The organism is Stenotrophomonas sp. STEN038, from assembly GCF_056759895.1.
In genome coordinates, this window is the sequence record NZ_JBRRDW010000018.1 from 1 (window position 1) to 82,910 (window position 82,910).

The 82,910-nt window shown below is 64.7% G+C and carries 73 protein-coding genes and 2 tRNA genes; 47 read left to right on the top strand and 28 right to left on the bottom strand.

Annotated features, from left to right (window positions below):
* Window positions 1-23: 23 nt before the first annotated feature.
* Entirely contained in the window at window positions 24-2,144 is a 2,121-nt protein-coding gene (gene rlmKL / locus ACVOLS_RS09250) for a bifunctional 23S rRNA (guanine(2069)-N(7))-methyltransferase RlmK/23S rRNA (guanine(2445)-N(2))-methyltransferase RlmL (protein WP_481545402.1), read from the bottom strand.
* 132 nt (window positions 2,145-2,276) lie between these two features.
* On the bottom strand, window positions 2,277-2,804 hold the full coding sequence (locus ACVOLS_RS09255) for a hypothetical protein (RefSeq protein ID WP_481545403.1): 528 nt from the start codon (window positions 2,802-2,804) through the stop codon (window positions 2,277-2,279).
* A 51-nt stretch (window positions 2,805-2,855) separates the two neighbouring features.
* On the opposite strand from ACVOLS_RS09255, the gene ACVOLS_RS09260 reads away from it, so the two are divergent.
* Complete coding sequence (locus ACVOLS_RS09260) at window positions 2,856-3,419, top strand: N-acetylmuramoyl-L-alanine amidase (protein ID WP_481545404.1); 564 nt, start codon at window positions 2,856-2,858, stop codon at window positions 3,417-3,419.
* A gap of 19 nt (window positions 3,420-3,438) precedes the next feature.
* On the opposite strand, the gene ACVOLS_RS09265 is transcribed toward ACVOLS_RS09260, so the two are convergent.
* The 3 genes from ACVOLS_RS09265 to ACVOLS_RS09275 are packed head-to-tail and all read right to left on the bottom strand — an operon-like array spanning window position 3,439 to window position 6,130.
* On the bottom strand, window positions 3,439-4,368 hold the full coding sequence (locus tag ACVOLS_RS09265; RefSeq protein ID WP_481545405.1) for a DUF1684 domain-containing protein: 930 nt from the start codon (window positions 4,366-4,368) through the stop codon (window positions 3,439-3,441).
* A gap of 59 nt (window positions 4,369-4,427) precedes the next feature.
* Window positions 4,428-5,330: a sulfurtransferase gene (locus tag ACVOLS_RS09270; protein ID WP_481545406.1), complete on the bottom strand. Its 903-nt coding sequence runs from the start codon at window positions 5,328-5,330 to the stop codon at window positions 4,428-4,430.
* Window positions 5,327-6,130 (bottom strand): CoA pyrophosphatase, encoded by an 804-nt coding sequence (locus ACVOLS_RS09275; protein ID WP_481545466.1) that lies wholly within the window; start codon window positions 6,128-6,130, stop codon window positions 5,327-5,329. The genes ACVOLS_RS09270 and ACVOLS_RS09275 overlap by 4 nt, the downstream gene beginning before the upstream one ends.
* Window positions 6,131-6,475: 345 nt before the next feature.
* On the opposite strand from ACVOLS_RS09275, the gene ACVOLS_RS09280 reads away from it, so the two are divergent.
* Together ACVOLS_RS09280 and ACVOLS_RS09285 are read left to right on the top strand one after the other, a co-directional pair.
* Window positions 6,476-6,907 (top strand): post-PEP-CTERM-1 domain-containing protein, encoded by a 432-nt coding sequence (locus ACVOLS_RS09280; protein WP_481545407.1) that lies wholly within the window; start codon window positions 6,476-6,478, stop codon window positions 6,905-6,907.
* On the top strand, window positions 6,904-8,592 hold the full coding sequence (locus tag ACVOLS_RS09285) for a PA domain-containing protein (protein ID WP_481545408.1): 1,689 nt from the start codon (window positions 6,904-6,906) through the stop codon (window positions 8,590-8,592). The genes ACVOLS_RS09280 and ACVOLS_RS09285 overlap by 4 nt, the downstream gene beginning before the upstream one ends.
* A 368-nt stretch (window positions 8,593-8,960) precedes the next feature.
* Here the strand turns inward: ACVOLS_RS09285 and ACVOLS_RS09290 are convergent, their stop codons facing one another.
* Window positions 8,961-9,662 carry an FKBP-type peptidyl-prolyl cis-trans isomerase N-terminal domain-containing protein gene (locus ACVOLS_RS09290; RefSeq protein WP_481545409.1) on the bottom strand — a complete coding sequence of 234 codons (702 nt, stop codon included), beginning with the start codon at window positions 9,660-9,662 and terminating at the stop codon, window positions 8,961-8,963.
* Between the two features lie 170 nt (window positions 9,663-9,832).
* On the opposite strand from ACVOLS_RS09290, the gene ACVOLS_RS09295 reads away from it, so the two are divergent.
* From ACVOLS_RS09295 to rnt, 16 genes are all read left to right on the top strand, one after another.
* Window positions 9,833-10,615, top strand: coding sequence for an enoyl-CoA hydratase/isomerase family protein (locus tag ACVOLS_RS09295; protein WP_481545410.1), 783 nt, complete (start codon window positions 9,833-9,835; stop codon window positions 10,613-10,615).
* A 7-nt stretch (window positions 10,616-10,622) separates the two neighbouring features.
* Entirely contained in the window at window positions 10,623-10,982 is a 360-nt protein-coding gene (locus ACVOLS_RS09300; RefSeq protein ID WP_481545411.1) for a hypothetical protein, read from the top strand.
* Window positions 10,983-11,119: 137 nt separating this feature from the next.
* Entirely contained in the window at window positions 11,120-11,761 is a 642-nt protein-coding gene (gene nth, locus ACVOLS_RS09305) for an endonuclease III (protein WP_481545467.1), read from the top strand.
* A gap of 169 nt (window positions 11,762-11,930) precedes the next feature.
* Window positions 11,931-13,139 (top strand): OprO/OprP family phosphate-selective porin, encoded by a 1,209-nt coding sequence (locus tag ACVOLS_RS09310; RefSeq protein ID WP_481508974.1) that lies wholly within the window; start codon window positions 11,931-11,933, stop codon window positions 13,137-13,139.
* Between the two features lie 262 nt (window positions 13,140-13,401).
* Entirely contained in the window at window positions 13,402-14,181 is a 780-nt protein-coding gene (locus ACVOLS_RS09315; RefSeq protein WP_481545412.1) for a PA3715 family protein, read from the top strand.
* A 115-nt stretch (window positions 14,182-14,296) separates the two neighbouring features.
* Complete coding sequence (gene pstS, locus ACVOLS_RS09320; RefSeq protein WP_481545413.1) at window positions 14,297-15,316, top strand: phosphate ABC transporter substrate-binding protein PstS; 1,020 nt, start codon at window positions 14,297-14,299, stop codon at window positions 15,314-15,316.
* A gap of 471 nt (window positions 15,317-15,787) precedes the next feature.
* The gene (gene pstS / locus ACVOLS_RS09325; RefSeq protein ID WP_481545414.1) at window positions 15,788-16,876 is read left to right on the top strand and encodes a phosphate ABC transporter substrate-binding protein PstS; all 1,089 of its coding nucleotides are present in this window, start codon (window positions 15,788-15,790) and stop codon (window positions 16,874-16,876) included.
* Window positions 16,877-17,022: 146 nt separating this feature from the next.
* Window positions 17,023-17,994: a phosphate ABC transporter permease subunit PstC gene (gene pstC / locus ACVOLS_RS09330; RefSeq protein WP_481545415.1), complete on the top strand. Its 972-nt coding sequence runs from the start codon at window positions 17,023-17,025 to the stop codon at window positions 17,992-17,994.
* On the top strand, window positions 17,994-18,857 hold the full coding sequence (pstA, locus tag ACVOLS_RS09335) for a phosphate ABC transporter permease PstA (protein ID WP_481537657.1): 864 nt from the start codon (window positions 17,994-17,996) through the stop codon (window positions 18,855-18,857). Before pstC ends, pstA begins: the two co-directional genes overlap by 1 nt.
* A 31-nt stretch (window positions 18,858-18,888) precedes the next feature.
* Window positions 18,889-19,719 carry a phosphate ABC transporter ATP-binding protein PstB gene (pstB, locus tag ACVOLS_RS09340; protein WP_481545416.1) on the top strand — a complete coding sequence of 277 codons (831 nt, stop codon included), beginning with the start codon at window positions 18,889-18,891 and terminating at the stop codon, window positions 19,717-19,719.
* A 155-nt stretch (window positions 19,720-19,874) separates the two neighbouring features.
* Window positions 19,875-20,582, top strand: a complete 708-nt coding sequence (gene phoU, locus ACVOLS_RS09345) for a phosphate signaling complex protein PhoU (protein ID WP_481545417.1) — start codon at window positions 19,875-19,877, stop codon at window positions 20,580-20,582.
* Window positions 20,583-20,786: 204 nt separating this feature from the next.
* Complete coding sequence (locus ACVOLS_RS09350; protein ID WP_481545418.1) at window positions 20,787-21,179, top strand: RcnB family protein; 393 nt, start codon at window positions 20,787-20,789, stop codon at window positions 21,177-21,179.
* Between the two features lie 138 nt (window positions 21,180-21,317).
* A complete protein-coding gene (locus ACVOLS_RS09355) occupies window positions 21,318-21,683 on the top strand; it encodes an HvfA family oxazolone/thioamide-modified RiPP metallophore (RefSeq protein WP_481545419.1) in 366 nt (121 codons plus the stop codon).
* A gap of 22 nt (window positions 21,684-21,705) precedes the next feature.
* The gene (locus ACVOLS_RS09360) at window positions 21,706-22,524 is read left to right on the top strand and encodes an HvfB family MNIO-type RiPP peptide maturase (protein ID WP_481545420.1); all 819 of its coding nucleotides are present in this window, start codon (window positions 21,706-21,708) and stop codon (window positions 22,522-22,524) included.
* Window positions 22,517-23,284: an HvfC family RiPP maturation protein gene (locus ACVOLS_RS09365; protein ID WP_481545421.1), complete on the top strand. Its 768-nt coding sequence runs from the start codon at window positions 22,517-22,519 to the stop codon at window positions 23,282-23,284. The genes ACVOLS_RS09360 and ACVOLS_RS09365 overlap by 8 nt, the downstream gene beginning before the upstream one ends.
* A gap of 184 nt (window positions 23,285-23,468) precedes the next feature.
* Window positions 23,469-24,113 carry a ribonuclease T gene (gene rnt / locus ACVOLS_RS09370; RefSeq protein WP_481545422.1) on the top strand — a complete coding sequence of 215 codons (645 nt, stop codon included), beginning with the start codon at window positions 23,469-23,471 and terminating at the stop codon, window positions 24,111-24,113.
* 12 nt (window positions 24,114-24,125) lie between these two features.
* On the opposite strand, the gene ACVOLS_RS09375 is transcribed toward rnt, so the two are convergent.
* The 3 genes from ACVOLS_RS09375 to ACVOLS_RS09385 all read right to left on the bottom strand — a co-directional run bounded on the left by ACVOLS_RS09375 (window position 24,126) and on the right by ACVOLS_RS09385 (window position 27,612).
* A complete protein-coding gene (locus ACVOLS_RS09375; protein WP_481545423.1) occupies window positions 24,126-24,875 on the bottom strand; it encodes a GGDEF domain-containing protein in 750 nt (249 codons plus the stop codon).
* Window positions 24,876-25,495: 620 nt separating this feature from the next.
* Entirely contained in the window at window positions 25,496-26,905 is a 1,410-nt protein-coding gene (locus ACVOLS_RS09380; RefSeq protein WP_481545424.1) for an ATP-binding protein, read from the bottom strand.
* Window positions 26,902-27,612, bottom strand: a complete 711-nt coding sequence (locus tag ACVOLS_RS09385) for a response regulator (protein ID WP_303750045.1) — start codon at window positions 27,610-27,612, stop codon at window positions 26,902-26,904. Before ACVOLS_RS09385 ends, ACVOLS_RS09380 begins: the two co-directional genes overlap by 4 nt.
* A gap of 174 nt (window positions 27,613-27,786) precedes the next feature.
* Here ACVOLS_RS09385 and ACVOLS_RS09390 point away from each other — a divergent pair, with 174 nt between their 5' ends.
* The 3 genes from ACVOLS_RS09390 to ACVOLS_RS09400 are packed head-to-tail and all read left to right on the top strand — an operon-like array spanning window position 27,787 to window position 32,554.
* Window positions 27,787-29,169, top strand: coding sequence for an efflux RND transporter periplasmic adaptor subunit (locus ACVOLS_RS09390; RefSeq protein WP_481545468.1), 1,383 nt, complete (start codon window positions 27,787-27,789; stop codon window positions 29,167-29,169).
* Window positions 29,166-31,118: a MacB family efflux pump subunit gene (locus ACVOLS_RS09395; RefSeq protein ID WP_481545425.1), complete on the top strand. Its 1,953-nt coding sequence runs from the start codon at window positions 29,166-29,168 to the stop codon at window positions 31,116-31,118. The genes ACVOLS_RS09390 and ACVOLS_RS09395 overlap by 4 nt, the downstream gene beginning before the upstream one ends.
* A gap of 8 nt (window positions 31,119-31,126) precedes the next feature.
* On the top strand, window positions 31,127-32,554 hold the full coding sequence (locus tag ACVOLS_RS09400; protein ID WP_481545426.1) for an efflux transporter outer membrane subunit: 1,428 nt from the start codon (window positions 31,127-31,129) through the stop codon (window positions 32,552-32,554).
* Between the two features lie 170 nt (window positions 32,555-32,724).
* Here ACVOLS_RS09400 and ACVOLS_RS09405 read toward each other — a convergent pair whose 3' ends face one another.
* The 3 genes from ACVOLS_RS09405 to rnr all read right to left on the bottom strand — a co-directional run bounded on the left by ACVOLS_RS09405 (window position 32,725) and on the right by rnr (window position 37,307).
* The gene (locus ACVOLS_RS09405) at window positions 32,725-33,915 is read right to left on the bottom strand and encodes a DmpA family aminopeptidase (RefSeq protein ID WP_481545427.1); all 1,191 of its coding nucleotides are present in this window, start codon (window positions 33,913-33,915) and stop codon (window positions 32,725-32,727) included.
* Between the two features lie 8 nt (window positions 33,916-33,923).
* On the bottom strand, window positions 33,924-34,667 hold the full coding sequence (rlmB, locus tag ACVOLS_RS09410) for a 23S rRNA (guanosine(2251)-2'-O)-methyltransferase RlmB (protein ID WP_296252531.1): 744 nt from the start codon (window positions 34,665-34,667) through the stop codon (window positions 33,924-33,926).
* 123 nt (window positions 34,668-34,790) lie between these two features.
* Complete coding sequence (gene rnr / locus ACVOLS_RS09415; protein ID WP_481545428.1) at window positions 34,791-37,307, bottom strand: ribonuclease R; 2,517 nt, start codon at window positions 37,305-37,307, stop codon at window positions 34,791-34,793.
* 115 nt (window positions 37,308-37,422) lie between these two features.
* Between rnr and ACVOLS_RS09420 the strand changes: the two genes are divergently transcribed.
* Together ACVOLS_RS09420 and ACVOLS_RS09425 are read left to right on the top strand one after the other, a co-directional pair.
* Window positions 37,423-37,509 (top strand) — tRNA-Leu (locus ACVOLS_RS09420).
* A 187-nt stretch (window positions 37,510-37,696) separates the two neighbouring features.
* Window positions 37,697-37,783: transfer RNA gene (locus ACVOLS_RS09425), tRNA-Leu, on the top strand.
* A 240-nt stretch (window positions 37,784-38,023) separates the two neighbouring features.
* Here ACVOLS_RS09425 and ACVOLS_RS09430 read toward each other — a convergent pair.
* Window positions 38,024-40,687: a TonB-dependent receptor gene (locus tag ACVOLS_RS09430; protein WP_481545429.1), complete on the bottom strand. Its 2,664-nt coding sequence runs from the start codon at window positions 40,685-40,687 to the stop codon at window positions 38,024-38,026.
* A 93-nt stretch (window positions 40,688-40,780) separates the two neighbouring features.
* Window positions 40,781-41,800: a glucokinase family protein gene (locus tag ACVOLS_RS09435; protein WP_481545430.1), complete on the bottom strand. Its 1,020-nt coding sequence runs from the start codon at window positions 41,798-41,800 to the stop codon at window positions 40,781-40,783.
* A gap of 370 nt (window positions 41,801-42,170) precedes the next feature.
* Here ACVOLS_RS09435 and ACVOLS_RS09440 point away from each other — a divergent pair, with 370 nt between their 5' ends.
* Genes ACVOLS_RS09440 through ACVOLS_RS09460 form a run of 5 tightly spaced genes read left to right on the top strand, consistent with a single transcriptional unit; the run spans window position 42,171 to window position 47,848 of the window.
* Window positions 42,171-43,460: a sugar MFS transporter gene (locus ACVOLS_RS09440; RefSeq protein ID WP_481545431.1), complete on the top strand. Its 1,290-nt coding sequence runs from the start codon at window positions 42,171-42,173 to the stop codon at window positions 43,458-43,460.
* A 43-nt stretch (window positions 43,461-43,503) separates the two neighbouring features.
* Entirely contained in the window at window positions 43,504-44,580 is a 1,077-nt protein-coding gene (locus ACVOLS_RS09445) for a LacI family DNA-binding transcriptional regulator (RefSeq protein WP_481514481.1), read from the top strand.
* Between the two features lie 6 nt (window positions 44,581-44,586).
* On the top strand, window positions 44,587-45,615 hold the full coding sequence (locus ACVOLS_RS09450; protein ID WP_481545432.1) for an SIS domain-containing protein: 1,029 nt from the start codon (window positions 44,587-44,589) through the stop codon (window positions 45,613-45,615).
* Window positions 45,615-46,757, top strand: coding sequence for an N-acetylglucosamine-6-phosphate deacetylase (nagA, locus tag ACVOLS_RS09455; protein ID WP_481545433.1), 1,143 nt, complete (start codon window positions 45,615-45,617; stop codon window positions 46,755-46,757). The genes ACVOLS_RS09450 and nagA overlap by 1 nt, the downstream gene beginning before the upstream one ends.
* 23 nt (window positions 46,758-46,780) lie before the next feature.
* The gene (locus tag ACVOLS_RS09460) at window positions 46,781-47,848 is read left to right on the top strand and encodes an acyltransferase family protein (RefSeq protein ID WP_481545434.1); all 1,068 of its coding nucleotides are present in this window, start codon (window positions 46,781-46,783) and stop codon (window positions 47,846-47,848) included.
* A gap of 168 nt (window positions 47,849-48,016) precedes the next feature.
* On the opposite strand, the gene ACVOLS_RS09465 is transcribed toward ACVOLS_RS09460, so the two are convergent.
* Both ACVOLS_RS09465 and ACVOLS_RS09470 read right to left on the bottom strand, forming a co-directional pair.
* Window positions 48,017-49,237, bottom strand: a complete 1,221-nt coding sequence (locus ACVOLS_RS09465) for a multifunctional CCA addition/repair protein (RefSeq protein WP_481545435.1) — start codon at window positions 49,235-49,237, stop codon at window positions 48,017-48,019.
* A gap of 262 nt (window positions 49,238-49,499) precedes the next feature.
* A complete protein-coding gene (locus tag ACVOLS_RS09470) occupies window positions 49,500-51,446 on the bottom strand; it encodes a transglycosylase SLT domain-containing protein (RefSeq protein WP_481545436.1) in 1,947 nt (648 codons plus the stop codon).
* Between the two features lie 178 nt (window positions 51,447-51,624).
* Here ACVOLS_RS09470 and ACVOLS_RS09475 point away from each other — a divergent pair, with 178 nt between their 5' ends.
* Both ACVOLS_RS09475 and ACVOLS_RS09480 read left to right on the top strand, forming a co-directional pair.
* The gene (locus tag ACVOLS_RS09475; protein WP_481545437.1) at window positions 51,625-52,035 is read left to right on the top strand and encodes an ExbD/TolR family protein; all 411 of its coding nucleotides are present in this window, start codon (window positions 51,625-51,627) and stop codon (window positions 52,033-52,035) included.
* A 163-nt stretch (window positions 52,036-52,198) separates the two neighbouring features.
* Window positions 52,199-53,074 (top strand): EamA family transporter, encoded by an 876-nt coding sequence (locus tag ACVOLS_RS09480; RefSeq protein WP_481545438.1) that lies wholly within the window; start codon window positions 52,199-52,201, stop codon window positions 53,072-53,074.
* 8 nt (window positions 53,075-53,082) lie between these two features.
* On the opposite strand, the gene ACVOLS_RS09485 is transcribed toward ACVOLS_RS09480, so the two are convergent.
* From ACVOLS_RS09485 to ACVOLS_RS09500, 4 genes are all read right to left on the bottom strand, one after another.
* Complete coding sequence (locus tag ACVOLS_RS09485) at window positions 53,083-53,820, bottom strand: endonuclease/exonuclease/phosphatase family protein (RefSeq protein WP_481545469.1); 738 nt, start codon at window positions 53,818-53,820, stop codon at window positions 53,083-53,085.
* Between the two features lie 71 nt (window positions 53,821-53,891).
* Complete coding sequence (locus ACVOLS_RS09490) at window positions 53,892-54,704, bottom strand: thiol:disulfide interchange protein DsbA/DsbL (protein ID WP_481545439.1); 813 nt, start codon at window positions 54,702-54,704, stop codon at window positions 53,892-53,894.
* 130 nt (window positions 54,705-54,834) lie between these two features.
* Window positions 54,835-55,482, bottom strand: coding sequence for a thiol:disulfide interchange protein DsbA/DsbL (locus tag ACVOLS_RS09495; protein WP_481545440.1), 648 nt, complete (start codon window positions 55,480-55,482; stop codon window positions 54,835-54,837).
* Window positions 55,483-55,577: 95 nt separating this feature from the next.
* Window positions 55,578-56,363 (bottom strand): c-type cytochrome, encoded by a 786-nt coding sequence (locus ACVOLS_RS09500; protein WP_481545441.1) that lies wholly within the window; start codon window positions 56,361-56,363, stop codon window positions 55,578-55,580.
* 173 nt (window positions 56,364-56,536) lie between these two features.
* Between ACVOLS_RS09500 and yihA the strand changes: the two genes are divergently transcribed.
* Window positions 56,537-57,178: a ribosome biogenesis GTP-binding protein YihA/YsxC gene (gene yihA / locus ACVOLS_RS09505; RefSeq protein ID WP_481545442.1), complete on the top strand. Its 642-nt coding sequence runs from the start codon at window positions 56,537-56,539 to the stop codon at window positions 57,176-57,178.
* Window positions 57,179-57,454: 276 nt separating this feature from the next.
* Here the strand turns inward: yihA and ACVOLS_RS09510 are convergent, their stop codons facing one another.
* The 3 genes from ACVOLS_RS09510 to ACVOLS_RS09520 all read right to left on the bottom strand — a co-directional run bounded on the left by ACVOLS_RS09510 (window position 57,455) and on the right by ACVOLS_RS09520 (window position 60,065).
* Window positions 57,455-58,429 (bottom strand): MBL fold metallo-hydrolase, encoded by a 975-nt coding sequence (locus ACVOLS_RS09510; RefSeq protein ID WP_481545443.1) that lies wholly within the window; start codon window positions 58,427-58,429, stop codon window positions 57,455-57,457.
* A gap of 100 nt (window positions 58,430-58,529) precedes the next feature.
* Window positions 58,530-59,363: a helix-turn-helix transcriptional regulator gene (locus ACVOLS_RS09515; RefSeq protein WP_481545444.1), complete on the bottom strand. Its 834-nt coding sequence runs from the start codon at window positions 59,361-59,363 to the stop codon at window positions 58,530-58,532.
* A 3-nt stretch (window positions 59,364-59,366) separates the two neighbouring features.
* On the bottom strand, window positions 59,367-60,065 hold the full coding sequence (locus ACVOLS_RS09520) for a VIT1/CCC1 transporter family protein (RefSeq protein WP_481545445.1): 699 nt from the start codon (window positions 60,063-60,065) through the stop codon (window positions 59,367-59,369).
* A 203-nt stretch (window positions 60,066-60,268) separates the two neighbouring features.
* Here ACVOLS_RS09520 and ACVOLS_RS09525 point away from each other — a divergent pair, with 203 nt between their 5' ends.
* Window positions 60,269-61,633 carry a glutamate--cysteine ligase gene (locus ACVOLS_RS09525; protein WP_481545446.1) on the top strand — a complete coding sequence of 455 codons (1,365 nt, stop codon included), beginning with the start codon at window positions 60,269-60,271 and terminating at the stop codon, window positions 61,631-61,633.
* 121 nt (window positions 61,634-61,754) lie between these two features.
* Here the strand turns inward: ACVOLS_RS09525 and ACVOLS_RS09530 are convergent, their stop codons facing one another.
* Entirely contained in the window at window positions 61,755-63,188 is a 1,434-nt protein-coding gene (locus tag ACVOLS_RS09530; RefSeq protein ID WP_481545447.1) for an ATP-binding protein, read from the bottom strand.
* The gene (locus ACVOLS_RS09535) at window positions 63,185-63,895 is read right to left on the bottom strand and encodes a response regulator (RefSeq protein WP_481545448.1); all 711 of its coding nucleotides are present in this window, start codon (window positions 63,893-63,895) and stop codon (window positions 63,185-63,187) included. Before ACVOLS_RS09535 ends, ACVOLS_RS09530 begins: the two co-directional genes overlap by 4 nt.
* 175 nt (window positions 63,896-64,070) lie before the next feature.
* Here ACVOLS_RS09535 and ACVOLS_RS09540 point away from each other — a divergent pair, with 175 nt between their 5' ends.
* From ACVOLS_RS09540 to ACVOLS_RS09595, 12 genes are all read left to right on the top strand, one after another.
* Complete coding sequence (locus ACVOLS_RS09540; protein ID WP_481545449.1) at window positions 64,071-65,081, top strand: glycosyltransferase; 1,011 nt, start codon at window positions 64,071-64,073, stop codon at window positions 65,079-65,081.
* The gene (locus tag ACVOLS_RS09545) at window positions 65,078-65,968 is read left to right on the top strand and encodes a sulfotransferase family protein (RefSeq protein WP_481545450.1); all 891 of its coding nucleotides are present in this window, start codon (window positions 65,078-65,080) and stop codon (window positions 65,966-65,968) included. Before ACVOLS_RS09540 ends, ACVOLS_RS09545 begins: the two co-directional genes overlap by 4 nt.
* 14 nt (window positions 65,969-65,982) lie before the next feature.
* Complete coding sequence (locus tag ACVOLS_RS09550; RefSeq protein WP_481545451.1) at window positions 65,983-66,312, top strand: hypothetical protein; 330 nt, start codon at window positions 65,983-65,985, stop codon at window positions 66,310-66,312.
* Window positions 66,313-66,386: 74 nt separating this feature from the next.
* Window positions 66,387-67,025: a glutathione S-transferase family protein gene (locus ACVOLS_RS09555; protein ID WP_481545452.1), complete on the top strand. Its 639-nt coding sequence runs from the start codon at window positions 66,387-66,389 to the stop codon at window positions 67,023-67,025.
* The gene (locus ACVOLS_RS09560) at window positions 67,025-67,489 is read left to right on the top strand and encodes a DUF6265 family protein (RefSeq protein ID WP_481545453.1); all 465 of its coding nucleotides are present in this window, start codon (window positions 67,025-67,027) and stop codon (window positions 67,487-67,489) included. The genes ACVOLS_RS09555 and ACVOLS_RS09560 overlap by 1 nt, the downstream gene beginning before the upstream one ends.
* Window positions 67,490-67,535: 46 nt before the next feature.
* Complete coding sequence (locus ACVOLS_RS09565; protein WP_481545454.1) at window positions 67,536-69,131, top strand: AAA family ATPase; 1,596 nt, start codon at window positions 67,536-67,538, stop codon at window positions 69,129-69,131.
* A gap of 1 nt (window position 69,132) precedes the next feature.
* Complete coding sequence (locus tag ACVOLS_RS09570; protein WP_481545455.1) at window positions 69,133-70,125, top strand: hypothetical protein; 993 nt, start codon at window positions 69,133-69,135, stop codon at window positions 70,123-70,125.
* Window positions 70,122-71,903 carry a hypothetical protein gene (locus ACVOLS_RS09575; RefSeq protein ID WP_481545456.1) on the top strand — a complete coding sequence of 594 codons (1,782 nt, stop codon included), beginning with the start codon at window positions 70,122-70,124 and terminating at the stop codon, window positions 71,901-71,903. Before ACVOLS_RS09570 ends, ACVOLS_RS09575 begins: the two co-directional genes overlap by 4 nt.
* A gap of 22 nt (window positions 71,904-71,925) precedes the next feature.
* Window positions 71,926-72,507 carry a hypothetical protein gene (locus ACVOLS_RS09580; RefSeq protein ID WP_481545457.1) on the top strand — a complete coding sequence of 194 codons (582 nt, stop codon included), beginning with the start codon at window positions 71,926-71,928 and terminating at the stop codon, window positions 72,505-72,507.
* Complete coding sequence (locus ACVOLS_RS09585; protein WP_481545458.1) at window positions 72,492-73,865, top strand: AMP-binding protein; 1,374 nt, start codon at window positions 72,492-72,494, stop codon at window positions 73,863-73,865. Before ACVOLS_RS09580 ends, ACVOLS_RS09585 begins: the two co-directional genes overlap by 16 nt.
* Entirely contained in the window at window positions 73,862-74,431 is a 570-nt protein-coding gene (gene pnuC, locus ACVOLS_RS09590; RefSeq protein ID WP_481545459.1) for a nicotinamide riboside transporter PnuC, read from the top strand. Before ACVOLS_RS09585 ends, pnuC begins: the two co-directional genes overlap by 4 nt.
* Window positions 74,428-75,519, top strand: coding sequence for an AAA family ATPase (locus ACVOLS_RS09595; RefSeq protein ID WP_481545460.1), 1,092 nt, complete (start codon window positions 74,428-74,430; stop codon window positions 75,517-75,519). Before pnuC ends, ACVOLS_RS09595 begins: the two co-directional genes overlap by 4 nt.
* Here the strand turns inward: ACVOLS_RS09595 and ACVOLS_RS09600 are convergent.
* Complete coding sequence (locus ACVOLS_RS09600) at window positions 75,513-77,198, bottom strand: tetratricopeptide repeat protein (protein WP_481545461.1); 1,686 nt, start codon at window positions 77,196-77,198, stop codon at window positions 75,513-75,515. The two genes, ACVOLS_RS09595 and ACVOLS_RS09600, sit on opposite strands and share 7 nt — an antisense overlap.
* Before the next feature lie 154 nt (window positions 77,199-77,352).
* Here ACVOLS_RS09600 and bla point away from each other — a divergent pair, with 154 nt between their 5' ends.
* Window positions 77,353-78,369 carry a subclass B3 metallo-beta-lactamase gene (gene bla, locus ACVOLS_RS09605; protein ID WP_481545462.1) on the top strand — a complete coding sequence of 339 codons (1,017 nt, stop codon included), beginning with the start codon at window positions 77,353-77,355 and terminating at the stop codon, window positions 78,367-78,369.
* A gap of 228 nt (window positions 78,370-78,597) precedes the next feature.
* Here the strand turns inward: bla and ACVOLS_RS09610 are convergent, their stop codons facing one another.
* Window positions 78,598-79,299, bottom strand: coding sequence for a LytR/AlgR family response regulator transcription factor (locus ACVOLS_RS09610; RefSeq protein WP_481545463.1), 702 nt, complete (start codon window positions 79,297-79,299; stop codon window positions 78,598-78,600).
* A complete protein-coding gene (locus tag ACVOLS_RS09615; protein WP_481545464.1) occupies window positions 79,287-80,996 on the bottom strand; it encodes a histidine kinase in 1,710 nt (569 codons plus the stop codon). The genes ACVOLS_RS09610 and ACVOLS_RS09615 overlap by 13 nt, the downstream gene beginning before the upstream one ends.
* 180 nt (window positions 80,997-81,176) lie before the next feature.
* Between ACVOLS_RS09615 and ACVOLS_RS09620 the strand changes: the two genes are divergently transcribed.
* A complete protein-coding gene (locus tag ACVOLS_RS09620; RefSeq protein ID WP_481545465.1) occupies window positions 81,177-82,763 on the top strand; it encodes an alpha/beta hydrolase in 1,587 nt (528 codons plus the stop codon).
* Window positions 82,764-82,910 lie beyond the last annotated feature (147 nt).

Sequence of the window (82,910 nt, forward strand, 5' to 3'; positions counted from 1 at the left end):
AGATGTGTATAAGAGACAGGTTCTCAGGCGCGGTGGATGCGGGCGTTGCGCTCGAAATCCGGGCCGATGGTCTGTGCGGAGATCTCGCGGCAGATGGCGAACTCGGCAACCGCGTTCTCGTCCAGCTTGAAGCGACGGAAGTTGTTGGAGAAATACAGCACGCCGTCGGAGGTCAAACGATCCATCGCCGCACGTAGCAGGCGCACGTGCTCGCGCTGGATGTCGAAGTCTTCGGCGCGTGCGGAGTTCGAGAACGTCGGCGGATCGCAGAAGATCACGTCGTAACGGTTCTTCTCCGCTTCCAGCCAGGTCACCGCATCGGCCTGCACCAGGGTGTGCTGGCTGCCGCCCTTGCCGTTGAGCGCGAGGTTGTCGGCACACCACTGCAGGTAGGTTCCCGACAGATCGACGCTGGTGGTCGAGGACGCACCCGCAACCGCGGCTTCGACGCTGGCCACGCCGGTGTAGCAGAACAGGTTGAGGAAGCGCTTGCCGCGTGCTTCCTGCGCCATATGCGTGCGCAGCGGGCGGTGGTCGAGGAACAGGCCGGTGTCCAGGTAATCGAACAGATTCACACGCAGCAGCGCGTTGTTCTCGCGCACCAGGATGAACTCACCGCGCTGTTCGAAGCGGCCGTACTTGCTGCCGCCCTTGCCGCGCTCGCGCGACTTCAGCGCGACCTGCTCGGCCGGCACCTGGAACACCTCACGGGCCGCAGCGAGCAGTTCGTTGCGGCGGCGGCGCACATCCACGTCCGGAATGGTCGCCGGCGCGGCGTATTCCTGCACATGCAGGAAGGTGCGGTTCTTGCCACCGTCTTCACGGTAGACGTCGATGGCTGCAGCGTATTCCGGCAGATCGGCGTCGTAGGCACGGAAGCAGGTGATGCCCTCGCGGTTCAACCAGTTTTTGAATTTCTTGAGGTTCTTGCGCAGGCGGTTGGCCACCATCTGCGCACCTTCGCTGAGCTCGCGCGGCTGGCCGGCGTTCTCGCGCTCAGGCACCGCAATCGGATCACAGACGATCAGCGCGCACTCGATGGCACCATTGAACATCTGGTACTTCTTGCTCGCGCGCAGGCCGGTGGCAAAGGCCAGATCGGCGCTGCCGCACAGCAGGCTTGCACGCCAGGTCGGCACCGCGCGCTTGAGTGCGTCGCCGATACGGCGATAAAGCACGGTGTCGGCAGCCAAACGCTCGTCGTAGGGCGGGTTGCAGACCACGCAGCCGGTCTCCTGTGGCGGCACCTGCACATCGGCCACGTCACGCACGCCGAACCAGATCGCCTCGCTGACGCCGGCCACTTCGGCATTTTCCTTGGCCGCACGGATGGCCTGCGGATCGATATCGCTGCCGTGGATGACCTGCTTGAGTGCAGCCCGGCCAACCTGCTCACGCTCGCGGGCTTCGGCCATCAGCTCCTTCCACTGCGTCTGGTCGAAACCGCGCCAGCGGCTTGGTGGGATGCTGCCGTGGCGCTGCAGGCCCGGCGCGACGTCGGCAGCCATCAGGGCGCCTTCGATCAGCAAGGTGCCGCTGCCGCACATCGGGTCGAGCAGACCACCGCCTTCGGCGTGGATCTTCGGCCAGTTGGCGCGCAGCAGCACGGCCGCGGCCAGGTTTTCCTTCAGCGGCGCGTCGTTCTGCGCCATGCGCCAGCCACGGCGGTGCATAGGACCTCCGCCGAGGTCGATCGAGATCGTCGCCCTGCCCTTGCGCAGCGACAGGTTGATGCGCACGTCCGGGAATTCCACGTTCACCGACGGCCGCTCCATGCCTTGCTCGCGCAGGCTGTCGACCACGCCATCCTTGACCCGCTGCGCGGCAAAGCGCGCATGGGTGATCGCGGTGCCGGACACGTGTGCGTCCACCGACAAGGTCAGTTCCGGGGTGATGTGCTGGTCCCATGGCATTGCCGCCACGCCTTGATACAGCGAGTTCTCATCCGGGCACTCGAATTCCTGCAGCGGCCACAGCACCCGGCTGGCCAGCCGCGACCACAGCACCACGCGCTGCGCATCGCGCAGTTCGCCCTCGGCATTGACGCCGGAAACGGTGGCGGTCGCCCGCGGCAGGCCCATCGCCAGCAGTTCGTCGGCGAGCAGGTATTCAAGGCCCTTGGCGCAGGAAACAAAGAAATTCACGGGAGATATCAACTTTCAGAAAGGGAATCAGGCCAGCCAGACGGACAGGCACATTGGCCGGCCCCGGGGCATCCAGGGGCTCTATTGTAGGCAGTTGCCCGCCGCGCCGTCGGATTCAGCCGACGGCCGCGTTCACAAACCGCGCAGCAAGGCCTCAAAGGCCTGGCAGGAGGCATCCACATGGCGCATCAGGCGGTGGCCGTCATTGACCAGCAGCAGCCGCGCTTTGCGCTCGGCGGCCCACGCGATGACATCGGCAGCCGGGATCAGCTCGTCGTTCCAGGCATGGACCACGCTGATCGGCACCGCGGCGGCGTCCAGCGCCGGCATCGGCCCCATCGTGGTCGGCGGCACCATCAGGAACAGCCCGGCCACCGGCACCTGCAGCGAGGTGATCGCGGAGATATAGGCGCCCAGGCTCGACCCGGCCAGCACCAGCGGGCCCTGTGCGGCCTTTTCAGCCGCCCGCTCGATCAGCCGCTGCAGCCGTGCCGGTACATCGCCGACCCGGCTGATCTCGCTTCTGGCATCCAGATCGGTGTAGTCCGGGCGTTCATGGCTCCAGCCCAGGCGTTCGGCAACGTCGGCAAGCGCGGTGACCTTGGTGGCATCCGGGCCACTCTCGAAGCCGTGCGACAGAATGCAGTGGCCGCGGCTCATGGCTGGCGGCAAGTCATGGGGGAATTCATGCGTGAATGCTAGCATCCACGCATGCACCTGCCGCCCCCCATCATTGCCAAGCCGCTGACCTACGAACACCAGTTGGCGCAGCGCAAGCTCGCCGATATCGACCTGGTGGTGATCCACTGCACCGAGTTGCCGGACCTGGCCACAGCGCGCGAATACGGCGAACGTGCGCTCTACGACAACGGCAGCGGCAACAGCGGTCACTACTACATCGACCGCGACGGCAGCATCCAGCAATACATCGCACTGGACCGAGTCGCCCACCACGTGCGCGGCATCAACCCGCGTTCGATCGGCATCGAGCTGGTCAACCGTGGCCGCTGGCCGAACTGGTTCGACTCCAACAACCAGGCCATGACCGAGCCCTACCCCGAAGCGCAGATCGCTGCGCTGGTACGCCTGCTGGAATGGCTGCCGCAGGCGGTGCCGTCACTGCGTTACATCGCCGGCCATGAGCAGTTGGACACAGCCCTGGAACCGGCCAGCGACAACCCCAGCCTCAACGTGCAGCGCAAGCTCGATCCGGGCCCGATGTTCCCCTGGGAGTTGGTGCTGCGCGCGATTGATCTGCAGCAGTTGCCGGACTGAGCAACTCCCCAACCGCCGCTTACTGCGGCAGGTACTGGAACTTCTCACCTGCCGTCACCGCAAGATCCAGGCGATTGATGGCCGGCGCGATGGGGCACACCACGTGCGGAGTGAACGCGCAGGGCGGGTTCTCGGCGCGATTGAAATCCAGCTGCACCACGCCGTCGGTGGGCATGGCCGCGTATATGTAACGGGCACCACCATAGGTTTCGCGGCCGCTGGTGCGGTCTGATAGCAGGAAGAACAAGCGGCGTGATGGCGGTGCGGCTTCATCCAACACCGGCTGCAGCGTGTAGCTGCGTCCATTGACCTCAAACACGGCCTCGCCCGGCACGACGGCCGGCAAGGGGGTGCCGATCGAGGTCAACAACACCGCCTGTTTGGGCCCCGGAAACGGCCGCCATTGCGCCCTGATGTTCCATTTCGGGTCGACCGGGAAGTGTTCGATAGCGGTGAACTCCAGCCGTCGCGGCGATTGCGGGTCGCGATAACGCCACCCCAGGATGCTGCCGGTGCGCACCAGATAGAACTCCGAATCACCCACTTGAACGCGGCTGGCCTCGTTCATATGGGCCACACCGGGGACAAGAATCGCCCGCTCCAACGGCTGACCGTTGATCCGGGCACCCGCGCGACTACCTGCGGTGAAGATGGCCTCACCGTCTCGGTCCACCTGCAGGAAACCGAGATCTGCGGGGCCACTGGGCAACACCACATCATTGGCCTCGGCACTGCCCACCCGGTAAGCACCGGCCTTGAGCCGCCCCGAGCCGGTATAGCTGAGCCAACCCTCGGGCGCGCGCAGTTGCGCCAGACGCTGCGTCCGCCACTGTTCAACCTCGCGCAGATACTGACGCGCCGCATCGCCGGACAAGCCGTTGCCTGGCGCATTGCATGCACCAAGAACCACCATCACCAGCACCACGCCTAGCCATTTCAATGAACGCACGCTTCCCCCGAAGCATTCATACCCATCGGCACCGCGCCCACTCGCGGCGTACTGATCACTCAACGTGTGGCGACTGGCCGGCCTGCATCGCTGGACCAACCACTCCAGGAATCACTGAATACACGCAGCCCAGGCAAACCCGCATGTGCAAACGCCAAGGCCAGATGACAGGCGGTGACACCCGAACCACACATCACCGCCACCTGCGCCGGCGCCTGCCCGGACAACAGCGGCTCCAACTCGGCACGCAGTTCCTGCGCCGGACGGAAACGACCATCACGCAGATTCATGCCGAACGGTCGGTTCAGCGCGCCGGGTACATGCCCCGCTACGCGGTCCAGGGGCTCGACTTCGCCGCGGTAGCGTTCACCTGCACGCGCGTCCAGCAACCATGCTGGCGTCTGCGCCAAGCGCGACTGCACCTCATCGACACTGACAACCTGGGTCATGTCGAACTGGCCGGGATAGGCTGGCAATGCAGCCACCACAACCGGGGCCGCATCAGCCGCGTGCCCTGCCGCCTGCCAAGCGGCCAGACCGCCATCAAGCACGGCGACCTTGCGATGGCCGATCAGACGCAGCAGCCACCACAGGCGCGCCGCCGCCATGCTGCCATCGGCCGCATCGTAGACCACCACCTGGGTATCGGGCGCAATACTCCAGTGTCCCAGACGCGCTGCAAACACGTCACTGTCCGGCAACGGGTGTCGGCCATGCCCCTGCTTGCGCATGTCCGACAGATCCTTCTCCAGATCCGCATGGAGCGCACCGGGAATATGTGCGGCCGCATAGCCAGCGGCACCTGCCTGCTTGTCCGCCAATGAATAACGCGCATCCATCACCCGCACCGCGGTGCTGGCGGTGGCGCGGGCATCGACCACGCGCAACTCGGGCTGCGCCAAGGCATCGGCCAGGTCCGCTACGTCCACCAGCGTAGTCCACGAAACGCCAACCTGGCTCATGCCACCTGCTCCAAACGACGACGAAGGTTGTAAAGGATGGCTGCGGTCGCGCCCCAGATGCGCTGCCCGGGCCAGCTGTACTCCATGACATGACGGATACGCCCGCCATGCTCGATATCCACCTGGCGCAGATTGGCCGGGTCCATCAGGTAATCCAGTGGCACCTCGAACACCTCGGCCACTTCACCGGGTTCGGGACGTGCGATGAACGCCGGGTCCACAACCGCGACCACCGGCGTCACCCGGAAGCCAGTGATGGTGATGAAGGGGTCCAGGTAACCCAGGGCCAATACCTGGTTGCGCGGCAAGGCGATTTCTTCGTCGCTCTCGCGCAGCGCAGCCGCCAGCGGATTGCGATCGAGGGTTTCGATGCGGCCACCGGGAAACCCGACTTGCCCACCATGGTTGCGCAGCGCTTCGGTACGACGGGTCAAGATCACCTGCGTGCCCTGCGCGCGCGGCACCAGGCCCGCCAATACCGCCGCTTCCACCGGCGGCCCGGGCGGCAATAGATCCTCCAGCTCCGAGCGGTTCCAGCCCGGCCCTGTTGGCGTCTGAGTCAGTGGCATCAAGGCCTGCTGCAGCCGATCAAGGCCCCGCAGTTGCTCGGCAAACGCCTGCGCGTGGCGTGCGCGCCTTGGCAGCTCATGTGTCATCACCCGCCGCCGCTCGTCCTCGCTCATGCGCATCCAGGCACCGATCTCGGCGCCATTGCGCCAGCAACCACGGCAGAAGCCCTGCTCATCAAGCGCGCAGATGCCAATACAGGGGCTGGAGATGACACGAGCAGGTGCATCCATCAATTCCGACATCACGCTAGCGTAACGCGAGGCGCACTTCCGGACCAGTTATCCACCCGTGTCGGCAAGGGATCTGCCCAGTCCGGATGACGAACCAGGGACAACACCCAAGCCAATTCAGCAAGTCCAGACAATGCTTAAGCCCATTCATTATGTGACCCCTATCAAACTATGGTTGAGCAGCGGTTCATCTCCGGGCACACTCCAGTTGCCGGCAGGGGGAACACGAACCATCCAATGCGCGTGACGCGCGTTCGATCAGCGTGGCTGTTGGACACCTGCCTCGCACGCATATGGATGGAGCCTTATCGCTTTTCACTCTGTAAGCGGAGCTCGGAAATGAGAATGGCAAAACCCTCCTTGTTGTTATCGGCGCTGGCACTGTCGGCCAGCCTTTCAGTACAGGCCCATGAGCCGCCAACGGACGGCAACCCAAGTACCCCTACCGAAAGCGGCATGGTCGCCGGCATCGATGCCAAGACCGGCAAGCTGCGCAAACTCACCGATACCGAGATCCGAGCACTTTCCGACAGGGCCAACGCAATGCCCTCGGCAAGCCGCAGCGCCGCCGGCACCAATGCCGCCTGGGCACGCATTCCGCAAACCGGCACCGATGCCGCCAAAACCGTCCGCCTGCAGAGCAACGGCATGAGCACGGCTGACCTACCACTGTCCGCGCTGAATTCCTTGAGCATCGAACGCACTGCCACCGGCGAAGTGCGGATCCTGGAGAACGGCGACCCGCTCTCCTACGGCAAACAGGAGGTGTCCGAATGAAGACCTTGCTGCTTTCGGCCGTCATTGGCACTTGCCTGCTCAGCGCGCCTGCGCACGCCGCCATCATCACCCCAATCAACCAGGACCCTGCTGGCAAAGGACTCAACGACCCCACCCTGCGTGCACCGGAAGGCGGTAATCCCGGCAAGACGGTGGGTGAGCAACGCCGCATCGTCTATCAATTTGCCGCCGACCTATGGGGGGCGGTACTGCAGAGCGATGTGGAGACCTTAGTCGGTGCCAGTTTCCAGGACCTGACCTGTACCGCTACCGGCGGCACCTTGGGCTCGGCCGGCGCATCATGGATCGCAACTACGCCACCGACCGGGACCGAACTGGGCATGATCTACCACGCCCCCTTGGCCAACGCCCTCAATGGCAGCCGCATCACCATCAGCAGCGCCGGCACCGACATCACCAGTCGCTTCAACAACAATCTCGGCGGCAGCAATCCGGACGGCACGCCGTGCATGACCGGTTCGGGCTGGTATTACGGGCTGGACGGCAAGGCACCCGACAACCGGGTCAGCTTCCTCGACGTGGTGATGCATGAAATCGGCCATGGCCTGGGCTTCTCCGGCTTCGTCGGCTACACCACCGGGCGACTGGGCGAACGCATCGGTATTCCGCAGTACTACGGCTACTCGGACGTCTACACCGAGAACGCCTACGACAACCTGTCCGGCAAACGCTTCACCGAAGCCAGCATGACCAACGCGTTGCGCGCCACATCGATCAAGACCCGTGGTGCGCCAGCCTGGAATGGCACAACCACCAGAGCACAGACACCACTGTGGCTGGACCCTGCCGTCGTGCTGTCGGTCAACGGCAGCAGCGTGGTCACGCAGTTCTTTGGAACCGCATCGTTCGGCCCTCCGGCCACACCGGCCAACTTCGCCGGCGCGGTCGCCATTGCCAACGATGGCACCGGTGCCGACACCGCTGATGCCTGCGAAGCAATTCCTGCCGGCAGCCTCAATGGCAAAGTGGCCTATATCAACCGCGGCGGATGCGCGTTCGAGATCAAGGCAGCCAACGCCCAGGCAGCAGGCGCAGTCGCGGCAATCATCGGCAATGTCGCCAGCTCCGGTGATCCGGGTACCGCACCAGGCATGGCGGAAGACCCCAGCGTCAATGCGACCATCCCGACCCTGAGCGTCAACCTCGCCGATGCCAATCTGATCAAGGCAGCGGCACAGGCAGGCACAGCGCTGACTGCGGCATTGGGAGAAGTTGCCGGACGTTATGCCGGCGCCGATGCCAGTGGGCGTCCGCTGCTGTACGCACCAGCGGTGGTTGCCAGCGGTTCGACGTTCTCACACTTTGAAAGTGTGTTGATCCCCGATGCATTGATGGAGCCGGCCAACAGCCCCAATACCGACGCCGGCCGCATGGTCGACCTCACCTTGGCGGCGTTTGTCGATGAGGGCTGGGAACTGAATGCCGGCACTGCACGCATCGGCAGCTGCGATACGGGGGTAAAACTGTTCAAGAACCCGGGCTTGATCGCCGGTGCCAATGTGCAGGCACAGGATCGCCTGTGCCGCACCACAGCCAACGGCAACCGAGCGCTCTACCTGCGTTGCATGAACGACACCGCCGCCTCGCTGAAAGCCGTGAATCTGATCAGCACGGTTGAGCAGGCCGGCATCCGCACATGCGCTGCCAAGGTGACTACGCCGTAAATCCAGTCGAGCAGAGATTGCCTGTAGTGCCGAGCCATCCTCGGCGGAGGCTCTACAAGCGAAACCAGCAGCTCGTCCAGAAACAGCACTGGATAGTGAACAAAGAGCCGACGCCTTGATGGCGCCGGCTCTTCTTTTCTTGCACGGCACTGACGGTTACCTGGCCTGCAACAACCCAGCCTGCGATGGTCGGCTACTGCGGCCTTGGCCAGTTGCGCGCCTGCACTGGGCTGATCGTTGATGAAGCGCAACTGCTGGTGTCACCGGGAAAGCCCCTGCCGAGCGTGGCTCGGCACTGCATGCGCTTGCAGGCAAAAAGAAAGCGCCGGTGTTGCCACCGGCGCTTCCATTGCATCACTGGGTCGCTATTACTTGACGCTGACCAGCTTGATTTCGAACTGCACAGCCACGTTCGGCGGGAACGGGGTACGCGGATCGGCACCGTAGGCCTTGTCCGGCGGCAGGGTCACTTCCCACTTGGCGCCCGACGGCATCTGCAGCAGGGTTTCACGCATGGCGGCCATCTCGACTTCGCTCAGCTTGATCGACGGAATCGACTGTGCCGGACGAGCTTCGGTCGGGCGCTGGCCGTACGGGAACGGACCGGCAACTTCCAGGGCAACCGTGCTGGCCTGGGTCGGCTTGGCGCCGGCACCGGCTTCGATCACGCGGTACTGCACGCCGCTGGCCAGGGTCTGCACGCCGGCCTTGGCCTTGTTGGCGGCAATGAACTGGTCACTGCGGGTCTTGTTTTCGGCAGCAGCCTTGTCGTATTCGGCCTTGGCAGCCTGGGCACGGCCCTGCTCACGACGCTGGAATGCTTCAACGGCCGGCTTCAGCTGATCGGCGGTGATCGCCGGCTGCTTCTTGGCGTAGGCATCCTGCAGGCCCTTCACCACCGAAGCGATGTCCAGCTGCTCGCCACGACCAGTGAGCTCGGCCAGGTTGTTACCGTAGTCATAGCCGAAGTAATAGCTCAGCTTGCCCTTCTCGGACGCGATGTCCTGGGCGAAAGCGGTGCCGGTGACGGCCAGGGCGGCCACGGCGACCGCAATAGAACGCAACTTCATCAAACAGTTCTCCAGGAATGGTGTCTCAAGGCAAGCATGCCGCCTGAGGCGACGGGTTAGGATAGCCGTCACAAAGGCTGTCCGCCACTGACGACGCTCACCTATGACCGCCTTCGGTTGAAAGAGTTCAATTCATTACTTTTTTTTAACGTTTCGAGGCTTTTCCCCCTATGTCCGAGTCACCGGTTTCGATCAGCACCCATGCAGGCGTCCGCACCATCACCGTGCAGCGTCCGGAAAAGCTCAACGCACTCAACCGGCTGACTCTGGAAACGCTGGATGCCGCCTTTGTCGAGGCGGCATTGGCCGAGGACGTAAGAGTCGTAATCCTGACCGGCGCAGGCAGCAAAGCCTTCGTTGCAGGTGCGGACATCGCCGAAATGAATACGCTGACCCCGGTTCAGGGCCGCGATTTCTCGCTGGTCGGGCAACGCCTGATGCGCCGTATCGAGCGCCTGAACAAGCCGGTCATCGCAATGGTGAACGGTTTCGCACTGGGTGGCGGCATGGAGCTGGCCATGGCCTGCCACCTGCGCATCGCCGCCGACAGCGCCAAGGTCGGCCAGCCGGAGATCAATCTGGGTCTGGTACCGGGTTTCGGCGGCACCCAGCGTCTGCTGCGCCTGGCTGGCCGTGCGGCGGCGCTGGAACTTTGCCTGCTCGGTGCACCGATCAGCGCCGAGCGCGCCCAGCAACTGGGCCTGGTCAACCGCGTGGTGCCAGCCGCCGAGCTGGAAGCGGAGACCAGCAAGCTGGCCGAGCAGCTGGCCAATGCCGCGCCACTGGCCCTGCGCGGCATCCTCGACGCGATCAACGTCGGTGGTGAGTGCGCTATCGAGGAAGGACTGGAATACGAAAGCGCGCAGTTCGGCCTGGTGTTCTCCACCGATGACATGCGCGAAGGCACCAGCGCCTTCCTGGAACGCCGCAAGCCGGAATTCAAGAATCGCTGAGTTGTCCATGTCCACAGCAAGCGCCACACCCCGCCAACTGCTGCAGTTCGTACTGGATGATGATCTGGATGCGGCACTGCGCGCCGGGCTGATGGACTACCAACCGCAGCCCGGCGACACGCTGTTGGATCCTGCGCACCCTGACCTGCCGCAACAACTGCAGCAGGCACAGCAGCAGCTGGACGCCGCCTGGGCCGCACGTGAGCGCCATCGTGCCCGTGCCGCACGGCTTGAACGCCGTGATGCCGAGCGTCAGGCGCGTCGCGCGCCGCCGCCGGTAGCGGACAGCAAGCCCGCCCTGCCCTCCGCGGCGGCGGCCATCCTGGCCCGGGCCAAGGCGCGGGCGGCAGGAAGTTCCGCAACATGAAGTCAGTAGCTGTGAAGAAAACGACGGTAAACACGGCAGCCGCGAAGAAAATCGGCGCAAAGAAAATCGCGGTGAAAACCGCGGCGGCAAAGAAAGCTGCAACGCCGAAGACCAGTTCGGCCCGCGGCAGCAAGCGCATGACTGCCGCCGAAGTGCGGGAGATGTTCACCCGCCTGCGCGAGCTCAATCCGCATCCGACCACCGAGCTTGAATACAGCACGCCGTTCGAGCTGCTGGTGGCAGTGACCTTGTCGGCACAGGCCACCGATGTGGGCGTCAACAAGGCAACCCGCAAGCTGTTCCCGGTGGCCAATACCGCCCAAGCCATTCTTGCCTTGGGCGAAGAAGGACTGAAGCCTTACATCGCCACCATCGGCCTGTTCAACGCCAAGGCCAAGAACGTGATTGCCGCCTGCGCGATCCTGGTCGAAAAATACGGCGGCCAAGTACCGGCCGAACGTGCCGCGCTGGAAGCCCTGCCTGGGGTTGGCCGCAAGACCGCCAACGTGGTGCTCAACACTGCTTTTGGCCAACCGACGATGGCGGTGGACACGCATATTTTCCGCGTCTCCAACCGCACAGGGCTGGCCCCGGGCAAAGATGTGCGGGTGGTCGAGGATGGCCTGATGAAGGTGATTCCGGAAGAATTTCTGCAGGATGCGCACCACTGGCTGATCCTGCATGGGCGCTATGTCTGCAAGGCGCGCAAGCCGGATTGTCCGCAATGCGTGATCCGCGACCTCTGCCACTTCAAGGACAAGACCGCTGATGCTGCCTGAGCGTCGGCGGTTGCCATCTGCACGACACTTTCCCGTAACAGCCAATAGGCCAAATACGCAGGCCCTTGTGTCCCGGGGCCAAAGCTGGTCGCCGAACTGTCACATTTACGCAATCTTTACGCCCTAGCCTTCGCAGCAACCTCCAACTGCCTGCAAGGCTACCCACCCAATGAAACTGCATCGCCAACTCCTCACTGCGGCCGTGGCTGCTGCACTGTTCGCGCCGGCTGCACACGCTGAAGTCGCCATCGACGTTATTGGCGGTTCCGAAATCACCTTCGAAGGCCTGGTCCAGGCTGACGGCAACTGGTTCAGCAATGACAAGGCCGACTTGAACGGCGTTGCCAAGAACGGCAAGGACAGCGAGTTCGAACTGCGCCGCGCCGAGCTGGTGCTGAAGGGCAAGGGCCCGGGCAACATCGAGTGGGTGGTCGGTTATGACGCCAAGGCTGACAAGTTCCTGGACACCAACGTCAAGTACAAGCTGGGCGGCAACAGCAACCACTTCCTGCAGGCCGGCCAGTACAAGCAGCCGAACAGCCTGGAAGAACTGTCCAGCACCAAGAACAACGACTTCATCTCCAAGGCCACGGTCACCAACACCTACGCAGTTGCCCGCCGCCTCGGCGTTGGCTACGGCGTTGGCGATGCCAACTGGTCGGTCACCGCGTCGGCCTTCGGCCGTGAGCTGACTCGTGACCTGGCCCACGGCAGTGGCTACGGCGTGCGCGGCACCTTCGCCCCGATCAACGAGAAGGGCAACATCCTGCACCTGGGCCTGAGCTACGTCGACTACGACACCGACGCCGACCTGCTGCGCCTGCGCGCACGTCCGAACGCCGATCTGGCCACCGTGCGCCTGGTCGACAGCGGCGACCTGAAGGACACCGACCGCCTGAGCACCATCGGCGCCGAAGCCATGTATGTGCGCGGCCCGTTCAAGGCCCAGGGCGAGTACTACAGCTCCAAGGCCAAGCGTTACGACCACGACAACTACAGCACCGACGGTTACTACATCAGCGGCGTGTGGAACGTGACCGGTGAGACCTGGGGTTACAAGGGTGGCACCCCGAGCCTGGGCCTGCCGGATGAGCCGGGCCGTGGCATGTGGCAGCTGGGCGCACGCTTCGACCATATCGATCTGAACGACGGCGGCCTGAAGGCGCCGGCCGTGGTCGGCGGTACCCCGCTGGTGGACGGCGTGCTCGGCGGCAAGATGGACATCTGGACCGTGGGCGCCAATTGGTACTGGCGCTCCAACTTCAAGGCCTCGCTGAACTACGTGATGGTCGACAGCAACAAATACGTCGCCAAGGACAAGAAGTTCGTCAGCGACAAACCGGACATCCTCGAAGCGCGCCTGCAGTTCTTCTGGTAAGCATTGGCTGCATGCAACACCACGAACGCCCCGCAAGGGGCGTTCGTCGTTTCGGCGATTGTGATTTTGTAGGAGCGGCGTAAGCCGCGAAGCCGATAAGGTTTGCGCGCAAGCAGTTGCCGCAATCTGAAGGTCTGTCAGCTTCGCGGCTCACGCCGCTCCTACAACGGCGGGCGCAGCTGCGCTTGCTGAAGCTGTGTAAGCTTCGCAGCTTACGCAGCTCCCACAACCAACTCCGGGGGCACTCCAACCGGACGGATCCATGCGCACCTGCTTGCTTGCACTGCTGTTTTCCCTGCCTTTCACAGCCTTCGCCCAGGGCTGCGGTGATGACGCCGCTGCGCGCATCACCCAGGCCTACCAGCAACGCGATGGCAACGCACTGCCCGACCGTCCTGGCTGGGCCATCGATGCCGAGCGCGGCGCCTGCCGGGTATGGCCCGCCGATACCTCACTTACGCTGATTGCGGTGCCGTTTCTGGGCCCGGAGGGACCCAATGGTGACTCCCAGTCGGGCGACCTGGATGTACTGGTGGTTGACAGCGCTAGCCTGCGCTCACGCGCATCACTCCGCCTGCCTGACGTGATGAGCAGCGATGCCATCCATGTCGACAGCGTTGGTCTGGATACCGCGCGTTACAACCTCTCGCCCGGCGTGCGCGCGTTCGGCGTGCGCAGCTCACGCAGCAACTCCTCGCAGCCCAACCCGTTCAGCGAAACCCGCCTGCAGCTGCTGGTGTTCAGCGGCAACATACTGGAAGCAATTACCGGGCAGATCGTGGTGTCCAGCAGCGGCGGTGAGTGGGACACCCGCTGCGCCGGTGAATTCCATGAAACAAAGCGCACGTTGGAAGTTGGCCCCTCCCCGGCGCAAGGCTGGGCAATGCTGACAATCCGTGAACGCGGCAGTTCAACCGTGAACCACGAAGATACCAAAGGTGACTGCGTGGAAGCCCGCGAAGATCAGCCGGTGCGTAGCTTCAAGCTGCTACCAAAGGGCCGCAGCTACCCGCTGCCCAGCGAGGTTGAAGCGGCATTCTGATCACATGCGTCACTGTCATATGTGCGTCATATGACAGACGCTGCGCTGTCATCAAATGGTTATGGAATAGGCGCCGGGGCGGAAACCACCGCACATCAACTCCCAGGAGCCATTCGTGATCCACGCCATCAAATCGCGCGCCGCTGTAGCCATCCTTGCAGCGTCGTCCGTGTTCGCCGCCAATGCTGCCGATGTTACCGGCGCTGGCGCTTCCTTCATCTACCCGGTGATGTCCAAGTGGTCGGCCGATTACAGCGCCGCCACCAGCAACCGCGTCAACTACCAGTCGATCGGCTCGGGCGGCGGTATTGCCCAGATCAAGGCCAATACCGTTGATTTCGGCTCGTCCGATGCCCCGCTGAAGCCGGAAGAACTCGCCTCGGCCGGCCTGGTGCAGTTCCCGTCGGTGATCGGCGGCGTGGTGCCGGTACTCAACGTGCCGGGCGTGGAAGCCGGTGCGATGAAGCTGGATGGCCCGACCCTGGCCAACATCTTCCTGGGCAAGATCACCAAGTGGAATGACCCGGCCATCGCCGCGCTCAATACCGGCCTGACCCTGCCGGACACCAAGATTACCGTCGTGCACCGTTCCGATGGCTCGGGCACCACCTTCAACTTCGTCAACTTCCTGTCCAAGGTCAACGCCGACTGGAAAACCACCGTCGGTGAAGGCACCAGCGTCCAGTGGCCGGTCGGTATCGGCGGCAAGGGCAACGAAGGCGTGGCCGCCTACGTCAAGCAGATCCGTGGCTCGATCGGTTATGTCGAGTTTTCCTACGCCCTGCAGAACCGCCTGACCTTCTCGCGCATGAAGAACGCCGCCGGCAACTTCGTGCAGCCGCGTGACGAGACCTTCTCGGCCGCAGCCGCCAGCGCCGATTGGGCCAACGCACGTGATTTCTACCTGGTGATGACCAACGCCCCGGGTGAGCAGGCATGGCCGATCACCGCCACCAACTTCATCCTGATGCGCAAGCAGCCGAAGAGTGCTGCAGGTGCCAAGGCCGCGGTTGAGTACTTCCGCTGGATCTACGCCAACGGTGACGCGCAGGCCCGTCAGCTCGACTACGTGCCGCTGCCGGATCCGCTGGTCCGCCAGATCGAAACCTACTGGCAGCAGAACCTGCGTTACTGAGTAAAGAGCCGGCGAGTCCCTCTCCCTCGCCGTCTCAAGCGCGGATCACGTGATCCGCGCTTTTTTTTGACTTTTGTGGGAGCGGTGTAAGCCGCGAAGCTCAAAATCCCGAAAGCCCAGTAGAGCCGAGCCATGCTCGGCTGAGGCTCCACCGGTAAAGCCCCTTGCCGAGCATGGCTCGGCACTACAGTCGGACACTGCCGGGACCGCCCCCTTTGTAGAGCCGAGCCATGCTCGGCTGAAGCTTTACCGGGAAAGCCACTTGCCGAGCATGGCTCGGCACTACGGTCGGAGATTGCCGGGGAAGGCCCCTTGGATCCGGCCAAATACCATGCAGGCTCCGTGCCGTTGCCATTGATTCTGTGAGCTTTTTCAGATTTTTTTCACGATGTAATCAGGCTGTAACAAAAACATCATTTCATAGCCGCATCCGCCGACACCGTCGGCAATTACCCCACTATGGAGTGACGCATGAAGCTGCACACGACCGGTCTTGCCGCCCTTTCGCTGGCCATCGCCCTGGGCCTGTCGGCCTGTGGTGACAAGGGCAACCAGGCCGCTTCCGGCCCCGACGCTGCTGGTGCCTCCGCGGCAGCCGCCGGTGACAAGGTCGCCGTCGAGATCTCCGGCGCCGGCGCATCGTTCATCTTCCCGCTGGTGTCCAAATGGTCGGCCGACTACAACACCGCCACCGGCGCCAAGATCAATTACCAGTCGATCGGCTCGGGCGGCGGTATCGCCCAGATCAAGGCCGGCACGGTCGACTTCGGCTCCTCCGACAAGCCGCTCTCCACTGAAGAACTGGCACAGGCTGGCCTGGGCCAGTTCCCGTCGGCAATCGGCGGCGTGGTGCCGGTGGTCAACCTGGAAGGCCTGCAGCCGGGCCAGCTGCGCCTGAGCGGCACCCTGCTGGCTGACATATTCCTGGGCAAGATCAAGACCTGGAACGACAAGGCAATCGCCGATGCCAACCCGGGCGTGACCCTGCCGGATACCAAGATCACCTTGGTGCACCGTTCGGACGGTTCGGGCACCACCTTCAACTTCTCCAACTACCTGTCCAAGGTCAGCGGCGAGTGGAAGGACAAGGTTGGCGAAGGCACCTCGGTGCAGTGGCCGGACGGCGTCGGTGGCAAGGGCAACGAAGGCGTTGCCTCCTACGTGCAGCAGATCAAGGGCTCGGTCGGTTACGTCGAATTGGCCTACGCACTGCAGAACAACATGCCGTATGCCTCGATGCAGAACGCCGCTGGCAGCTGGGTACAGCCGACCGCCGAGACCTTTGCCGCCGCTGCTGCCAGCGCCGACTGGGCCAACGCCAAGGACTTCAACCTGGTGATCACCAACGCACCGGGCGCCAATGCATGGCCGATCACTGCCACCAACTTCATGCTGATGCACAAGCAGCCGAAGGATGCCAAGCGCAGCGCCGATACCCGCGCGTTCTTCAAATGGGCCTTCGAGAATGGCCAGGCCCAGGCCAACGAGCTGCACTACGTGCCGCTGCCGGCCGAGCTGGTCACCCAGATCGAAGCGTACTGGGCTGCCGAGTTCAAGTGACGTAGTGAGGCGGGCGCATCGCAGGTGCACCCGCCTCTGTCATACCGTCATCCCCGCGCAGGCGGGGGTCACGACCTCGAAGAATTGAATTCCCCGACCTCGGGAACAGAAACACCACCGCATCCTCCTGGGCCCCTGCCGCTGCCATGAATGCCATTGCACCGTCCCTAGCTTCTTCGCCCACTTCGCGCGACCTGCGTGACGCCCGCAACGAGCGTCTTTTCCGCTGGTTCCTGGTCGCCACCGTCGTCTTCGTCCTGGTCGCCCTGGCCGGCGCCGCACTGTCCATGCTCTGGGGCGGCCGCCACGCGCTGCAGGAGCAGGGCCTGAGCTTCTTCTACTCCTCCGAGTGGAATCCGGTCGAGAACAAGTTCGGTGCACTGGCACCGATCTACGGCACCATCGTCACCGCACTGATCGCGATGTTGATCGCGGTGCCGGTGAGTTTCGGCATCGCCTTCTTCCTGACCGAAGTGGCACCGCGCTGGCTACGTGGCCCGGTCGGCACCGCCATCGAGCTGCTGGCCGGCATTCCGTCCATCATCTACGGCATGTGGGGCCTGTTCGTGCTGGTGCCGGTGATGACCGAGTACGTCACCCCGTTCCTCAATGATCACATCGGCCCACTGCCGGTGATCGGTGCCTTGTTCCGCGGCCCACCACTGGGCATCGGCATGCTCACCGCCGGCTTTGTGCTGGCGATCATGGTCATCCCCTTCATCTCCTCGGTGATGCGTGAAGTCTTCCTCACCGTTCCCACCCGCCTGAAGGAATCGGCCTACGCGCTGGGTTCGACCAAGTGGGAAGTGAGCTGGGACATCGTGCTGCCTTACACCCGCTCTGCTGTCATCGGCGGCGTGTTCCTTGGCCTCGGCCGTGCGCTCGGCGAAACAATGGCGGTCGCCTTCGTGATCGGCAACAGCGTGCGTCTGACTCCTTCGCTGCTTGAGCCGGGTACTACCATCGCCGCTTTGATCGCCAACGATTTCGGCGAAGCCACTGAAACCTACCGCTCGGCGCTGCTGCTGCTCGGCTTCGTACTGTTCATCGTCACCTTCGTGGTGCTGGCGCTGGCCCGCCTGATGCTGATGCGACTGTCCCGCAAGGAGGGCAACTGATGTCCGCTTCCGCTGATTCGCTGTACCTGCGCCGCCGCGTCGTCAATCTCCTTGCCCTGTTCATGGGCTGCGCGACCGCCTTGTTCGGCCTGTTCTTCCTCGGTTGGATCCTGTGGACACTGCTGTCCAAGGGCCTGCCCGGCATCAACATCAACCTGTTCACCAAGATGACACCGCCGCCAATGCAGGAAGGCGGCCTGCTCAACGCCTTCTTCGGCAGCGCGGTGATGTGTGCGATGGCAATCGGCATCGGCACGCCGCTGGGCGTGGCCGCCGGTACCTGGCTGGCCGAGTACGGCAATGCCCGCAAGGCCGGCACCGTGGTTCGCTTCGTCAACGACATCCTGCTGTCGGCGCCATCGATCGTGCTGGGCCTGTTCGTCTACACGCTGTATGTGATGCAGACCGGCGGTCAGTTCTCGGCCTTCGCAGGCGCCTTGTCGCTGGCCTTCATCGTGCTGCCGGTGGTGATCCGCACCACCGACGAAATGCTGCGTCTGGTACCGGTGCAGATGCGCGAAGCCGCATTGGCACTGGGCGTGCCGCAGTGGAAGGTCATCATGCAGGTGCTGTACCGCAGCGCCATGGCCGGCATCGTCACCGGCATCCTGCTGGCCTTGGCCCGCATCTCCGGCGAAACCGCACCGCTGCTGTTCACTGCCTTCGGCAACCAGTACTGGAACAGCAATGTGATGCAGCCGATGGCATCGGTACCGGTGGTGATGAACCAGTTCGCCGGCAGCCCCTACGAATCCTGGCAGGTGCTGGCCTGGGCAGGTGCCCTGGTGCTGACCGTATTCGTCCTGCTGGTCAGCCTCTCCGCGCGTGGCCTGCTGCTGCGCAACCGCATCTCGAACGACTGAACTTAAACGATTGACTGCCATGGACCTTCCCATGAACGACCTCAGCAACGCCGTACCGATGCAGCGCATCTCCGTGCCCGCCGCCAACCAGTCGCTGCACGCGCCTGCGCCGGTCAAGCTGGCTGCACGCGGCCTGGACTTCTACTACGACAAGTTCCACGCGCTGAAGAGCATCAACCTGGAGATCCCGGAAAAGCGCGTCACCGCGCTGATCGGCCCCTCCGGCTGCGGCAAGTCCACCCTGCTGCGCATCTTCAACCGCATCTACGCGCTGTACCCCAAACTGGAAGCGCGCGGTGAAGTGCTGCTGGACGGCGAGAACATCCTCTCGCCCAAGTACCCGATGAACCGCCTGCGTTCCAAGGTGGGCATGGTGTTCCAGAAGCCGGTGCCGTTCCCGATGACCATCTTCGAGAACGTCGCCTATGGCATCCGCCACCACGAGAAGCTGTCCAAGGCCGACATGGCCGTGCGCGTCGAGCAGGCGCTGCGCCAGGGCGCGCTGTGGGACGAAGTGAAGGACAAGCTCAACCAGAGCGCGCTGGGCCTGTCCGGTGGCCAGCAGCAGCGTCTGTGCATCGCCCGCGCCGTGGCGCTGCGCCCGGACGTGCTGCTGCTCGATGAGCCGACCTCGGCGCTGGACCCGATCTCCACCAGCCGCATCGAGCAACTGGTCGAAGAGCTGAAGAACGATTACACCATCGCCATCGTCACCCACAACATGCAGCAGGCCGCGCGCGTGTCCGACTACACCGCCTTCATGTACCTGGGCGACCTGATCGAACACGACCGCACCGAAACCATCTTCTCCAACCCCTCCAAGCAGCAGACCGAGGATTACATCACCGGTCGCTTCGGCTGAGGCTGGCGCAGGCGGACCGTGCAAGGGTCCGCCGCCCGCTGGACGCCTGGCCAAGGATGGCCGGGCCGCACTCCGAAGCCAGATGTACGCCATGGATGGCAACGCAGCTACCGAACGAATGCAGTCCCACCCGAACCGTCTCCAGCGAGCATTCCATGAATCTTCCCAACGACCACATCGTCAAGAGCTATGACGAAGAACAGCAGCGACTGGTAACCGAGATCGTGCGCATGGGCGAAATGTCCGTTGCGCAGCTCGAGGCCGCGCTGGACGTGATCGAGCGCCGCGACGAGAAGGCCGCGCAGCGCATCGTCGCCAACGACGAAGCCATCGACCAGCTCGAGCAGCAGATCAGCCACGACGTGATGCGCCTGGCCCTGCGTGGGCCGATGGCCCGTGACCTGCGCGAGATCCTCGCTGGCCTGCGCATCCCCGCCGACATCGAGCGCATCGGTGACTATGCCGCCAACGTCGCCAAGCGCTCTATCGCCTTGGCAGCGGTGCCGCCGCTGCCGCAGATCCAGGGCGTCCGCGCACTGGGCCGGCTCGCCGCGCAGCAGGTACGCCGCGCGATGGAAGCCTATCGCGACAACGATGCCGAAGCCGCGCTGAAGCTGCGTGCCGACGATGCGCGCCTGGATGCACAGTACACCGCGCTGTTCCGCGAGCTGCTGACCTACATGATGGAAGACCCGCGCAACATCACCCCGTGTACGCACCTGCTGTTCATGGCCAAGAACCTGGAACGCATCGGCGACCACGCCACCAACATCGCCGAGAACGTGTGGTTCCTGGTACACGGCGACGCACCGCTGCCGCCGCGCGAGAAGCACGACGAAACCAGCACCATCGATCACGCCTGATCGATTCTTGCAAAGCCGCTGCGCACACACGCAGCGGCCACAACGCCACCTGTCCATATCGGCCCGCCGCACCTCGTCGCGGCGGGCCGATACAGACCGGTACAAAGCGATACACCGCGACTGGCATTTTTAATCACGCATTCACGCAAATTTTCCGAGCATGGACTCGTCCGCAGCACTCCCGCCGCGCACTGAGGAATTGCCATGAAGCGTATCGCTGCCACCCTGCTGAGCCTGTCCCTGCTGGCCTCCGGTGCCGCCTTTGCCGGCCCCACGCAGGATCGTGACCGTGACGACAGCCGTCACGACAAGTCGGCCCATGCGTCTGTACCGCACACCCAACGCCACGGCAACAGCACTCCTGCGCCGGCCGCGCATAACGGAGCGCGCCATGCGTCCAACAACAGCGCGCACCATGCTCCACGCAAGGGCGAGCGCCTGGCGCAGAACCAGCGCGGCAACCGCGTCGCCGATTACAACCGGCACGGCCTGCACAAGCCCGGCCGTGGCAACGAATGGCGCAAGGTCGATGACCGCTATGTACTGATCGCGGTCGCCACCGGGCTCATCATCGATATCGTCAGCGGTCATCGTTGATCGCCATCGCCAGCTGAATCGACACGGGCCCCAAGCGGGCCCGTTGTCATTCCAACGATGGCAAGGTGACGCCGTTGGCACCGAGCGCTTGCTAAGCTCCAGCCTCCCCCCGGCCCTACCACTACCGGAGACACTCCAATGGCCATCGACATCCGCAAGCCCGCCTCCCTCGCCCTCGGCGCTGCCCTGCTCGGCGGCATGGCGGCACCTGCCTTTGCCATGACCGACCTGGCCCAGGGCTACGCGCTCGGCGCCAGCGTCCAGACCCCGCCAACCGCTGAAGCGCAGGCCACTACCGCTACCGAACAGAACGCCGACGCTGCCGCCAAGCAGAAGGCCGAAGGCAAATGCGGCGAAGGCAAGTGCGGCGAAGGCAAGTGCGGCGCCGACAAGGACAAGCCAAAGACCGACGCTACCAAGGCTGAAGGCGAAGCGGCTGCCACATCGGACAAAGCAAAGGCCGAAGGCAAGTGCGGTGAGGGCAAGTGTGGCGGTAAGCACTGATCCCAACGCAACAAGCCAGCGCTTGCCCGCCCAGGCCAGCGCTGGCCTGGGCTTGCGGCGCTCGCTGCTGGACGCCTTGGCGGCTGCACCGGCTGGCGCATTCGATTTTCTCGAATGCGCTCCGGATAACTGGATCGATGTCGGCGGCAGTTTGGGCGAAGCCCTCTTTGCACTGTCCCAGCGCCACCCGCTCAGCTGCCATGGGCTGTCACTGTCGCTGGGTGGCCCCGCCCCGCTGGATGTGGAATTCCTTGCACGCACGCGGCGCTTCCTCGACCAGCACCAGGTCGCGCTGTACAGCGAGCACCTGAGCTGGTGCACGGATGACGGCCATCTCTACGAGCTGCTGCCGCTGCCGTTCACCACCGAAGCCGTGCACCATGTTGCCGCGCGCATCCGCCAGACCCAGGACATACTGGGCCGTCGCATCGCCGTGGAAAATGCCTCCTACTACGCTGTACCTGCGGCGGACATGGACGAGGCCGAGTTCATCAACGCGGTGCTCGACGAGGCCGATTGCGACCTGCTGCTGGACGTGAACAACGTCTATGTAAATGCCATTAACCACGGCTACGACGCCCGCGCATTTCTGGCACGGCTGCCCTCGCAGCGCATTGTCAGCTACCACGTAGCCGGTCATCACGACGAAGCCGAAGATCTGAAGATCGACACCCATGGCATGCCGGTCAAGGGCGATGTCTGGGCCTTGCTGGCCGACACCTACGCCATGCATGGCGTGCGCCCCACCCTGCTCGAGCGCGACTTCAACTTCCCGCCATTGCCCGAGTTGCTGGAAGAACTGACGCGTATCCGTCAATTGCAGCAGGCCGCTCATGGCTGAGTCCCTGCGCGAACTACAGATGCGCTTTGCCGCACACCTGCGTGATCCGTTGCAACAGCCTGCTCCCGCTGGTATCGATGACACGCGCATGCAGGTGTATCGCGAGCTGTACTTCAACAATATCCAGAGTCTGCTGGCCGCCAATTTCCCGGTTATCACGCGTACGGTGGGTGAGTCACGCTGGGAACAACTGGTGCGCGATTTCTGTCGCGAGCACCGTGCGCATACACCGCTGTTCCCGGAGATCGGTCAGGAGTTCATTGCCTTTCTGGACAATCGATCCGCCGATCCGCAAGCACCTTGGTTGCTGGAACTGGCGCATTACGAATGGATCGAGCTGGCGCTGAAGATCAATGATGAGCCGGCGCCTGCGCATGATCCTGATGGTGACCTGCTGACCGGCAGCCCGGTCTGTTCGCCCCGGTGTCGGGCGCTGGCTTACCAGTGGCCGGTGCATAGGATTGGTCTGGATTATCAGCCCGATGAGCCGTCGCTACAGCCGACTTTGCTGCTGGCGCGCCGCGAGGCTGATAGCGCCATCGTGTTCTCCGAGCTTTCGCCGATGCTGTACCGCTTGTTGGAAAGGCTGGAGCAGCTTCCCGATCTCAGTGGGCTTGAGCAGCTGTGGGAGTTGGCCGTTGAAGCGGGTACGGAAGCTGATGAGGCTTTCATCAGCACAGGCGCAGCGATGCTGCAGCAATTGCGGGACAAGGGCTGTCTGCTGGGCAGCTTGGCCCCCTCCCTTGCGCCGAAGGCATAGGTGAAGCTTGGGGAGGGGTTGGCTTTCGGCATTACCGGGAATGCCCTTGTAGAGCCGAGCCATGCTCGACTGAGGCTCTACCGGTAAAGCCGCTGCCGAGCATGGCTCGGCACTACGGGTGCCCCACAGCGCTTACCGCCCCTTGCTGACACGGCCACTTGACCCGCTCTGCTACCCTATTGCGATGAACGAATTTGCTGAACCCTCGGTCCCCCGCCCTGCTTTCACGCCGATGGCGCAACGCTTCCGTGGCTTCCTGCCGGTGGTGGTGGACGTGGAAACAGGCGGCTTTGACTGTAATCGCCATGCCCTGCTCGAGATCGCCGCCGTGCCGGTGGAGATGGACGAGAACGGCCTGCTCTACCCGGGCCAGACCGCCAGCGCGCATGTGATTCCGGCCGAAGGCACCGAAATCGACCCCAAATCGCTGGAAGTCACCGGCATCGTGCTCGACCACCCGTTCCGCCTGGCCAAGCCCGAGCGCGATGCCTTGGAGCACGTGTTCGCGCCGGTGCGTGCGGCGATGAAGAAGTACAACTGCCAGCGCGCGATCCTGGTCGGCCACAACGCGCACTTCGACCTGAATTTCGTCAATGCCACCGTCGCCCGCAGCGGCCACAAGCGCAACCCGTTCCATCCTTTCAGCGTGTTCGACACGGTGACCTTGGCCGGCGTGGCCTATGGCCAGACCGTGCTCGCCCGCTCGGTGCAGGCGGCTGGTTTTGAATGGGACGCGAGCGAGGCGCACAGCGCGGTGTATGACACCGAGCAGACCGCACGCCTGTTCTGCAAGATCGTCAACGCTTGGCCGACCGCGCCCAGCCGCTGAGCTGCAGCGTGCTCAGGCCGCGCAGGTTCTTGCGCGGCCTTCCTTCTTCGCCTGGGCCAGTGCGTTCTTGGCACGCTGGTAGAACAGCACCGGCGCCTGATCGTCTTCGCCCAGCTGCACAACGCCAGCGCTGAAACTGACCTTGATGTCACCGGCCTCATGACCGCCCCACTCGGCGTACTGGCCAAACAGACGCTGCAGGCGCTGGCAGGCAATCTCAGCCTCGGGCAGCGCGGTGTCGGCAAGCAGCACGGCGAATTCCTTGTTGCCCAGCCGTGCCGGCATGTCCGAGGCACGCAGGCTGCGGCGCATCAGATCGCCTACTTCGCACAGCACCAGATCGCCGACTGCACGCGACCACTCGGCATTGATCTGCTTGAGGTGATCGATGCTCAGCACCACCAGGCTCAGCGAGCGCCCAGTACGACGTGCTGCCGCCATGTCACGCGCCAGCACGTCATCGAATGCGCGGCGGTTGGGCAGGCCACTGAGATCATCTTCATTGGCCAGTCGCTCGAATGCGTCGGCCTGCTCGCGCAGTTTGTGCTCGAGCTCGGCTTTCTCCAGCAACGCCGCTTCCAGTCGGCCGTTCTGCTGGTGCAGCTGATCCGATCGCGCCTGTTCCTGGGCAGCCAGTTGTAGTGCTTGCCCGCGCTGCTGCTTGAGCTGAATCGCCAGCCACAGCACGACCAGCAGCAACAGTACGCACAGGCCAGCGAGCACGCCGGGGAGCGGCAATACCGCCACCTGCGGGGCTGGCAAAGACGCCTTCGCAGCGCCTTGCGCGCAAGCGGGTACGGTGGCAGCTGCTGCGATCAACAACAGCGCTGACTGGCGTAGACCTGCAAAGACATTCGCCCTGCCCCACCGCGCGCGCAGTCCCTCGCTCGACCGGGTGATCGGATTGTTCCCTGCTGCCATCGTTCGTGCCCCAAGCTGATCTGGGGATACTAGCAAACCGCCGGGTTTCTGCAGGAACCAAAACCGGCTCCCGTCCGGGATTTTCGCTGGAGTGTGATTGTCAGCGTGAAGGATTGTCGAGCTGATGCCCCCAAAGCTGCAGCGACAGCGTTTGTAGGAGCGGCGTCAGCCGCGAAGCTGGGGTTCTGCCAGATTGCAGCTGTGGCTTCCGGCGCTTGAGATGCCAAAGGTGGTTTGCCTGTGGTGGCGCCGGGAAGATCTGTGGCTGCGCGGCTTACGCCGCTCCTACAAAGCCCAGCAATTTCGGCCCGCTCGCTTCTGTAGGAGCGGCGTCAGCCGCGAAGCTGGGGTTCTGCCAGATTGCGGCCGCAGCTTTCTGCACTTGATAGGCCGATGGTGGTTTGCTTGTGGTGGCTCCGGTGAAGTCTGTGGCTTCGCGGCTTACGCCGCTCCTACAAACATCACCGGTCTTGGCTGTTGGCTGGCCACTGCGGTGCTTCCCAGCGAACGATGGCTTCCAGGCCACCTTGCGGGTGGTTGCGCAGGACCAGGCTTGCACCATCCTTCTCAGCCAGTGCGCGGGCGATGGTCAGGCCCAGGCCGGCACCACCGGTTTCGCGTGAGCGCGAGGTCTCCAGGCGCAGGAATGGGGTGAACACCGCTTCCAGCTCATCCTCGGCCAAGCCCGGCCCGCTGTCGCGCACCCGCACCTCCACGGCAGCCCCGTCGCGGCGTGCGCTTACATGCGCGGCACGACCATACTTCACCGCGTTGTCGACCAGATTGGAAAACAAGCGCCGCATCGCCAGCGGGCGCAGCATCAACACGGCGCCGCTGCCTTGCTCCAGCACCGCTTCGTGACCGGATTCAGCGGCGTCCTCGACCACGCTTTCCAGCAGTGAATCCAGATCCAGCGCCGCGCGTTGTTCGGCACTCTCGGCGCTGCGCGCGAGCTCCAGACCTTCACGGATCAAGGCCTGCATCGCAGCGAGGTCGCCAATCAGGCGCTCGCGCAGCTGTTCGTCCTGCACGTTCTCCAGACGCAACCGCAACCGGGTCGATGGCGTCTGCAGATCATGGGTGATCGCCGCCAGCATCTGCGTGCGCTCGCCAAGATGCCGCTGCAGACGCAGCTGCATGGCATTGAACGCCTCGGCGGCGCGCTGCACTTCCAGCGGTCCGGACACCGGCAGCGGTGCGCGCTGCAGGTCATGGCCGAGTTCGGTGGCGTGGGTCGCCAAGCGTTGCAGCGGCGAACTGGCGATACGTGCAACCAGATAAGCCAACAGGCCGATCGCCAGCGCCATCAGCGACAGGAACCACGGATCGAATGCCGACGCCGAGCGCCGTGCCATCGCCGGGTACTCCAGCGCCAACCTCAGCGGCGTGCCGTCGCTGAGCTTCAACTCAACCAGCCGGCAACGTGGCGGAGTGAACGCCGGGTCGCGCTCGCGCCGGTGCGAGGGACGCTGCCCGCGTTCGGGCGGCGGCAGGAATTCCGGCAATGGCGGCATGCAGGCACGGAAGCTGCTGGCACGTACCTGTGCACCGGCAAGTGCGCCACCGCGTGCGGCCAACACATCCATCAGCGCCTGATCAATGTCCCCGGTACGGACTTCGCCTTTGACCTCCCGCACATTGGGCCCGCCAACGGCCAGCAGGCGGCTGCGCAGCTCCGGGTTGCCGTCCAGCAGATTGACGAAGCCCTGCAGGCGATCGGCGATGCGGGCAAGGTTCTGCCGCTCGAACTCCTGCTGGCGACGGCTCTCGGCCAGCAGCGTCGCGCCTATCGCCGCCACCATCATGCCGACCAGCAGGATGACGAACAGCCGCCCGGCCATCGATGACAGGAACAGGCGCAGCCGCTTCATTCCAGGGTCACCGCACTGGCGAACACATAGCCCTCGTTGCGCACGGTCTTGATCAACCCGTCAGCGCCGCCGGCATCGGTCAGCTTCTGCCGCAGGCGGCTGATCTGCAGATCGATGGCGCGGTCCTGTGATTCGTAGTTGCGGCCGCTGCTCAGCGACACCAGTTGCTCGCGCGACAACACCTTGTTGGCATGTGCCACCAGCACCCGCAGCAGGCGGAACTCGGCACCGGACAGCATCACCACCCGTTTGGCCGGGTCGATCAGGTGACGGTGCTCGAGGTCGAACACCCAACCGGAGAACAACGCCCGGCGCATTGCCAGCGGCTCCATGTTGGCCGGCAAGGCCTCGGTCCGGCGCAGCACGTTGCGGATACGTGCCAGCAGCTCGCGTGGCTCGAATGGCTTGGCCAGATAATCGTCGGCGCCCATTTCCAGCCCCAGCACGCGATCAATCGGCTCGCTGCGCGCGGTCAGCATGATCACCGGCGTGGTCGAACGCACGCGCAGCTCGCGGCAGAGCGCCAGGCCGTCTTCGCGCGGCAGGTTCAAGTCCAGCACGATCAGATCGATGTGCTCGCGCGCCAATACCTGGCGCATCTCGTTTCCATCGGCCGCCGTGCTCACGGCATAGCCAGCCCGGCCCAGTTGCTCGGCCAGCAGGCTGCGGATGTCACTGTCGTCGTCTACCACCAACAAGCGGTGCATGGTCTGTATGTCCGTCATGGCGCCATGATCCACGCTAGCGGATCGTCATGTGTACACGCCGATGTGTCTGCGTGTATCCAGCGCCGGGCTTGATACACAACGATACATGGGAGCCTGAACAGGATACATGCCGACACATAACGAGCGTTGAGCCACACGGTCGCGCTGGCGACACTGGGTCCCGACGCCGCCACCGCGGCCAATGAGTGTCCAACCACCGTGAAGCTGCTGCCCTCCTCCCGCCGCAACCGCATCCTGCTTGCCGTCGCCATCGTCGCCTTGATCGCCGGCGGCATCTACTGGACCACGCGCAAGCCCGCCGCACCGTCACTGGCAACCTCGCCGGTCAGTCGTGGTGACCTGGAACAGACCGTCGATGCCACCGGCGTCATCGATGCCTACAAGCTGGTCAGCGTCGGTGCGCAGGCCTCTGGCCAGATCAAGCTGCTCACGGTGCAACTGGGTGATGTGGTCAAGCAAGGCGACCTGATCGCCGAGATCGACTCGGTTACCCAGGAAAACAGCCTGAAGAACGCCGAAGCGGCGCTGGAGAACATCCGCGCCCAGCGCGCGGTGCAGACCGCCTCGCTGAAGGAATCCGAGCTGGCCTTCGCCCGCCAGAAGGAGATGCTGGCGGCCGAAGCCACCTCACGCGCCGACTACGAGTCGGCCGAGGCCAACCTGGCCAGCACCCGTGCGCAGATCCGGGCGCTCGATGCGCAGATCCGCCAGCGCGAAACCGAACTGGGCACCGCACAGGCCAACCTCGGTTATACCCGCATCACCGCGCCCATCGATGGCACCGTGGTCGCGGTGGTTGCCGAAGAAGGCCGTACGGTCAACGCCAACCAGTCCGCGCCGACCATCGTCAAGCTGGCACGACTCGATCTGGTCACCGTGAATGCCGAGATCTCCGAAGCCGACGTGGTCAAGGTCAAGCCCGGCATGCCGGTGTACTTCACCATCCTCGGCAACCCGGACCACAAGTACGAAGCCAAGCTGCGCACGGTGAACCCGGCGCCGGCCTCGATCAGCACCGACAGCACCACCTCCAGCAGCTCATCCTCGTCCAGCTCCAGCACCGCCGTGTACTACAACGCACTGTTCGACGTCGAGAACCCGGACGGCACGCTGCGCATCGACATGACCGCGCAGGTCTCGGTGATGCTGGCGCAGGCCAAGGATGCGCTGTTGATCCCCACCGTCGCGCTCGGCCCCAAGGTGCCGGAAGCCGGCCGCGGCCCCGGCGCGAACGCCGCCAATGGCGAGCAGCGCGCCGCCCGCAGCAAGCAGGAAGGCCAGCGCCAGCAGCGTCGCAAGCCGGATGCCGCCGCACTGGCCAAGAGCAACAGCTACGTGGTCCGCGTGGTCAACAAGGACGGCCAGCCGGAGCCGCGTACGATCAAGGTCGGCCTCAACAACGGCTCCAACGTCGAAGTGCTGGAAGGCCTGAAGGAAGGCGAGCTGGTGGTGGTCGGCGAAGTCAGCGCCGGCGAGAAATCCAGCAGCAACCAGCGCGGTCCGATGGGCCCGATGATGGGTGGTCCGCGCCGATGAGCCAGCCGCTGCTGCAACTGCGCGACCTGCGTCGCGAGTTCCCGGCCGGCGAGGAAACCATCGCCGTGCTCAAGGACGTCAACCTCGACATCCATGCCGGCGAGATGGTCGCCATCGTTGGCCAGTCCGGTTCGGGCAAGTCGACGCTGATGAACATCCTCGGCTGCCTGGACCGCCCCACCGTGGGCTCGTACAAAGTGGCCGGGCGCGAAACCGGGCGCATGCAGCCGGACGAACTGGCCGAGCTGCGCCGCGAACATTTCGGCTTCATTTTCCAGCGCTATCACCTGCTGGGTGATCTGGACGCACGCGGCAACGTCGAAGTGCCGGCAATCTACGCCGGCACCCCGCACGAGGCACGGCGCGAACGGGCCGAAGCCCTGCTTACCCGCCTGGGCCTGAGCGACCGCATGGGCCACAAGCCTGGCCAGCTGTCCGGCGGCCAACAACAGCGCGTGTCCATCGCGCGTGCGCTGATGAACGGTGGCGAGGTGATCCTGGCCGACGAACCCACCGGCGCGCTGGACAGCGCATCCGGCGAGGAAGTGATGAACATCCTCGGCGAGCTGCATGCCGAAGGCCAGACCATCATCATCGTCACCCACGACATGCACGTGGCCGAGCACGCCCAGCGCATCATCGAGATCCGCGACGGCGAGATCATCGCCGACCGTCGCAACGACAAGGTGCCGGCACTGCAGACCCAGCAGCGGGCCGAGCCGGTGCGCACCGGCGGCAGCGCTTTCCAGGCTGCCCGCGATCGCTTCGTCGAAGCCTTCCGCATGGCCTTGCTGGCAATGAACGCGCACCGCCTGCGCACCTTCCTGACCATGCTCGGCATCATCATCGGTATTGCCTCGGTGGTGTCGGTGGTGGCGATGGGCAATGGCTCGCAGCAGCAGATCCTGCAGAACATCTCCTCGCTGGGCACCAATACCATCGACGTGTATCCGGGTCGCGGCTTCGGCGACATGCGCTCCGGGCGCGTCCAGACGCTGAAAAGCAGCGATGCCGAGGCACTGGCCACGCAGAGCTACATCGACAGCGTTACCCCCAGCGTGTCCAGCTCGGTGACCGCGCGGGTCGGCAACAAGGCTGCCTCTGCGCAGGTGGCCGGCATCGGCGACCAGTACTTCCGGGTCAAGGGCATGACCCTGGTCAGCGGCCGCTACTTCGACGAAAGCGAGGTCAAGGGCCTGGCGCAGGTGGTGGTGATCGACGAGAACACGCGCACCCAGTTGTTCGGCACTGACGACCCGCTTGGCAAGGTAGTACTGCTGGGCAATGTGCCGGCGCGGGTGATCGGCATTGCCAAGCGCCAGTCGATGGGCTTTGGCGGCAGCACCAACCTCAACGTCTGGGTGCCCTACACCACGGTGATGGCACGCATGATTGGGCAGAGCTACCTGAGCAGCATCACCCTGCGGATCAAGGACGACACGCCGATGGATGCCGCGCAGTCGGCGATCACCAAGCTGTTGACGCTGCGCCACGGCACCGAGGATTTCTTCCTCAGCAATACCGCCGAGATCCGCGAAACCATCGAGTCCACCACCAAGACCATGACCCTGCTGATCGGCGCCATCGCCGCGATTGCATTGGTGGTTGGCGGCATCGGCGTGATGAACATCATGCTGGTATCGGTGACCGAGCGTACCCGCGAGATCGGCGTGCGCATGGCGGTAGGTGCGCGGCAAAGTGATATCCGCCAGCAGTTCCTGATCGAAGCGGTGCTGGTCTGCCTGCTTGGCGGCGTGCTTGGCATCGCGCTGGCGCTGTCCATCGGCTGGGCCTTCCAGACCTTTGGTGCCAGCTTCACCCTACTGTTCTCCACCGGCTCGATCATTGCCGCCTTCGCCTGCTCGACCCTGATCGGTGTGGCGTTCGGCTTCCTGCCGGCCCGCAATGCCGCCCAGCTCGACCCGGTCGAGGCCTTGGCCCGCGAATGAAGATGACCATGAAATCACTGCGTCCCCTGCTGCTCTCCGCCGCCCTGACCGCCGCCTTGGTCGGCTGCGCCACCACGCCCAGCGCCGACTCTGCCGCCGACCTGCGCGTGCCCACTGTCTACGGCCGTGGTGATGCCGCCGCCAATGCGCCGGTGCAGGCCATCGAGCACGAAGTGACCGCACCGGTTGCCGATGTACATGCCGATGCCTGGTGGCAAGGCTTCGCCGATCCGAACCTGGACCAGCTGATCGAACGCGTGCTGGCCAGCAACACCGACATGGCCTCGGCCGGCTTGAAGCTGGAACGTGCCCGCGCCCAGGCTGGCTTGGCCAGCGCCGACCTGTGGCCGCAAGCCAGCGGCTCGGTCAGCGCAAACAGCAGCCGCAGCATCGACAGCAGCGACGACTGGTCGCGCAACAACAACGCCAGCGTATCGCTGGGTTGGGAGCTGGACCTGTGGGGCAAGCTGCGCGGCCAGCGCGACATCGCTCAGTGGGAAGCGCAGGCGACCTCGCAGGATCTGCAGAGCACTGTGCTCACTCTTGTCGGCCAGAGCACCGAGCTGTACTGGCAGTTGGGTTACCTCAATCAAGCCATCGCCACCGGCCAGGCCAATCTTGAGCGTCTGCAGCGCACCGCTTCCCTGGTGCAGACCCAGTTCGACGCCGGCGGCGTATCGCGGCTGGAAGTGCGCCAGGCACAGCAGAACATCGAGAGCCAGAAAGCTGCGCAATCGCAGCTGGAGCAACAACGGGTGGAAACCCGCAATGCGCTGACTGTGCTGCTCGATGGCCAGCCTTGGCCACTGGCAAGTGAGCCACAGAATCTGGACGTTGCGCAGAGCCCAGCCTTGGTCGAAGGCATGCCGGCCGAGTTGCTGGCACGCCGGCCAGACCTGCGCGCTGCCGAGCTGCGCCTGCGGCAGTCGTTGAAGAGCATCAAGGTGACGGCTACCAGCTATTACCCGAGTCTGAGCCTGAGTGGTTCGGTAGGCAGTTCCGCAACTTCGCTGGGTGATGTGCTGACCAACCCGGTGGCGACACTGGGTGCTGGCCTGAGCCTGCCGTTCCTGAAGTTCCGGCAGATGCAGCTGGATATCAAGTCGTCGGATCTTTCCTACCAGATCGCCGCCAATGATTTCCGTCGCACGCTGTATACCGCGCTGTCAGAAGTGGACAACGCTTTGTCGGCGCGCACGCGTCTGGCTGAGCAGGTTGCTGCGGCGCAGGCTTCATATGACGAAGCGGTGGAGATCGCGCGTTTGTACGAGGTGCGGTATCGCGCTGGTGCTACGGATCTGCGTACATGGCTGGAAGCGGAGCAGACCCGCCGCAACGCTGAGTTGTCGCTGGCGCAGACCAAGCGCAGCCAGCTGGTCAATGATGTGACGCTGTACAAGGCGCTGGGTGGTGGGGCGGTGGTGATGAACCAGTAAACCGGCTTGAGCCCCTCTCCCGCCTGCGGGAGAGGGGTTGGGGTGAGGGGAAGCTTCTAGCAAAGCAAAGTCAAAAGCTCCCCTCATCCGGCGCTTCACGCCACCTTCTCCCGCAGGCGGGAGAAGGGCTTGCGTCCGACATTGCTGCGATCTGCAACACCCCGCGCGACCTACCGCTCCTGCTGCCCCACCCCATGCCGCTGCAAAACCTCCCGCACCTTGTCCAGCGGAATAGCCTCCACCGTCTGCCCATTACCACTCACCGTGGTCGCCATGAACAAATCGTTGTAAACCGACTCTTCCACCGCATCGACGCTGGCCTGGAACACCGCGCTCATCTGCTCGTTGGCCAACTCAGTGGTCTGCAGCTGCGCCGCATCGAACCCACGACGCACCGATTCGGCCGTTGAAAATGCCAGTACATAGTCGCCACTGCCGTTGGATGCCGAACTACCCGTACGCCCCAACCCCATCATCCCGCGCGAGGCCAAGCGCCGCAGGTTGCGATCCGACAAGGGCGCGTCGGTCGCCACCACGATGATCACCGAACCATCGCCGCGATCATCGGCAAGTCCACGCACATTGCCCTGCGCAGCCACAGCATTCTGGAACGCATAACGGTCCAGCTCGCGCCCAACCGGTGCGCCTTCCACCTGCAGCACGCCGCCGAAGTTGGCCTGCACCAGCACACCCACGGTCCAGCCGCCAAGGCTCTCGGGCAGCTTGCGCGATGAGGTACCAATACCGCCCTTCCAGCCGAATGCCACCGTGCCGGTGCCAGCGCCGACGCTGCCTTCCTGCACCGGTCCGCTCTTGGCGGTTTCCAAAGCCTGGCGCACCGCATCAGCCGTGACCGGCCGTGCCCGGATGTCATTGAGGCCGCCGTCATTGGTCTCGCCCACGACCACATTGAGCGAACGCACCTGCTGCATGTCCGGCTGCGCCAGCATCCAATCGGCCATCGCATCGGCCGCCTTCCACACACATAGCGTGCAGGTCAGCAGGATCGGGGTTTCCAGTTCGCCCAGTTCGTTGACCTGGGTGCTGCCGATGAATTTGCCGAAGCCATTACCGACATGCAACGCCGCCGGTACCCGCGAACGATAGGTATTGCCGGGATGCGGCAGGATCGCAGTGACACCGGTGCGCACCGTGTTGCCGGTACTCAGCGTCACTTGACCCACACGCACGCCGGCCACGTCGGTGATCGCGTTGTTGCTGCCGGGACTGAAGATGCCGGGCGCGACGCCCAGATCACGTGCGCGTACGCGCGGTGCGTCCTGGGCGGCGGCGCTCAGGACGCAAAGCCCCGCCAGCGCCACAGTCAATCGGAGGAAAAGACGATGCGGCGTGCGGGGCATGGTGTTCCTTACAGGCGTTGGCGGACTGCCTCGAACAATGCCACACCCGTGGCCACCGATACATTGAGGCTCTCAACGTCGCCCGGCATCGGGATGCGCACCAACTGGTCGCAGGTCTCGCGGGTCAGGCGGCGCATGCCGTCGGCTTCGCCGCCCATCACCAGCGCCACGTTGCCGCGCAGGTCGAGCTTGTGGATGGTGGTGTCCGATTCGCCAGCCAGGCCGTACACCCACACGCCCAGCTTCTGCATGTCCTTGATGCAACGAACCAGATTGGTCACCGACACCACCGGGATGCTGTCGGCCGCGCCGGCGCTGACCTTGCGCACGGTCGCATTGACCGGGGCGCTCTTGTCCTTGGGGATCACCACGGCGGTGACGCCAGCGGCGGCAGCACTGCGCAGGCAGGCGCCGAGGTTGTGCGGGTCCTGCACCTCGTCCAGCACCAGCACCAGCGCCTTGCCTTCGGCCGCTTCGATCAGGCCCTTGAGCTCGTTCTCGTCCCACAGCTTGGGCGCGGCATAGCGCGCGACCACGCCCTGGTGGCGGACCTGGCCGGCCACGCCGCCCAGCGCCTGGGCGTTGACCTTGCGCACGTCGATGCCCTTGCGCAGGGCTTCTTCCTCGATTTCAACCAGGCGCGGGTTCTTGGCGCCGGCCTCGATCAGGACCTCGCGGACGTTTTCGGGGTCTTTCTCGATCGACGAAGCAACGGCATTGACGCCGACGATCCACTGGTTCTGCTTGCTCATGGGCGTCACATGGGGACTTCTGGGGGTGGCAATGGTAGGCCGATTCGGCCCGGCCCGCAGCTGCCACCGGCCTGCGGGGGGCGGAAAAGGCGGCCTTCGCTACTGCGAGGGCCGCTTCCGGAGTCAATACTTCTGCTTGCTGCGCTTGGCTGGCTTGCCGCGTTCGGGCAGCGGTGCCGGTGCCGGCGGGTCGACCTTGCCGTCCTTGTCCTCGACCAGACGGAAGTCGATCTTGCGCTCTTCCATGCTGGCCTTGAGCACCAGGATGCGGACCCGGTCACCGAGCCGGAACTCGTTGCCGCGACGGTCGCCGCTGAGCGTTTTGCGGATCGGGTCGAACTGGTAATAGTCGTGCGGCAACTGGGTCACGTGGACCAGGCCATTGACCTTGGACTCGTACAGTTCGACGAACAGGCCGAAGCTGGTCACACCGCTGATCACGCCGTCGAACTGGCTGCCAACGTGCTTTTCCATCCATGCGGCACGGAAACGCTCGTCGACCTCGCGCTCGGCCTCATCGGCACGACGCTCACGCTCGGAGCATTGCAGCGACAACGCAGCCATCTCACGCGGGGTGTAGGTGTACTTGTCGAGCGGGCCACCGGTCAGCGCGTACTTGATCGCGCGGTGGACCAGCAGATCGGGGTAACGGCGGATCGGCGAGGTGAAGTGCGCGTAGGCCTCCAGCGCCAGACCGAAGTGACCGTTGTTGTCCGGCGAATACACCGCCAGCGACTGGCTGCGCAGCAACACCGACTCCAGCAGTGCCGCATCCGGGCGCTCGCGCACCTTCTTCAGCAGCTTGGTGTAATCGCCCGGCTGCACCTTGCTCCACGGCGGCAGACTCAGCTTGAATTCCTTGAGGAACTCCAGCAGGTCGGCGAACTTGGACTCCGGCGGCCGCTCGTGCACGCGGAACGGTGCCGGTACATGCTTGGACAGCAGGTAGCGCGCGGCCTCCACGTTGGCGGCGATCATGCATTCCTCGATCAGCTTGTGGGCGTCGTTGCGCACCATCATGCCGGCCTGGGTGACCTCGCCACGGTTGTCCAGCACGAAGCGCACTTCCGAGGATTCAAACTCGATGGCGCCACGGCGCTCGCGCGCCTTGGACAGGATGCGGTAGAGCTGATGCAGGTTCTGGATCTGCGGCATCAGTGGACCGATGAATGCCTTGGTGTCCGCATCGTCCTCGCCCACCGCTGCCCACACCTGGGTATAGGTCAGGCGTGCGTGGGAGTTCATCACCGCTTCGTAGAACTTGGACTCGCTGACCTGGCCATCGCGCCCGATCTGCATGTCGCAGACGAAGCACATGCGGTCTTCCTTCGGCCGCAGCGAGCAGATTCCGTTGGACAGCGTCTCCGGCAGCATCGGCACCACGAAACCGGGGAAGTACACCGAGGTCGCGCGGCGCTGGGCTTCGTCATCCAGCGGCGTGCCGGGACGCACGTAGTTGGAGACGTCGGCAATGGCCACCACCAGACGGAAACCGTCGCGGTTCGGCTCGCAATAGACCGCGTCATCGAAGTCCTTGGCGTCCTCGCCATCGATGGTAACCAGCGGCATGGAACGCAGGTCCACGCGCTTGCCAATCATCGACGCTTCCACCGTCAACGGCACGGCGGTGGCTTCGTCCAGCACTTCCGGCGGGAACTCGTAGGGCAGCTCATGGCCGTGGATGGCGGTTTCCACCACCAGCGACGGGGTCAGTTTGTCGCCGAGCACGGCAATGATCTTGCCGATGGGTGGACGGCGCGAGTCCGGTGCATGGGTCAGTTCGCAGACGACCAGCTGCCCGTCCTTGGCGCCACCAGTGAGGTCGCCCGGGATCTGGATGTTGCGCTGGATGCGCTTGTCATCCGGCACCACGTAGCTGATGCCAGCCTCGATGCTGAAATGCCCGATCAGACGATTGACGCCACGCTCCAGCACGCGGGCGATGGCGCCTTCACGGCGGCCACGGCGGTCGATGCCGGTGACGTTGGCCAGTGCACGATCACCGTGCATGACCTTGCGCATCTCATAAGGCGACAGGAACAGATCGTCGCCGCCTTCGTCCGGGCGCAGGAAGCCGAAGCCTTCCGGGTTGGCGATAACCACACCGGGGATCAGGCTCAACTGGCTGACCGGAGCAAAACCGCCACGACGGTTCTGCACCAGCTGGCCGTCGCGCACCATCGCGCCGAGACGCTTGGACAGCGCGTCGGCACGATCCGGCTCGGTCAGGCCCAAGGCCGCAGCGATTTCCTCGGCGTTCTGTGGTCCTTCGCAGCGGTCCAGCAACTGCAGGATGGCCTCGCGGCTGGCAATCGGCTGCGCGTAGCGCTCGGCTTCGCGCGACGCATAGGGATCATCGAAGGCCGCAACCGGTGGACCCGGCTTGCGACGGCCGCGCACGAAACTCTGCGGTGCGGCATCGTCGGTGAATTTGCGTTTGCCTGGCTTGGCGGCGGCGCGTGGGCCGGCCTTGCCTGGCTTTGTTGCGCCCGCTTTCGCCGGTGCGGACAGACTCTCCGGCATCCATGGCGGCAGCTTGGCGGTTTTTGCTTTGGGGGCTTTGCCCGGCGCCTTGCCCGGCTTGCTGCCGGTGGCGGACTTGCGGGCCTTGTCGGCCCCAGTGGTCTTTTTGTTTTTCATCAGCCTCCATGGTACATGCACCTAGGTGTACAGGGTGCGCACACGATCACTGCAGATGTTTGTGAAAAAGCGTTGACAAAGATCCGCTTCCTCTGCAAACTGCGCGGCCTGAAGTGCCCAGGTGGCGGAATTGGTAGACGCACTAGCTTCAGGTGCTAGCGGGGGCAACTCCGTGGAGGTTCGAGTCCTCTCCTGGGCACCACGTTTCAAGATCAAACCCGCGAAAGCGGGTTTTTTCGTTTCCGGGGTTTGGGATTGAGGCAGGAGCGTTACCCCTCCCCAGCCCTCCCCTTGCCTGCGGCAAAGGGAGGGAGCCAAGCGTCGCAGCCCCATCTTCACAAACCTGTTGACGGCACCAGAAACGTCCTACATAATCTCGCTCCTGAGTCGCCCAGGTGGCGGAATTGGTAGACGCACTAGCTTCAGGTGCTAGCGGGGGCAACTCCGTGGAGGTTCGAGTCCTCTCCTGGGCACCATGACTCAAACGAAACAACCCGCGAAAGCGGGTTTTTTTGTGCCCGATGCTTTTGTAGTGCCGAGCCATGCTCGGCAGAGGCGTTACCGATAGCCCACCCAACCATGCTCGGCGGAGGCGTTACCGGTAGAGCTCCTGCCGAGCATGGCTCGGCACTACGCGAACGCCAAAAAAAACCGGGCCCGGAATGATCCAGGCCCGGCGGGTCACACTAACCGGCGATGGTGCGTGCCGGGATCGATCAGAACTTGAAGCGCAGGTTGGCCATGTAGCGACGGCCGGTGTAGTACTCCGCTGCCAGTGCCTCTTCCTGGGCAACATACTGCTTGTACTTCTCGTTCAGCAGGTTCATCGCATCCAGCGAAAGACTCAGGTTGTCGGTGAAGTTCCAACCCAGGCTGGCGCTCAGGTCGGCGTACGCAGCGGTGGTTGCAGCCGGTGCGCCAGCGACATAGCCCACGCCCTCGTACTTGCTGCGCCAGTTGTAGTTGACGCGGACGCTGAACTGCTCGTTTTCAAAGTATGGGCTGACACTGACGGTGCTGCGGGACAGGTAGGGCATGTTGTTGCCCGCATCTGTATCGCCGGTCGCGTAGGTGTAGTTGGCAATCAGGCCCAGGCCGGTATCGCCAAACGCCTGCTGGTAGTTGACGTTGAAGCCACGGACGCTGGCGCCACCGGCATTGCGCGGACGGGTGACGCTGTAGTCGCAGAAGCCGTCGGCGGTACAGCCGTGCGAGCCAACCGTGGTCAACCAGGTGGTCGGGTTGCTGTCACGCATCGAGTTGTAGCGACGCTCCGTGCCCGGGGTCTGCAGCACGTAGTTCTGGGTCTGCTTCAGGAACACCGAGCCTGCCAGGATCGACTGCGGAGCGAAGTACCACTCGGCCGACAGGTTGAAGTTGTAGGCCTTGTACGGGTCCAGGTCCGGGTTACCGCCCGAGCCGGTCATCATGGTGTCGTTGAGGAACAGGTTGTTCGACATCAGGTTGTACGGTGCCCAGGCGATGACCTTGGCAGCCGAGGCGCGCAGCACCACGTCGCCACCATTGTCATAGACCAGGTTGAGCGAGGGCAGCATGTTGCTCTTCTTGCTCTTGCTGGTCTGCCACCACTCGGCCGGCGCCGGCAGCACTGGGACGTTGTCGCCGTAGACATAGGCGCTGCTGTCAGTCTTGGTCTGAACCCAGCGTACGCCGACGTTACCGCGCAGAGCGCCGGTGGAGAAGTTCAGCTGCGTATAGGCGGCAGTGGTCTTCTGTTCCAGTTCCCAGGTGTTGTTCAACAGGCTGGAGGCGTCGGAACGGGAGTAGTTCACCGGGCTGCCGTGAACCCAATTGATCACATTGCCCTGGCCGACCTGCGGGTGGTGGCTGGTGTTGCCGAACACGCCGCCCATGCTGCCGAGCAGATTGGTGTTGCCGATGGTGCCGACGTCGGCCAAGGTGCCGGTACGCACGCCGCCGTACACGCCAAGGCCGTAGTTTTCGGTGTGCTCGGTGCGACGCACACCGACCAGCAACTGGTTGAAGATGCTGTCGAAGTTCTTGCTGAAATCCAGCTGCGCGTACTTGTCTTTGGCTTCGGAACTGAACACGCCGTTGTTGCCGAAGATGTTGCCCCAGTTTGCCGGGTCGTAGTACGCAGCCTGGTCATCAGCCTGGAAGCCCTTGCGGTAGTCCCAGCTATACGCGCCGCTGTAGACCGGCTCGATCAGGTACTGGCTGATGCTCGGGTTCTCGGACTTGCTGGTGCCGATCTTGCCGCCCAGCTTCCAGCCATCACCGCGGTACTGCAGGTCCAGATCCACGCCCTTGGTGGTCACTTCGGAGAAGCGCACCTGGTTGTCGTAGATGATGCCGGTGCCGCTGCCGGGGTTGGCATTGGTGTGGCCGCCGGTGACGAAGCCGCCCGGGCCGGTCGGGTTGAAGTAGTCGACAGCCTGCATGGACGAGTTGTTCTGCGTCATGAAGTTGTACATCGACTGGTTGTAGCTGTCGAAGTTCTCCTTGATGTACAGGCCGCTCAAGGTGCCTTCGAACTGGTCGTTGGGCTTGAACTGCAGGTTCACCAATGCGCTGTCGCGCTTGCGCTCCTGCTGGAAGTAAGCAACGTTGACTTCCTGGGCGACGCGATCGGTTGGGCGCAGCTCACCCTTGGCAATCTGCGCGGCAACGTTCGGATTGACTGCGGCGAAGTCGGCAACGGTGCTGTAGCCAAAGATCTCGATGCCCTGGCGATCGACCTTTTCTTCGTGGCGCTGTGCGGCGACGTTGACGCCCCAGGTGGAGTCGTCATTCTTCCAGCTGTAGAGCACCGAGATGTTCGGGCTGCCCTTCTCGGCCTGGTCGTTGTAGCTGTAACCGACCGAGCCGCTGACCGAGTTGGCGTCCATGTCCAGCGGCTTGCGCGAATGCATCATCACCGTGCCACCGAGGCTGCCTTCCGGCAGGCGGGCCTCGGAGGACTTGATGATTTCCAGGCGGCCCAGTACTTCCGGGGCCAGCATGGTGTAGTCGAAGCCGCGGTTCGGCGATTCGCCGTACAGCCAGATGGCCTGGGCAACCGGGTGGCCATCAATGAAGCTCAGGTTGAGGCTCGGGTCGGTGCCGTCGATGCTGACGCGTTCGCCCTGGCCGAAGCGGCGGTCGATGGTGACGCCCGGGATCAGCGCCATGGCTTCGGCGGCGTTGGTGTTCGGGAACTTGCCGATGTCCTCAGCGGTGATCGACTCGGAGACCGTGTCGTTGTTGCGCTTGCTGTCCAGCGACTTTTCAAGGCTGGCGCGGATACCGGTGACGGTCACGGTGTCCAGGTCGGTGGCGGTTTTTGCGGCTTCCTGCGCGTGTGCGCTGAAGGCGAGGCAGCTGACGATAGCTGCCGAAAGCAGGGTCTTGCGATGCATGTTGTCTCTCCTCAACATCAAGATTGATTGGCACTACGTGCCGCGTTACTACAGGGTCCTGCTGGTGGATCTGTTGCTTATGCTGCTGAAGGCTTACGTGGCCGACTTTTCCAGATACCAACTGGCGGCGCCGATGACGCCCAGTTGCCCGTGCTCTACCAGTTTCACGGGAATGCTTTGCAGCGCCTTGCGCATCGGCCCCTTGTTGAGGAAGCGTTCGACGAAGGTGCTGTTCAAAAGAAACTGGCTGATCTTCGGCAGGATGCCGCCAGCCAGATAGACGCCGCCCTGCACGCCGTAGAGCAGGGCCATGTCACCGATGGTCGAGCCGAGGATTCCGCAGAACAGCTGCAGGGTTTCCACGGCCAGCGGGTCGCTGCCATCGCAGGCGGCGGCGCTGACGGCATCGGGGGTGGTGTGCACCGGCGTGACGCCGCGCACCGCGCATAGCGCGTTGTACAGGTTGAGCAGGCCGGGGCCGGACAGTGCCTGTTCGATCGATACATGCGGACGGTCCTGCAGCATCTGCTGCAGCACGGCCATTTCCAGTTCGGTGGTGGCTGCCAACGAGGCTTGGCCGGCTTCGGTCGCCAGGACCACCGAGCGGTTGCCGACCGGGATCCACACTGCGGCGCCAAGACCGGTGCCCGGGCCGATCACCAGGGTCGGCCCGCGCTCGGCCTCGGCCGGGCCGGTCAACTGCAGTACCTGGCTGGCGCTGATGTGACCGGCGGCGTGCGCGACGGCCTCGAAGTCGTTGACCAGATGCACGCCGGCAAAGCCGAGATCATCGCGGATGCGGGTGGACGACAGCGGCCACGGCAGGTTGGCCGAGATCACCGTGCCGTCCGGCAGCGCGTAGCCGGCGGTGGCGATCACGCAATGCTCGACCGGCGGGTTGTGGCTGGCGAAGTCGGACAGGATCGCGCTGAGGCTGGGATAGTCCGCGCAGCGGTACTTGCGATAGGACAGTACGTCGATGGACGGGTCGTTTGCCGCCGCGGCCCGGATCAGGCCGACGCGGACGTGCGTGCCACCCACATCGGCGGCGAAGAAGGGCCGGGAGGCGGGGTCAAGGCGGGTGGTCTGCAGTGGGGGGACGACAGCTGTCACTCGGTTTCCCTATGGCGAGGCGGAGCGCCCGGAGGGGCACCATTGGGGGGCGAGTCTGTAATCGTTCTGACAACGATGTCAACGAATAATTGAAACTTTCGATGCTGCGCCGCAGCGTGTCTGCGCAAACCTTGTGCCGCCTGCATTTGTTGCATCCGATAGCGTGCAGTGGCTTAACTTGCGGGGTTTTCTGCCGAAAGCCTGATCCTTACGGGCTTATGGGACATTCCTGATGAGCTGCCGGAATAACCTTGCGACGCTGCGTTGTTGACAAACTTGTCTGCAGCAAACCATAAATGTGACAACGTTGTTCCCACGTATATCGCCGGACGGCCTCGATCCGTCTCCCGCATCCGCAGGAGCTTTGCCCATGTCTGCTGTTCCCGACTCGACGCCGCGTACCAGCATGGCGTCGTCCATCGCCATCGTCGGCGTGTTGTTTTTCATCATCGGCTTCTGTACCTGGATCAACGGCCCGTTGATCACCTTCGTCAAGCTGGCCTTCGACGTGAACGAGGTGTCAGCCTTCCTGGTACTGATGGTGTTCTACCTGTCGTACTTCTTCCTGGCCTTGCCGGCGTCGTGGATTCTCGGCCGCACTGGCATGAAGAAGGGCTTGGCGCTCAGCCTGGCGGTGATGGCGGTTGGTGCGATGGGTTTCGGTGAGTTCGCCACGCAACGCTGGTTCGGTGGTGCGCTCGCCGGCCTGTTCGTCATCGGCGGCGGTATGGCCCTGCTGCAGACCGCGGTCAACCCGTACATCAGCATCCTCGGTCCTATCGAAGGTGCCGCGCAGCGCATTGCATTGATGGGGATCTGCAACAAGATCGCCGGCATCATCGCACCAGTAATGATTGGTACGTTTGTGCTGCATGGCATCGGCGATCTGGAAAGCCAGGTGCAAGCGGCCGACGCCGCGACCAAGGCCGACCTGCTCAATACCTTCGCTGCCAAGATACACACACCCTACATGGTGATTGCCGGTGTGCTGCTGCTGGTTGCAGTGGGCGTGCTGTTCTCGCCGCTGCCGGAAGTGCAGCCGGACCAAGCCAATGCCGTGGCCAACGACGGCAAGGCCGCCAAGCGCAGCATCTTCCAGTTCCCGCACCTGTGGCTGGGCGTGATGTGCCTGTTCGTCTACGTCGGCGTGGAAGTGATGGCCGGTGACGCCATCGGTACCTATGGCAATGCCTTCGGCCTGCCGCTGGACCAGACCAAGTTGTTCACCTCTTACACGCTGTTCGCGATGCTGGTGGGCTACGTGATCGGCCTGCTGGTGATCCCGCGCTTCATCTCGCAGGAAAAGTACCTTGCAGTGTCGGCCGTGCTGGGCGTGGTCTTCACTCTGGGCGCGTACTTTACCCACGGCTATGTGTCCGTTGGCTTTGTTGCCGCGCTGGGCTTTGCCAACGCCATGATGTGGCCGGCGATCTTCCCGCTGGCGATCCGCGGCCTGGGCCGTTTCACCCAGATCGGCTCGGCCCTGCTGGTGATGGGTATTGCCGGCGGCGCGATCATCCCGCAGGCCTTTGCCCTGCTCAAGCACGCGTACCCGGAACACTTCCAGCTGGTGTTCGCCGCACTGATGATCCCCTGCTACCTGTACATCCTGTACTTCGGCACCGTAGGTCATAACGCGGGCAAGGCACGTGGCGCCTGAATCAAGCATCATGGCGGCAATCGAGCCAACGCGGGAACCGGTAATGCGTAGACCCACCATCAAGGATGTCGCCGAGCGTGCCAAGGTCTCATTGAAGACCGTCTCGCGGGTGATCAACAACGAGCCTTCGGTGATGCAGGCCACCCGCGCGCGCGTACTGCGCGCGGTGGCCGAGCTGGACTATGAGCCCGATCCGTCCGCGCGCAATCTGCGCAGCAACACCACCTTCGTGATCGGGCTGGTGTACGACAACCCCAATCCGTACCACATCATCGGGGTACAGAACGGCGTGCTGTCGGCCTGCCGCGAGACCGGCTTTGGCCTGCAGATTCACCCCTGCGATTCGACCTCGCCGATGCTGGCCGAGGAACTGGCCGACTGGGTGCAGCGTTCGCGCCTGGCCGGGCTGGTGCTGACCGCACCCATGTCCGAGCGCCCGGAACTGGTATCCGCGCTCAATGCACGCGGTATCAAGACCGTGCGCATCATCGCTGCCACCGAAGATCCGGGCGATGGCCCCTGCGTATTCGTTGACGACCGCGACGCGGCCTACGAAATCACCGAACACCTGATCCAGCTCGGCCACCAGCGCATTGGTTTCCTGTGGGGCGGTACCTCGCACCGCTCCAGCGGCGAGCGCTACGCCGGCTACGAAGCGGCGCTGAAGGACTACGGCATCCCGCTGGACAAGCACCTGGTCATCCCGGGCGACTACACCTTTGATGATGGCTTCCGTGGTGCGCGCCGCCTGTTGGCGCTGCGTGAGCCGCCCACCGCCATCTTCGGCTCCAACGACGAAATCGCCGCTGGCGTGCTGGCTGCGGCCAACTCGGCCGGTTTGAACGTGCCTTACGACCTGTCCATCGCCGGTTTCGAGGACAGCCCGTTCTCGCGCCAGTCGTGGCCGGCACTGACCACCGCCAAGCAGGCCACCGGCGACATCGCCCGCCACGCGGCGCGCTTGTTGATCAGCCAGCTGCGTACCGATGCCTACGAGGACAGCCCGGCACAGCTGCAGAACCAGGGCTTTGTACCGCAGTTGGTGGTACGTGGCTCCACCGCACCGCTGCGCCAGCAGCCGTCCCGACCTCCTTCATCTCCCCCCGACCTCTCCGAGTAACGATCCATGGCACTGCCGAGTGAAACCGAAACCCTGATGTTCAACGAGGCTGCGGAAAGCGCCTCTGTCATCGCCGCCCAGTTCGCACGCAACCGCGACGTGGTGCAGGCCCTGGCCGCAGACCTGCGCCAGAACCCGCCACCGTTCGTTGTCACCTGCGCCCGTGGCAGTTCCGATCACGCGGCAACCTATGCCAAGTATCTGTTCGAGACCCAGCTCGGCCTGGTGACCGCTTCGGCCTCGCCGTCGGTGGGCTCGGTCTATGAAGCGCCGCTGCAGCTGCGCGGCGCGCTGTACATCGTGATTTCGCAGTCGGGCAAGAGCCCCGACCTGCTGCGTAATGCCGAGGCTGCGAAGGCTGCCGGCGCGCGCGTGGTGGCGCTGGTCAATGTCGAGGATTCGCCGCTGGCACTGCTGGCCGAAACCGTGATTCCGTTGGGTGCTGGCGTCGAGCGCAGTGTCGCCGCGACCAAGAGCTACCTGGCGTCGCTGGCCGCGATCCTGCAGTTGGGTGCTTACTGGAAGAACGATCCGGCCTTGATCGCCGCACTGGACGCGTTGCCGGCGGCGATGTCCGAAGCATGGGTGTGCGACTGGACGGCGGTGACCGACGGTCTGGTCGATGCGCACAATCTGTTCGTGCTCGGCCGTGGCCCCGGCCTGGCTGCCGCGCAGGAAGCCGCGCTGAAGTTCAAGGAAACCTGCGGCCTGCATGCCGAAGGTTATAGCTCGGCCGAAGTGAAGCACGGTCCGATGGCACTGGTCGGCCGCGATTTCCCGGTACTCGCCTTTGCCCAGCCCGACGAAACCGGTGCCGGCACCCGTGCCGTGGCCGAAGAGTTTGCCGCGCGCGGCGCGCAGGTGTGGCTGACCGGCGAGGGCGGCAACCTGCCGACTGCAACCGCACCGCATCCGCTGTGCGCACCGCTGCTGACCATCCAGAGCTTCTACCGTGCGATCAACGCACTGGCGCTGCGCCGTGGCAACAACCCGGACCTGCCGCCGCACCTCAACAAGGTGACGGAAACGGTCTGATGAAAACCGCGCTGCGCAATGGCCGGGTACTTGCCGGCGAGAATTTCCGTGACGATGTCGCGGTGTTGATCGAAGACGGCCGCATCACTGCGGTCGTCGCCAGCGATGATCCGGCGGTTGCCGCGGCCGATGCGCAGGTGGACCTGGGCGGCGGCTGGCTGCTGCCCGGTTTCATCGACGCCCAGGTCAATGGCGGCGGCGGTGCATTGTTCAACAACCAGACCGACGTCGATGCGCTGCGCACGATGGTGGCTGGGCATCGCCGCTACGGCACCACCGGCATGCTGCCGACCCTGATCAGCGACGATGCCGAGGTAATGGCGCGCGCGGTGCAGGCCACCCGCGAGGCGATTGCCGCCAAGGTGCCGGGCGTGCTCGGCATCCATCTGGAAGGCCCGTACATCGCGCCGGCGCGCAAGGGTACGCACGATGCGGGCAAGTTCCGTGTGCCGGATGCCGATGAAGTGCGCATGGCCACCGCACTGGACAATGGCGTCACCCTGATTACCCTGGCGCCCGAGCGCGTGCCGGCGGCGACAATCCAGCAGATGGTGGCCAATGGCGCCATCGTTGCTGCCGGTCATACCGCCGGTACCTACGACGAAATTCGCGCCGGTCTGGATGCCGGCATCACCGGTTTCACCCACCTGTACAACGCGATGTCGCCGCTGCAGGGGCGTGATCCCGGCGCGGTCGGCGCGGCATTGGAAGATGCCGACAGCTGGTGCGGCGTGATTGTCGATGGCGTGCACGTGCATCCGGTCAGCCTGCGCGTGGCGCTGGCGGCCAAGCCGCGCGGCAAGGTGTTCCTGGTCACCGATGCGATGCCGATGGTGGGCTCGGACAACCCGGCCTTCGAGCTGTATGGCGAAACCATCACCGCCGTTGATGGCGTGGTCCGCAACGCGGCTGGTGCGTTGGCTGGTTCGGCCTTGGACATGATCACCGCCGTGCGAAATGCCGTTGGTCTGCTGGGCTTGTCGCTGGCCGAAGCTTCGCGCATGGCATCGACGTATCCGGCGCAGTTCCTGGGTCTGGACGATCGCTACGGGCAGATTGCGGCCGGCTACCAGGCCGACTTCGTCCTGCTGGATACCGATCTGCAGGTGCAGGGCACCTGGATTGCCGGTCAGCGCGACTGAGTTTTGGCCTGTGAGTAGCGCCCATGAATAGAGCCATCCGGTATGCCTCGGTCGATGCCCTGCGTGGCATCACCGTGGCGGCCATGCTGCTGGTCAACAATCCCGGCAGCTGGGGCCATGTCTACGCACCGCTGCTGCATTCGGAATGGAACGGCTGCACGCCGACCGATCTGGTGTTTCCGTTCTTCCTCGTTATCGTCGGCGTGTCCATCGCGCTGGGGGTGGTGCCGCGGGTGGAGCAGGGCGCTGATCGCGGTGCGTTGAGCAGAACGGTGTTGATCCGTGCCGGTCGCATCCTCGGTCTGGGCCTGCTGCTGCACTTTCTTGCCTGGTGGTGGTTGGACCTGGCGCATTACCGGCCATGGGGCGTGCTGCAGCGCATTGGCGTGTGTTTCGCTGCCGCTGGGATGGCGGCGATCTGGTTGAAGCCGCGACTGCAGTGGCTATGCATCGGCGTGCTGCTGTCCGGCTACGCCGCACTATTGGTGGCCGGCGGCTCGCTGGAGCCCTGGCTCAATCTGAGCAGCCGCATGGATACTTCGTTGTTCGGCGCGCTGCTGTATCAATACGACCCGGCGACCGGCCGCGGCCATGATCCGGAAGGACTGATGTCCACGCTGGGCGCACTGGCTTCGACCTTGCTCGGCCTGCGTGCCGGTGCGTTGTTGCGGCAACGTCCGTGGCGGTTGCTGCCTGCTGCCGTCCTGCTGCTGGTTGCCGGCGGCTTGTGGTCGCAGTGGTTACCCTTGAACAAGAACCTGTGGACCCCGTCGTATGTGCTGTGGACCGCTGGCTGGGCATTCGCCGGACTATGGCTGGCGCACATCCTGATCGATTGCCGGCAGTGGCCGGCGCTCGGTCGCCGCTTCGGTGTCAACGCGATCACCGCCTATGCAGGCTCCTCGGCGATGGTGCTGGCGATGATGGCCACCGGCAGCTGGGGCTGGCTGTGGGAACACCTGTTCGACCGCTGGCTGACCCCGCTGGGCGGCGCACAGTTTGCCTCGCTGGCGATGGCCTTGAGTTTCGTGGCGATCTGGTGGTTGCCAATGGCGTGGATGGATCGACGCAGGATCTATCTGAAGATCTGAAGTGGCTGATTCTTGGCTTGTAGGAGCGGCGTAAGCCGCGAAGCTGGTGATACATGGCCAACAGAGGAAATTGCAGTTGCACAATCCAGCGGTGTCTTTTGCATTTTCGGCTTCGCGGCTTACGCCGCTCCTACAAGCAGCCCCAGAATTTCTTGGTGTCTGAGGCAATCACCGCGCCACACTGATCGCCTTGATCCGTGCCTTCTTCAAGGCTTCGCCAATGGCCGGGCCTTGCAAGCCATCCGTGGCTATGTCGCGTGCATTGATCGCCAATGCGGCTGCATGCAGGCGTAGCAGGGTTGCGCGCTGCGGGTAGTCGCTGTCCTCGAAGCCGAGCCGGCCGCGTTTGTCGCATTCGCAGACCAGGGCCATCTGCGCGATGCGCTCGGGACGGCGGAAGCCGTCACAGCGCTGGATCAGCTCCAGCACGGTGGCGTCTCGAAGTTCGTCGATGCGGTGTACGTTGAGGTGCTCGCGGCAGACCGCTTCGGCCAACTGGCGGTGGTCGAGCGGAATCTTCAATCGTTCGCAGAGCTTGGCCAGCGGCTTCAGGCCGCGCTGCTCATGCATGATGTGGCGCGGCAGTTCGTCGGTTGGAGTCAATGCCTTGCCAAGATCGTGGGTGAGCGCGGCGAAGCCGATCAGGTCATCGCCCGGTGCCAGCTGTGCAGCCATGTCGCTGACCATTTCCTGGTGCACGCCGGTATCCACTTCCGGGTGGAACTCGGCGCGTTGCGGTACGCCGTACAGCGCGTCCACCTCCGGCAGGATCACTGCCAACGCACCGGTATCGTGCAGGCAGCGCAGGAAGGCGGATGGTTGCTTCATGGTCAGGCTGCGGCGCAGTTCCTGCCAGATGCGTTCCGGCACCAAAGCATCGAGTTCACCGCTGGCTGCCATATCGCGCATCAATGCGGCGGTTTCCGGTGCCAAGGTGAAGCCCAAGGGCGCGAAGCGGGCCATGAAGCGTGCCGCGCGCAGCACCCGCAGCGGGTCTTCGACGAAGGCCGGGCCGACATGGCGCAGCACGCGTTGTTCGATATCGCGAACGCCGCCCCAGGGATCGACCAGCTCACCGGTTTCCTCATCGCGGGCAATGGCATTGATGGTGAAGTCGCGGCGCTGCAGGTCTTCTTCCAGCGTCACCGAGGGATCGGCATCGACCACGAAACCGCGATAGCCGCGGCCGGATTTGCGTTCGGTACGCGCCAGTGCGTATTCCTCACCGGTCAGTGGATGCAGGAAGACCGGGAAATCCTTGCCCACGGCCTTGAAGCCATCCGCTTCCATCTGCGCCTGGGTCGCGCCGACCACTACCCAGTCACGGTCACCGGCCTGCAGGCCGAGCAGGGAATCGCGGACCGCGCCGCCGACGAGATAAGTCTTCATGCGGCCATGATAAGTCGGATGAGGTGTTGCATATGTAGTGCCGAGCGATGCTCGGCAGGGGCGTCACCAACAATGCATCGTTTTGTAGGAGCGGCGTAAGCCGCGAAGCTGACAATGCTTGAAGGCCGCAAGAGCCAACGCCTCCCCAACCCTCCCCTTCGCTGCGCGAAAGGGAGGGGCAGAAACGGTAGTGCCGAGCCATGCTCGGCAGGGGTTTTACCGGTAACGCCTCAGCCGAGCATGGCTCGGCTCTACAGAGGCGTTATTGCGTTTGCTGGCAGCTGAAGGCTTTACGCGTGCCCTGGGTCTTGCCGACCATGCGGTCGCTCAGGGTCAGGGCATCGCTGTTGAGGCGCCAGTCGTAGATCACGCTGAAAGCCAGTACACGGGCGACGTACTCGCGGGTTTCCTTGTAGCTGATGGTCTCGATCCAGAAATCCGGGTCGTAGTTCGGACGTTGGCTCTGCCAGCGTGCGGTCGGGGTGGGGCCGGCGTTGTAGGCGGCGATGGTCACGTAGGGCAGGCCGTTGTACTTGTCCATCAACTGCCGGAGGTAGGCAGTGCCGATGGCGATATTGGTGTCGGAGTCGTACAGGCTCGCTGCTCCGCCGTAACCGCTCAGGCCGATGCTCTTGGCAACGCTGGCGCCGGTGGCGGGCAATACCTGCATCAGGCCCATGGCGTTGGCCGGGGAACGCGCATTCGGATTGAAGATGCTTTCGGCGCGGATTTCCGCAGCAATCCAGGCCGGGTCCAGCGCATTGCGGGCGGCTTCGCGGCGTATCGTGTCGTCGTGGTGCAGCGGGAAGCGCAGGGTGTACAGGCGCAACTCCTGCGGGCCTTTCAATGCGAACACCGCGCGATCGAACCAGCCGTTGTTGCTGGCCACTTCCACGGCGAGACGGCGCTGGCTGTCGTCGAAACGCGAGAGGGCTTCGGCCCATTCGCGTGCGGCCCAGCTTGGGCGTTCGATCTTGAACAGCTCGATTGCGCGCACCAGTGCCGGGTCACGTGCGACCGTGTTCTTTGCTACCGCGCTGTCGCCAGGATTCCACGGGCACAGGTTGTAGGGCTGCTTGAGTTTGTCGGCGGCCAGGAAACCGTGGAAGGTTGGTTCGCTGGCGGCGGCGCGGTACAGCGCGGTGGCGTCGGCGGGCTTGCCGGTCTTCTCCAGCAAGCGGCCTTCGAACCAGCGCCAGCGTGAATCGTTGCGCTGGCTGGCCGGCATCTTGCGGATGGCCGTCAGTGCAGCCGGCCAATCGCCGCGCGCCATTGCTTCGCGTGTGCGCCATTCGTGCAGGCGTTCGTCATAGGCCGACTCTGGCACGGCGGCAAGACGACGCGCCGAATCCGGCAGATAGGAAGCCACCGTCCACAACGCGATCTCGTACAGCACCTTGCCTTGCTGCTCTGCGCTCAAGCCAAGTGCCTGGGCGTACTGCGGCAGCTGCAGCTCGGCGGCACCGGGGTCGGCCTTGGCCAGCTTCTGCAGGCCGTCGACGGCAATGCGGCGGCTGCGTTCGTTCTTTGGCCAGTTCAGGGCGCGAGCGTCCGGCTTGTCAACGAAGGCGGCGTAGTCGTTGGCCTGGGCAAGCTCGGCGGCGGGCAGACCACGTGCGGCGGCACGCATCACCGCCGGTTGCTGTGCATCGGCGGCAGCGTCGATGCGCTCCCAACGCAGCGCCGGGGTCAGGCCGCCGCGGCTGGCGAGCACCGCAAACACCGGGTCGCAGCCGTCGGGCAGTGACTTGCCAGCGCTGCGCCAGACGGACTGGGCGTCGCTGGTCCATTGCGCATCGGCTTTGCCGGTGGCCTGGCGCGCGTTGAGTTCGGCACAACGCAGGCCGGGATCGCTGCTGGTTTTCCAGTTGGCCAGCAAGGTCGGCCAGTCCTGGCGGCGGGCGAGGGCTGGCAACCATGCAGAACGGAAGCTCTCGGCTACGGCCTGGCCCTGGTAACGCTTGAGGAAGTCCTGTGCCTGCGTAGTCGGCAGCGTGTCGATGTTGCGACGCAGGGCGCTGAACTCCAGCCAGCCGTACAGCGGGTGGTTGCGCAGCGACGCGGTCGCGTTGGCATCGAACTGCCCGCGCTCGGCATTGTCGATGGCGGTGCGCATCGCGGTGCGTTGCGCGTCCAGGTTCTGGGCCTGGACGCAGGCGCTGAGCAGCGCGGCGAGGGTGGCCAGAGGCAGCAGGAAGATTTTATTCATGGCGGAAGGATAACGGCCGTAGCGTCAACGGCAGAGCAGCAGCCCGACCCGCACATGAACAAGCGCGTCGTTGCCGCGCAAACGGAAGCTGAACGAAAACCGCCGCAGCGCTGGAAACCGTTGGCAGCAGGCGTAGCTTCGGTAGCGAGGCAGCCGGCCTCGCCCTGGGGGAACTGGAATGGCTTTCAGTGCAGCAGGCAATAGCGGGCGTCCATTGGCCGATATCAACGTGACCCCGCTGGTCGACGTGATGTTGGTGCTGTTGATCATCTTCATCGTGACCGCGCCGATGGTTTCCGTGCCGATCCCGGTGGATCTGCCACAACACAGCAACAGGATGGTGCAAAGGATCGAGCCTCCGCCGCCAATCGAACTGCGAGTGGATGCTGCCGATCAGCTCTACTGGAATGGCGAAGCGCTGGCGATTGGCGACCTGCAGGCCCGGCTGCAGGCACAGGCCGATCTGCATGAGGGCAACCAGCCCGAGCTGCGCATCGATGCCTCGCCGGATGCGCAGTACCAGGTGATGGCCAAGGTATTGGCGGCGGCCAACAACACGCATATGCAGCGTATTGCCTTCATCCAGTAGCGTGCCGCGCGTGGCAGGCATCAACCAGCCGGTGTGATGGTTGATGCCTGTCCCGCGGCGATTGTGGCCGCATTGCCATGCAGGCCCGGCGACGTCATCGGATCTGGCACCACCGGACCATTCCACCCAAGCGTTTGCGCGAGCGGCCGAATACACTAGCGGGATGCAAAACTCCCGATTCGCATCGCTGTTGCCGGTGCTGGCGGTGCTTGGCTCGGTGACCTCGTTGTCGATCGGCACTTCCTACGCCAAAAACCTGTTCCCCATCATTGGTGCGCAAGGCACCAGCGCGTTGCGCGTGGGCTTCTCGGCGCTGTTCCTGTTGCTGTTGTGGCGGCCGTGGCGCTGGCATACCAGTCGCGCCGATGGTGCGGCGATCCTGCGCTATGGCCTGACGCTTGGGCTGATGAACCTGTTGTTCTACATGGCGCTGCGCACGATTCCATTCGGGATTGCAGTGGCCATCGAGTTCACCGGCCCGCTGGCGGTGGCGATGTTCTCCTCGCGGCGACCGATTGATTTCGTCTGGGTGGGCTGTGCGCTGGTCGGGCTGGTGCTGTTGCTGCCGCTGGACGGTGGCCAGGCGCTCGATCCGGTTGGGGTCCTGTATGCACTGGGTGCCGCGTTCTGCTGGGCGCTGTACATCATCTACGGCAAGCGCACCGGCCATCTGCATGCTGGCCACAGTGTTTCACTGGGCCTGTTGGCGGCGTCGCTGGTGGTGGTGCCGGTCGGCGTGGCACATGCCGGCATGGCGCTGCTGGAACCGAAGATCCTGTTGGCTGGCTTCGTGGTGGCGGTGGTGTCCAGCGCCATCCCGATGTCGCTGGAAATGATGGCCCTCAAGCGCCTGCCCAAGGAAACCTTCGGCATCCTGATCAGCATGGAACCGGCAGTGGCGGCGCTGTGGGCGCTGCTGTTGTTGCACGAACACCTGACCGGCCTGCAGTGGCTGGCGATCGGCTGCACGGTGCTGGCCTCGGCGGGCAGTACCTTGACCGCGCGGCGGCGGCCACCGCCGGCCGCGGTGGCCGGCTGAGCCTGCGTTCAGCGCAGGCTGTTGGCGGGGACTTCGACTTCCATTTCCACGGCCAGATGATCCGAGTGCGCGGCGGGAACGGCGCGGGTGTCGAGCATCTTCAGGCTGTCGGAAATCAGGATGTGGTCGATGGCACGGTCCGGGCCCCAGCTGGGGAAGGTCGGCACCAGGCAGCTCGGCGGTTGCAGCCGGGTCTTGTGGTACAGCACGCGCATTTCAGGGCGATCGGCCTTGCAGTTGAAGTCGCCCATCAACACCGCGTTGGGATGGTCGGCCAGCACATCGGAAATGAAGTCCAGCTGCGAGAGGCGCGAGCCGGTGCCCAGCGATAGATGCGCCACCGCCACGGTCAGGCCTTCGTCGCCATCGCCATAGCGGGCAACCAACAGGCCACGGCCACCGATGCGGCCGGGCAGGGCGTGGTCCTGTACTTCCACCGGCTCGAGCCGGCTCAGCAGGCCATTGGCGCTGGAAGCCACGCCGCCCATGCGGCGGTTGGGCTGGTGCGCCCAGTAGTTGAAGCCCGCCCGCTCGGCCAGGTAATGGGTCTGGTTGGTGAAGCCCGAGCGCAGGCTGCCCGGATCGGCTTCCTGCAGGCCGACGATGTCACGGCCGCTGGCCAGTTTGGCAATCGCGTCCAGGCTGGAGCGTTTCTGTCCGGCAGGCAGCGCATGTGACCAGCTGCGGGTCACATAGTCGCTGTAGCGGCGGGTGCTGGAGCCGGCCTGGATGTTGGCGGTCAGCAATCGCAATGTCTGGGTGGGGGATTTCACGACGGGTCGAACTCAAGGGCCTCGTTACCGAGGCCCTTGATACCTCACTTGGCGTTGGCAGCGCGTTCGCGCGCGATCAGGTGGTCGGCAATACGGAGCATGTCTTCAAAGCTCTTGCCCTTGACCAGGTATTTGCCATTGATGATCAGCGACGGGGTGCCGCCGATCTTGCTGCGCTGGGCGAACTGCTTGCCACGGTTGACCTTGGCGGCGACGCCGAAGCTGCCCATGGTGTCAGCGAAGGTCTTGGGGTCGACGCCGTACTTGCCATAGAAGTTGGCGATGTCCTGGACCGAATCGGTGCCGCGCTCACCCTTCAGGGTCTGCTCGATGTGAATGGCGGTGTACAGCGCGTCGTGGGTCTTTTCCTGCACGCCCAGGGTTTCAGCGGCGTAGAAGGCGCGGGCGTAGTTGTCCCAGGTGCCACCGAAGGCCGCCGGCACGTAGACGAAGCTCACGTCCGAGGGCAGGCCAGCCTTCCACGGGGAGATCAGTGGCTGGAAGCGGGCGCAGGCCGGGCAGACGTAGCCGAAGATCTCGGCCACTTCGACCTTGCCGGTGGCCGGCTGGAACGGCTGGCCACCTTCGATGGCGACATAGTCGGTGCCGGCAACCGGCTCCGGGCCGACCAGACGGGCCTGCGCGAGCACCGGCGGCGCCACCGGGGCATCGCTTGCGGCGGGAGCCGGGGCAGCTGCGGCTGCATCGGCGGCCGGGGCCGGGGTAGCAGCCGGAGCGGCCTCGGTTGTGGCCGGAGCTGCTGCCGGAGCGGTGGTATCAGCGGTGCCGTCCTGGGCTTTGCAGGCAACCATCAGCGGCAACAGGGCAGTCAGGGCCAGGGCGAAGCGGATCTTCATCGGGAGGGATCTCCAGCAGGGTATGTTTGGGGCACCGGGCAGTGAGACTGCAACCGGTGCGCGCAGGGACGCATTATGTGCGTATTCGGCTGAACAGGTGACCCGGCTCAGCCGGGCTTCAGCGGAGGTTTCAGCGGCGGCTGGCGCCAGTGCGTTCGCGGGCCACCAGGGCACCGGCGATGCGCAGCGTGTCATCAAAGGTCTTGCCCTTGACCAGGTATTTGCCGTTGACGATCAGCATCGGCGTGCCGGTGACCTTGACCCGCATGGCGAAGGCGCGGGCGTACTTGACCTTGTCATCCACCTGCTGGCTGCGCAGGGCTTCGACAAAGCGCTGCGGCTGCACGCCGTATTGGGCATAAAAGGTAGCCAGTTCGTCGGGCGTCACGTTCTGCGCCGGCAGGCTGCCCTGCACATGCAGCGCCTTGAACACGTCGGCATGGCTGCGCTGGCGTACGCCGACCTGTTCGGCGGCATAGAAGGCCCGCGCGTAGGAATCCCAGAAGCCGCCAAATGCCGCCGGGACCGGAGTGAAGCGCACGTCGGCCGGCTGCTTGGCCACCCATGCCTCCAACTGCGGCTCGAAGTGGGCGCAGTGCGGGCAGGTGTAACCAAACACCTCGGCCACCTCGATCTTGCCCGCCAGCGGCGCAAACGGACCCGGTTCGGCGATCAATTCATAGTCATCGCCTTCGACCAGCGCGGCAGGGGCGGCGGCACAGGCCGAGAGCGGAGCTATTGCCAGCAGCATCAGCAACAGTCGGGGGAACAACTTCATCGTGGGGAGTCTCCGTTGGAAAAAACAGACGCCGACCTTGCGGCCGGCGTGTCTGCGTGAGGCAGTTGCCGGGTCGCCGGGGCGACCGGCGGGTATCAGGGTTGCGCGGCGGCGGTGGCTACCGCGGCATCGTTGGCTCGATCATGCAGGCCTTGGACGTAACTGGCCAGCGCCTGGATCTCCTGCCCGGTCAGCGCGTGGCTGATCTGGGCCATGATCTTGAACTGTGCGGCATCGGCCTCGCCGGTCTGGCCAGACTGGTAGCGCTGCAGTCGTTGCGCGATGTAGCCGGCATGTTGGCCGCCGATATGCGGATAGGCCGGGCCCGGGTTGCCCGCACCGGTCGGACCATGGCAGGCGATGCAGGCCGGGATGTTGCGGCTGGCATCGCCACCGCGGTAGAGCTTCTGGCCGACTTCGAAGAACTTCATCCCCTGGTACGGGCCGTCGCTGACCACGGCGTCATCGGCCACGCCGGCACCGGACTTCTGGGTGGCGAAGAAGGCGCCGATATCACGCATGTCCTGCGGGGTAAGCCCCTGTACGAACGGCAGCATCGCGGCGACTGCACCTTCGTTGCGCTGGCCACTGGCGATCAGGGCCGTTTCCTTGGCGATGTAGCGCTCGCTCTGCCCGGCCAGGCGCGGGTAGATCTCCACGGCGGAGTTGCCGTCGGCGCCGTGGCAGGCTGCACAGGTAGACGCTTTGGCCTCGCCGGCCTTGGCATCACCGGGTTTGGTCTTGCTGAAGTCGATCTCCAGCGAAGCGGTTTGTACAGGCGCATTGTCCGGCACGGCGATGACCGAGCTCTGGGCAAAGGCGACGGCGGCGATTACGGGGACTACCAGTGCTGCAACGGCAAGAACACGAGCATGGCGCATGCTGAAGCTCCGTGTGGACCGGGCCGGGCGGGGCTTTCCGCCGGCATCGCCCGGATTATCAACGGCGTTTTGCGGCACGGTCAACGCAGCAGTGCAGCAAAATCGGCCGGGCCGGGGGTCCCGGGACAGCGACCGAGCCGACGCGCGGCGTCGCAACATGCGATCCTATGCATATGTCATTGCTCATCGAACGCGCCCGTTACCATCTTTCCGCCCACAATTCCCGGCAATTGCCGCCGGATCTGGGGGCCGAAGTGGCCTTTGCCGGTCGCTCCAACGCCGGCAAGTCCAGCGCGCTCAACGCGCTGACCCGCCAAAACTCCCTGGCCCGCGTCTCCAAGACCCCCGGCCGCACCCAGCAGTTGGTGTTCTTCGAGGTAACCCCCGAGGCGCACCTGGTCGATCTGCCCGGTTACGGCTACGCCAAGGTGCCGCTGGACCTGCAGGCCCACTGGCAGGCCTTCATCGATCAGTACTTCCGCACCCGCAATGCGCTCAAGGGCCTGGTGGTGGTGATGGATATCCGTCATCCGCTGAAGGACTACGACCGGCAGATGCTGGGGTATGCGGTACAGCGCGGCCTGCCGGCGCACGCGCTGCTGACCAAGGCCGACAAGCTTGGCCGTGGCCAGCAGATGCAGACCCTGCAGAAGGTGCGCAAGGAGCTGCATTCGATCTTTGGTGACACTGTCAGCGTGCAGACCTTCTCCGGCGAATCGCGCCAGGGCGTGGACGAAGCGCGCGGCATCATCGGCGGCTGGCTGGGCTTGAACCCGCCGGCAGCAGACGGTGCAGGGGATGTGGGAGCGGCGTAAGCCTTGTAGGAGCGGCGTAAGCCGCGAAGCTGAGAATGTCTGGATTGTGGGAGCGGTGTAAGCCGCGAAGCTGATGCTCTGTCAGCATCCACTGCACAACAAACGCCGCCTTGTCAGGGCGGCGTTTTTGTTTTGTGGTTTTTGGTTGTTGGCAGAGCCAAAGCCAAAGCTGCCCTCACCCCTACCCCTCTCCCGTAAACGGGAGAGGGGACAGCAACCGCAACCGCAACCGCAACCGCAACCGCAACCGCAACCGCAACAGCAACGGTAACGGCGTCACTTCAACGGCGAGAACTCCCCCGGCACCCACGCAAAAGCGTCACCCTCGCGGCGCACATGGCCCAGGCCCGGGAACGGCAGGTGTGCACCGGCCACCCACCAACCCTTGTCGGATGCTTCCGCCATCAGCCTGCGGCGGCTGGCAATGGCAGCGCTACGGTCGCTGTCAGCTTCAAATGCGGCGTCGGGACGGGCGAACTGCACCGCATGGAAGTGCACGATGTCGCCCCACACCAGCAGCTGCTGGCCGTTGCCACCCTCAAGCAGATAGGAGGCATGACCGGGGGTATGGCCGTGACTGTCCAGTGCAGTGATGCCTGCTGGCAGGCCCTCACCGGGAGCGAACTCGCGCAACGTGCCGGCGGCCACATAAGGCGCTACCGCAGTGCGCGCCAAGCCAAAGGCAAACCGCAGCGGTTGCGGCGCGGTGGCCTCGCTGGCCGGGTTCAGCCAGTAGGCTGCGTCGGCTTTTGACAGCCACACCGTAGCTTTCGGGAAGGCCGCGTTGCCCTGCGCATCCAGCAGGCCGCACATATGATCCGGGTGGGCGTGGGTCAGTAGCACGTCATCCACTTCGGCCGGATCGTAGCCGGCGGCACGCAGGTTGTTCAGCACCTGGCCCAGGCCGATACCTGCGCCAAAGCATTGCGCGGTGCCGGTGTCGACCAAGCTCAGATGGTCGCCGCGTTGTACCAGATAGGCGTTGACCGCGGTCTGCAGGCCTTTGTCATCTTCCGGCACATAACCATGCTCAAACAGGCGGGTCACCGCGCCGGGATCAATGCCCACCAGCTCCTGCCGGCCCAATGCCACTGCGCCGTCAAACAAGGCAGTAACCTGCAGTTCACCGATCTGCTGGTGATAGACACCGGCAACCTGCTGCTGTGGGGCATGCGCGCTGCGCGCCTGCACAGCGCAACTGACGGCGAGGATCAACAAGGCAGCAAGACGGTAGTGGGGGCGGATACGCATGGGGGTTCCTGCAAGTACGGCAGTGCCGCGGGACCTTCATGCTGCGCCGGAGTGCCGCTGCGTTTCGCTCACAATGCTGCGCGAAACGCTCAGATCGTGATCAACTGTTGCCGATTGCCGCAGGCTCCAGGCCGTAGCGCGCGGCAAAGCGCTTGTTGAAGCTGCCCAGTGAGCGATAGCCGGCGCGCGCTGCCACGGTCTTCAGCGGCAGGCGGGTGGTGTAGAGCAGCTGCATGGCATGCGCCAGCCGCGCATCGGCAACCAGCTCGCGCACGCTGAGTTGTTCGCCGGCCAAGCGCCGCCGCAACGTGGCACCACTGATGCCCAGGTGCGATTCGAAATCACGGGACTGCCAATCGCGTTCTGGCTGCGCGGCAACCAGCTCGCGGATGCGGTCGCCAAGACCGGGCTCGGGCGCGGCGAGCAGGCTGCCATGGCCACGACGGCAGAACGCCACCACCAGTGCGGCCAAGGCCAGTCGTGCCTCGGTGTACTGGCCCTGCTGCAAGGCCTGCCGCCATTGCAGCAAGGCCGCACCGTGTTCGGCCAGCGACAGACGTGCCAGCGCATTGCCTGCATCGGGCAGGGCATCGCTCCACAAGCTGCGTGCTGCGGTCAGTACTTCCGGGCATAAGGGCACGATGGCGCTCAGATACAGCCCACTGTGCGGATCCGGAATATTGACCACGTCGATGCGGCTGCGACGGGTGATCAGGAACAGGTCACCGGGGCCGAACTCAAGTGACTGCTGCGCAGTGCATGCTTGTTTGCGGCCCTGCAGCAGGATGGCGAACTGTGGCTGCGGAATGTCTACCGAGATTGCGCCGTGCTCGCGGCGTGCAGTGATGCAGGCATAGCCCTCGGCACGCTCGCAATCGACCAATGAGGACAACTGGGCCAGCAAGCGGAGTGTGGAATCGGCTTGGGTATTCATCGCTTACACCGTGATCTGGAACAGGTGGCCGATGGCTGCGGCGGCAGCCATTGCCAATGCGCCCCAGAACACTACCCGCAACGCGCCGCGCAGCACGGGGGCGCCGCCGGCGCGTGCGGCCAGTGCACCGGTGATGCACAGTCCGATAAGGGTTGCGGCTACGGTCACCTGCGCTACCAGCGCGTGCGGAGCCAACAGCGCGGTCAGCACTGGCAGCGCCGCGCCGACGATGAAAGCACTGGCTGACGCTGCCGCCGCCTGCAGCGGCCGGGCCCGCAGTTGCTCTGTGATGCCCAGCTCGTCGCGCGCATGGGCGGCGAGGGCGTCGTGGGCGGTGAGCTGCTCGGCAACCTGCTGGGCCAGCTCGGGGCTGAGGCCGCGACGGCGGTAGATGCCGGCCAGCTCCTGCAGCTCGCTATGCGGGTCTTCGTGCAGCTCGCGTCGCTCCATGGCCAGATCGGCATGTTCGGCATCGGCCTGGGACATCACCGAGACATATTCGCCGGCCGCCATCGACATGGCACCGGCGACGGTGCCGGCAACGCCGGTGGCCAGGATCGCCGAGGGGCTGGCGCCGCTGGCAGCCACGCCGACCACCAGTCCGGCAACCGAGACGATGCCGTCGTTCGCGCCCAGCACGGCGGCACGCAACCAGCCGACGCGGTCCGAACGGTGGGTTTCACGATGATGGGTGCGACTCATGGCTACAGTGTAGGACGAGTGCCCAGTCAGCCGCGGAATGACTCGCAGCCGCAGCGCCAGCGGCGGTCAAGTCTGCTTTTATAGGACGCTGAAAACCGCTGCCGTGACACGATGGCAATGTACGCCACGATATAGTGCGCCCTTGCGATGGCGGGGGCTGGCCCCCACCTTCCCGCCCTGACCAGAATTCTGCGAGCCTGCCCTTGTCGAGCCCGAGCCACGTCGCTGACACACCCATCACCCACCGCGACCAGTTGGTCCAGAGCATCGCGTCGGGTGAAAAACCCAAGTCGCAATGGCGGATCGGCACCGAGCACGAGAAGTTCGGATTTCGCCTTGATGACCTGCGCCCGCCCACGTTTGAAGGCGAGCGCGGCATCAATGCGGTGCTCGACGGGCTGACCCGTTTCGGCTGGGAGCCGGTGCAGGAGAACGGCAATACCATCGCGCTGCTGCGTGATGGTGCCTCGGTGAGCCTGGAGCCGGCCGGGCAGCTGGAGCTGTCCGGCGCTGCATTGGAAACCCTGCATGAAACCTGCGTGGAGACCGGCAGCCATCTCAACGAAGTGGCGCAGGTGGCCAGTGAGCTGCAGCTGGGTTTCCTCGGCATGGGCTTCCAGCCCAAGTGGGCGCGGGCGGACATGCCGTGGATGCCCAAGGGCCGCTACCAGATCATGAAAAGCTACATGCCCAAGGTCGGCTCGCTCGGCCTGGACATGATGACCCGCACCTGCACCACCCAGGTCAACCTGGATTACGCCAGCGAAGCGGACATGGTGAAGAAGTTCCGCGTGTCCTTGGCTTTGCAGCCGATCGCCACCGCGCTGTTCGCCGATTCGCCGTTCACCGAAGGCAAGCCCAACGGCTACCTGAGCTACCGCTCGTACATCTGGACCGATACCGATCCGGACCGCACCGGCATGCTCGACTTCGTGTTCGAGGATGGCTTCGGCTACGAACGCTACGTCGATTATCTGCTGGATGTACCGATGTATTTCTCTTACCGCGACGGCATCTACCACGATGCCAGCGGGCAGAGCTTCCGTGATTTCCTGCAGGGCAAGCTGCCGGTGTTGCCGGGTGCGTTGCCGACCCTGCGTGACTGGTCGGACCACACCACGACCGCATTCCCGGAAGTACGGCTGAAGAAGTATCTGGAAATGCGCGGTGCTGACAGCGGCCCGTGGAGTCGCATCTGCGCGCTGCCTGCATTCTGGGTTGGCCTGCTGTATGACGAGACCGCGTTGAACGCAGCCTGGGACCTGGTCAAGGACTTCAGCCTGGCCGAACGCAATGTGCTGCGCGATGGCGTGCCCAGGCTGGCGATGAACCTGCCGTTCCGCAACGGCACGGTGCGTGACCTGGCCCGTGAGGCCTTGGCGATTTCGCGCGATGGCCTGCGCCGTCGTGCCGCGCTCAATGCCGATGGCCAGGATGAAACGCGCTTCCTGGATGTGCTGCAGGAGATCGTCGATTCGGGCAAGACCGCAGCCGAGCGCAAGCTGGACCTGTTCCATGGTCGCTGGAATGGCAGCGTGGATCCGTTGTTTGGCGAGTTTGCGTACTGATTGACGAAGCTGTTCGGGGCGAGGGTTTCGCCGCCCCGTTTGGTTTTCGTTTTTTCCTTGGCGGTGGTTTTGCCTTGATCTCTTGCCGTCATTCCCGCTTACGCGGGAATGACAAGCCTTCTCAGACAAGGTCTGCCTGATCAGTCGGCAGGCATGGCAGCGTCATCAATGCCCGCAAGCCGCCTTCAGTGCGGTTATGCAGACGCAAGGTGCCGCCATGATCCAACACCACTGCATGCGCGACCGACAGGCCCAGGCCGATGCCGCCGGTATTGCGGTTGCGTGACTCGTCGCCGCGTGCGAACGGCAGGAACAGCTCATTCTCGCGTGCGGCATCGATGCCGGGACCATCGTCGTCCACGGCAAGTTCGACATTGCCGCCGTTGCGGTACATCTGCAGGCGCGCGCTGCCGCCGTACTTGAGCGCGTTGTCGATCAGGTTGGATACCGCGCGCCGCAATGCCAGTGGGTCGCCAAGCAACACTGCCGGTTCGGCGGCGGCAAGGCTCACCTCCAAGCCGGTATCGGCGAGATCGTCGACCGTGCTTTCCACCAGGCTGGCGAAATCCAGGCGGTCGCGCGGTCCCGGCTGCGACTGGCCGTGCAGGAAATCGAGCGCGGCGCTGATCATCCGGCTCATCTCGTCGATGTCGGCGCTGGCCTTGTCGCGGGATTCCGCTGGTAATGCCTGCAGGCGGAACGATAGCCGCGCCAGCGGTGTGCGCAGATCGTGGGCGATCGCGCCGATGGTACGGGTACGCTCATCGATCAGGCGGTTGATACGTGCCTGCATGGTGTTGAACGAGTCCGCCGCGCGGGCAAGTTCGGCTGGGCCGCTGCGATCCAGCGGTGCGGTGCCAGGGTGGCTGCCGAGCCGATCAGCGGCTTGGGCGAAACTGCGGATCGGCGCGGACAAGGCGCGCGAAAACCACCACGCCAATGGCAGCATCGCCAATGCGCCGAGCAGGAACAGCAACAGCACATGGTTGGCCACGCTCGGTAGCGGTCCGGGCATGCGGTGGGTGACGCTGCGCCAGTGGCCGCCCGGCCTGTGCAGGGCGACCATGAAGTCACCGAACAAGGGCGCACTGGCGCGCCTGCCCATGTCGGTGGGCGGCACGTTCTGCATCATCGGTGGCGGACGATCCAAGCGTTGCTCGGGCTGTGGTCCGTTGCTGCCATCCGTGGGCGGCCCGAAATGGCGCGGCGGCGGCATGTGCATGCCCATATCCGGCCCCAAACGACGCATGCCACCGCAATACTGGACCTGATCCAGCGGTACCCCCAGCCAACCGGCCAGGCGTGCGCGCATGAACGGGTCGGCTTGGTGGCCTTCCGGGCAGGTGGGCTGGCGCGCGCTGTCGGCGACGGTCAGGCGGCCGTTGGCCGAAGGCAGCTCGCTGGACAGCAGCGCCACCACTTCCGACAACGGCACACCTGCCGGGCGCACCGGAGGCCGGGTCAGCAGCAGGGCGATGCCCAGCGCCAGCGCCACCAGCAAGGCGAGCAGCAACAGCAGGAAGGTGCGGGTGAAAATCGACAGCGGGCGCTTCACAGGCGTCTTACCGGTGGCAGCAGCAGATAGCCCTCGTTGCGCACGGTGCGGATCAGTTCGGGATGGCCGCGCTCATTCAATTTGCGGCGCAGGCGGCTGATCTGGCTGTCGATGGCGCGGTCGTAGACATCACTGCCGCGGTTGCGGGCGTTGTCCAGCAGCTGGTCGCGGCTCAGCACCCATTGCGGATGCTCGACGAAGGCGCGCAGCAAGGTGAATTCGCTGTCCGACAAGGTGACGTAGACGCCATCGGGATCGCGCAGGTCGCGGCGCAGCGCATCCAGCCGCCAGCCGCCGAATTCGTAGACCGGGTGCGGGCTCTGGGTCTGCTCGGTATCGGCCTGCGTGCGACGCAGGCGGGCACGGATGCGCGCCAGCAGCTCGCGTGGATTGCAGGGTTTTGAGAGATAGTCGTCGGCGCCCACTTCCAGGCCGATGATGCGGTCGGTGTCGCTGCCAAGTGCGCTGAGCATGATCACCGGCGGCGCGTTGCGTTCACCGATCAACTGACGCATCGCGCTGAGGCCATCTTCGCCTGGCATCATCACGTCCAGTACCACCAGGTCCGGTCGTTGGCTGTTGATGGCCAGGCGCATCTGTGCAGCGCTTTCGGCGGTGGCCACGCTGTATCCATGCTGGCCGAGGAAGTCGGCTATCAGGTTGCGTAGATCGGGATCGTCGTCGACCACCAGGAGATGGGTGGGCATGGGCTTCCTTTCGCTGCGACCGTGCTGGGGGACTCCGCATCCGGGGTCGCGCGGCGCATCATAGCGCGCCAATTTGTCATTGTTTGTCAGTGCCGGGCGGACTGTCGCCCGGTTCAGCATCGGAGGGCGAAAGCCGCTGACTAGAGTGCGCCATCCCATTCTGGCGCCCTCCACCATGACAGCTCCGTGCGTTCGTTTGATCAGTCGCGAGAATGGCGTTGGCCTGAGTCGAGACCTGGATCTGATGCAGCGTGTGTTGGCGCCGCGATTTGCCACCGAACGGGTGGGATTTGGCAGTACCGGGCGTACCCGCGCGCAGGTGGCCAGCCTGTGGGGGCGCCGCCTGTTGCGGGGGCGAGTGCCGCTGCAGATATTTTCCGAGCGCGTCTATCCGCGCTGCCTGCCGTTGGCCGAACGCAATTTCCTGCTGCCCAATCCGGAGTGGTTCCTGCCGCGCTGGCACCCCAGCCTGGCCCGGTTCGATGCGGTGCTTTGCAAGACCCGCCACGCCGAGCGCATCTTCGCCGGATTGGGGTGCACCACCCGCTATATCGGGTTCACCAGCGAGGACCGCTTGCTGCCCGGTGTGCAGCGTCAGCGGGTGTTCTTTCATCTGGCCGGGCGCAGCAGTGCCAAAGGCACGCAGGTGTTGCTGGATACATGGCGCAGGCACCCGCAATGGCCACTGCTGATCGTGGTGCAGAACCCGCGCACTGCCGGCCCGAAGGTGACGACGGACAATATCGACCATCGCATCGCGGTACTCGATGAGGCGGAACTGCGCAGATTGCAGAACCAATGCCTGTTCCATATCTGTCCCTCCGAAACCGAAGGTTACGGTCACTACCTGATGGAAGCCTTGAGCGTGGGCGCGGTGACGCTGACCACCGATGGCGAACCAATGAATGAGCTGGTCACCGCGCAGCGCGGGCTGTTGATCCTGCCCTCGGAAGCGGTCAAGCGCGATCTCGTGTGGCGTTACTACGTCGATCCGGCGGGTATCGAGCTCGCGGTGACAGGTGCGTTGCGGCTCCCTGATAGCGCCCTGGATACCTTGTCGCGGCAGGCGCGGGCGCACTTCATGGACAACCAGGAAGCCTTCATCAGCCGCTTCCAGCGCGTGGTGGCGGAAGGGCTGCCATTGCGACGGCGATCGATACCTGCGCTGCTGCAGGCGAAAGAATGAACGCAGGCATCAGTCAGGTATTCCTGGTGGCTTGCCCGCGCTCGGGAACCACCTTGCTGCAACGTTTGCTGAGTGCGCACCCGGATATCGTCTCGTTGCCGGAAACACATTTCCTGCAGCGCCTGCTGCGCTACGGCGACCGTCATCGCGAATCAGCAAGGACGTGGCGCTGGAAACAGCTGCATGGCATGCGGCATTCGCTGCAGGCCTGTTTGGGGTGGGTTCCCGCTGGGCAGGTACGGCGTGCCTGGGCTGGCGTTCCCGAGCTGGCAGTTGCACCGCCATCGACGTTCGCCTCGGTCGGCACACAGCTGCAGGCATTTGCAGATGCAATGGCGGCGCACTGTGATGATTCCGGCGGGCAACTCTGGTTGGAGAAAACCCCGGACCATCTGTTCTATCTGCGCTCCATCAGCAGGCACCTGCCGGATGCGCGCGTGATCCATCTACTGCGAGATGGCGAGGAAGTAGTCGCATCGTTACATGCGGCCGCCGCGCGCTATCCGCCCTGGCATGTCTACGCGGATATCGATCGCGCGATTGATCGCTGGAATCGTGCCGTCGCTGAAAGCGAGACGTGGCTGCATGATCGCCGTCATCTGTGGGTGCGCTACGAACAGCTCATCGCGCAACCGCAGCAGGAGTTGGCGCGGATATTTGCGTTCCTCGGTTGCGATGTCGTCGATTGCACGACTGCGGGACCTGCAGACCTGAGCGCTCTGGTCCGCAGCGATGAGCCTTGGAAGCAGGGCGCGGGCGAGGCGTTGCGTGATCGCCGCAAATTCCAGCGTTGCTTCGATGCCGCACGACGCACACACATCCGTGCGCGCCTGATCCCAGTGTCCGACGACCTGCACGCCGCAATGCGGCGTCCCTTTCCTCATTGAACCCGGAGCATTCCATGCATGGATCACTGCTGAAGATCAGCCTCTTTTCGGCTTCGTTGCTGCTGTTGTCAATTGCCGGCTGCGCTGCACGTGGGCGCTGCCCGGATGGCCCGGCACCCGAGGCGCACCGTAGTGGCCCCGGTGCGCCGCCGCCGCGTGATCCGGCATTCACCAAAGCCTTTGATGGCTGCCTGGCCGAACAAGGCGCCGGTGCTGCGGCTGCCGCTGGGGAGCAAGGCGGATCAGATCGGCCCAGGTTCGACCGGCAAGCCATGGACGCCTGCCTGAAGGGCAAGGGCGTGCAGCCACCAGCACCACCGCCGCGTCCACACGAACATCGCTGAGTCCCGAACATTCCCCTGTCCCTGTCCCGGTACGCAGTTGCTAGACTGCCGCCTCATCCTCCGGAGGCAGGCGCATGGGCAGCACGGCAGAAGAAATCGCCTTCTATACCAACCCGATGTCGCGCGGGCGCATCGTGCGCTGGATGCTGGAGGAGGTGGGCCAGCCGTATCGCACCGAGGTGCTGGAATACGGGCAGAGCATGAAAGGCGCGGAATTCCTCGCCATCAACCCGATGGGCAAGGTGCCGACCATCGTGCACCGTGGCGTGGTGGTGACCGAGGCCGCCGCGATCTGCGCTTATCTGGCCGATGCCTTCCCCGCCGCAGGGCTGGCGCCGGCCTTGGATGATCCGCTGCGCGGCAGTTACCTGCGCTGGCTGTTCTTCGCCGCCGGACCGGTGGAAGCCGCTGTCAGCGCCAAGGCGCTGGGCCTGCTAGCACCGCTGGAGAAGGCCGGCACGGTCGGCTACGGCAGCTTCGATCAGACCATTGATACCCTGGAGCAGGTGGCCGCATCGGCATCGCCGTGGCTGCTGGGCGAGTGCTTCAGCGCTGCGGACGTCTACGTCGGTAGCCAGATCCTGTGGGGGCAGATGTTCAAGAGCATGCCAGCGCGTGATGCGTTTGCCGCATATGGCGAGCGCCTGCGTGCCCGACCGGCATGGCAGAGGGCAAGCGCACTGGATGATGCGCTGATCCCGCCGCGCGGCTGATGCGCAGGTCCTTGCTCTGCTTGATCCTGCTGGTCGGTGCAGCCAGTGCCGTGACCGCAACTGCGGCCGAGCTGTCCTCGTTGGATTGGCTGCTGGGCAGCTGGCAACGCACCGGCATGGCGGCCGGTACAAGCGGTGACGAGCACTGGCGTCGGCAGGTGGAAGCACTGGAAGGTGAGGGCCGTAGCTATCGGCAGGGCGAGCTGCGCTTCCAGGAGCGCCTGCGCATCGTCAATGACGGCGGACAGCTCTACTACGTCGCCGATGTTGCCGGGAATCCCGCACCGGTCAGGTTCGCGCTGGTGGAGCAGGGTAGGGACTCGGTGGTGTTCGAGAACCCAAAGCATGATTTCCCGCAACGAATCGCCTATCGGCGCAATGGCCGGCAGCTCACGGCTACCGTCTCCGCTGGAGAGCGTGTGCAAGTGTTCCAGTTCGAGCAGGCGGCGAAGCCTGCCAACTGAGTGGCGGTCGGCATAACGGCCCCCACGTTAGAATCCGGGTTCCGTGATGAAGGGACGCCCGGTGTCGCCATTCAACCTGTTCCAGCGCCTGTCGCAGGCGCCAACCAACCCGAAGTCCGAGCCGGTGGCGCGGACCTTCGATGTGGCCGAACTGTATGAAGGACCGGTGCAGCTGGCCGATGCCGCTGATGCTGCGCCGCTGGCGCTGGACGAGAAGCTGCGCCAGGCCTACTTCTGGATCGTCAACAACGCCATCATCAGCCCGCATTACGACATCGAGTACCACGCCGGCCCGTCGGCCAGCTTCAATGTTGGTGATACCCGCCGCCAGCTGACCTTGCCATCGGCGCAGAGCTATTCCAGCTACGTGCTGCTGCCGCTGCTGACCTTCGCCACCCGCCGCAAATGCCTGTTCGTTGGCGGTCCCGGTCGTGGCAAGACCGCCAGCGCCATCCTGATGGGCGTGCTTGCCGGTTACCCGGTGCGCGAGGTGCGCCGTGCAATGCAACACGGGCACCCGCAGATGACCATCGCCGACCTGCTCGGCAATCCGCTGCCGGCCGATCTGGTCGCCGCGCAGGACATGTCGCAGATCCGCATCGCCTGGCGCAGCTGGTTGGGCATGCGGGTCAAGATCATCGACGAGTACAACCGCATCCCCACCCGCACCCAGAGCGCGCTGCTGACGGTGATGGGGGACAACTACGCCGAAGTGCTCAACCAGGTTTACGAATGCCCGGAGTCGGCGTGGTACCTCACCGCCAATGACGACCGTGGTGGTGGCACCTACCAGGTGATCGAGGCGCTGCGCGACCGTATCGACGTGGTGGTGCAGGCACTGGCCTTCAATCCGCGCTTCCTCGAAGAGATGCTGCTGCGCATCGAGCAGAACATCCGCCCGGAAGAAGTGGTACCGCGCGAGATCATCTTCAGCGAGGACGAAGGCGATCAGGTGCTGCAGCAGATCCGTGCGGTGGAGGTACCGCAGGATGTGCGCAGGCGCATTGAGTTCTTCAGCAGCCAGTTCGAGTTGATGGAGACCGCGGGTGCACAGTTCGAATACCTGACCAAGGACACAGTGCGCCTGGCTGGTGTTGACTGGGCCCAGGCCATCGCCGCCGATTCCGGCCGTGATCGCATGAAGGACCTGGGCTGCCAGACCCGCAATGGTTTGTCGGTACGTAACCTGATGACCTTGCTGATGTTCGCCAAGGCACTGGCGTGGTTCCGCGGTAATGCCGCGGTCGCGCTGGACGATGTGCGCCAGGTATTGCCGTTCGTGCTCAACGACAAGCTGCAACCCGATCTGGATGCGCCGTTCTTCGCGCTGCCGGAAAACGCCGCTTACCGCAGCGACCGGCTCAGCTGGCTGCGCTGGCTGCTGGACAGCTCCAATGCCGAATATGACCGCCTGGACCTGGATCGCAACGATCCGGTCGGCGAGCTGTCCGCGCAGTTCGCGCGCGGGCTGGACGGCGTCAGCGAGCGCGAGACGCGCGCGCGGCTGACCCGCATCGAACGGCTGGTGGAGGAACGGGTGAAGGGCCGCAAGCTCTACGGCCATCTGTACGACGATCTGCTCAAGCTCAAGTACCTGCACCAGCGCTATACCAATTACCTGCATTGGCAGCAGGCGCGCTGAGATGCTGTCGCCCGTCCTGACCGGCTTGCTGGCATCGCGCCGCAGCCTGCTCAACCAACAGGTTGCCGAAGCAAGGCAACGTTGGCCCACCCTGGATACCGCGGCGTTCTCGGTCTTCGTCGCGCAGACGCTGGACCCCTTGTGCCTTGCGGTTGCTGCTGTGGACGAAGCGGCGATGCCGGCGGCCATCGAAGTGGCCTTCGAGCTGGGTCTGGAGCTGGTTGCACAGGGACTCGCGGGACCGGCAGCTCGGCTGCCTTGGGTAGATGCCGCGTGGCAGCAGCTGGCAGTGCCTGCCGCAGCACTGATCGCAGCTGCACCACTGGAGACACTGGGCGCACTCAGCAACGCGGTCGTGCGTATGCACGAGGTGCCGGGCGTACGCGTCGATGCATGGGTGCAGCGCATGGTGGCATTGGCACCGCGTTGCGACAGCACGGCGACCTTGCGCAGCGTCGGCGCGCTGTGTGCATGGCAGGCGGGCATGGCGCATTTGCGTGTGGCGGCATTGGCACAGGCCGATGGCATGCCTGCTGCGTTGGCTGCAGACGCGATTGGCGTCGACGTAGCGCAGTGGCCGTCGCTGCGGAGCCAGCTCGGCAGCGAGCGTTGGTGGCACCCGCAAGGTGCAGCTGCAAGCGTGCAGGGGCAGACGGTTGGCGGCTTCACCGGGCTGGGCGGCCCATTCGCTGCGCCGCCGGAGCTGCGCGCCAGCGCGGAAGGTTTCATCGCACGTAGCGGCGACCGCCATTACCTGCTGATTGCCGATGCCTTCGGTGGCGTGGTGTTGCCAGCCAGTGCAGCAGAGTTTGCTGCGGCGCGGGTCACGCCGGCCACGCAGCTTTCAATCGGCAGCCAGGGCGCGCGCATTGGCGCGACTGCCATCGCTTACGCCGCGCCCGCTGATGGCCTTGTGGCAGTGGCTGGGCCGGCCGGTATCGCACTGTATTCGCCGTGGTCGCACCATGTGCGCCTGCTGCCGGGCGCGGCATGAGCAGCACCGAGCAGGAAAGCCTGCTGGCCAACTGGCGCGCCGCCTGGCCACTGGCGCTGGCCGACTGGAGCCGTTTCACCCGCTTGCAGGATCCGCGCCTGTGCGACAGCAGCGTCGAGGCAGCGAAGGAGGGCCTGACCGGCAGCTTCGCGATGATCCGCCTGGCCGACCAGCGGGTGGTGATCGATCTGCCGCAGGTGCAGCGATTGGGGCTGCAGGATCACGCCCGCGAAATCCTCGCCCACGAGATCGGCCATCACGTGCTCGCACCGGCCACGGCCACCGATCACGCGCGGCTGCTGGCGCGTATCCATCGCGCATTGCCGACATTGGAAGCGCACGCGCCGATGGTCGCCAACCTCTATACCGACCTGCTGATCAACGACCGCCTGCAACGCCAATGCGGCCTGCGCATGGCCGAGATCTACCAGCGCCTTGCCACCGGTGCCAGTGGCAGTTCACCGCTGTGGCAGCTGTACATGGGCATCTACGAACAGCTGTGGCAGCAGCCGGCCGGCAGCTTGGGCGGGCCTACGCTGGAAGATGCTGGCCTGCGCGGCGATGCCTGGCTGGGCGCACGGGTAATCCGCACCTATGCCGGCGAATGGATGGAAGGTGCCAGCCGTTTCAGCGCCTTGCTGCTGCCGCACTTGCTGGAGACGATCAGTGACGCGCGCGTTGACGCGCTGATGGATACCCGCCATGCCGGGCGCGGCAGTCAACCGGTGGGACTGGATCGGCTGGAAGAAGACGAACTTGCGCCGGTGCTGCATCCGGCGCTCGATCCGCGCATCACTGGGGAGGAAGAGGCTGGTGCAGCAGACGTGGTGGCGGAGGACGCATTGCCGACCAGCACGTCCGGTCACGGCCAGACCCGTGAGCCGTTCGAGTACGGCGAAATCCTGCGTGCGGCCGGACTGGACATGGACCCGCAGCAATTCGCGGTGCGCTACTACCGCGAGCGTGCCTTGCCGCACCTGATCCGCTTCCCGGTGAGCCCGCAGCCGCAGGCGCAGGAGCTTGAACTGGAAGGTCTGGAGCCCTGGGAACCGGGCGATCCGCTGGATGCGGTGGATTGGCTGCAGACCTTGATGCAGTCGCCCACCGTGGTGCCGGGGGTGACCACGGTGCAGCGGGTGATGGGGTCGGCGCCGGGCAACGAACCTGCCAACGAACCGATTGATCTGGACCTGTACGTGGACAGCTCAGGCTCCATGCCCGATCCGCAGCAGGTCACCTCATGGTTGACTTTGGCCGGTGCGGTGATCGCGTTGTCGGCATTGCGTGCAGGTGCGCGCGTGCAGGCCACCTTGTGGAGCGGCAAGCAGCAGTGCCTGCACACCGATGGCTTCGTGCGCAGCGAGGACGACATCCTCAAGGTGCTGGTGGGTTACTTCGGTGGCGCAACGGCTTTTCCCATCCACCGCCTGCGCAGCACCTACGCACAGCGGCCGGCGGCTGCGCGTGCCGTGCATATCCTGCATATTTCCGATGACGGCATCACCACCATGTTCGAGCAGGACGAGCGCGGCAACAGCGGCTGGGATGTCGCCGCGCAGGCGCTGCGTGCGGGCCGGGCTGGCGGCACCATGGCGCTCAATCTCTACAGTCCCTTGCCAGCAAGCCTGGCCGGCGCCAAAGGCTGGACCGCGGACTTGCTGCGCGCCCGCGAGCAGGGCTGGGATATCCACGTCGTGCGCGACATGGCCGACCTGCTGGCCTTCGCACGTGATTTCAGCCAACGCCATTACCAGTCGCTGGGCGGTGCAGGCCAATGAAGAACACCTTACGGAACCCACCATGAGCAACAGCGCCGCGTTGGACGCCCTGCTGCGTCGCCTGATCGATACCCCACCGGACTTCCTCGATCCGCCACGGCGTGGCCGCGACGGGCAGTTGCAGGTCGCCGCCGTGGTCAACGACGTGCTGGCGCTGCACGGCGTCGCCTTGCCTGCTGCGTTGCAGGCCAGCCTGTCCGGCAACCTGGCAGCGGTCACCGCCAACCAGCTGAGCCTGTCCGCGGTGATGGCCTGGCTGCTTGCCGATGAGACCTGGCACGCGCTGCGCTTCCCGCGCGAGGCGCTGCTGCCGGTATTTGCCGAAGCGGTGCCCGCATTGGCAGCGGAAGCCGCGGTAAATCGCTACCTGCACGACCCGGACCGGCGCGAGGAACTGGTGCGTACCGCCATCGCGCGCCTTGGCCTGCTGCCCGCAGGGGAAACCGCGGCACAGGCAGCAGATCGCCTGGCCAGCGTCAGCAGTGTCGAACGCCGTCGCCTGCTGGAAGCCAGCCGCGCTGCCGAAGCGCGCGCGCGTGCCATCCGCGAGGCGCTGGCACGCAAGGCCGCCGAGGAATCGGCGGACAAATGGACGCGCGAGTGACCGCGCGAGTGAATCAAGACCCGCACGACGGTGAGCGCTATCCCACCCTGAGCGAAGCGGGCAGGGCGATGCTGCAACGGATGCGTGAGCATCCGGCGGCACCGCGCTACCGCAACCAGAGCGGCAATCGGCTGCTCGCCGAGGAAGTGCAGCAGCTGCGCGCATATGAGCACGGCATCCTTGGCGCTGGTTTCCAGTGGCAGCCGGGTTCACCTCCGCCGTGGTTGGGAGCCTTCGTCGATGAGGTGATCGCGCAGGTTCCATACTTTCGCGCGCGTGGTCGCGCCACATGTTTCGAGGACATTGCCACCACCCATCGCGGTGACCTGGCCGCCGACATCGCCCAGTTCGTGCCGGATCCGGTGCCGCTGCAACGGATGATGAACTTCCGCACCACCGGTACCACCGGCCACCCGCTGGTACTGCCATCGCATCCAGTCGTGGCCGGTCGCTATCTGGCGTACCACAAGCGTGCCTTGGCACGCGCAGGCGTGGTCTTGCGCAATGGGCGTGGGCAGATGGGCGTGATGCTGCTGGGCATGCAGCAACGCTGCTTCACCTATGTATCGGTGACGCCGAGCATGGACGAGTCCGGGCTGGCCAAGATCAACCTGCATCCGGACGAGTGGCGCCACCCCGATGACCGCGCGCGCTATATCGATGCGCTGCAGCCGGAAGTGATCGCCGGGGATCCGATCTCCTTCGCCACCTTGTTGGAGCTGGGACTGAGCCACCGGCCACGCGCGTTGCTGTCGGTCTCGATGGCCTTGTCGCCCGGTTTGCGGCAGATGCTGCAACAGCAATTCGATTGCCCGGTGCTGGACATCTATTCGATGAACGAAGCCGGTCCGCTGGCGGTGCATGATGCCGCCGCCGGTGGTCACGTGCTGCTGCAGCCGGGCATGTATGTGGAAGTGCTGGATGATGCCGGTCGTGCCGTTGCCGATGGCCAGGTCGGTGAGATCACCCTGACCGGTGGTTTCAACTTCTGCCTGCCGCTGCTGCGCTACCGCACTGGCGACCGTGGCGCGCTGGCGATGTGCGGCGATGTGCCGATGATTGTCGACCTGCAGGGCAGGCGACCGGTACGCTACCGCACCCGCAGTGGCCGCTGGATCAACAACATCGACCTGACCCACGCTTTGGCGGCGCTGCCGCTGTCGCGTTTTCGTGTGCACCAGCAGGGCGACGGCAGCGTCAACCTGCATCTGCCAGCCGCCGAGGCCGGTTACGCACAGCAGGCGCAAGCGGCCCTGCAACACACCCTGGACGGCCTGCCGGTGCAGGTCGTGCTGATGCACGTGGAGGACAAAGTGCTGCAATACACCACCGATCTCAACGAAGGCCAGGGCGCATGACCGCACTGGAAATCGCCGCCAACGCTTTCGCCACTGCGTCCATCCTGTGTGCGGCGCGCAACAGCGTGCATACCTGGTGGACGGGCATCATTGGCTGCTCGCTGTTCGGCCTGCTGTTCTGGCATACCCAGCTGTACGCCGATGTGCTGCTGCAGGTGTTCTTCGTCGTGGCCAGCATGTTTGGCTGGTGGAACTGGCACGCCAGCGCCAGCCATGCGGCATTGCCGATCAAACGCACGCCGTTGCGCAGCTTCCTGCTGATGGGCGCCGCTGCGCTGCTGGCCGGCGCCGCTTACGGGCTGGTGCTGCATCGGTTCACCGACGCCTACGCGCCGTTCGCCGATTCCTCGGTGCTGTGCCTGTCGGTGCTGGCGCAGCTGCTGCTGATGCGCAGGCGCATCGAGACCTGGCCGGTGTGGGTGCTGGTCAATACCATCGCGGTGCCGCTGTACGCCTCGCGCGGGCTCACCCTGACGTCCGTGTTGTATGCCGCGTATTGGATCAACGCCTGGCTGGCGTGGCGGCATTGGCGCCGGCTGTGGCGTGAGCAGGGCCGGGCTGCGTGAGCACGCTGCGGGTCGGCCTGGTGGTGGGCAAGTTCTGCCCGCTGCATCGCGGGCACCAGTTGCTGCTGGATCATGCGCAGGCCGCTTGCGATCAGCTGGTCGTGGTCAGTTACACCAAGCCCGAGTTTCCCGGCATGGCGCCCGCGCGACGTGAGGCCTGGCTGCAAGCGCTGTATCCGGATGCGGATCGCTGGGTGCTCGATGACAGCCGCCTTGCCGCACATTGCCAACGGTTGGGGCTGGCTGTGCAGTGCCTGCCGGACAACGATGCGGATGACGAGACGCATCGTTTCTTCATGGCCTGGCTGCTGCGCGAGGTGATCCAACGCGAGGTGGATCTGGTGTTCACCAGTGAGGACTACGGCCCCGGTTTCGCCGCAGTGCTTTCGCAGCAACAGCAACTGCATGGCGGCCGCGCGGTGCTGCATGTTGAGGTCGATCCCGCAAGGCGCAGCGTGCCGGTATCGGGCACTGCAGTGCGTGCGGATCTGCATGCGCAACGGCAGCAGCTGGCGCCGCAGGTGTATCGCGATTTCGTCAGCCGGGTGGTGTTGCTGGGCGGTGAATCCACCGGGAAATCAACACTGGCCCGGACACTGGCCATGCGCTGCAACAGTGTCTACGCGGCCGAATATGGTCGCGAGCTATGGGAGGCGCAGGATGGCCAGCTGCAGGAGACGGACCTGCTGCATATCGCGCAGACCCAGGTGGCGCGCGAGGAACATCTGCTGGGCGCCGCCACCGGCTGGCTGGTCTGCGACACCTCGCCGTTGACTACCTTGCTGTACGCCGAGGTGATGTTTGGTCGCGCCGATCCGTGCTTGCTGGAGCTGTCGCGACGTCGTTATGACCTGGTGTTGCTGTGCGACCCTGATGTTCCATTCGTGCAGGACGGTACCCGCCGCGACGAAGCGTTCCGGCGCTGGCAGCATGCCTGGTATCTGCGTGAGCTTGGCAGCCGGCAGATTCCTTTCCGCCAGCTGCGCGGCGAATGGCAGCAGCGTGAGACGGCTGCGCTGGCGGCGATGGCCGAGCTGCAGCCGGATGTGGATGCAGCCACGTCGCGGCCAACGCTCGTGGCTCAGTAGCGCGCAGCTGCCAGCGGCGCGTCTGCCCATTGCCAGGCTGCTGCTTGCTGGCGTTTGGTTTCCGCCGCCGCTTCGGCTTGGCCCAACACCTGTTGTGCTTGCGCCAGCCCGAACAACGACCAGCCATTGGCCGGATAGGTCTTCAGGTCCTGATTGAAGGCTTCGGCTGCGGATCTCGCATCACCTGTCTCCAGCAGCGCGGCACCCAGGTAGGGGCGCACCGGCAGCTGCCAGTCGGCGGGTTCGTTGTAGGCCAGGGCATCTTCGGCGGCTGCAGCCTCCCGGAGGGCGGTGATCGCTTCGCTGTGTTTTCCCTGCGCGCGTAGCAGTTCGCCACGCAGGAGTGCATCGGCCACGCGCAGCACGCTGTCGGCATGGTTGATGTCAAAGAAGCTGACCTGCGTCATCGCCGCATCGGTGGTAATGGCATGCAGGGCTTGGGCCTCGCGCGCCGCATCGTCAAACGCACGCTTGCGTGCGTGCGCCATGCCGCGGGCGAAATGGCGGATCGCAGACGGATACGGCAGCTCAGGCGCGGTGCTGGTATCGGCGAGAATGCCGTCCCAATCGCCGAAGCGGACCTGGGTAAGCAGCGGTGCCACCACGAACTGCTGCATGAACTGCATCGGCGCCTCGCCCATGACCGCGCGGTCCGCACGATCGGCCGTCTGTTTGGCGGCCTGCATGGACAGCGTGCGCGAGCCGGTCAGTCCCGTGGTCATCGTGGCGAAGTGCCAGTTGTGTGGCACGTATCCCAACGGATAGACGCCATTGCTGCCACGGCAGACCGCCAGGAAATCCTTGTCGGCGGTGGTTGCGGCCAGATTGGTGAGGGTTGCGTCGTGGTAGCGGCCAACGCGGATGTAGATATGCGCAGGCATATGCACCAGATGTCCGGATCCGGGCGCCAGTGCAGCCAAGGCATCGGCGTAGGGCTCGGCACGCTTGGGCTCGGGTGAGGATTCCATGGCGTGGATGTAATAGTGCATCGCACCGATGTGGCGCGGGTTGCGCGCCAGCACGCGCTCCAGTTCGCTGACCAATGCCTGGGTGAACTCTGCGGGCTTGCCCTCCTGCCAGTAGGCCCATGGCGAGAGATCCATCAAGGCCTCCGCGTACATCGTTGCGGCATCATCGTCTTCAGGAAACTTAGCGACCACCCCAGCCATCGCATCGGCGTAGTTGCGATCCAACTGCTTGCGGTCCTCCGGTGCTGGGTCGGCGTAACGCTTCTGTAGCGCCTGGATCAGCGCTTGATCGACAGGCCGCGCGCCAGTGGCAAGGGAGGCAGCACGTGCGGCCAATGCCGTGGCATCTTTGGCGGCTGCCGGATCCATTGGCAGATTGATGTTTGGCCCAAGCACCAAGGCCTGGCCCCAGATGCACATTGCGCATGCCGGATCCAAGCGCGCGGCTTCGGCAAATGCGCGCCCGGCAGCCTCATGGTTGAATCCATAGGCCAGGCGCAGCCCTTGGTCGAAGTAGCGCTGTGCCAGTGGCACCTTGCTGCCTATGTCGCGGTGCAGGTCGCCGAAGGTGTCGAACAACGGGATTTCATTGGCATCTGCTGCCGGGGCCTTGTCGACAACGGTGGTTGCTTTGTCGGGAGCGTCGCAGCCCGACAGCGCTGCAGCCGCAAACAGGGACGGAAGCAGCAGGGACAAGGATCGACGGATCATTGTGGCTTCTCGGGGCGGATGGACGCGAAGATACTGCTGGGCTCGGCTTGGTGGTGATACGTAGCGATGAAAACGCCGTAAAAATTGCAGACCGGAGAATCGCAATTACGGTGCGCGGCGAACGCCGGCCGTTCATTGCCGGATGGCGAGGTGCTTGGCACGTATCGTGCCGGCCTGCGTGCAGATGAGCGAAGGCCCAGAAAAACTCATGCCTCGACCCAGTTCTACGCATTTGTCGCATTTTTCTCTACGGCGCACAGTTCCTGCACCAACCGGACAAGGCGCAGAGATGATGCAGAAGCAAGGGATTCGCAGGAGATTGCGGGTGGCGGCAATGGTGCTTGCTGGAGCGTCGTCGGCGGCGTGGGCTGGACCGCCCGCAGACTGGACGACACCGATCAAACCGTTTCATATCGTCGACAACATCTATTACGTAGGCAGCGAGGGATTGGCGGCATACCTGATCGTGTCGGAGCAGGGGGCGATCCTGCTCGACGCTCCGCTTGCTGCCAATGCGGATCAGATCGAGCGAAACATCGAAGGCCTTGGGGTGCCGCTGCATGATGTGCGGTTGTTGCTCAGCAGCCATGCCCACGCCGATCATGTCGGCGCGATGGCAGCACTCAAACGCGACACCGGTGCGCGCTACGCCGCCAGCGCTGGCGACCGCTGGGCGCTTGAGAACGGCAGGAACCAGGGCGACAACAATTACGGCATCCAACCCTTCGAGCCAATCAAGCTGGATGAGATTGTCAGTGATGGGCAGAAGCTGCGACTTGGTGATATCGAACTGACGGCCCATCTCACTCCGGGGCACACCGCCGGTTGCACCAGCTGGAGCATGACCGTGAATGACCGTGGCACGCCGCGCGAGGTCTTGTTCCTGTGCAGCATTACCGTTGCCGGCAATACGCTGGTTGGGAATCGCAGCTATCCGACGATCGTCGAGGACTTCCGCGCGACGTTTGCAAAGCTTGGCACTATGCAGGCAGACATCGTCTTGAGCGGCCATCCCGATACCACCGGCATCCTCGAGCGGCAGGCGCGACGCACCGATGGCGATGAGGATGCATTCGTGGACCCTGACCTGCTCGCCCGCCTGGTGGACGAGCACAAGGAGAGTTTCGAGGATGCCTTGAGCAAGGCGCGTTCAACGTCCCAGAGCCCTTGAGCAGGCGGCGGGGATTACATTGCCGGGCAAGCGTACCCGGCTCTTCAGCGGAACCACGTAGCCCGGGTAAGCGCAGCGCACCCGGGGGAATGGTTGAATCGGCTAGGGCGCTGATGTGCCTGTTGCAGAGATTGCCTGGGCACGCGGTTTGATGACGCTCTGCAAGTTCCCGGGTGCGCTGCGCTTGCCCGGGCTACGGAGTCTGCCCGCTTCAATGCATCGCTTGGTTCATTCAAGCGCAAGTGCCTGCCGCAAACCGGCCACATGGGCACGTCCTACCGGCAGCTCAGCACCACCGTTGAGCACCAGCCAGTAGCGGCTGCCACTTCCCGAATGCAGGGTGCTGATGTGGCGCAGGTTGACCAGATAGGAACGGTGGCAGCGGATGAAGTCCGGCGGCAACACGGCGCTCAGCCCAGCCAATGATTTGTCGTGCAATTCACTGCGCCCGTCACGCATGCGCAGCTCGCTGTAGTCGCCATCGGCGCGGATCCACTGTACATCGGCCAGTTCGACCAGGGCGGTGCCCTGTGCGCGCCAGATGCCAAGGTAACGCGCGCGGCCCGAGCTGTAGCGGCCGACATCCAGCAGGCGTTCAAGGGCCTGCCCCAGGCGCTCACGCGAGAAGGGCTTCGGCACGAAATCCAGCACGCCGTGCTCGAAGGCCTGCAGGGCGCGCTCGCGATGGGCCGATACGACCACGCAGTGATAACGGCCGGCGACGGCGCGGCGCAGCAGGTCAAAGCCATCCTCGCCGCCGAGGTTGAGGTCCAGCAGCAGTCCATCGTAAACGCTGCGCTGCAGCCGGTCGCCGGCAGCGTCGAGGTCAGCTACCGCATCGAAGCGCGCGCGGCTACCGGCCAGTTCGCTACACAAGCGCAGCAGGCGCTGGCGGACCAGCGGCTCATCTTCGACGATCAATATGCGCATGTGAGTTCGATACGGCTGCACCAGTCGTCGCCATCGGCGCCTTGGCTGTAGTGCCAGCGGTTGGGGTGGGAGGCGGCCAGGCTGGCCTCGATATAGCGGGTGCCGGTGCCCTGGCCACGGTGCGGTGCGGAACCACGCGCACTGCGTAGTTCCAGCACCCAGTGTTGCTTGTCGCGTTGCACGCGCAGGCGGAACGGTCGCTGCGCGCAGGCCACCGCGCCGGCATGGGTCAGGGCGTTCTCGACCTGTGCATGCAGCACGCCGGGGGGCAGCGACAGCTGCAGGTCGTTGGCATCCACCTCCAGCGTCATCGGCTGGTCCAGGGCCTGGCCGACGATATCCAGGTGGTTGCGACACAGGGCCAGCTCTTCGCTGAGCGGCACACTCTGGCGACTGCTGCTTTCGCGCAAGCGGTCGAACTGTTCGGCCAGCGATTCGACCAAGCAGCTTGCTTTTGCCGGGGCTTGTTCGATCAGTTCCTGCAGGCAGGTGAGGGTGTTCATCAGCCAATGTGGCTGGATGCCTCGCTGCAGCAACTGCAGCGACAGGCTTGCACGCTCTTCGCGCAGGCGTGCGTTGTGCAGGTCCAGGTCGCGGACCTGCGCCGCATGGCACAGCAGCAGGAAGCCCACCAGCACCGCCAGCAGCAGGAAGTAGGGGCCATCAAGAAACGCGCCCGGGGCGAACAGCAGGGCAAGTACTCCGGCCAGCAGCAGGGCCAGGATCGGCCAGCGTTCGTCGCGCTCGCCTTTGGCGCGCAGCAGCAGCGCGGCCGAGGCCAGCAGGCTCAGCAACAACGCCACCGCCGAGCGGATGTCGAAGCTGGGCAGCAGCACGGCAGTGATCACCAATGCGGCCGCGTAGGCGATGCCCAGGCCCTTGGGCACGGCAACGCGGAAACGTCGCGCAAGGTAGGCGGGAAGCAGCATGGCCGCTGCCACATGCATCGCCAGCAGTGCATACAGGCGCAGGCCGTGCCACGGGTAGAGGTAGCCGAGCAACGGTCGCCAGCCTTCGATCACCGGCAGTGCAATGCCCACTACACACAGGGCGAGCAGCAAGCGCCCACCCGGCATCTGCGGCCGGCCGCGTTGCAACGCGAGGAAGTACAGGCAGGCTGCGGCGAGTGCACCGGTAGCGAGGGCAGCGATCAGCCAGGGCAGGACCATGCGCTGGTACAACACTACGGCCGGCGCCACCGCAACCAGGGCATCGGCGCTGTACAGGCCAAACTGCTGATGGTGGCTGGATGCGAGTACCAGCAGTTCATCCGTGCCTGTGGGCGAGGAAGCTGGCAGTACGCGGGTGATGTCGACCTGGCCGGGCTGCTCCTGCTCGGCGCTGGTGCCGACGACGCCGTTGCCCAGCATCGGCCGGCCGTTCCAGTAGAGCTGACTGGCACCGCGCAAGGACAGCCGCAGGGCGCGGCCGCCATCGTCCGGCTGCGTGGATGCGGGCGATTGCCAGCGCAGCCAGTACGGGCCGCGCCAGCTGGCCAACCTTTGTTGATCGATTGGCTGCCAGTCGGTGTCCGCGGGCGGCGAGGTCGGCAGGCCGCCGCTCGCGGTAACGCTGGCCGGCGCCATCTCTCCGCTCAGCACTTGCACGCTGTTGACGTCGCGCAGCAGCACGGCCAGCCACGCGGCGACCGCGAAGACCAGCACGGCCAGGACGCTCAGGATTCGTAGGATCGGCATGGGCCTATCGTATCGGCTGCATGGAGACGCTGGGCGGTGAGTTGGAGCTGTTCGGCGGACGCGCGCGCCGCAAGCACCGTTGAGGGAGGGATGCTGGCTCCGTGGCAAGGGCACCGGGAGGTTTCTCCGGGTTGCAGAGGCCACGGCAACGCCCATCTTCCCATCCAGTCGGAGCCCGCCATGTCCAACAACTTTCTGTCTGTTTCCAGTGATTGCCGTCCTTGCCTGCCGTTCTTGGCGGCTCCTGCAAACGCATCGCTTGCCGCCACGCATCGACACGTTGCTGGTGGGGTGCTTGTGGCCGGCAAGGGGAAGCTGGGACGTACCGCTCGCTTGTTGGTGCTGTGCCTGACCCTGGCCTGTGCCTCGCCGGTGCTGGCCAAGGACTCGGTTGCGCCGCTGGTGTTTGCGCCCTATGCAATGCAGACCAAGAGCAACGGCACCATCGCCACCGAAGAGGCCTTCCTCGAGGTTCCACGTCGCCACAGTGAGCCGAACGGGCCGCGTATCCGCCTGCGCGTCGTGCGCTTGCCGGCGACCGGTGGCGATGGTCGCAGCGCACCGGTGGTCTATCTGGCTGGTGGCCCGGGCGGGTCGGGCTTCGGCACCGCGCTGGGCCCGCGCTGGCCGGTGTTCGATCGGGTCCGCCGCGAGACCGATGTGCTGCTGCTTGATCAACGCGGCACCGACTTCTCCGAAATGCCGCCGGAGTGCCCGCACGAGCACAAGTTCGACGACGCCCAGCCATTGCAGCGTGACGCGGCTTTGGTCGGAGTGAAGGCCGCACTGGTCAGCTGCCTTGCGTTCTGGAAAGACGCCGGGGTGGATATGGGCGCCTACACCACCGCCGAGAGCGCCGACGATATCGAGTACCTGCGCAAGGCGATGGCATTGCCCAAGCTGAGCCTGTGGGGCATGAGCTACGGCACGCATCTGGCGCTGGCCACCGTGCGCCGCCATCCGGACAGCCTGGAGCGCGTGGTGTTGATGGGCAGCGAAGGCCCGGACGACACGCTCAAGCTGCCGCTGACGGCCGACGCATTGCTGGCTGACCTGGCGGTCATCGCCAGGAAGGACGGCTTCGAGGATCTGCAGGGCTCGGCGCAGCGCGTGTTGGCCAAGTTGCGGCAGCAGCCGGGGCAGGGCAGCAGCCCGATGCATGACGGCCGCAAGGTGACCATCGGCGAGTTCGACGCGCAGATGGCGATAGCGATCGCCATCGGCCGCCGCTCTACCCAGCGCATGCTGCCGCTGGCACTGCGTGAGGCCGAGGCCGGCAACTACGATCTGCTCGGTGCCATCGCCTTGATGGTGCGTGAGGGCCTGGGCGGCTGGCGCGCCATGCCGACGGCGATGGATGTGGCCTCCGGGCAGAGCCCGCAACGGCGCGCCCTGGCCGCGGCACAGGCACGCCAAAGCCTGCTCGGCGATGCCTTGAACTTCCCGTTCCCGGAAGTTGCTGATGGCCTGGGCATGCTGGACCTGGGTGAGGCCTTCCGTGCGCCACTGCGTAGCGACGTGCCGGTGCTATTCATCAGCGGCACGCTGGACGGCCGCACCCCGCATGCCAATGCCCAGGCGCTGCTGCCTGGTTTCAGCAAGGGCAAGGAGCTGCTGGTGCGCGGTGCAAGCCATGACAACGAGATGTGGGTAGGCAACCCTGCCATCGCCGACAACATCGCCGGTTTCCTGGCCGGGCGCGGGCTGAGTGCTGAAGTGCTGGATGTGCCGCTGCCGGTGTTCGTCACTGATCGTTCTGCCCTGTAGTTGAATGCGGAAACCGGGGTGGGGGGGGGGGGTGGGGGGGCGCCCCCCCGGGGGCCCGCGGTTTGGGGGGGGAGTTCTGTGGGTTCCGCCGCCCGCGGCCCGGTAAACGAATGACCGCGGGAGGGGGAATATCATTGGGGGGGGGGG

What these genes read in the sequence shown, in the direction of transcription:
- ACVOLS_RS09400 (WP_481545426.1), top strand. Translation starts at nt 31,127, where the DNA reads ATGAAATCACTGCGTCCCCTGCTGCTCTCCGCCGCCCTGACCGCCGCC.
- ACVOLS_RS09560 (WP_481545453.1), top strand. Translation starts at nt 67,025, where the DNA reads ATGCGCAGGTCCTTGCTCTGCTTGATCCTGCTGGTCGGTGCAGCCAGT.
- rlmB (WP_296252531.1), bottom strand. Translation starts at nt 34,667, where the DNA reads ATGAGCAAGCAGAACCAGTGGATCGTCGGCGTCAATGCCGTTGCTTCG.
- ACVOLS_RS09255 (WP_481545403.1), bottom strand. Translation starts at nt 2,804, where the DNA reads ATGAGCCGCGGCCACTGCATTCTGTCGCACGGCTTCGAGAGTGGCCCG.
- ACVOLS_RS09385 (WP_303750045.1), bottom strand. Translation starts at nt 27,612, where the DNA reads ATGCACCGCTTGTTGGTGGTAGACGACGACAGTGACATCCGCAGCCTG.
- ACVOLS_RS09475 (WP_481545437.1), top strand. Translation starts at nt 51,625, where the DNA reads ATGGCTTTCAGTGCAGCAGGCAATAGCGGGCGTCCATTGGCCGATATC.
- ACVOLS_RS09555 (WP_481545452.1), top strand. Translation starts at nt 66,387, where the DNA reads ATGGGCAGCACGGCAGAAGAAATCGCCTTCTATACCAACCCGATGTCG.
- ACVOLS_RS09405 (WP_481545427.1), bottom strand. Translation starts at nt 33,915, where the DNA reads ATGCCCCGCACGCCGCATCGTCTTTTCCTCCGATTGACTGTGGCGCTG.
- ACVOLS_RS09270 (WP_481545406.1), bottom strand. Translation starts at nt 5,330, where the DNA reads ATGAGCCAGGTTGGCGTTTCGTGGACTACGCTGGTGGACGTAGCGGAC.
- pstA (WP_481537657.1), top strand. Translation starts at nt 17,994, where the DNA reads ATGTCCGCTTCCGCTGATTCGCTGTACCTGCGCCGCCGCGTCGTCAAT.
- ACVOLS_RS09500 (WP_481545441.1), bottom strand. Translation starts at nt 56,363, where the DNA reads ATGCGCCATGCTCGTGTTCTTGCCGTTGCAGCACTGGTAGTCCCCGTA.
- ACVOLS_RS09570 (WP_481545455.1), top strand. Translation starts at nt 69,133, where the DNA reads ATGCTGTCGCCCGTCCTGACCGGCTTGCTGGCATCGCGCCGCAGCCTG.
- ACVOLS_RS09440 (WP_481545431.1), top strand. Translation starts at nt 42,171, where the DNA reads ATGTCTGCTGTTCCCGACTCGACGCCGCGTACCAGCATGGCGTCGTCC.
- ACVOLS_RS09285 (WP_481545408.1), top strand. Translation starts at nt 6,904, where the DNA reads ATGAAGACCTTGCTGCTTTCGGCCGTCATTGGCACTTGCCTGCTCAGC.
- pnuC (WP_481545459.1), top strand. Translation starts at nt 73,862, where the DNA reads ATGACCGCACTGGAAATCGCCGCCAACGCTTTCGCCACTGCGTCCATC.
- ACVOLS_RS09295 (WP_481545410.1), top strand. Translation starts at nt 9,833, where the DNA reads ATGTCCGAGTCACCGGTTTCGATCAGCACCCATGCAGGCGTCCGCACC.
- pstS (WP_481545414.1), top strand. Translation starts at nt 15,788, where the DNA reads ATGAAGCTGCACACGACCGGTCTTGCCGCCCTTTCGCTGGCCATCGCC.
- ACVOLS_RS09490 (WP_481545439.1), bottom strand. Translation starts at nt 54,704, where the DNA reads ATGAAGATCCGCTTCGCCCTGGCCCTGACTGCCCTGTTGCCGCTGATG.
- ACVOLS_RS09585 (WP_481545458.1), top strand. Translation starts at nt 72,492, where the DNA reads ATGGACGCGCGAGTGACCGCGCGAGTGAATCAAGACCCGCACGACGGT.
- ACVOLS_RS09580 (WP_481545457.1), top strand. Translation starts at nt 71,926, where the DNA reads ATGAGCAACAGCGCCGCGTTGGACGCCCTGCTGCGTCGCCTGATCGAT.
- ACVOLS_RS09550 (WP_481545451.1), top strand. Translation starts at nt 65,983, where the DNA reads ATGCATGGATCACTGCTGAAGATCAGCCTCTTTTCGGCTTCGTTGCTG.
- ACVOLS_RS09565 (WP_481545454.1), top strand. Translation starts at nt 67,536, where the DNA reads ATGAAGGGACGCCCGGTGTCGCCATTCAACCTGTTCCAGCGCCTGTCG.
- ACVOLS_RS09445 (WP_481514481.1), top strand. Translation starts at nt 43,504, where the DNA reads ATGCGTAGACCCACCATCAAGGATGTCGCCGAGCGTGCCAAGGTCTCA.
- phoU (WP_481545417.1), top strand. Translation starts at nt 19,875, where the DNA reads ATGAATCTTCCCAACGACCACATCGTCAAGAGCTATGACGAAGAACAG.
- ACVOLS_RS09395 (WP_481545425.1), top strand. Translation starts at nt 29,166, where the DNA reads ATGAGCCAGCCGCTGCTGCAACTGCGCGACCTGCGTCGCGAGTTCCCG.
- ACVOLS_RS09510 (WP_481545443.1), bottom strand. Translation starts at nt 58,429, where the DNA reads ATGCGTATCCGCCCCCACTACCGTCTTGCTGCCTTGTTGATCCTCGCC.
- ACVOLS_RS09600 (WP_481545461.1), bottom strand. Translation starts at nt 77,198, where the DNA reads ATGATCCGTCGATCCTTGTCCCTGCTGCTTCCGTCCCTGTTTGCGGCT.
- ACVOLS_RS09380 (WP_481545424.1), bottom strand. Translation starts at nt 26,905, where the DNA reads ATGAAGCGGCTGCGCCTGTTCCTGTCATCGATGGCCGGGCGGCTGTTC.
- ACVOLS_RS09280 (WP_481545407.1), top strand. Translation starts at nt 6,476, where the DNA reads ATGGCAAAACCCTCCTTGTTGTTATCGGCGCTGGCACTGTCGGCCAGC.
- pstC (WP_481545415.1), top strand. Translation starts at nt 17,023, where the DNA reads ATGAATGCCATTGCACCGTCCCTAGCTTCTTCGCCCACTTCGCGCGAC.
- pstB (WP_481545416.1), top strand. Translation starts at nt 18,889, where the DNA reads ATGAACGACCTCAGCAACGCCGTACCGATGCAGCGCATCTCCGTGCCC.
- ACVOLS_RS09355 (WP_481545419.1), top strand. Translation starts at nt 21,318, where the DNA reads ATGGCCATCGACATCCGCAAGCCCGCCTCCCTCGCCCTCGGCGCTGCC.
- ACVOLS_RS09480 (WP_481545438.1), top strand. Translation starts at nt 52,199, where the DNA reads ATGCAAAACTCCCGATTCGCATCGCTGTTGCCGGTGCTGGCGGTGCTT.
- ACVOLS_RS09315 (WP_481545412.1), top strand. Translation starts at nt 13,402, where the DNA reads ATGCGCACCTGCTTGCTTGCACTGCTGTTTTCCCTGCCTTTCACAGCC.
- yihA (WP_481545442.1), top strand. Translation starts at nt 56,537, where the DNA reads ATGTCATTGCTCATCGAACGCGCCCGTTACCATCTTTCCGCCCACAAT.
- ACVOLS_RS09365 (WP_481545421.1), top strand. Translation starts at nt 22,517, where the DNA reads ATGGCTGAGTCCCTGCGCGAACTACAGATGCGCTTTGCCGCACACCTG.
- ACVOLS_RS09540 (WP_481545449.1), top strand. Translation starts at nt 64,071, where the DNA reads ATGACAGCTCCGTGCGTTCGTTTGATCAGTCGCGAGAATGGCGTTGGC.
- ACVOLS_RS09470 (WP_481545436.1), bottom strand. Translation starts at nt 51,446, where the DNA reads ATGAATAAAATCTTCCTGCTGCCTCTGGCCACCCTCGCCGCGCTGCTC.
- ACVOLS_RS09290 (WP_481545409.1), bottom strand. Translation starts at nt 9,662, where the DNA reads ATGAAGTTGCGTTCTATTGCGGTCGCCGTGGCCGCCCTGGCCGTCACC.
- ACVOLS_RS09275 (WP_481545466.1), bottom strand. Translation starts at nt 6,130, where the DNA reads ATGGATGCACCTGCTCGTGTCATCTCCAGCCCCTGTATTGGCATCTGC.
- ACVOLS_RS09620 (WP_481545465.1), top strand. Translation starts at nt 81,177, where the DNA reads ATGTCCAACAACTTTCTGTCTGTTTCCAGTGATTGCCGTCCTTGCCTG.
- ACVOLS_RS09465 (WP_481545435.1), bottom strand. Translation starts at nt 49,237, where the DNA reads ATGAAGACTTATCTCGTCGGCGGCGCGGTCCGCGATTCCCTGCTCGGC.
- ACVOLS_RS09460 (WP_481545434.1), top strand. Translation starts at nt 46,781, where the DNA reads ATGAATAGAGCCATCCGGTATGCCTCGGTCGATGCCCTGCGTGGCATC.
- ACVOLS_RS09610 (WP_481545463.1), bottom strand. Translation starts at nt 79,299, where the DNA reads ATGCGCATATTGATCGTCGAAGATGAGCCGCTGGTCCGCCAGCGCCTG.
- ACVOLS_RS09495 (WP_481545440.1), bottom strand. Translation starts at nt 55,482, where the DNA reads ATGAAGTTGTTCCCCCGACTGTTGCTGATGCTGCTGGCAATAGCTCCG.
- rnr (WP_481545428.1), bottom strand. Translation starts at nt 37,307, where the DNA reads ATGAAAAACAAAAAGACCACTGGGGCCGACAAGGCCCGCAAGTCCGCC.
- nth (WP_481545467.1), top strand. Translation starts at nt 11,120, where the DNA reads ATGACTGCCGCCGAAGTGCGGGAGATGTTCACCCGCCTGCGCGAGCTC.
- ACVOLS_RS09260 (WP_481545404.1), top strand. Translation starts at nt 2,856, where the DNA reads ATGCACCTGCCGCCCCCCATCATTGCCAAGCCGCTGACCTACGAACAC.
- ACVOLS_RS09350 (WP_481545418.1), top strand. Translation starts at nt 20,787, where the DNA reads ATGAAGCGTATCGCTGCCACCCTGCTGAGCCTGTCCCTGCTGGCCTCC.
- ACVOLS_RS09515 (WP_481545444.1), bottom strand. Translation starts at nt 59,363, where the DNA reads ATGAATACCCAAGCCGATTCCACACTCCGCTTGCTGGCCCAGTTGTCC.
- ACVOLS_RS09430 (WP_481545429.1), bottom strand. Translation starts at nt 40,687, where the DNA reads ATGCATCGCAAGACCCTGCTTTCGGCAGCTATCGTCAGCTGCCTCGCC.
- ACVOLS_RS09300 (WP_481545411.1), top strand. Translation starts at nt 10,623, where the DNA reads ATGTCCACAGCAAGCGCCACACCCCGCCAACTGCTGCAGTTCGTACTG.
- ACVOLS_RS09310 (WP_481508974.1), top strand. Translation starts at nt 11,931, where the DNA reads ATGAAACTGCATCGCCAACTCCTCACTGCGGCCGTGGCTGCTGCACTG.
- nagA (WP_481545433.1), top strand. Translation starts at nt 45,615, where the DNA reads ATGAAAACCGCGCTGCGCAATGGCCGGGTACTTGCCGGCGAGAATTTC.
- ACVOLS_RS09450 (WP_481545432.1), top strand. Translation starts at nt 44,587, where the DNA reads ATGGCACTGCCGAGTGAAACCGAAACCCTGATGTTCAACGAGGCTGCG.
- ACVOLS_RS09520 (WP_481545445.1), bottom strand. Translation starts at nt 60,065, where the DNA reads ATGAGTCGCACCCATCATCGTGAAACCCACCGTTCGGACCGCGTCGGC.
- ACVOLS_RS09545 (WP_481545450.1), top strand. Translation starts at nt 65,078, where the DNA reads ATGAACGCAGGCATCAGTCAGGTATTCCTGGTGGCTTGCCCGCGCTCG.
- rnt (WP_481545422.1), top strand. Translation starts at nt 23,469, where the DNA reads ATGAACGAATTTGCTGAACCCTCGGTCCCCCGCCCTGCTTTCACGCCG.
- ACVOLS_RS09535 (WP_481545448.1), bottom strand. Translation starts at nt 63,895, where the DNA reads ATGCCCACCCATCTCCTGGTGGTCGACGACGATCCCGATCTACGCAAC.
- ACVOLS_RS09615 (WP_481545464.1), bottom strand. Translation starts at nt 80,996, where the DNA reads ATGCCGATCCTACGAATCCTGAGCGTCCTGGCCGTGCTGGTCTTCGCG.
- ACVOLS_RS09575 (WP_481545456.1), top strand. Translation starts at nt 70,122, where the DNA reads ATGAGCAGCACCGAGCAGGAAAGCCTGCTGGCCAACTGGCGCGCCGCC.